108 protein-coding genes, 1 tRNA gene and 1 pseudogene (2 of these 110 cut by a window edge) are annotated in these 110,495 nt (G+C 74.4%); 36 read left to right on the plus strand and 74 right to left on the minus strand.

Annotated elements, in window-relative coordinates; all coding sequences use genetic code 11:
- From H9624_RS05040 to H9624_RS05060, 5 genes are all read right to left on the minus strand, one after another.
- A protein-coding gene (locus H9624_RS05040) for an NADH-quinone oxidoreductase subunit D (RefSeq protein ID WP_251838754.1) crosses the window boundary here: on the minus strand, positions 1–293 show its beginning. It extends 1,051 nt beyond the left edge of the window; 293 of the gene's 1,344 nt are visible here — the first part of the coding sequence; it begins with the start codon at positions 291–293; its stop codon lies beyond the left edge, outside the window.
- Positions 293–1,099, minus strand: a complete 807-nt coding sequence (locus H9624_RS05045; protein ID WP_372435098.1) for an NADH-quinone oxidoreductase subunit C — start codon at positions 1,097–1,099, stop codon at positions 293–295. Before H9624_RS05045 ends, H9624_RS05040 begins: the two co-directional genes overlap by 1 nt.
- On the minus strand, positions 1,096–1,650 hold the full coding sequence (locus tag H9624_RS05050) for a NuoB/complex I 20 kDa subunit family protein (protein WP_251304085.1): 555 nt from the start codon (positions 1,648–1,650) through the stop codon (positions 1,096–1,098). The genes H9624_RS05045 and H9624_RS05050 overlap by 4 nt, the downstream gene beginning before the upstream one ends.
- 10 nt (positions 1,651–1,660) lie before the next feature.
- Positions 1,661–2,020 carry an NADH-quinone oxidoreductase subunit A gene (locus H9624_RS05055; protein WP_251838755.1) on the minus strand — a complete coding sequence of 120 codons (360 nt, stop codon included), beginning with the start codon at positions 2,018–2,020 and terminating at the stop codon, positions 1,661–1,663.
- 70 nt (positions 2,021–2,090) lie between these two features.
- On the minus strand, positions 2,091–3,383 hold the full coding sequence (locus H9624_RS05060) for a geranylgeranyl reductase family protein (protein ID WP_251838756.1): 1,293 nt from the start codon (positions 3,381–3,383) through the stop codon (positions 2,091–2,093).
- 143 nt (positions 3,384–3,526) lie between these two features.
- Here H9624_RS05060 and H9624_RS05065 point away from each other — a divergent pair, with 143 nt between their 5' ends.
- On the plus strand, positions 3,527–4,216 hold the full coding sequence (locus H9624_RS05065; protein WP_251838757.1) for a demethylmenaquinone methyltransferase: 690 nt from the start codon (positions 3,527–3,529) through the stop codon (positions 4,214–4,216).
- 11 nt (positions 4,217–4,227) lie between these two features.
- Entirely contained in the window at positions 4,228–5,514 is a 1,287-nt protein-coding gene (locus H9624_RS05070) for an isochorismate synthase (protein ID WP_251838758.1), read from the plus strand.
- Positions 5,515–5,614: 100 nt separating this feature from the next.
- Here the strand turns inward: H9624_RS05070 and H9624_RS05075 are convergent, their stop codons facing one another.
- A complete protein-coding gene (locus tag H9624_RS05075) occupies positions 5,615–6,901 on the minus strand; it encodes a S1C family serine protease (protein ID WP_251838759.1) in 1,287 nt (428 codons plus the stop codon).
- 145 nt (positions 6,902–7,046) lie between these two features.
- On the opposite strand from H9624_RS05075, the gene fdhD reads away from it, so the two are divergent.
- Positions 7,047–7,880, plus strand: coding sequence for a formate dehydrogenase accessory sulfurtransferase FdhD (gene fdhD / locus H9624_RS05080; RefSeq protein WP_251838760.1), 834 nt, complete (start codon positions 7,047–7,049; stop codon positions 7,878–7,880).
- 154 nt (positions 7,881–8,034) lie between these two features.
- On the opposite strand, the gene H9624_RS05085 is transcribed toward fdhD, so the two are convergent.
- The 5 genes from H9624_RS05085 to selD form a co-directional block, all read right to left on the minus strand.
- Positions 8,035–8,880, minus strand: coding sequence for a formate/nitrite transporter family protein (locus H9624_RS05085; RefSeq protein WP_251838761.1), 846 nt, complete (start codon positions 8,878–8,880; stop codon positions 8,035–8,037).
- Positions 8,877–9,896: an NrfD/PsrC family molybdoenzyme membrane anchor subunit gene (nrfD, locus tag H9624_RS05090; RefSeq protein ID WP_251838762.1), complete on the minus strand. Its 1,020-nt coding sequence runs from the start codon at positions 9,894–9,896 to the stop codon at positions 8,877–8,879. Before nrfD ends, H9624_RS05085 begins: the two co-directional genes overlap by 4 nt.
- On the minus strand, positions 9,893–10,888 hold the full coding sequence (locus tag H9624_RS05095; protein WP_504740231.1) for a 4Fe-4S dicluster domain-containing protein: 996 nt from the start codon (positions 10,886–10,888) through the stop codon (positions 9,893–9,895). The genes nrfD and H9624_RS05095 overlap by 4 nt, the downstream gene beginning before the upstream one ends.
- On the minus strand, positions 10,885–14,184 hold the full coding sequence (gene fdh / locus H9624_RS05100; RefSeq protein ID WP_251838764.1) for a formate dehydrogenase: 3,300 nt from the start codon (positions 14,182–14,184) through the stop codon (positions 10,885–10,887). Before fdh ends, H9624_RS05095 begins: the two co-directional genes overlap by 4 nt.
- A gap of 66 nt (positions 14,185–14,250) precedes the next feature.
- Positions 14,251–15,267: a selenide, water dikinase SelD gene (selD, locus tag H9624_RS05105; protein WP_372435101.1), complete on the minus strand. Its 1,017-nt coding sequence runs from the start codon at positions 15,265–15,267 to the stop codon at positions 14,251–14,253.
- Positions 15,268–15,316: 49 nt separating this feature from the next.
- Between selD and H9624_RS05110 the strand changes: the two genes are divergently transcribed.
- The 4 genes from H9624_RS05110 (at position 15,317) to H9624_RS05125 (ending at position 19,080) form a co-directional block, all read left to right on the plus strand.
- Positions 15,317–15,411, plus strand: a tRNA-Sec gene (locus tag H9624_RS05110).
- 20 nt (positions 15,412–15,431) lie between these two features.
- Entirely contained in the window at positions 15,432–16,736 is a 1,305-nt protein-coding gene (gene selA, locus H9624_RS05115) for an L-seryl-tRNA(Sec) selenium transferase (protein WP_307784928.1), read from the plus strand.
- Complete coding sequence (locus tag H9624_RS05120; RefSeq protein ID WP_251839010.1) at positions 16,736–18,490, plus strand: SelB domain-containing protein; 1,755 nt, start codon at positions 16,736–16,738, stop codon at positions 18,488–18,490. The genes selA and H9624_RS05120 overlap by 1 nt, the downstream gene beginning before the upstream one ends.
- 92 nt (positions 18,491–18,582) lie before the next feature.
- Positions 18,583–19,080 carry an ATP-binding protein gene (locus H9624_RS05125; RefSeq protein ID WP_251838767.1) on the plus strand — a complete coding sequence of 166 codons (498 nt, stop codon included), beginning with the start codon at positions 18,583–18,585 and terminating at the stop codon, positions 19,078–19,080.
- Here H9624_RS05125 and menD read toward each other — a convergent pair.
- Genes menD through H9624_RS05145 form a run of 4 tightly spaced genes read right to left on the minus strand, consistent with a single transcriptional unit; the run spans position 19,077 to position 22,521 of the window.
- A complete protein-coding gene (gene menD / locus H9624_RS05130) occupies positions 19,077–20,747 on the minus strand; it encodes a 2-succinyl-5-enolpyruvyl-6-hydroxy-3-cyclohexene-1-carboxylic-acid synthase (RefSeq protein WP_251838768.1) in 1,671 nt (556 codons plus the stop codon). The genes H9624_RS05125 and menD overlap by 4 nt on opposite strands.
- Entirely contained in the window at positions 20,744–21,733 is a 990-nt protein-coding gene (locus tag H9624_RS05135) for an o-succinylbenzoate synthase (protein ID WP_307784929.1), read from the minus strand. The genes menD and H9624_RS05135 overlap by 4 nt, the downstream gene beginning before the upstream one ends.
- Positions 21,734–21,757: 24 nt before the next feature.
- On the minus strand, positions 21,758–21,910 hold the full coding sequence (locus tag H9624_RS05140) for a hypothetical protein (protein ID WP_251838769.1): 153 nt from the start codon (positions 21,908–21,910) through the stop codon (positions 21,758–21,760).
- A gap of 53 nt (positions 21,911–21,963) precedes the next feature.
- Complete coding sequence (locus H9624_RS05145; protein ID WP_251838770.1) at positions 21,964–22,521, minus strand: TetR/AcrR family transcriptional regulator; 558 nt, start codon at positions 22,519–22,521, stop codon at positions 21,964–21,966.
- Positions 22,522–22,665: 144 nt separating this feature from the next.
- Here H9624_RS05145 and H9624_RS05150 point away from each other — a divergent pair, with 144 nt between their 5' ends.
- Entirely contained in the window at positions 22,666–23,613 is a 948-nt protein-coding gene (locus tag H9624_RS05150; protein ID WP_251838771.1) for a 1,4-dihydroxy-2-naphthoyl-CoA synthase, read from the plus strand.
- A gap of 315 nt (positions 23,614–23,928) precedes the next feature.
- On the opposite strand, the gene H9624_RS05155 is transcribed toward H9624_RS05150, so the two are convergent.
- Positions 23,929–24,963, minus strand: coding sequence for a DUF3048 domain-containing protein (locus tag H9624_RS05155; RefSeq protein WP_251838772.1), 1,035 nt, complete (start codon positions 24,961–24,963; stop codon positions 23,929–23,931).
- A 64-nt stretch (positions 24,964–25,027) separates the two neighbouring features.
- On the opposite strand from H9624_RS05155, the gene H9624_RS16435 reads away from it, so the two are divergent.
- Positions 25,028–26,221 (plus strand): AMP-binding protein, encoded by a 1,194-nt coding sequence (locus H9624_RS16435; RefSeq protein ID WP_286010677.1) that lies wholly within the window; start codon positions 25,028–25,030, stop codon positions 26,219–26,221.
- Positions 26,222–26,261: 40 nt separating this feature from the next.
- The gene (locus H9624_RS05170) at positions 26,262–27,131 is read left to right on the plus strand and encodes a 1,4-dihydroxy-2-naphthoate polyprenyltransferase (protein ID WP_251838773.1); all 870 of its coding nucleotides are present in this window, start codon (positions 26,262–26,264) and stop codon (positions 27,129–27,131) included.
- Positions 27,132–27,252: 121 nt separating this feature from the next.
- On the opposite strand, the gene H9624_RS05175 is transcribed toward H9624_RS05170, so the two are convergent.
- Positions 27,253–27,531, minus strand: coding sequence for a DUF4229 domain-containing protein (locus H9624_RS05175; RefSeq protein WP_251838774.1), 279 nt, complete (start codon positions 27,529–27,531; stop codon positions 27,253–27,255).
- A 69-nt stretch (positions 27,532–27,600) separates the two neighbouring features.
- Between H9624_RS05175 and H9624_RS05180 the strand changes: the two genes are divergently transcribed.
- Positions 27,601–27,996: a PLD nuclease N-terminal domain-containing protein gene (locus tag H9624_RS05180; RefSeq protein ID WP_251838775.1), complete on the plus strand. Its 396-nt coding sequence runs from the start codon at positions 27,601–27,603 to the stop codon at positions 27,994–27,996.
- A 337-nt stretch (positions 27,997–28,333) separates the two neighbouring features.
- Here the strand turns inward: H9624_RS05180 and ccsB are convergent, their stop codons facing one another.
- Genes ccsB through H9624_RS05205 form a run of 5 tightly spaced genes read right to left on the minus strand, consistent with a single transcriptional unit; the run spans position 28,334 to position 32,970 of the window.
- Positions 28,334–29,299, minus strand: a complete 966-nt coding sequence (gene ccsB / locus H9624_RS05185; RefSeq protein ID WP_251838776.1) for a c-type cytochrome biogenesis protein CcsB — start codon at positions 29,297–29,299, stop codon at positions 28,334–28,336.
- Positions 29,296–30,885 (minus strand): cytochrome c biogenesis protein ResB, encoded by a 1,590-nt coding sequence (gene resB, locus H9624_RS05190; RefSeq protein WP_251838777.1) that lies wholly within the window; start codon positions 30,883–30,885, stop codon positions 29,296–29,298. Before resB ends, ccsB begins: the two co-directional genes overlap by 4 nt.
- Positions 30,885–31,694, minus strand: coding sequence for a cytochrome c biogenesis CcdA family protein (locus H9624_RS05195; protein WP_251838778.1), 810 nt, complete (start codon positions 31,692–31,694; stop codon positions 30,885–30,887). Before H9624_RS05195 ends, resB begins: the two co-directional genes overlap by 1 nt.
- Positions 31,691–32,275: a TlpA family protein disulfide reductase gene (locus H9624_RS05200; protein ID WP_251838779.1), complete on the minus strand. Its 585-nt coding sequence runs from the start codon at positions 32,273–32,275 to the stop codon at positions 31,691–31,693. The genes H9624_RS05195 and H9624_RS05200 overlap by 4 nt, the downstream gene beginning before the upstream one ends.
- Positions 32,272–32,970 (minus strand): histidine phosphatase family protein, encoded by a 699-nt coding sequence (locus tag H9624_RS05205; RefSeq protein ID WP_251838780.1) that lies wholly within the window; start codon positions 32,968–32,970, stop codon positions 32,272–32,274. Before H9624_RS05205 ends, H9624_RS05200 begins: the two co-directional genes overlap by 4 nt.
- 168 nt (positions 32,971–33,138) lie before the next feature.
- Between H9624_RS05205 and H9624_RS05210 the strand changes: the two genes are divergently transcribed.
- Positions 33,139–33,672: a YceI family protein gene (locus H9624_RS05210; protein WP_251838781.1), complete on the plus strand. Its 534-nt coding sequence runs from the start codon at positions 33,139–33,141 to the stop codon at positions 33,670–33,672.
- A 215-nt stretch (positions 33,673–33,887) separates the two neighbouring features.
- Here H9624_RS05210 and H9624_RS05215 read toward each other — a convergent pair whose 3' ends face one another.
- A complete protein-coding gene (locus H9624_RS05215; RefSeq protein WP_251838782.1) occupies positions 33,888–34,139 on the minus strand; it encodes a glutaredoxin family protein in 252 nt (83 codons plus the stop codon).
- A gap of 36 nt (positions 34,140–34,175) precedes the next feature.
- On the opposite strand from H9624_RS05215, the gene H9624_RS05220 reads away from it, so the two are divergent.
- The gene (locus H9624_RS05220) at positions 34,176–34,994 is read left to right on the plus strand and encodes an HAD family hydrolase (protein WP_251838783.1); all 819 of its coding nucleotides are present in this window, start codon (positions 34,176–34,178) and stop codon (positions 34,992–34,994) included.
- Between the two features lie 45 nt (positions 34,995–35,039).
- On the opposite strand, the gene H9624_RS05225 is transcribed toward H9624_RS05220, so the two are convergent.
- From H9624_RS05225 to H9624_RS05240, 4 genes are all read right to left on the minus strand, one after another.
- Positions 35,040–35,138, minus strand: coding sequence for a 30S ribosomal protein bS22 (locus tag H9624_RS05225; protein WP_005504750.1), 99 nt, complete (start codon positions 35,136–35,138; stop codon positions 35,040–35,042).
- A 106-nt stretch (positions 35,139–35,244) separates the two neighbouring features.
- Positions 35,245–36,405: a glucose-1-phosphate adenylyltransferase family protein gene (locus H9624_RS05230; protein ID WP_251838784.1), complete on the minus strand. Its 1,161-nt coding sequence runs from the start codon at positions 36,403–36,405 to the stop codon at positions 35,245–35,247.
- 43 nt (positions 36,406–36,448) lie between these two features.
- Positions 36,449–36,658 (minus strand): helix-turn-helix domain-containing protein, encoded by a 210-nt coding sequence (locus H9624_RS05235; protein ID WP_110852582.1) that lies wholly within the window; start codon positions 36,656–36,658, stop codon positions 36,449–36,451.
- A gap of 89 nt (positions 36,659–36,747) precedes the next feature.
- A complete protein-coding gene (locus H9624_RS05240) occupies positions 36,748–37,917 on the minus strand; it encodes an acetoin utilization protein AcuC (protein WP_251838785.1) in 1,170 nt (389 codons plus the stop codon).
- Between the two features lie 41 nt (positions 37,918–37,958).
- Between H9624_RS05240 and H9624_RS05245 the strand changes: the two genes are divergently transcribed.
- The 5 genes from H9624_RS05245 to disA all read left to right on the plus strand — a co-directional run bounded on the left by H9624_RS05245 (position 37,959) and on the right by disA (position 43,641).
- Complete coding sequence (locus tag H9624_RS05245; protein ID WP_372435103.1) at positions 37,959–39,356, plus strand: TrkH family potassium uptake protein; 1,398 nt, start codon at positions 37,959–37,961, stop codon at positions 39,354–39,356.
- A 41-nt stretch (positions 39,357–39,397) separates the two neighbouring features.
- Positions 39,398–40,066 (plus strand): potassium channel family protein, encoded by a 669-nt coding sequence (locus tag H9624_RS05250; RefSeq protein WP_251838786.1) that lies wholly within the window; start codon positions 39,398–39,400, stop codon positions 40,064–40,066.
- 80 nt (positions 40,067–40,146) lie between these two features.
- Positions 40,147–41,040 (plus strand): aldose-1-epimerase, encoded by an 894-nt coding sequence (locus H9624_RS05255; protein WP_251838787.1) that lies wholly within the window; start codon positions 40,147–40,149, stop codon positions 41,038–41,040.
- Positions 41,041–41,090: 50 nt separating this feature from the next.
- Positions 41,091–42,518: a DNA repair protein RadA gene (radA, locus tag H9624_RS05260; protein ID WP_251838788.1), complete on the plus strand. Its 1,428-nt coding sequence runs from the start codon at positions 41,091–41,093 to the stop codon at positions 42,516–42,518.
- A gap of 49 nt (positions 42,519–42,567) precedes the next feature.
- Entirely contained in the window at positions 42,568–43,641 is a 1,074-nt protein-coding gene (gene disA, locus H9624_RS05265) for a DNA integrity scanning diadenylate cyclase DisA (protein WP_251838789.1), read from the plus strand.
- A gap of 12 nt (positions 43,642–43,653) precedes the next feature.
- Here disA and H9624_RS05270 read toward each other — a convergent pair whose 3' ends face one another.
- A complete protein-coding gene (locus H9624_RS05270; protein ID WP_251838790.1) occupies positions 43,654–44,259 on the minus strand; it encodes a hypothetical protein in 606 nt (201 codons plus the stop codon).
- Between the two features lie 68 nt (positions 44,260–44,327).
- Between H9624_RS05270 and H9624_RS05275 the strand changes: the two genes are divergently transcribed.
- Positions 44,328–45,215 (plus strand): iron-sulfur binding domain-containing protein, encoded by an 888-nt coding sequence (locus H9624_RS05275; RefSeq protein ID WP_251838791.1) that lies wholly within the window; start codon positions 44,328–44,330, stop codon positions 45,213–45,215.
- 1 nt (position 45,216) lies between these two features.
- On the opposite strand, the gene H9624_RS05280 is transcribed toward H9624_RS05275, so the two are convergent.
- Positions 45,217–45,708 carry a hypothetical protein gene (locus tag H9624_RS05280; RefSeq protein ID WP_251838792.1) on the minus strand — a complete coding sequence of 164 codons (492 nt, stop codon included), beginning with the start codon at positions 45,706–45,708 and terminating at the stop codon, positions 45,217–45,219.
- 89 nt (positions 45,709–45,797) lie between these two features.
- On the opposite strand from H9624_RS05280, the gene H9624_RS05285 reads away from it, so the two are divergent.
- Positions 45,798–46,250, plus strand: coding sequence for a hypothetical protein (locus H9624_RS05285; protein WP_251838793.1), 453 nt, complete (start codon positions 45,798–45,800; stop codon positions 46,248–46,250).
- 3 nt (positions 46,251–46,253) lie between these two features.
- Positions 46,254–46,895, plus strand: coding sequence for a nucleoside/nucleotide kinase family protein (locus H9624_RS05290; protein ID WP_251838794.1), 642 nt, complete (start codon positions 46,254–46,256; stop codon positions 46,893–46,895).
- Here the strand turns inward: H9624_RS05290 and H9624_RS05295 are convergent.
- A complete protein-coding gene (locus H9624_RS05295) occupies positions 46,892–47,443 on the minus strand; it encodes an amino-acid N-acetyltransferase (protein WP_251838795.1) in 552 nt (183 codons plus the stop codon). The two genes, H9624_RS05290 and H9624_RS05295, sit on opposite strands and share 4 nt — an antisense overlap.
- Before the next feature lie 115 nt (positions 47,444–47,558).
- Here H9624_RS05295 and H9624_RS05300 point away from each other — a divergent pair, with 115 nt between their 5' ends.
- Positions 47,559–47,978: a Fur family transcriptional regulator gene (locus H9624_RS05300; protein WP_251838796.1), complete on the plus strand. Its 420-nt coding sequence runs from the start codon at positions 47,559–47,561 to the stop codon at positions 47,976–47,978.
- A 47-nt stretch (positions 47,979–48,025) separates the two neighbouring features.
- Positions 48,026–49,543 carry a catalase gene (locus H9624_RS05305; protein ID WP_251838797.1) on the plus strand — a complete coding sequence of 506 codons (1,518 nt, stop codon included), beginning with the start codon at positions 48,026–48,028 and terminating at the stop codon, positions 49,541–49,543.
- A gap of 75 nt (positions 49,544–49,618) precedes the next feature.
- On the opposite strand, the gene H9624_RS05310 is transcribed toward H9624_RS05305, so the two are convergent.
- Positions 49,619–49,993, minus strand: a complete 375-nt coding sequence (locus H9624_RS05310; RefSeq protein ID WP_251838798.1) for an ankyrin repeat domain-containing protein — start codon at positions 49,991–49,993, stop codon at positions 49,619–49,621.
- A 76-nt stretch (positions 49,994–50,069) separates the two neighbouring features.
- On the opposite strand from H9624_RS05310, the gene H9624_RS05315 reads away from it, so the two are divergent.
- Entirely contained in the window at positions 50,070–50,423 is a 354-nt protein-coding gene (locus H9624_RS05315) for a nuclear transport factor 2 family protein (protein ID WP_251838799.1), read from the plus strand.
- On the opposite strand, the gene H9624_RS05320 is transcribed toward H9624_RS05315, so the two are convergent.
- Positions 50,424–51,578, minus strand: coding sequence for an acyl-CoA dehydrogenase family protein (locus H9624_RS05320; protein WP_251838800.1), 1,155 nt, complete (start codon positions 51,576–51,578; stop codon positions 50,424–50,426).
- Positions 51,579–51,645: 67 nt separating this feature from the next.
- On the opposite strand from H9624_RS05320, the gene H9624_RS05325 reads away from it, so the two are divergent.
- From H9624_RS05325 to H9624_RS05335, 3 genes are all read left to right on the plus strand, one after another.
- A complete protein-coding gene (locus tag H9624_RS05325) occupies positions 51,646–53,319 on the plus strand; it encodes a VWA domain-containing protein (protein ID WP_251838801.1) in 1,674 nt (557 codons plus the stop codon).
- A gap of 64 nt (positions 53,320–53,383) precedes the next feature.
- Positions 53,384–54,406, plus strand: coding sequence for a YihY/virulence factor BrkB family protein (locus H9624_RS05330; protein WP_251838802.1), 1,023 nt, complete (start codon positions 53,384–53,386; stop codon positions 54,404–54,406).
- Between the two features lie 86 nt (positions 54,407–54,492).
- Positions 54,493–55,317: a DUF4349 domain-containing protein gene (locus tag H9624_RS05335; protein ID WP_251838803.1), complete on the plus strand. Its 825-nt coding sequence runs from the start codon at positions 54,493–54,495 to the stop codon at positions 55,315–55,317.
- 13 nt (positions 55,318–55,330) lie between these two features.
- On the opposite strand, the gene H9624_RS05340 is transcribed toward H9624_RS05335, so the two are convergent.
- The 8 genes from H9624_RS05340 to lysS form a co-directional block, all read right to left on the minus strand.
- Complete coding sequence (locus H9624_RS05340) at positions 55,331–56,341, minus strand: DUF4432 family protein (protein WP_251838804.1); 1,011 nt, start codon at positions 56,339–56,341, stop codon at positions 55,331–55,333.
- Positions 56,341–57,369: an ABC transporter permease gene (locus tag H9624_RS05345; RefSeq protein WP_251838805.1), complete on the minus strand. Its 1,029-nt coding sequence runs from the start codon at positions 57,367–57,369 to the stop codon at positions 56,341–56,343. Before H9624_RS05345 ends, H9624_RS05340 begins: the two co-directional genes overlap by 1 nt.
- Entirely contained in the window at positions 57,366–58,403 is a 1,038-nt protein-coding gene (locus H9624_RS05350; protein WP_251838806.1) for an ABC transporter permease, read from the minus strand. The genes H9624_RS05345 and H9624_RS05350 overlap by 4 nt, the downstream gene beginning before the upstream one ends.
- Positions 58,396–59,913 (minus strand): sugar ABC transporter ATP-binding protein, encoded by a 1,518-nt coding sequence (locus tag H9624_RS05355; RefSeq protein WP_251838807.1) that lies wholly within the window; start codon positions 59,911–59,913, stop codon positions 58,396–58,398. The genes H9624_RS05350 and H9624_RS05355 overlap by 8 nt, the downstream gene beginning before the upstream one ends.
- 82 nt (positions 59,914–59,995) lie before the next feature.
- Positions 59,996–61,018 (minus strand): substrate-binding domain-containing protein, encoded by a 1,023-nt coding sequence (locus H9624_RS05360; RefSeq protein WP_251838808.1) that lies wholly within the window; start codon positions 61,016–61,018, stop codon positions 59,996–59,998.
- 40 nt (positions 61,019–61,058) lie between these two features.
- Positions 61,059–61,808, minus strand: a complete 750-nt coding sequence (locus tag H9624_RS05365; RefSeq protein WP_251838809.1) for a cupin domain-containing protein — start codon at positions 61,806–61,808, stop codon at positions 61,059–61,061.
- A gap of 137 nt (positions 61,809–61,945) precedes the next feature.
- On the minus strand, positions 61,946–62,998 hold the full coding sequence (locus H9624_RS05370) for a LacI family DNA-binding transcriptional regulator (RefSeq protein ID WP_307784930.1): 1,053 nt from the start codon (positions 62,996–62,998) through the stop codon (positions 61,946–61,948).
- A 164-nt stretch (positions 62,999–63,162) separates the two neighbouring features.
- Positions 63,163–64,701: a lysine--tRNA ligase gene (lysS, locus tag H9624_RS05375; protein ID WP_251838811.1), complete on the minus strand. Its 1,539-nt coding sequence runs from the start codon at positions 64,699–64,701 to the stop codon at positions 63,163–63,165.
- A 93-nt stretch (positions 64,702–64,794) separates the two neighbouring features.
- Here lysS and H9624_RS05380 point away from each other — a divergent pair, with 93 nt between their 5' ends.
- Positions 64,795–65,487 (plus strand): uridine kinase family protein, encoded by a 693-nt coding sequence (locus H9624_RS05380; protein WP_251838812.1) that lies wholly within the window; start codon positions 64,795–64,797, stop codon positions 65,485–65,487.
- A gap of 88 nt (positions 65,488–65,575) precedes the next feature.
- On the opposite strand, the gene H9624_RS05385 is transcribed toward H9624_RS05380, so the two are convergent.
- The 6 genes and pseudogenes from H9624_RS05385 to H9624_RS05410 all read right to left on the minus strand — a co-directional run bounded on the left by H9624_RS05385 (position 65,576) and on the right by H9624_RS05410 (position 71,302).
- Positions 65,576–66,496, minus strand: coding sequence for an AEC family transporter (locus H9624_RS05385; RefSeq protein WP_251838813.1), 921 nt, complete (start codon positions 66,494–66,496; stop codon positions 65,576–65,578).
- Position 66,497: 1 nt separating this feature from the next.
- Entirely contained in the window at positions 66,498–66,980 is a 483-nt protein-coding gene (gene panD / locus H9624_RS05390) for an aspartate 1-decarboxylase (RefSeq protein ID WP_251838814.1), read from the minus strand.
- Between the two features lie 2 nt (positions 66,981–66,982).
- Positions 66,983–67,825 (minus strand): pantoate--beta-alanine ligase, encoded by an 843-nt coding sequence (panC, locus tag H9624_RS05395; RefSeq protein ID WP_251839014.1) that lies wholly within the window; start codon positions 67,823–67,825, stop codon positions 66,983–66,985.
- Positions 67,826–67,891: 66 nt separating this feature from the next.
- A pseudogene (locus H9624_RS05400) lies at positions 67,892–68,797 on the minus strand (Rossmann-like and DUF2520 domain-containing protein); the annotation flags it as partial.
- Positions 68,798–68,870: 73 nt separating this feature from the next.
- The gene (locus tag H9624_RS16440) at positions 68,871–70,790 is read right to left on the minus strand and encodes a PH domain-containing protein (RefSeq protein WP_307784931.1); all 1,920 of its coding nucleotides are present in this window, start codon (positions 70,788–70,790) and stop codon (positions 68,871–68,873) included.
- On the minus strand, positions 70,787–71,302 hold the full coding sequence (locus tag H9624_RS05410; RefSeq protein ID WP_251838815.1) for a PH domain-containing protein: 516 nt from the start codon (positions 71,300–71,302) through the stop codon (positions 70,787–70,789). Before H9624_RS05410 ends, H9624_RS16440 begins: the two co-directional genes overlap by 4 nt.
- A gap of 246 nt (positions 71,303–71,548) precedes the next feature.
- Between H9624_RS05410 and H9624_RS05415 the strand changes: the two genes are divergently transcribed.
- Positions 71,549–72,505 (plus strand): PDDEXK-like endonuclease domain-containing protein, encoded by a 957-nt coding sequence (locus H9624_RS05415; RefSeq protein ID WP_251838816.1) that lies wholly within the window; start codon positions 71,549–71,551, stop codon positions 72,503–72,505.
- Positions 72,506–72,581: 76 nt separating this feature from the next.
- Here the strand turns inward: H9624_RS05415 and H9624_RS05420 are convergent, their stop codons facing one another.
- The 9 genes from H9624_RS05420 to dacB form a co-directional block, all read right to left on the minus strand.
- Complete coding sequence (locus tag H9624_RS05420) at positions 72,582–73,037, minus strand: DUF3180 domain-containing protein (RefSeq protein ID WP_251838817.1); 456 nt, start codon at positions 73,035–73,037, stop codon at positions 72,582–72,584.
- Positions 73,037–73,909, minus strand: a complete 873-nt coding sequence (gene folK, locus H9624_RS05425; protein WP_251838818.1) for a 2-amino-4-hydroxy-6-hydroxymethyldihydropteridine diphosphokinase — start codon at positions 73,907–73,909, stop codon at positions 73,037–73,039. The genes H9624_RS05420 and folK overlap by 1 nt, the downstream gene beginning before the upstream one ends.
- Entirely contained in the window at positions 73,906–74,712 is an 807-nt protein-coding gene (folP, locus tag H9624_RS05430; RefSeq protein WP_251839015.1) for a dihydropteroate synthase, read from the minus strand. The genes folK and folP overlap by 4 nt, the downstream gene beginning before the upstream one ends.
- Positions 74,713–74,794: 82 nt before the next feature.
- Positions 74,795–75,409 (minus strand): GTP cyclohydrolase I FolE, encoded by a 615-nt coding sequence (gene folE, locus H9624_RS05435; RefSeq protein WP_251838819.1) that lies wholly within the window; start codon positions 75,407–75,409, stop codon positions 74,795–74,797.
- Positions 75,409–77,430 carry an ATP-dependent zinc metalloprotease FtsH gene (gene ftsH / locus H9624_RS05440; protein WP_251838820.1) on the minus strand — a complete coding sequence of 674 codons (2,022 nt, stop codon included), beginning with the start codon at positions 77,428–77,430 and terminating at the stop codon, positions 75,409–75,411. The genes folE and ftsH overlap by 1 nt, the downstream gene beginning before the upstream one ends.
- Positions 77,431–77,571: 141 nt before the next feature.
- Entirely contained in the window at positions 77,572–78,126 is a 555-nt protein-coding gene (hpt, locus tag H9624_RS05445; RefSeq protein WP_251838821.1) for a hypoxanthine phosphoribosyltransferase, read from the minus strand.
- Positions 78,127–78,136: 10 nt separating this feature from the next.
- Positions 78,137–79,195, minus strand: coding sequence for a tRNA lysidine(34) synthetase TilS (gene tilS / locus H9624_RS05450; protein WP_251838822.1), 1,059 nt, complete (start codon positions 79,193–79,195; stop codon positions 78,137–78,139).
- Positions 79,196–79,198: 3 nt separating this feature from the next.
- The gene (locus H9624_RS05455) at positions 79,199–80,260 is read right to left on the minus strand and encodes an Rv3626c family coenzyme F420 biosynthesis-associated protein (protein WP_251838823.1); all 1,062 of its coding nucleotides are present in this window, start codon (positions 80,258–80,260) and stop codon (positions 79,199–79,201) included.
- A 56-nt stretch (positions 80,261–80,316) separates the two neighbouring features.
- Entirely contained in the window at positions 80,317–81,702 is a 1,386-nt protein-coding gene (dacB, locus tag H9624_RS05460) for a D-alanyl-D-alanine carboxypeptidase/D-alanyl-D-alanine endopeptidase (protein ID WP_251838824.1), read from the minus strand.
- Positions 81,703–81,832: 130 nt separating this feature from the next.
- On the opposite strand from dacB, the gene H9624_RS05465 reads away from it, so the two are divergent.
- On the plus strand, positions 81,833–82,360 hold the full coding sequence (locus tag H9624_RS05465; protein WP_251303472.1) for an inorganic diphosphatase: 528 nt from the start codon (positions 81,833–81,835) through the stop codon (positions 82,358–82,360).
- Position 82,361: 1 nt separating this feature from the next.
- Here H9624_RS05465 and H9624_RS05470 read toward each other — a convergent pair whose 3' ends face one another.
- On the minus strand, positions 82,362–83,774 hold the full coding sequence (locus H9624_RS05470) for a C40 family peptidase (protein ID WP_251838825.1): 1,413 nt from the start codon (positions 83,772–83,774) through the stop codon (positions 82,362–82,364).
- A 562-nt stretch (positions 83,775–84,336) separates the two neighbouring features.
- Here H9624_RS05470 and H9624_RS05475 point away from each other — a divergent pair.
- From H9624_RS05475 to H9624_RS05485, 3 genes are read left to right on the plus strand one after another with little or no spacing between them, the layout of a single operon-like run.
- Positions 84,337–85,662 (plus strand): bifunctional o-acetylhomoserine/o-acetylserine sulfhydrylase, encoded by a 1,326-nt coding sequence (locus tag H9624_RS05475; RefSeq protein ID WP_251838826.1) that lies wholly within the window; start codon positions 84,337–84,339, stop codon positions 85,660–85,662.
- A gap of 4 nt (positions 85,663–85,666) precedes the next feature.
- Positions 85,667–86,878, plus strand: coding sequence for a homoserine O-acetyltransferase MetX (metX, locus tag H9624_RS05480; protein ID WP_372435105.1), 1,212 nt, complete (start codon positions 85,667–85,669; stop codon positions 86,876–86,878).
- Between the two features lie 38 nt (positions 86,879–86,916).
- Positions 86,917–88,065: an alpha/beta hydrolase gene (locus H9624_RS05485; protein WP_251838827.1), complete on the plus strand. Its 1,149-nt coding sequence runs from the start codon at positions 86,917–86,919 to the stop codon at positions 88,063–88,065.
- Here the strand turns inward: H9624_RS05485 and H9624_RS05490 are convergent.
- The 7 genes from H9624_RS05490 to ppdK form a co-directional block, all read right to left on the minus strand.
- Positions 88,031–89,191: a restriction system modified-DNA reader domain-containing protein gene (locus H9624_RS05490; protein WP_251838828.1), complete on the minus strand. Its 1,161-nt coding sequence runs from the start codon at positions 89,189–89,191 to the stop codon at positions 88,031–88,033. The genes H9624_RS05485 and H9624_RS05490 overlap by 35 nt on opposite strands.
- Before the next feature lie 95 nt (positions 89,192–89,286).
- Positions 89,287–92,157 carry an FAD-linked oxidase C-terminal domain-containing protein gene (locus H9624_RS05495; protein ID WP_251838829.1) on the minus strand — a complete coding sequence of 957 codons (2,871 nt, stop codon included), beginning with the start codon at positions 92,155–92,157 and terminating at the stop codon, positions 89,287–89,289.
- 45 nt (positions 92,158–92,202) lie between these two features.
- On the minus strand, positions 92,203–93,315 hold the full coding sequence (locus H9624_RS05500) for a bifunctional 2-methylcitrate synthase/citrate synthase (protein ID WP_251838830.1): 1,113 nt from the start codon (positions 93,313–93,315) through the stop codon (positions 92,203–92,205).
- Between the two features lie 18 nt (positions 93,316–93,333).
- Entirely contained in the window at positions 93,334–94,227 is an 894-nt protein-coding gene (gene prpB, locus H9624_RS05505) for a methylisocitrate lyase (RefSeq protein ID WP_251838831.1), read from the minus strand.
- On the minus strand, positions 94,227–95,762 hold the full coding sequence (locus H9624_RS05510; RefSeq protein WP_251838832.1) for an MmgE/PrpD family protein: 1,536 nt from the start codon (positions 95,760–95,762) through the stop codon (positions 94,227–94,229). Before H9624_RS05510 ends, prpB begins: the two co-directional genes overlap by 1 nt.
- Positions 95,763–95,830: 68 nt before the next feature.
- On the minus strand, positions 95,831–96,544 hold the full coding sequence (locus H9624_RS05515; RefSeq protein WP_251838833.1) for a maleylpyruvate isomerase family mycothiol-dependent enzyme: 714 nt from the start codon (positions 96,542–96,544) through the stop codon (positions 95,831–95,833).
- Between the two features lie 92 nt (positions 96,545–96,636).
- Positions 96,637–99,345 carry a pyruvate, phosphate dikinase gene (gene ppdK, locus H9624_RS05520; RefSeq protein WP_251838834.1) on the minus strand — a complete coding sequence of 903 codons (2,709 nt, stop codon included), beginning with the start codon at positions 99,343–99,345 and terminating at the stop codon, positions 96,637–96,639.
- Positions 99,346–99,470: 125 nt separating this feature from the next.
- On the opposite strand from ppdK, the gene H9624_RS05525 reads away from it, so the two are divergent.
- On the plus strand, positions 99,471–99,764 hold the full coding sequence (locus H9624_RS05525) for a GNAT family N-acetyltransferase (RefSeq protein WP_251838835.1): 294 nt from the start codon (positions 99,471–99,473) through the stop codon (positions 99,762–99,764).
- Positions 99,765–99,820: 56 nt separating this feature from the next.
- Here H9624_RS05525 and H9624_RS05530 read toward each other — a convergent pair whose 3' ends face one another.
- Entirely contained in the window at positions 99,821–101,143 is a 1,323-nt protein-coding gene (locus H9624_RS05530) for a hypothetical protein (RefSeq protein WP_251838836.1), read from the minus strand.
- Positions 101,144–101,230: 87 nt separating this feature from the next.
- Here H9624_RS05530 and H9624_RS05535 point away from each other — a divergent pair, with 87 nt between their 5' ends.
- Complete coding sequence (locus H9624_RS05535) at positions 101,231–101,779, plus strand: NUDIX hydrolase (protein WP_251838837.1); 549 nt, start codon at positions 101,231–101,233, stop codon at positions 101,777–101,779.
- Positions 101,780–101,791: 12 nt separating this feature from the next.
- Here H9624_RS05535 and H9624_RS05540 read toward each other — a convergent pair whose 3' ends face one another.
- The 4 genes from H9624_RS05540 to H9624_RS05555 form a co-directional block, all read right to left on the minus strand.
- Positions 101,792–102,265 carry an RNA polymerase sigma factor gene (locus H9624_RS05540; protein WP_251838838.1) on the minus strand — a complete coding sequence of 158 codons (474 nt, stop codon included), beginning with the start codon at positions 102,263–102,265 and terminating at the stop codon, positions 101,792–101,794.
- 125 nt (positions 102,266–102,390) lie between these two features.
- Entirely contained in the window at positions 102,391–102,561 is a 171-nt protein-coding gene (locus tag H9624_RS05545) for a CsbD family protein (protein WP_251838839.1), read from the minus strand.
- Positions 102,562–102,753: 192 nt separating this feature from the next.
- A complete protein-coding gene (locus H9624_RS05550) occupies positions 102,754–102,957 on the minus strand; it encodes a cold-shock protein (protein WP_251303518.1) in 204 nt (67 codons plus the stop codon).
- A 170-nt stretch (positions 102,958–103,127) separates the two neighbouring features.
- On the minus strand, positions 103,128–105,704 hold the full coding sequence (locus H9624_RS05555) for an ATP-dependent Clp protease ATP-binding subunit (protein ID WP_251838840.1): 2,577 nt from the start codon (positions 105,702–105,704) through the stop codon (positions 103,128–103,130).
- Positions 105,705–105,872: 168 nt separating this feature from the next.
- On the opposite strand from H9624_RS05555, the gene H9624_RS05560 reads away from it, so the two are divergent.
- A complete protein-coding gene (locus tag H9624_RS05560; RefSeq protein WP_251838841.1) occupies positions 105,873–106,385 on the plus strand; it encodes an O-acetyl-ADP-ribose deacetylase in 513 nt (170 codons plus the stop codon).
- 27 nt (positions 106,386–106,412) lie between these two features.
- Here H9624_RS05560 and dtd read toward each other — a convergent pair whose 3' ends face one another.
- The 6 genes in view from dtd to H9624_RS05590 are tightly spaced (at most 44 nt apart) and all read right to left on the minus strand, a layout consistent with a single transcriptional unit that may run on beyond the window.
- Positions 106,413–106,838, minus strand: a complete 426-nt coding sequence (gene dtd / locus H9624_RS05565; RefSeq protein ID WP_251838842.1) for a D-aminoacyl-tRNA deacylase — start codon at positions 106,836–106,838, stop codon at positions 106,413–106,415.
- Positions 106,835–107,158, minus strand: coding sequence for a DUF2516 family protein (locus H9624_RS05570; protein ID WP_251838843.1), 324 nt, complete (start codon positions 107,156–107,158; stop codon positions 106,835–106,837). The genes dtd and H9624_RS05570 overlap by 4 nt, the downstream gene beginning before the upstream one ends.
- 36 nt (positions 107,159–107,194) lie before the next feature.
- Positions 107,195–108,310 carry an FUSC family protein gene (locus H9624_RS05575; protein ID WP_251838844.1) on the minus strand — a complete coding sequence of 372 codons (1,116 nt, stop codon included), beginning with the start codon at positions 108,308–108,310 and terminating at the stop codon, positions 107,195–107,197.
- Positions 108,311–108,314: 4 nt separating this feature from the next.
- On the minus strand, positions 108,315–109,412 hold the full coding sequence (gene ygfZ / locus H9624_RS05580; protein WP_251838845.1) for a CAF17-like 4Fe-4S cluster assembly/insertion protein YgfZ: 1,098 nt from the start codon (positions 109,410–109,412) through the stop codon (positions 108,315–108,317).
- Positions 109,409–110,014 (minus strand): heme-binding beta-barrel domain-containing protein, encoded by a 606-nt coding sequence (locus tag H9624_RS05585; protein WP_251838846.1) that lies wholly within the window; start codon positions 110,012–110,014, stop codon positions 109,409–109,411. Before H9624_RS05585 ends, ygfZ begins: the two co-directional genes overlap by 4 nt.
- 44 nt (positions 110,015–110,058) lie before the next feature.
- On the minus strand, positions 110,059–110,495 hold the 3' portion of the coding sequence (locus H9624_RS05590) for a hypothetical protein (protein ID WP_251838847.1). 286 nt of this gene lie beyond the right edge of the window; only the last 437 of its 723 coding nucleotides appear in the window; the start codon falls outside the window, past its right edge; it ends in the stop codon at positions 110,059–110,061.

The raw sequence follows: 110,495 nt of genomic DNA on the forward strand, positions 1-110,495 counted from the left end.
GTCACGCCCTGGGTCCAGTTGCGGTACTCCATGTTCTTCTCGATACCGGTGTGCAGGTAGCCGGTACCGACGCGCAGCTCGTTGACGGTCTCACCCTCGATGTCGAGGATGAGCCGGAGCACGCCGTGGGTCGAGGGGTGCACCGGTCCCATGTTGACGACGATGCGCTCCTCGCCCAGGCGCTCGGCCTCGGCGGCGATGGCCGCCCAGTCGCCGCCGTCGGCGGTGAACTCGGGGCCGGTCTGCGAGTCGAGCGCGGGCCCGGTGGCGTGCAGGTTCGTGTGGTCGGCCATCAGCTGTAAGACCTCCGGGTGTCGGGCGGCGGGATCGTCCCGCCCTTGTACTCGACCGGGATCCCGCCCAGCGGGTAGTCCTTGCGCTGCGGGTGACCGACCCAGTCGTCGGGCATCGCGGTGCGCGCGAGGGAGGGGTGACCGTCGAAGACGATCCCCATGAGGTCCCAGGTCTCCCGCTCGTGCCAGTCGTTGCCGGGGTAGATGTCGACGATCGTCGGCACGTGGGGGTCGGCGTCGGCGACGGCCACCTCCAGGCGCAGCTGGCGGCCGTGGGTGAGGGAGATGAGGTGGTAGACGGCGTGGAGCTCGCGGTCGACGTCGGCCGGGAAGTGGACGCCCGAGACACCCATGCACAGCTCGAAGCGCAGGTCCTGGTCGTCACGCAGCCACTGGGCCACGCGGCGCAGGTGCTCGCGGGCGAGGAAGATCGTCAGCTCGCCGCGGTCGACGACGACCTTCTCGATCGCGCTGTCCGGGTCGACGCCGTCGGCCTCGAGGAGCTCGACGAGGATGTCGACGACCTCGTCGAACCAGCTGCCGTAGGGCCGCTCGGCGGCCGGCGGCATCGCGACGGTGGCGACGAGGCCACCGAAGCCGGAGGTGTCACCGCTGCCGTGGACGCCGAACATGCCGCGGCGGACGTCGACGACCTCCAGCGCGCGGCGCCCGCCGACGGGCCCGGCGGGGATGTTCTGCCCGGCGGCCTCGAGGGCCGCCTCGGTCGTCGACTGCGCGCCCGTCTCGCCGGTACCCGGCTTGACGACGTCGGCGGCGGACTTCTTCTCGTCCTCGCGCTCGCTCACGCCAGCAGCCCCTTCATCTGGTGGGTGGGAGTGGCGGCCAGCGCCGCCTCCTCCGCCGCACGGGCCACGGCCTCACGGTTGGCACCGAGGGGCTCGTGCTTGACCTGGTCGTGCAGCGCCATGATCGCGTTGATGAGCATCTCCGGCCGCGGCGGGCAGCCGGGCAGGTAGATGTCCACGGGCACGAGGTGGTCGACGCCCTGGATGATCGCGTAGTTGTTGAACATGCCGCCGCTGGAGGCGCACACGCCCATCGAGATGACCCACTTGGGGTCGGCCATCTGGTCGTAGATCTGCCGGACGACGGGCGCCATCTTCTGGCTCACGCGGCCCGAGACGATCATGAGGTCGGCGTGACGCGGGGACGCGCGGAAGACCTCCATGCCGAAGCGGGAGATGTCGAAGCGCGGGGTGCCTGCGGCCATCATCTCGATGGCGCAGCACGCCAGACCCATGGTGACCGGCCACATCGAGCCCTTGCGGGCCAGCCCGACGGCCTTCTCCACGGTCGTGAGCATGAACCCCGCTGGGAGCTTCTCTTCCAGACCCATGTTGTCCTCCTCAGTCCCACTCAAGGGCGCCGCGCCGCCACTCGTAGGCGAAAGGCACGGTGATGATGGCGATGAAAGCGAGCGCGGCGACGAGGCCGAAGGCGGCCAGCTCACTGAAGGCGATGGCCCACGGCACGAGGAAGATGACCTCGACGTCGAAGACGATGAAGGTCATGGCCACGAGGTAGTACTTGATGGGGAAGCGGCCGGCACCCGTGGCGCGCGGGGTGGCCTCCACACCGCACTCGTAGTTCGCGACCTTGATCCGGTTGTAGCGCTTGGGCCCGATGACCGCGCTCGCCGCGAGGCCGCCGATCGCCAGTGCGGCGGCTGCCGCCGCCATGACGAGGATGGGGACGAAGGGGTTCATCGTGCCTCCGTGGTTTCTCGGTACGCGGTGGGCGTGGCCCTCCGGCTGCTCGGGTGTCCGTCTCGCTGCCTCACGATGCGGGCACCGCCCTGCTCAGTGCCGCGATGAGCCTATCCATCCAGTCCCCGTCGCGGCGGTCGAAGCCGTCCGACAGGAGCTTCATGACGAAACGCATGAGGACGGGCCGTGGGAGACCGTACTTCACGCAGGCACGCATGATCTCCGGCCGCTCAATGAGGCGGGCGAAGACCTGGCCCATCGTGAAGTAGCCTCCCAGCTCGTCGGCGAGGATCGCCGGGTAGGTCCGCAGCGCCTTCTCCATCGCGTAGGGCGTGGTCCGGGCCAGGGCCTGGGAGACGACGTCGGCGGCGATCCGGCCGGACTGCATCGCGTAGGCGATGCCCTCGCCGTTGAAGGGGGAGACCATGCCGCCGGAGTCTCCGACGAGCAGCATCCCCTGGGAGTAGTGCGGCTTGCGGTTGAAGGCCATCGGCAGGGCGGCGCTGCGCAGCTCGCCCACCTGGTTCTCGGGGGTGAACTCCCACTCGGCGGGCGCATTGCGCATCCACGTCGCGAACAGGCCCTTGTAGTCGAGCTTCGTGGGCTTGGCGGTGGAGCTGAGCGAGCCGAGCCCGACGTTGACCGTGCCGTCGCCCAGGGCGAAGATCCAGCCGTAGCCCGGCATGAGGTTCGAGCGGCCCGGCTCCCCGTCCCACAGCTCCAGGTGCGACTCCATCATCGGGTCGTCGTGGCGCGGGCTCCTGAAGTAGGTGCGGATCGCGACGCCCATGGGGCGGTTGTCGTTCTTCTCGATGCCCATCGTCGTGGCCAGCCGGGCCGAGACGCCACCGGCGTCGACGACGATGCGGGCGTGGTAGGAGCGCTCCTCCCCCGTCCGCCGGCCCTTGGCGTCCACCGAGCGGGTGGTGACGCCGAGGATGCGGCCCGAGCGCTCGTGGCGCACGGGGCCGGTGACGGCCACGCCCTCGCGCAGCCGCGCACCGCTGGCGGCGGCGTGCCGGGCGAGGGTCTCGTCGAGATTCATCCGGGAGCGGGCCAGGCCGTAGGACGGCATCTCGGCGAGCTCGGGCCAGGGGATCTCGATGCGGTGGCCGGCGCCGTAGGTGCGCAGCCCCCAGTTGCGGATCCAGCCGTCGGACTCCTCGGTGGGCACGCCCATGCGGATGAGCTCGGCGACGGCGCGCGGGGTGAGGCCGTCGCCGCAGATCTTGTCGCGGGGGAAGGTGGCCTTCTCGAGGAGAAGGACGTCCAGGCCGGTCTGGGCGAGGTAGTGCGCGGTGGCCGATCCGGCGGGACCTGCGCCGACAACGATGACGTCGGCGTCATCGTGGGCTGCGCGCACGTCACCTCTCCTGGTTCGTCATGGTTGCTCACCGGCGTCCAGACGGCACCGTGATGCACCCGCAGTCTACAAAGTTCGCGACGCGCGAACCGCTTAGGGTGACCTAACCAGGCGCGGGGGGCGCGCCCTGGGACAATGCCCTCATGAGCCGAGCCGACCTGGACAAGCAGCCGCGTGAGGTGGCGAGGATGTTCGACGCCGTGGCCAAGCGCTACGACGTGACCAACGACATCCTCTCCCTGTGGCAGGACCGCGCGTGGCGCGTGGCCACCCGGCGCGCGGTCGCTGCCGAGCCGGGCATGCGGGTCCTGGACCTCGCCGCGGGCACCGGCACCTCCAGCGAGGCCTACGCGGACGCCGGCGTCGCCGTCGTCCCCTGCGACTTCTCCACCGGCATGGTCGGGGTGGGCAAGCGCCGCCGTCCCGACCTCAGCTTCGTCGCCGGTGACGCGACGAGGCTCCCCTTCGCCGACGAGTCCTTCGACGTCGTGACGATCTCCTTCGGGCTGCGCAACGTCGTCGACACCGACCTCGCACTGCGGGAGATGCGGCGCGTGACGCGGCCCGGCGGGCGCCTGGTCATCTGCGAGTTCTCCCGGCCCACCTTCGGGCCCTTCCGCGTGCTGTACAGCTTCTACCTCACCCAGGTGCTCCCCCGGGTGGCGCGGCTGGTGTCCTCCAACACCGACGCCTACGGCTACCTCGCCGAGTCGATCACCGACTGGCCCGACCAGCGCGGCCTGGCGGACCTCGTGGCCGGCGCGGGCTGGCGCTCGGTGGGCTACCGCAACCTCTCCGGCGGCATCGTCGCGCTCCACCGCGCGACCCGCTGAGGACCGCCACGATGTCGTCCGCACCCGCCGGGGACCCGGCGCCCGTCCCCCTGCTCGCCCGGACCGTCCCCATCGCGGACCCCGGCGACCTCCTCGACCTCCTCCCCCGCCCCGACGTCACGACGACGGCGAGCTGGGTCCGCCGCGGTGACGGGCTCGTCGGCTGGGGCGTGGCCGCCCGCGTGGACACCTCCGGCGCGACGCGGATGATCGACGCCGACGCGTGGTGGCGCCGGACGGCCGACGCGATGGTCGTGCGCGACGCCGTCGGGGTGCCGGGCACCGGACCGGTCGCCTTCGGCTCCTTCGCCTTCTCCCGCCGCTCGCAGGCGGGCGGCACGCTCGTCGTCCCGCGCGTCGTCGTCGGCCGCCGCGAGGGCCGCAGCTGGCTCACCGTCGTCGGCCCGGCGGGGCTGGGCCCGAACCCCTCGCTCGCCCACAGCCGCGGCGACGTCGTCCCCGTCACCGGGCCCGGCGAGGTCACCTTCGCCGACGGCGCCCTCACGAGCGCGCAGTGGCAGGAGGCGGTCGCCGAGGTCGTCGACGCCATCCGTGCCGGCACGGTGGAGAAGGTCGTCATGGCCCGTGACGTCGTGGCCCGCACGAGCGCCGACGTCGACGTCCGCCACCTCCTGCGCAACCTCGCCGACCAGTACCCCACGTGCTGGACCTTCGCCGTCGACGCGCTCGTGGGCGCGACCCCCGAGCTCCTCGTGCGCCGCGACCAGGGCCTCGTGGCCTGCCGGGTCCTCGCCGGGACGATCCAGCGCACCGGTGACGACGCCGCGGACCTGCGTCACGCGGCGGAGCTCGCCCGCTCCTCCAAGGACCTGGGCGAGCACGAGCTCGCGGTCCAGTCCGTCGCCGAGGCGCTGGGGCCGTACTGCTCGAGCTTCAACGTGCCCGACTCGCCCTTCGTCCTCCACCTGCCCAACGTCATGCACCTGGCCAGCGACGTCACCGGCGTCGTCGACCGGCAGACCGCGCCGAGCTCGCTCGCGCTCGCGGCGGCGCTGCACCCGACGGCCGCCGTGGGCGGGACGCCGACGCCGCGCGCCGTCGAGGTGCTCGCCGAGACCGAGCGGATGGACCGTGGCCGCTACGCCGGCCCCGTCGGCTGGATGGGCGCCGACGGCGACGGCGAGTGGGGCATCGCACTGCGCTCCGGGGAGGTCACCGGCCCGCGCTCGGTGCGCCTGTTCGCCGGCTGCGGGATCGTCGCCGCCTCCGACCCGGCGGCCGAGGTCCGCGAGTCGGAGGCCAAGCTCCGTCCCATGCGCAGCGCCCTCACCACCTGACCCCCACCCCGAACGACATCGCATATGGGTGAAAATTGCGGCCGATGCTGAGCGTCGGCCGCGATCTTCACCCATATGCGCGTCGGGTGGGGGCGGGTTCTCAGGCGGTGGGGGTCTGCCTGGTCGCCAGGGTGACGTCGACCTGGGTGAGCTCGCCGTCGCGGACGACGTCGATGGTCGCCTCGTCGCCGGAGGAGTACTGGCGGACGTAGCCGGTGAGGGCGGCGGAGCCGTCGACGGCGCGGTCGTCGATCGCGGTGACGACGTCGCCGCGCTGCAGGCCCGCCTCCGCGGCGGGCGAGCCGTCCTCGACCTGCTCGACGCGGGCGCCGGCGCGCGTGACGCCGTCGACCTCGGCCGTCGTGTCGGTGAGCCCGACGCCGAGGAAGGCGTGCTCGACGCTGCCGTCCTCGACGAGCTGCTGGGCGACGTCGGCGGCCTGGTCCACCGGGATCGCGAAGCCGAGCCCGATGCTCCCGGACTGCCCGCCACCGCCGGAGAGCGTGGCGATCGAGCTGTTGATGCCGATGACCTGCCCCTTCGCGTCGAAGAGAGGGCCGCCGGAGTTGCCGGGGTTGACCGCGGCGTCGATCTGGATCGCGTTCGTCACGACGGACTGCGTGCGGCTCTGGGTGACGACCGGGCGGTCGAGGGCGGAGATGATGCCGGTGGTGGCCGTCGAGTCCAGCCCGAGCGGGTTGCCGACCGCGAGGACGGCCTGGCCGACGGCGAGGTCGGCGGAGCTGCCGAGGGTGGCCGGGGAGAGGTCGGCCGGCGGGTCGACGAGCCGGACGACGGCGAGGTCGGTCGTCTCGTCCTGGCCCACGAGCTCGGCCTCGTAGAGGCGGCCGTCGGCCAGCGAGACGGTGATCTCGCGAGCGCCGTCGACGACGTGGCTGTTGGTGAGGACGTGCCCCTCGTCGTCGATGACGACGCCGGAGCCCTGGCCCTGCCCGGACGCGGTCGTGACGTCGATGGCGACGACCGACTCGCGCACGGCGGCGGTGACCGCCTGCCAGTCCGGGGTGGCCGACGTCGAGCTGGCGGGGACGACCTGCGTGGGCGCCGCCGCCGTCGGGGTGTCGAGCGCGGGCGAGTCGAAGGCGCCGGTGACGGTGGCCGTGCCGAGGCTCGCGAGGAGCGCGGCGGTCGCGGCGGTGCCGCCGAGGGCGGCCCAGCCGCGGCGGCGGCCGTGCGGGAGCACGCGCGTCGCGCGGCGCTCGGCCAGCTCGTCGACGGAGGGCACCCGGGTCGCGGGGTCGGGGGCGGGAAGGGTGGGGGTGCCCAGGAGCATGGCGTCGACCTCCGCCTGCTCGCGGGCGGCCCGCTCGTCGCGGGCGATGTGGGCGTCGCGTCGCGCGTCGCCGGTGCTGCCGAAGTGGGTCATGGTGGTCCTCCTGGGTTGCGTGCTTCCCCCAGGGAACACCGCGGACCTTGTCCGGCTCTGGGTGGCACCTGGGAGCTTCCTGGGTGGCGCGCCGCGCGTCCCCCGCGGATACGATCGGGGCCGGACGACCGGGCGAGGAGGACGGGTGCGACGGACCAGGCGGCACCGCGTCGAGCGGCTCTCCGTCGACGGCACCAGCCGTCCGCGCAGCGACGTCCTCGCCGGTGAGGAGCCGATGGAGCTGCGCGTGGACGGCGCCGCGTGGACCGTCACCATGCGCACCCCGGGCGACGACTTCGACCTCGCGCTGGGCTTCCTCGTCTCCGAGGGCGTGGTGTGGGACGCGGAGCAGGTGGCCGGCGTCGCCTACGGTCCGGGGGTCAACCCGGACGGCACCCGGAGCTACAACATCGTCGACGTCCGCCTCTCCCCGGGAGTCGCACCGCCAGGCACCTCCCACGAGCGCCACGTCTACACCTCCAGCGCGTGCGGCATCTGCGGCACGTCGTCGATCGACGCCGTCACCCGCGCCTCCCGCTTCCCCGTCGCCGACGACGTCCGCGTGCCGCTCCCCGAGCTGCTCGCCATGACCGACCGCATCCGCAGCGAGCAGCGGCTCTTCGCCGAGACGGGCGGGGTCCACGCGGCGGGGCTCTTCGCCGTCGCGGACGACGGGCGGGCCGAGCTGCTGTGCCTGCGCGAGGACGTGGGCCGGCACAACGCCGTCGACAAGGTCGTGGGCTGGGCGCTCCGCGAGCAGGGCCTGCCGCTGCGCCGCTGCGTGCTCCAGGTCTCCGGCCGGGCGTCCTTCGAGCTCGTCCAGAAGGCGCACATGGCGGGGATCGCGGTGCTGTCCGCGGTCAGCGCGCCCTCGGCGATGTCGGTGGAGCTCGCGGCGGGGGTGGGGATGACCCTCGTGGGCTTCAGCCGCGGCGACTCCGCCAACGTCTACGCCGGCCGCGAGCGCATCGTCACCTGACAGGGGCCCCACGCCCTCGTCGCGCCCCCGCGCCCCCGCGCCCCCGCGCCCCGCGCCCCGCGCCCAGCTTGGGTCGCCCTTCCCGATCAAGCGTCGCCCGTCCTGGCGCGTCGGGGTGAGCCGGAGGTGCGACGCATCGTGGGGCGCGCTGCGCCTACGCCGTCTGGGCGTCGCGGTGCTCCGCCTCGGCGTCGTCCTCGGGGCGGCGCGGGCGGGTGCGGTGGGAGAAGTAGAGACCCAGGGCCGCGAGGGTGAGGCCGCCGATGAGGTTGCCGACGAGCACGGGGACCTGGTTCCACAGCCACCAGTCGTCGATCCCGATCGGGGCGCCGAGCATCATCCCGGTGGGGATGACGAAGAAGTTGACGACGGCGTGCTCGTAGCCGAGGGCGAAGAAGGTGAGGATCGGCATCCAGATCGCGAGGATCTTCCCGGCCAGGCTCGTGGAGGCGAAACCCATGATGACGCCCAGGGCCACGAGCCAGTTGCACAGCACGGCGCTGAGCACGGCCCAGGTGAGCCCGGTCGCCGGGCCGGCCTCCTCGTAGCGCAGCGTCTTGTCGACGGCGAGGTCGACGAGGGCCTGCGCGGTGGGCTCGTCGGTGATCGTCCCCATCCCGGTGAGGACCGCGCTGATCATCCAGCCGGCGGCCAGGCCGCCGACGAGGTGCCCGACGACGAGCCACCAGAACACGCGCAGACAGCCGGCGAGGCTGACGCGCCGCTCGAGCACGGCCACCGGCACGACGCCGAAGGCACCGGTGACGAGCTCAAGACCGAGGAGGACGACGAGCGTGAGCCCGATCGGGAAGAGGAGCGAGCCGAGCACGAGGACGCCGGTCTGCACCTGGACCATGACCGCGAGGGTGGTCGCGGCACCGAGGAGGTAGGTGGCGAGCACGGCGCGCAGCACGAGCTGCCACGCGGGCAGGGCGACCTTCTTCTCCCCGGCCGGCCCGATCGCGTCGACGATCCCGAGAGGGGCGACGGCGTCGCTCACGCGGTTCCCTCCCCCCGCGGCGTGAACCGCACCTCCTCACCACGCTCCACACGCTCGCGCTGGGGCACCACCGTGTACTTCGGGTCGCGTGCCGAGGCCTGACCGGCCTCGAAGACGCCCATCCGGGTGCAGAAGGACCCTGCCGCGAGCGCCGCGCCGCTGAGGACCGACGCCCACCGGCGCCGCCCGCCGAGCAGCGTGCCGACGGCGCCGGCCACCGTGAACGCCTTGGCGGCCCGCATGTAGCGGCCTCCGGTGCCGGTGTGGAGCGGCTCCGCCATCAGCCCCATCGAGCGCTCCATCACCTGCTCGGCGACGAGCTCGACGACGGCGCCCGCCGCGGCCAGCCGCCGGGCGGGGCCCGCCTGGGCCACGGGCGTCGCGACCATGGCCACGCCGCCGGACGCGGCCGCCGCGGACGCGCAGAAGACGAACGGCAACTCCCGATACCCGGCCTTCCACGTGGGCGTGGAGGTGTCGGACAGGAGCACGGCGGTGTAGGCGGCCACCGGCGGGGCGGTGAGAGCCGCGAGCACGCCCGCGGGACCGGAGACCGTGCGCAGCAGGCGCACCGGCCCGGAGTCGAGCCCGGCGACACGCACCATCTCGTCGAGGGCGACGACGCCGGCGGGGGCGCCGTAGATGCTCAGCAGCCAGGTCCCGACGGACATCGGCGAGGTGAGCTTGACCGTGCGCAGCATGTTGAGGAAACGCTCCGGGCGGCCGAGGTCGCTCACCAGCGCGCCGAGGCTGACACCCAGCGCGCCCGCGGCGGTGAGGCGCCCCGCCCGCCGCAGCGCCGGACGCCCGGTGAGCTGGGCGCCGGCGGCGAGGAGCGAGGACCCGGCCGCGACCCCGCCCGCGAACATGTACAGCGGGATGCGCACGTCCCACGGCGCCGGCTTGACCACCTGGCGTCCGTAGTAGGACGTGAACTGCGCCTCCGGCACCGGCTGCTGGTCGGAGCGGTCCCGACGGGTGCGCGGACGGCGCCCGCCGACGTGCGTCGTCGTCATCGCTTCCCCAGGAAGGCGAGCGCCGCACCGGCGAGCAGCGCCCCGGCGGCGGCGGTGGCGCGGTTGAACATCTGCGGCAGGTCGCGGGTGGGGACGACGGGGTCGGGCGGCAGGCCGTAGACCTCCGGCTCGTCGAGGAGGAGGAAGAAGGCGCCGGTGCCGCCGACGCCGTCGTTCGGGTCGTGGCCGTAGAGGCGGGCCTCGGCCACGCCCTGCTCGTGGAGCTCCGCGCGGCGGCGCTCGGCGCGCTCGCGCAGCTCGTCGACGTCGCCGTACTGGATCGACTGGGTGGGGCAGGCCTGCGCGCAGGCGGGCTGGAGGCCGTCCCCGAGGCGGTCGTAGCAGAGGGTGCACTTCTGGGCGATGCCGACGTTGAGCGCCCCGGCCGGGCCGCGGCGCCGCTCGATGACCCCGTACGGGCAGGCCGGCACGCAGTAGCCGCAGCCGTTGCACACGTCGTCCTGGACGACGACGGTGCCGAACTCGGTGCGGAACAGGGCGCCGGTGGGGCACACGTCCAGGCACCCGGCGTGCGTGCAGTGCTTGCACACGTTGGAGGACATCAGCCAGCGGAAGTCGGCCTGCGCCCCCTCCTCGTCCGCCATCTGGGGACCGGAGCCGTCGGGGCCGCCCGTGTCGGTCTGCGGGGAGGTGGCGACGGTGCCGGGCGGCATGCTCGTGCCCTGGCCCCCGGTGGGGGCGGGCGGACCGCTGCCGGGCATGCCGAGGTTGACGGTGGGCCGCTGCTGCTCGATGAAGGCGACGTGGCGCCAGGTGTTGGCGCCGAGCGAGCCGGTGTTGTCGAACGACTGGCCGAGGAGGTCGAAGTCCTCCCCGCCCGGGACGAGGTTCCACTCCTTGCAGGCGACCTCGCAGGCCTTGCAGCCGATGCACACGCTCGTGTCGGTGAAGAAGCCCTTGCGCGGCGGCGGGTCCTCGTAGCCGGCGTCGAGCGCCGGGTCGACCGGCCCGAACAGGCTGTTCGCCATCATGGGCTCCCTTCGGCTGGTCCGGCTGGGGTGTCCTCGGAGACGTCGGAGCGGACGACGGCCCGGGGGTCGGCCGTGACGATCGGCCGCTCGACGTCCGTGCCTGCGCGGGCACGGTACCCCTCGAGCATCTCGAGGAGGGCCGGTCCCCGAGGACGGCGTCCGGGCAGCACGTCGCAGGTGCCGGCCTTGGTCTCCTGGATGAGGACGTTGGGGTCCAGGCTGATGCCGAACAGGTCGTTGGCGGCGTCACCGGTCACCAGGCCCCGGCTACCCCAGTGGTAGGGCAGCCAGACCTGGTGGACGGTGCGGCCCGCCACCCGCAGCGGACGCAGCCGGTCGGTGACGACGACGCGCCCCTCGACGGCGGCGCGCGCGGTGACGACGTGGCACCAGCCCAGGTGCTCCAGCCCTCGCTCCTCGGCCAGCACCGGGGACACCTCGACGAACATCTCCGGCTGGAGCTCGGCGAGGTACGCCAGGGTGCGGCTCATCCCGCCGGCGGTGTGGTGCTCGGTGAGCCGGCTCGTCGTGAAGACGAACGGGAAGATCTCGCTGCCGCCGCCCGGCGGGCTCGGGTTCATCGGGTTGATCGGCTCGCGGTACTCGATGCGGGTGGGGTTGGCCTGCTGGCCGTACAACGAGTTGCGGAAGGGCGACTCGACCGGCTCGTAGTGGGTGGGCAACGGGCCGTCGACGAGGCCCGAGGGGACGAACAGCGCGCCGCGGCCGTCGCCCTGCATGATGAAGGCGTCGGTGCCGTCGATCGCCTCGACGCCGGTGGCCCCGGCCTCGTGGCGGTAGGTGGGCGGCTTGGTCCGCTCGAAGTCGGGGATGTCGTGGCCGGTCCACTCCCCCTTCTCCTCGTCCCACCACACGTAGGCCTTGCGCTCGCTCCACGGCCGGCCCTCGGGGTCGGCCGAGGCACGGTTGTAGAGGATGCGACGGTTGGCCGGCCACACCCAGCCCCACTCCAGCGCCACCCAGTCCTGGTCGCGGCCGGGCTTGCGCCGGGCGGCCTGGTTGACGCCGTCGGCGAAGACACCCGTGTAGATCCAGCAGCCGCCCACGGTGGTGCCGTCGCCGCGCAGCTCGGTGAAGCTCGACAGCGGGCGGCCGGTGGCGACCTCGTAGCCGTTGATCTCCTTGAGGACGGCCTCGGCGCTGGGCTCGTCGTGCTCGCCGTGCACGGGGTAGTCCCAGGCGAGGTCGAGGAGCGGGCGGTCGCGCTCGAGGTTCTCCTCCGCCAAGCGCTCCCGCATGATCCGGCCCAGGTGGTAGAAGAACCACAGCTCCGAGCGGCAGTCCCCGGTGGGCTCGACGGCCTTCTCCCGCCACTGGAGCATGCGCTGGGTCTGGGTGAAGGTGCCCTCCTTCTCCACGTGGGAGGCGGCGGGCAGGAGGAAGACCTCGGTGGGGCACTCCTCGGTGACGATCTCCCCGGTCTCGATCTCCGGGGAGTCCTTCCAGAAGCTCGCGCTCTCGATCTCGTACAGGTCGCGCACGACGAGCCAGTCGAGGTTCGCCATGCCCAGCCGCTGGGCCCTGCCGTGGGCGGAGCCCACCGCCGGGTTCTGGCCCAGGAGGAAGTAGCCCTTGACCTTCCCCTCGATCATGTCGAGGACGGTGCGGTAGGTGCCGTGGTCACCGGTGATCCGGGGCATGTAGTTGTAGGCGAAGTCGTTCTCCGCGGTGGCGTGCTCGCCCCAGTACGCCTTGAGCAGGCTCGCGGCGTACGCGGAGGCGTTGCCCCAGTAGCCCTTGGCACCGGGCATCGACATGCTCTCCACCCAGCTGGCGTAGTCGGGGTGGGAGGAGGCGTTGGGCATCTCGAGGTAGCCCGGCAGCAGGTTGAACAGGGTGGGGATGTCGGTGGAGCCCTGGATGCTCGCGTGGCCGCGCAGCGCCATGATCCCGCCGCCCGGCCGGCCCATGTTCCCGAGCAGCAGCTGGAGGATGGAACCGGTACGGATGTACTGGGCTCCGACGCTGTGCTGGGTCCAGCCCACGCTGTAGACGAGCGCGGTGGTCCGCTCCCGTCCGGACGCGGCGACCCACGCCTCGGCCACCTCGTGGAACTGCTCCGGGGAGATGCCGCAGGTCTCGGCGACGAGCTCGGGGGTGTAGCGGGAGAAGTGCCGCTTGAGCACCTGGTAGACGGTGCGCGGGTGGCGCAGCGTCTCGTCACGCTCGGGCTCCTCGGGGACGGGCATGCCGTGCGACTCGTGCTGGAGGCCCGAGGCGGTGGCCCGGTCCTCGGCGACCTCGTCCTCGTCCTGGCCCGCGCCCTCGGCCCCGGCGTACTGCCAGGTGGTCGTGTCGTAGGTGCGGGTCTCGGGGTCGAAGCCGGAGAACAGGCCGTCGAGGTCCTCGGTGTCGAGGTAGTCCTCGGAGATGATCGACGCCGCGTTCGTGTACGCGAGGACGTACTCGCGGAAGTCGAGCTCGTTCTGCAGGACGTAGTTGATGATCGCGCCGAGGAACACGATGTCGGTGCCCACCCGGATCGGGACGAAGGTGTGCGCGAGCGCGCTCGTCCGCGTGAACCTGGGGTCGATGTGGATGATCTTGGCGCCGCGCCGCTTGGCCTCCATCACCCACTGGAAGCCCACCGGGTGGGCCTCGGCCATGTTCGAGCCCTGGATGATGATGCAGTCCGCGTTCGCGAGGTCCTGCTGGAAACCGGTCGCACCGCCCCGGCCGAAGCTGGTCCCCAGACCGGGGACCGTGGCGGAGTGTCAAATACGGGCCTGGTTCTCGATCTGCACCGCGCCCATCGCGGTGAAGAGCTTCTTGATGAGGTAGTTCTCCTCGTTGTCCAGGGTGGCGCCGCCGAGGGCCGCGATGCCCATGGTGCGGCGCAGGTGCCGCCCCTCGGCGTCGGTCTGCTGCCAGGTGGCCGCCCGGGTGGTGAGGACGCGGTCGGCGATCATCTCCATCGCCGTGTCGAGGTCGAGGTCCTCCCACTCGGTGCCGTAGGGGCGCCGGTAGCGGATCGTCTCGAGGCGGTCGGGGCTGGTGACCAGGCTCTTGCTCGCCGAGCCCTTGGGGCACAGCCGCCCGCGGGAGATCGGGCTGTCCGGGTCGCCCTCGATCTGGATGACCTTCTCGTCCTTGACGAAGACCCGCTGCCCGCAGCCGACGGCGCAGTACGGGCAGACGCTGCGGGCGACGCGGTCGGCGGTGGCGGTGCGGGGCGTGATCTGGTCGGTCTTGCGGGACCGCGCGGCCTTGCCCCGGCCCAGCACGTCGGGGCCGGTCAGCTGTCGCAGCACCGGCCAGCCGAGGAATGCCGCCATCTTCGCCCCCCTTCGCGTGGTCCCGGTCACCGTAGCGCGCGCCTCCGACAGGCGCACGGGAACGGCTCAGCGCACCCGCACCGTCCACTCCTCGGCGGGGACGAGCTCCCCGATGACCGGGTGGCCGGGCAGCTCCCCGACGACGAGCAGCCCCCCGGAGGTCTGGGCGTCGGCGAGGAGGACGAGCTCGTCGTCGTCGACGTCCGCGCGCAGGTGGGGACGGACCCACTCGAGGTTCCGGCGGCTGCCGCCGGGGACGTAGCCGGCGGCGAAGGACTCCCGGGCACCGGCGACGTAGGGGACCGCGGCGGAGTCGACGACGGCGCTGACGCCGCTGGCCCGCGCGAGCTTGTACAGGTGCCCGAGCAGGCCGAAGCCGGTGACGTCGGTGGCGGCCTGGACGCCGGCCGCGAGCGCCGCCAGGGAGGCGTCCCGGTTGAGGGTGGTCATGACGGCGATCGCCTCCTCGAAGCGCTCGCCGGTCGCCTTGTGCCGGTTGTTGAGGACGCCCAGGCCGAGGGGCTTGGTGAGCGTGAGGGGCAGCCAGGCGCGGCCGGCGTCGTTGCGCAGGAGGCGGTCGGCGTCGGCGATGCCGGTGACCGCCTGCCCGTACTTGGGCTCGGGGTCGTCGACGCTGTGCCCGCCGCCGAGCACCGTGCCGGCCGCCTCGCACACCGCCGCGCCGCCGCGCAGCACCTCCGCGGCGACGTCGAAGGGGATGCGGTCCCGGGGCCACGCGAGGAGATTGACCGCGACGATCGGGGTGCCGCCCATCGCGTAGACGTCGGACAGCGCGTTGGTCGCGGCGATGCGGCCGAAGTCGTAGGGGTCGTCGACGACGGGGGTGAAGAAGTCGGCCGTGGCGATGACCGCGCGGGTGCCGTCGATGCGCACGGCAGCGGCGTCGTCGCCGTTCTCGATGCCGACGATGAGGTCGGGGTGCGTGCTCGTGGGCAGGCCCCCGAGGACCCGTTCCAGCTCCCCCGGCGGGACCTTGCAGGCGCAGCCTCCCCCGGAGGCGTGCTGCGTGAGGCGGAGCTCGGGGTACGTGGCAGTCGTCACGCTGGCCACCCTAGGCCGCATCCCGGGCGATCACCTGCGCTCCCGCCCCGGCCTGGCTAGGCTGCTCCGCGGAGGCGTACCTCGTCTGGTGACGGGCGCGGTCTTCAAAGCCGTTGTGGTCGAGGACCTCGGCCAGGCGGGTTCGATTCCCGTCCGCCTCCGCCACCGACCCAGGGAGCTCCGTGGTGCCCGATCCCCGGCGCGCGACGCCGCGCACCGACGCCGTCCTGGCCGACCCCGCACTCGTCGCCGCCGCCGACCGGCTGGGCCCCACGCTGGTCAAGGAGGCGGTGCGCCGCGCGATCGAGGAGTGCCGGCAGGGACGGGCCGAGCCGGGTGACGTCGTCGCCCTCGCCGTCGACCTGCTGCCGACGGCGGCGACGACGGTCCGTCCGGTCGTCAACGCGACCGGGGTGCTCGTCCACACGAACCTCGGCCGGGCTCCGCTGTCCGCGGCGGCCGTCGAGGCGCTGACGGTGGCGGCGGGCACGACCGACGTCGAGCTCGACCTCGCGACCGGACGGCGCGGCCGCCGGGGGCGCGGCACGCTGGAGGCCCTCGCGCGGGCGGTCCCCGACGCCGGAGCGGTGCACGTCGTCAACAACGGGGCGGCGGCGCTCGCCCTCGTCACGCTCGCCCTCGCGGCGGGTCGGGAGGTCGTCGTCGCGCGCGGGGAGCTCGTCGAGATCGGGGACGGCTTCCGGATCCCCGAGCTCCTCGAGTCGGTCGGCGCGCGGCTGCGGGAGGTCGGTACGACGAACCGGGTGCGGCTGGAGGACTACGCCGCGGCCGTCGACGGCGGGGACGTCGCCTTCGTCCTCAAGGTCCACCCCTCGAACTTCGAGGTCACGGGCTTCACCTCGAGCGTGCCCGTCGAGCAGCTGGCGACGCTTCCGGTGCCGGTCGTCGCGGACATCGGCTCCGGCCTCCTCACGCCCCACCCGCGGCTGCCGCGGGAGCCCTCGGCCTCCGCCACGCTGCGGGCCGGGGCCACGCTCGTCACGGCCTCGGGCGACAAGCTGCTCGGCGGCCCCCAGTGCGGGCTGCTGCTCGGCGAGGCGGACGTCGTCGAGGGGCTGCGGCGCCACCCCTTCGCCCGCGCGCTGCGGGTCGACAAGCTCACCCTCGCCGCGCTCGAGGCCACCCTCGCCGGCCCCGTCCCGCCCGTGCCGGCCGGGCTGGGCACGGACCCCGCGACCCTCCTCGACCGAGCCCGACGGATCGCGGCGGCGCTGGGACCGGACGTCGCGGCGGAGGCGGTGCCGAGCGTCGCGGCCGTCGGTGGGGGCGGGGCGCCCGGTGTCGAGCTGGCCAGCGCGGCCGTCGCCGTCGACGCCGCGTGGGCGCACGCGCTGCGCACCGGCGCCGTCCCCGTCCTCGGACGCGCGCACCGGGGCCGCCTGCTCCTCGACCTCCTCGCGGTCCCGCCCGAGCAGGACGACGACCTCGTCGCCGCGGTCCGCGCCGTCGCCGCCGCGGGTGCCGGGTGATGCACGTCGTCGCGACGGCGGGGCACGTCGACCACGGCAAGTCGGCCCTCGTCACGGCGCTCACCGGTGCGCAGCCGGACCGGCTGGAGGAGGAGCAGCGGCGCGGCCTGTCCATCGAGCTCGGCTACGCGTGGACCACCCTGCCGGGCGCCGGGGAGGTCGCCTTCGTCGACGTCCCGGGCCACGAGCGCTTCATCAGCACGACGCTGGCGGGCCTGGGGCCCGTGCCCGCCGTGCTCCTCGTCGTCGCCGCGGACGACCCGTGGATGCCCCAGGCCGCCGAGCACCTCGCCGCCCTCGATGCGCTCGGCGTGACGCACGGCGTCCTCGCCGTCACGCGCGCCGACCTCGCCGACCCGGCCCCCGCCCGCGAGCGTGCCCTGGCCGAGCTCGCGACGACGTCGCTGCGCGGCGCCCCCGCCGTCACGGTCTCCGCCCGCACCGGCGAGGGCCTCCACGAGCTGCGCGAGGCCCTCACCGCGATGCTCGCCGGCCTGCCCCGCCCGGCGGCGCACGAGCCGGTGCGGCTGTGGGTGGACCGCAGCTTCTCCATGCCGGGCGCCGGGACCGTCGTCACCGGCACGCTGCCCGCCGGGCGGCTGCGCGCCGGGGACGGTCTCACCTCCTCCCGGGGCGGGCACCGGATCCGCGCGGTGCAGTCCCTGGGACGGCCCGTCGAGGAGGCCGAGGGGCCCGCGCGCGTCGCCCTCAACGTCTCCGGTCGCGTCGAGCGGGGCGAGCCCCTCGTCACGCCCGGCGCCTGGCACCACACCGAGGTTCTCGACGTGCGGCTCGGCGAGGTGCGGCTGGGGACCGGTGAGCCGCCCCAGCGCCCGCTGCTCCACCTCGGCTCCACGGTGCTCAGCGTCCACCACCGGCCGCTCGGCCCCGGTCTCGCCCGGCTCACGGCCGAGCGGACGCTGCCTCTCCGGGTGGGGGACCGGGCCCTGCTGCGCGACCCGGGCACCCGGCGGCTGTGGGCCGTCACCGTGCTCGACCCCGCTCCCCCGCCGCTGCAGCGCCGCGGCGCCGCGCGGCTGCGCGCCGAGGCGCTGGCGGGCGCGCACGGCGAGGCGGACGCCGCCGCCGAGGTGACGCGCCGCGGCATCGTCGCGGCCGAGCTGCTCACGAGGATCGGCGTGCCGGTGGACCCGCCGCCGCCGGGGGTGGTGGCCGCCGGCGGGTGGCTCGTCTCCGCGGAGCGCGCCGCCGCCGCGGCGCGGACGGCGCTCGAGGTGGTCACCGAGCACGCGGCGGCCGCACCGCTCGAGCCGGCGCTCACCCTGGCCGCGCTGGCCGAACGGCTCGGGCTGCCGACGGCGGAGCTCGCGGCCGCCGTCGTCGCGGAGCCGCTGCGCGTGGAGGCCGGCCGGGTGCGGCCGGCGGGCGCCGACGACGTGCCGGCCGACGTCCGCGCGGCCGTGGCAGCCCTCCACGACCGGCTGGACGGCGCCCCCTTCGCGGCGCCGGCGGCCGACGAGCTGCCCGCCCTCGGTCTCACGCCGAAGGTGCAGGGCGCTGCCGTGCGGGCGGGGCTGCTCCTGTGCCCCGCCCCGGGCGTCGTCCTCCTCGCGGGCGCCGACGAGCTCGCCGCCGAGCGGCTGGCCGAGCTCCCCCAGCCCTTCACGGTGAGCGACGCGCGCGGCCACCTCGGGACGAGCCGCCGGGTTGTCCTCCCGCTCCTCGCCCACCTCGACCGCACCGGGCGCACGCGCCGCCTGCCCGACGACCGCCGGCGGCTCACCGGCCGCTGAGCCGGACGCGGCGGCGGCCCTCCGGTCGCCGGTGGCGCGAGCCTGTCGCATGCTCGTACTCGCCCCCCGACCTGCCCCGGACGAAGGACGCCATGGCCCACCGAGACGACCGCTCCGACTCCGACGAGGGGCTGGTGTCCTCCAGCCCGCCACCGGAGTACGTCACGGTGCGCCGGTGGAACCTGTCGACGGCGCAGGAGATCAAGCGGGTCCGCCACGAGCTGCGCGAGGTCATCGGCGGTGACGGGCCACCATCCCACGGTGCCCTGGCGGACGTGCCGGAGCGGATGATCCTCGTCGCCTCCGAGCTCGCCGCCAATGCCGTCGAGCACGGCCGCCCGCCGACGATCGTCACGCTGGGCTCGGACGGCGCCCGGTACCTGCTCGAGGTCGCCGACCACGACCCGAGCTCCACGCCGGTGCTCGCCGGCCGCCGCGAACCGGGGGCCGGGGGCTTCGGGCTGCAGATCGCCCGGCGGCTCGGCCAGGAGGTCGGCTGGTACACGACGGGCACGACCAAGCACATCTGGGTGACCTTCTCGCCCCAGGCGCCCCCGTCGGCCCCGTCGGCCCCGTCGGTCGGGGCCTAGCCGAGCTCCTGCCGGACGGCGCGGCCCACGCGGTCCGCGAGGCGCGCCCGCTGGTCCCGCAGCTCCGTGCGGTCGAGCGTCACCTCGACGACGGACCGGCCAACGACCGGCTCGGCCAAGACGTCCGCGAGCTGCTCCCTGCTCGCCACCGCCGTGTGGCGCACGCCGTAGCCGGCGCAGAGCGCGGCGACGTCCACCTCCTGCGGCGTGCCGAAGACCCGCTCGAAGGTGACCGCACGCTCGGGGGCGCCGTGCTCGAGGGTCGCGAAGATCGCACCGCCCCGGTCGTTGAGGAGGACCACCTGGAGGTCGACCTCCTCCTCGAGGGAGCCGCGCAGGAGCGCTCCGGCGTCGTGGAGGAAGGTGAGGTCGCCGAGGACCGCCCGGACCGGGGCGGCCGTCGCGAGCGCGAGACCCGTCGCGGTGGCGATCGTGCCGTCGATGCCGGCCAGCCCGCGGTTGGCGACCACCCGCAGGCCCTCCGGGAGCGCGGGGACCGCGAGGTCCCAGTCCCGGACCGTCATCGACGAACCGAGGACGAGGGTCTCGCGGCGGCCCGGCGCGTGCGCGGAGGCGGCGGCGGCCACGGTGCGGGCCACGCCGAGACCGTCCAGCTCCTCGTGGGCGGCGAGGACCTCCTCCGCGGCGGCCCCGGCGCGCTGCCACCGCGCCAGCCAGGCGCCGTCGTCGTCCCCCGGGAGGACGCGCACGCCACCCGCGACCCGCGCGGCGGTGCCGGCGACGTCGGGCCACACCGCGCCGGTGGGGGCGACGACGACGACGTCGACGCCCGGGCGGGCGAGCAGCGCGCTGACGGGCCGCGAGAGCGTGGGGTGCCCGAGGACGAGGACCCGCTCGACCTCCCCGCCCAGCTCGGCGAGGAGGAGCCGGTAGGCGGCGACCACGTGGGTGCCGGTCCGCGCGCCGGAGGTCGGCTCGGCGAGCAGCGGCCAGCCCCCGGCCTCGGCGAGACGCGCGGCCTGCGGGCCGGCGCCGTCACCGGCGACGACGACCGTGCGCCCGCCCGCGGGCACGTCGACCGCGCCACCGGCCCCACGGAACGCGACGACGTCCCGCCGCGCGGGCGGGTCCCCGGGCTGCCAGGCCGCGCCCGGGACGAGCGGGTCACGGAAGGCGACGTTGAGGTGGACGGGGCCCGGGTCGCCGGAGCGGGCGCCGGTCGCGGCGGCGAGCGCACGGACGACCACCTGGCGGGTGGCGGCCGGCGGCGTGTCGGCGGGCAGGTCCGCCTCCCAGCGCGGCGCGGCGGCGAAGATGCCGACCTGCTCTGTGGTCTGGCTGGCGCCGGTGCGGCGCAGCTCGTGGGGGCGGTCGGCACTGAGGACGACGAGGGGGACGCCGCTGTGCGCGGCCTCGAGGACGGCCGGGTGGAGGTTGGCGACGGCCGTGCCGGAGGTCGTGACGACGGCGGCGGGCACGCCGTCGGCGCGGGCCAGGCCGAGGGCGACGAACCCGGCCACCCGCTCGTCGACGCGCACGTGCAGGCGCAGCCACCCGGCGTCGTGCGCGGCGAGGAGCGCGTAGGCGAGCGGGGCGCTGCGCGAGCCCGGGGACAGGACCACGTGCCGCACCCCGCCGCGGACGAGCTCGGTGACGAGCTCGCGGGCGAGGAGCGCCGCGGGCGCCTCGGGCGCCTCGGCGCTCACCGGCTCGCCCCCGCCAGGGCGGCGACGTCGGCGAGGCGGGCGCCCCAGCGGCGGCTCACGTCCGGCGGCGCGGCGGCGGCGGCGAGACTCTCCGCGGTCGGGACGGCGGTCGTCACGGGCAGGTAGCCGCCGTGCGGGACGAGCGGCTCGGGGACGGTGTCGCGCTGGAGCAGCCGGACGGTGCCGAGCCCGCAGGCGTGGTGCAGCTCGGGCAGGGCGGCCGCGAGCGCGACGCCGGCGGCGATGCCCACCGAGGACTCGAGGGCTGAGGACACAACGACCGGCAGCCCGACCTCCTCGGCCAGCCGCAGGCAGGCGCGCACGCCGCCGAGCGGCTGCACCTTGAGGACGACGACGTCGGCAGCCTCGGCCCGGCGCACGGCGAGGGGGTCCTCGGCGCGCCGGATCGACTCGTCGGCGGCGATCGGGACGTCGGTGCGGCGGCGCAGGGCGGCGAGGTCCTCGACGGCGGCGCAGGGCTGCTCGGCGTACTCCAGGCCGCCGGCCGCCCGGTCGAGGAGCGCCAGCCGCTCGAGGGCGGTGTCGAGGTCCCAGGCGGCGTTGGCGTCGATGCGGATGAGCCCGCCCGGGCCGAGGGCGTCGCGGACGGCCTCGAGGCGGGCCTGCTCCTGCGCCACGTCCTGGCCGGGCTCGGCGACCTTGACCTTGGCCGTGCGGCAGCCGTCGCTCGCCGCGACGATGGCGGCGGCCTCCTCGGGTCCGACGGCGGGGACGGTGACGTTGACGGGCACCCGGTCACGGACGGCGGCCGGCCAGCCGAGCTCGGCGGCCTCGAGAGCGGCTGCCAGCCACGGGCGGGACTCGGCGTCGTCGTAGTCCCAGAACGGGGAGAACTCCCCCCAGCCGGCCTCCCCGCGCAGCAGCACGCCGTCACGGGTGGTGAGGCCGCGGAAACGGGTGGTCATCGGGCTGGACCAGACGGCGACGGGCGGCGGGACGGCGGGGCGCCCGAGCGAGGAGGTCACCTCCCGAGGATAGGCCGGACGGCGCTACCCGAGCAGGGCCAGGGCGGCCTTGAGCGCGCCGAGCGTCCAGGAGGCGACGTAGACCGCCGCCGCGGCGAGGCAGCACCGGACGACGACGCGCCTCACGACGCCCTCCGCGGGCTCCGGCGCGAGAACGGGCAGCTGCTGGTCGCCCATGGTGGGCACCGTACCGTCCCGGCCGTCCCGGGGTGAGGCGGTCACGGGGACGGTCAGAGGACGAGGCTCAGCAGGCGGTGGGCCTCCGCGCGCGGGTCGCGGCCCTCGCTGAGGGCGGCGAGGACGGCGCCGTCGACGACGGCGAGCGCCACCTCCGCCCGGCAGCTGCTCCCCGTCGCGGCGAGGACGCGGCCGACGGCGCCACCGATGGTCTCCCGGCCCGCCCGGTAGGCCTCCGCGACGTCCTGGCTGCGGCCGGCGCGGGTGAGCTGCTCGTAGTGCCCGCGCACGCCCGCCGGGGGCGGGAGCAGCGCGTCGCAGAGCAGCTCGAGCGCCTCCTCCCGGCCGAGCGGCCCCTCCTCGGCGCGCTCGGCGGCCCACTCCGCCTGCTCGGCCCACAGCTCGGCGATGAGGCGGGCGCCCGCGCCCCGGAGCTCCTCGAGATCGCGGAAGTAGTACGTCGTCGCGGACAGCGACGCGCCCGCCCGTTCGGCCACCCGCCGGTGGGTCACCTCGGCCGGACCCCGCTCGAGGACGAGCGAGGCGGCGGCCTCCACGAGGGCCGCCCGGCGGCGCTGGCCCCGGCCCTGCTCGGCCGACGGCTCACTCACCGCTCGTCAGCCCCGACACCACGAGCACGACCCACGCCACGGCTCCTCCAGTACGTCCGTACCACCTCAGGTGGGACGAGCGTACAGCGGCCGGCCGGTTTCCCGGCCCGCGACGGGCGGACGACGCCGCCTAGGCTGGTGCGCATGAGCGAGCCCGTGCCCCAGCCCTTCGACCCGAGCGCCTGGCGCCCGGTCGAGGGCTTCGACCTCACCGACATCACCTACCACCGTGCCGTCCGCGACGGCCGGGACCTGCCCGCCGTCCGGATCGCCTTCGACCGGCCGGAGGTCCGCAACGCCTTCCGCCCGCAGACCGTCGACGAGCTCTACCGCGCGCTCGACCACGCGCGGATGACCTCCGACGTCGCCGCCGTCATCCTCACCGGCAACGGCCCCAGCCCCAAGGACGGCGGCTGGGCCTTCTGCTCGGGTGGGGACCAGCGCATCCGCGGCCGTGACGGCTACCGCTACGAGACCGAGGACGCCGACCCGCTGGCGGAGACCGCGCAGCGCCGGGAGCAGATCGACCCGGCCCGCGCCGGCCGGCTCCACATCCTCGAGGTCCAGCGCCTCATCCGGACCATGCCGAAGGTCGTCATCGCCGCGGTGAGCGGCTGGGCCGCCGGCGGCGGGCACTCCCTCAACGTCGTGTGCGACCTGTCGGTCGCCTCCCGCCAGCACGCCCGCTTCAAGCAGACCGACGCCAACGTCGGCTCCTTCGACGCCGGCTACGGCTCGGGCCTCCTGGCCCGGCAGGCCGGGGACAAGCGTGCCCGCGAGATCTTCTTCCTCGCCCGCGAGTACTCCGCCGAGGACGCCGAGCGCTGGGGCGTGGTCAACGAGGTCGTCGACCACGCCGAGCTCGAGTCCACGGCCCTGGAGTGGGCCCTCACGGTCGCGGGCAAGTCGCCGCAGGCGATCCGGATGCTCAAGCTCGCCTTCAACATGGTCGACGACGGCCTGGCGGGCCAGCAGGTCTTCGCCGGCGAGGCGACCCGCCTGGCGTACATGACCGACGAGGCGGCCGAGGGGCGCGACGCCTTCCTCGAGCGCCGTGACCCCGACTGGTCACGCTTCCCGTACTACTACTGACCGCGTCTACTACCCACCGCACAAAAAAGCGGCTGTACCCGCAGCGCCCGGGCCCTCCATCCCTGTCAGCCGCTGCGGGTACAGCCTTGTACGTGCCGCGTCGCGCAGGCCTCCACTCCTGCGTGAAGCGGGCACGCCCCCCGTTACCGTGCCTGCCACACCCCCTACGACATCGGAAGAAGCTCGTGGAGCGCGGTCACGGGTACCAGCATGCCGTTCCTCACACGGCCGGGACATCGGCCACCAGCACCTATTCCTCGCGGTTCCGGTCCTGCCCGGGCATGACGCCGATCTCCCCCTTTCGGACGACCGTGCTCAGCGCTCGACGTCGACGCCGCCCCGGTCGACCGGCACGAGCTCGACCCACGTCGTCCCGGGGCTGAGCGCGACGTCGTCGCCCGCGGCCGTCGTCAGGGTGACCGGCTCCTCGAGGGTGGCCTTGGACCAGGTGGCCGGCAGGACGCGTCCGCCCGAGGCGACGAGCGCCTCGCCGGTCCCCGTCATCACCGTCTCCGGGACGGCGTCGCCGGACTGGTCACGGCCCTCGGAGGCGACGACCTCCACCCGCATGACGACGACGTTCTCCGCGCCGAGCACGTCCCCGGCGGCGGACGTCGCCGGCTCGCCGGCCTCGTCACGCAGCCAGCGGCCCGCGTCTGCGTCCCAGGTCCACCCGGGGGAGGTCTGCGGGAAGCTGAGCCGCAGCGCGGACGCCGGCTCGCCGTCGAGGACCGCGCTGGCCTCCTCGCTCCCGACCGCGAAGGTGAACTGCGCGCGCGGCGGCTCGGTCACCTCCGCCTGGGACAGCAGCTCGGCGAGGCGGCCGTAGAGGTTGTGCGGCGCGCGACGGTCGGGGCTGCGGAAGAAGCCGGCGTGCCCGGCGTCGTGGGAGATGAGCTGGACGCCGGCGTCCTGCACCGAGCCGAGGAAGAGCGGCTGCCCGCCGGAGATGACCTGCGGCCCCCCGAGCGGGGCGGCGATGCCCGCGTCCATCGGCCGCACCGAGCGGATCGGCCCGACCACCTCGGGGAGGCGGGAGTGGAAGACGGCGTTGAAGCGGGTGATGCCGCCCTCGACCATCTCCTCCCACACGACGTCGGCCTCCTCCAGCCCCGTCTGCGGACGCGCCATGGCGGTGTTCTCCACCTTGACGGCCACGGCCGGCCGCTCCTCGGCGTCGTCCACGGGCACGCCGGTGAGCGGCCACGTGGGGACGGCCGCGGGCGTCGGGGCGACCGTCGTGGGGGCGGTGCTCGGGGTCCCGGCCTCGCGCGGCGCCGAGGACGCGCACCCCGTGAGCGCGAGCGCCGCGATCGTCAGCACCGCGAGCCGCCGGCGTCGTCCTGCCATGTGGTCCTCCCTGTCCGGGTGCGGGCACGACCACGGTACTCGCGCCGGGTCATAGCCTGGCGGCATGAGGTCCCAGGACGGCCGCCCGGCCACCGTGCTCCCCGGCGGCACCGGCGTGCCCGCCGTCACCGCCGTGCTCGCGGCCCTGCCGCAGGCGCTGGAGGGCACCGGGCCCGCGCTGCGGGTCACCGACCCGGAGGCACCCCCGGCCCCCGCGTCCACCGCGCCGGCCGGCGTCGCGGCGCTCGTCGCGACCTCCGGCTCGACCTCGGGCACCGGCCACCTCGTCGCGCTCGACGGCGCCGGGCTCGTCGCCTCGGCCCGCGCCACCTCCGCGCGGCTCGCCGGCCCGGGCCAGTGGGTGGCCTGCCTGCCGGTCCACCACGTCGCGGGCCTCCAGGTGCTCGTGCGCTCCGTCGTGGCGGGCACCGAGCCGGTGGTTCTCGACACCTCCGCGGGCTTCCGCGCGGGTGACCTCGCGGCCGCGGTGCGGCGCCTGCGCCCGGACGTGCCCGGGTACCTCTCTCTCGTCCCCACCCAGCTGGCCCGCGTCATGGCCGACGAGGACGCCGTCGCCGCCCTCCGCGGTCTCGCCGCCGTGCTCGTCGGCGGCGCCCGTACCGCCGGCGCGCTCCTCACGGCCGCCCGGGACGCCGGCGTGCCCGTCGTCACGACCTACGGGATGACGGAGACCGGCGGGGGCTGCGTCTACGACGGCGTCCCGCTCGACGGCGTCGACGTCGAGGTCGACGCCGAGGGCCGGATCTGGCTCGCCGGCCCCGTCCTCGCCCGCGGCTACCTCGACGACCCCGTCGCCGACAGCGACACCTTCCGCGAGCGCGACGGCCGCCGCTGGCTGCGGACCAACGACCGCGGCGCTCTCACCGGCGCCACCCTCACCGTCCTCGGCCGCCTCGACGACGTCCTCGTCACCGGCGGCCTCAACGTGTCCGCCGCCGCCGTGGAGCAGGCGCTCGGGGAGCTGCCCGGCGCCGGGGAGGGCGTCGTCGTCGGCGTCCCCGACGAGCACTGGGGTGCCCTGGTCACCGCGGTCGTGGCGGGTGACGACGTGCCCGCCCTGGCGCAGGTGCGCGAGCACGTCGCCGCCCGGCTGGGGCGCCACCACGCGCCCCGGGCCCTCGTCCGGCTGCCGGAGCTGCCGCTGCGCGGGCCGGGCAAGGTCGACCGGCTGGCCGCCGCCCGGCTGGCCACCGAGCTCCTCGCCGCCGCCGACCCCCGCGCCGAGCGCATGCCCTGACGGCCGATACCCTGGACGCCGTCCCCCAGCAAGGAGCTCCATGGCCACGTTCGCCGACTGGGTGGAGGGTGCGCGGGTCCGCACGCTCCCCGCAGCCGCCGCCCCCGTCCTCGTCGGCACCGGCGCCGCCTACGACCTCGGCTCCGGCTCCGTCCCCCGTGCCCTGCTCGCCGGCGGGGTCGCCCTCGCGCTCCAGGTGGGCGTGAACTTCGCCAACGACTACTCCGACGGCGTGCGCGGCACCGACGACGTCCGCACCGGGCCCCCGCGCCTCACCGGCTCGGGCGCGGCACGGCCGGGGACGGTCAAGGCGGCCGCCTTCGCCTCCTTCGGGCTCGCCGCCGTGCTGGGCCTCGTGCTGTGCGCGCTGGCGGGCACCTGGTGGCTCGTCGCCGTCGGCGCGCTGTGCGTCGTCGCGGCCTGGTACTACACCGGCGGCCGCAACCCCTACGGGTACCGCGGGCTCGGCGAGGTGGGCGTCTTCCTCTTCTTCGGGCTCGTCGCGACGCTCGGCACGACCTACACGCAGGCGCTCACCGTGTCGTGGGCGGCCGTGGCCGGCGCGGTCGGCATCGGTCTCATCGCCTGCGCGCTCCTCATGGTCAACAACGTCCGCGACATCCCCACCGACACCGTCGCGGGCAAGCGCACCCTCGCGGTGCGGCTCGGGGACCGGCGCGCGCGCCTCGGGTACGTCGCCATGGTCGCCGTGCCGCTCGTCCTGGGCGTCGCCCTCGCCCCGGCGCACCCGTGGGCGCTGCTCACGCTCCTGCTCGTGCCGGTCGTCGTGCGCCAGGCGCGGGTGGTGCTCGGTGGGGCGCAGGGCCGCCAGCTCATCGTCGTGCTGCGCGACACCGGGCTCCTCGAGCTCGGCTACGGCGTGCTGCTCGGCCTGGGCCTGCTGCTCTAGTCGGCGCGGCGTTCCTCGCCGCCTCGCCGCCTCCTCGGCCCCGCGGCTGAAACTGGCCCGCGCTGTCGATATGTCCGCAGCGCGGACCCGCCTCAGCAGCGCGGATCCCTGGACATCACAGCTAGTCGGTGCGGCGGTCCTCGCCGTCGATGATGGCGTCCTCCTCGGCAGCGTCCTGGGCGATGGCCTCGTCCAGGGAGTCCGCGGTGCGGCGGCGGCGCTCGGCGATGACGGCCGCGGCGGCGTCGGCCTGGCGCGGGATGAGGAGGTAGGACAGCAGCGCCCCGACGACGACGGCGACGACGGCGACGAGCCAGCCGCGCAGGCCGAGCAGCCACAGGAGCGCGAAGGCGCCGGCGACGAGCGCGAGGCGCAGGAGCGTGTAACGCAGGATGGGCACCCCGCCAGCCTACGTCGCCGTCCCGGCCGTGCCCCCGACGCAGCCCTCTCGGCTTAGGCTGGAGGGAACATGAGATTCCTGCCGGTCATCCTCCTCGTCGCCCTCGTCGTCTACGCCCTCGTCGACTGCGTCCGCTCCGACGACGCCGACATGCCCGTGGGCCTGCCCAAGGCGGTGTGGGTCGTCCTCATCGTCGTCTTCCCGGGCGCCGGCGCCCTCGCCTGGCTCGTCGTGAGCCGGGTGAGCCGCCAGGCCGCCGGCCAGGTCCGGGGAGGCAGCGGCACCGTCGCCCACCCCTCGCGCCGGCCCGCGCCGCGCCCGCTCGCCCCCGACGACGACCCGGACTTCCTCGCGGGCCTCGGCCGCCAGCGGCCCGTCGAGCCGCCGGCGCCCGAGCCGGCCGCCGACGCGGACGCCGACGACGACGAGACCACCGAGGACGGCGAGCCCGGCACTCGTCGCTGACCGCCCGGCGCCACTCAGCGCACCTCGCCGCTCCCGGCCGGTCCATGCCGATGGCGTGCGTGCCGGCGGCCCGTGAGGTGCGGTGACCAGCCGTCGTCAGGACGCGGCTGCCGGTCACAGCTCCACCGTCGCCGAGACGTGGGCTGCCCGAGGGCCGTGGGCTACGGCGTCACGAGAGCTGTAGGTAGCAACTCAGCTGTCGGCGACGGGGGTCTCCCGGCGCGACGGGGTCTCCCGGCGCGCCGGGCTGCCGGAAGGACGTGGGCTGCCGGTAACAACTCAGCTGTCGGCGAGAAGGGGTTCCCCGCGCGGCGGGGGTTCCCGGCGCGGCGGAGCGTCAGAAGGCGTAGCCGTGGACCGTGTCGGCGAAGAGGTTGACGACGTAGTAGTTGACGAGCAGCAGCCCGAAGCCGGACAGGCCGAGGTAGGCGGCCTTGCGCCCGTCCCAGCCGCGCGTGGCGCGGGCGTGGAGGTAGGCGGCGTAGACGACCCACACGACGAAGGTGCCGACCTCCTTGGGGTCCCAGTTCCACGGCCGGCCCCACGCGTGCTCGGCCCAGATGGCGCCTGCGATGAGCGTGAAGGTCCACAGGAGGAAGCCGACGGCGTTGAGCCGGTAGGCGAGCCGCTCGAGCTCCGCGGCGCCGGGCAGCACGTCGGCCAGTCGGCCCCAGAAGCCGCGGTCGGCGGGCGTGTCGGCCGCGGCGGTGTCACCCGTCGCGGGGGCACCGGCCGGGGCGCCGGCCAGGGCGACGGCCGGCTCGCGGGTGGCCGCCACCCGGGTGGCCTCCCCGCGCGCCTTGACGAGCTGGACGACCGAGATCGCCGCGGCCACCGAGAAGACGCCGATCGCCGTCGTCGCGACGGACACGTGGATGACGAGCCAGTAGTGGTCCAGCGCCGGGCGCACGCCGTCGGCCTCGATGTAGAGGACGGAGACGGCCAGGCCGAGCGCGAGGAGCACCGGGGTGATGACGAGGGCGCCGAGGTAGCGCAGGTCGCGCCAGCGCTGGACGAGGAGGAAGGTCGTCACCGCGACGAAGGTGAAGACGATCGAGAACTCGTACATGTTCGCCCACGGCACGCGGCCGGCGGCGATCCCGCGGGTGACGACGCCGATCGCGTGCAGGGCCAGGCCCGCCCACGTCGTCGTCATGGCGACGCGCACCGCCCGGCGCGGCCGGTCGGCCGGGCCGCCGTCTCGCAGCGCGGACAGGTCGATGCCGAAGGCGACCATCGCGATGCCGTAGGCGGCCATCGCGCCGTAGATCGCGAGCAGGCTCAGCTGGCCGAGGTCGTTCACGTGTCCTCCTGAGACGTGGGCGCGGCGGCCCGGACTGCGGTCATGACGCGATCGAGCTCGGGCTCGAGACCGGGGTCGTCGCCGCGGGCGAGCGCGGCCGCCTCGACAACTGTACGTCCGTCCTCGTCCGCCCCGATCTTCACCCACAGGCGGCGACGCGGCGCGAAGAGCGACGCGGACAGCCCGGCCATGGCGAGGAGCGCGGAGACGAGCAGGACGGTGAGCGAGGGGTCGTAGCGCAGGTCGAGGGCCGCGAAGCGCGGCAGGGAGTCGAAGGTGATGGTGCCCAGACCGTCGGGCAGCTCGACCTCCTGGCCGGGCTCGAGGAGGACCTTCGCGGTCTCCTCCCCCGCCGCCACGGGCGTCATGCCCTCGGTGTCGAGCTCGTAGACGTTCTGCGGGACGCCGTCGTCCAGGCCGAGGTCGCCGGTGTAGACGTCGAGGATGATGAGCGGGGCGTTGGGCTGGGGGTGCACCGAGCGGGCGCCGGCCTCGTCGACGACGGCGCTGGGCAGCAGGTAGCCGGTGAAGCCGAGCTGCTCGAGCCCGGGCGAGACGTCGGGGACCTTGACGACGCCGCGGGAGGTGTAGAAGTCGTCCTCCGGCAGGAAGGGCACCGGCTGGGAGAAGGCGACCTCCCCCTCCGCGTCGCGCACCGTGAGGTGCGGGGCGTAGCCGTTGCCCGCGAGGTAGACGTTCGCCCCGGCGGCGTTGATGGGGTAGTTGACCCGGATGGTGTCGCTCCGCGCCTCCCCGTCCGGCTGGGTGATGGTGACGTCGGCGGCGAAGTCACGCGCCTGGGCGTCCCAGGTGAACTCCGAGGTGAGCTCGTCGAGGGTGACGGTGAAGGGCTCGAGGTCGTCGGTGTCGACGAGCGTGCCGGGGGTGAAGGAGTCGTAGTCGACGACGGCGTTGGCGAAGGAGCGCCCCTCGACGACGACGGCCTGCCCGCGGTAGCTGAGCATCTGCCCGGCACCGAGGGCGACGAGCACGCCCACGAGCGAGAGGTGGAAGACGATGTTCCCGGTCTCCCGCAGGTAGCCGCGCTCGGCGCTGATCCCCTCCGGCGTCTGGGCGACGCGGAAGCGCCGGCCCAGGGCCCCACGCACCGCGCGGGTCACCTCCTCGGGGGAGGCGGTCGTCGTGTGGGTGGCGTGAACGGGGAACCGGTCCAGGCGCCGGGGCACGCGCGAGGGCGCCGCCCGCAGCGTCCGGACGTGGGCGCGCGTGCGGGGCAGGATGCAGCCGATGAGCGAGACGAACAGGAGGAGGTAGATCGCCGCGAACCACGGGGCGCCGTAGACGTCGAAGAGGCTGAGGCGCTCGAGCCACTCCGCGGCACCGGGGTTGTCGGCGTAGTAGGCGGCCACGGCGGCCGGGTCCTGCGGCCGCTGCGGGAAGAACGCGCCGGGCAGCGCCGCGAGGGCGAGCAGCATGAGGAGGAGCAGCGCCACCCGCATCGAGGTGAGCTGGCGCCAGGCCCAGCGCAGCCAGCCGCGCACGCCGATCCCGGCGGGGGCGGAGGACGGGGGCGGTGCGTCGTCGGCCTCGTCCATCGTCCGCAGGCCCTCGGGGCGGTAGCTCATCACACCACCGTCACGAAGCCGGCGACCAGGCCCTGCACCCAGCCCGCGAAGTGGGCCCACAGCCCGGTGACCAGCGCGAGGCCGACGAGGACGAGCATCGCTCCCCCGATCCGCATGATCGTCAGGCGGTGGCGGCGCAGGAAGCTCATCGCGCGCGTCGTGCGCGAGTAGAGCAGCGCGATGACGACGAAGGGCACGCCCAGTCCGAGGCAGTAGGCCGCGGCGAGCAGCGCCCCGCGGGCCGGGTCACCGCCGTCGAGGGACAGGAGGAGCACCGCGGACAGGGTGGGGCCGATGCACGGCGCCCAGCCCAGGCCGAAGACGACGCCGAGCAGCGGCGCCCCCCACAGGCCGGCCCGCGGGCTGAGGTGGATGCGGCGGTCGCGCTGGAGGAAGGGCACGGCGCCCATGAAGGCCAGGCCCATGAGGATGACGACGACGCCCATCACCCGGGTGATGACGTCGAGCCACGGCGCGAGGGCCACCCCGAGGGCACCGAAGACGACGCCGAGGAGCACGAAGACGGCGCTGAAGCCGAGGACGAAGAGGAGCACGCCGAGGAGCAGGCGCCCCTGCCCCGTCGACGTCCGTGTCGCCGTCGGCGTCGCCGTGCGGCCGGTGCCGCCCGGGGCCTGGCCCAGGGTGCCGGCCATCCCGCCGAGGTAGCCGACGTACCCGGGGATGAGCGGCAGGACGCAGGGGGAGGCGAAGGAGACGGCGCCGGCGAGGAGCGCGACCGGCACGGCGGCGAGGAGGGAGCCGCTGAGGACGGTGGTCTGGAAGGTCTGCGCGAGCCCGTCCCAGCTCATCGGGCGGCCTCGGCGAGGACGTCGTCGATCATGCCGCGGACGACGCCGGCGTCGATCTGTCCGAGGACGCGGCCGGCCACCCGGCCCTCGGCGTCGAGGACGACGGTCGTCGGCATGGCCTGGAGCGGGACGACGCCCTGGAGCGCCGCGACGCCGCGCGCCGCCTCGTCGTGGAGGCTCGGGTAGGGCACCTCGAAGCTGCGCTCGAAGGCCTGCGCGGTGGCGGCGTCGTCGCGGGGGTTGACGCCGAGCAGCTGGACGCCGGCGTCGGCGTAGTCCGCCTGGATCGCCGCGAGGTCGGGCGCCTCGGCGCGGCAGGGCGGGCAGGCGGCGTACCAGAAGTTGAGGACGACGACGTCGCCGCGCCAGTCCGCGAGCGCCACCTCCTCGCCGTCGTAGGTGGTGCCGACGAGCTCGACCGGGCCGGTCCGCTCCCCCTGCTCCCACGTGGTCCACGAGCCGTCACCGGCCTGGTAGCCCGCGCCGGTCGAGTCCTGCGGCGTCTCCGAGGCCGGGGCGCAGCCGGCCAGCGTCAGCGCGGTGAGGGCGAGGGCGGCCAGGGCGCGCGTGAGGCGCCTCATCCGCGCTCCTCGGCGTCGGCGCGCGGGACGGCCGCACCGGAGGCGCCGGGCAGGAGGTCGAGGGCGCCCGCGACGAGGTCCGCGGCCGGCTCCCAGTACGCGAGGCCCACGAGCCGGGGGCCGTCGAAGGTGAGGGAGGTGAGCGAGGCGAGGGAGCACTGCCGCCTGCGGGGGTCGTGCCACAGCGGGCGGCGCTCGAGGAAGAGGCGGGTGACCCAGATGGGCAGCTGGTGGCTGACGAGGAGCGCCTCCCCGCCGTCCTGCGCCTCGAGGCGCCGGCGGGCGTCGCCCACGGTGGCCGTCATCCGGGCGACCTGGTCGCGGTAGGGCTCGCCCCAGCTGGGGCGGGCCGGGTTGACGTAGCGACGCCAGTAGCGGGGGCTGGCGAGCGCGGCGCGCTGGCTGCCGACGGTCGTGCCCTCGAAGTCGTTGGCGGCCTCGATGAGGCGCTCGTCGGTGCCGAGCTCCAGGCCGAAGGCCTGGGCCGTCGGCAGGGCTGTCTCCTGGGCGCGCTGGAGCGGGGAGGCGAGGACGAGGCGGAGGTCGTGCCCGTTGCCGTGGAGGACCTCGGCGACACGCTGCGCCATCTGCTGCCCGCGGTCGGACAGGCGGAAACCCTCCAGCCGGCCGTACAGGACGCCGCCGGGGTTGTGGACCTCGCCGTGGCGCAGGAGGTGCACCGTCGTTCGGGACATGTCCCTAGTGTCGCAAACTCCCCGGGGGCTGGGGTGCCGGCCCCCGGGGCCGGACGGTGAGGTCCGTCCCATCCGGGGGCCCCGTGCGGGCTCCTGTTGCATCGTGGCCCGCACTCGCTTATGGTTGAACAGTCAAGTACGTTTGCATCGACCTGGAGGACACCCCTCATGACTCTCGCCCCCGGCACCTACACCATCGACCCGTCGCACACCGAGATCGGCTTCACGGTCCGTCACGCGGGCATCTCCAAGGTTCGCGGCCAGTTCACCGAGTTCGCCGGCGACATCACCGTCGCGGAGACCTTCGCCGACTCCGCCGTCAACGTGACCATCCAGTCCGCGTCCGTCGACACCCGCGACGAGAACCGCGACAACCACCTGCGCTCCGCCGACTTCTGGGACGCCGCGAACAAGCCGACCTGGACCTTCGTCAGCACCGGCGTCGAGGGCAGCGGCGAGGAGTTCTCCGTGCACGGCGACCTCACGATCAACGGCGTGACCAAGCCCGCCACCCTCGCGGTCGAGTACAACGGTGCGGCGACCGACCCCTTCGGCAACAAGCGCGTCGGCTTCTCCGCCACCACCGAGGTCTCCCGCAAGGAGTTCGGCCTCACCTGGAACGCGGCCCTCGAGACCGGCGGCGTGCTCGTCGGCGACAAGATCCGCATCGCCATGGAGATCTCCGCCATCGCCGCGGCCTGACGCTCCTCCCGCCTCACCCCGTTCTCCCCGAGAGCCGGATTCCTCCCCGAGGAATCCGGCTCTCGGCGGTACCGGGAGGGAGGGAGGAGCGGACGCGGACGTCCCCCTCCGCCGAGAGCCGGACTTCTCCTCCGAGGAATCCGGCTGTCGGCGCTGGGCGGGCGGAGGAATCCGGCTGTCGGCGCTGGGGGTGGGGGGTGGGGGTGGGGGCCGCGTCAGGTGGGTTGGCTGTCGAGGGCCTCCCGGACGCGGACCGGGTCGAGGTGCCAGAAGCCCTGGACGGTGCCGTCGACCTCGACGACGGGCACGTACTCCCCGTAGCGGGCCTGCAGCTGCGGGTCGGCGTCGACGTCGACCTCCCGCCACCCGGCGCCTGCACGGTCGCACTCCTCGACGACGACGCTGCGCGCCTCCTCGCAGAGGTGGCAGCCGGCGCGGGAGTAGAGGACCACTCGTGACTCGGGCACGCGCCGATCCTACGTGCGGCACCCTAGGCTGGGCAGGTGCACGCGACGACGGAGGTCCCCGGGAGCGGCGGCCCCGTGGTCGCGGCCTTCTTCGACGTCGACAACACGATCATCCGCGGGGCCAGCGCCTACCACCTGGCCCGCGAGCTGTACCGGCGCGACTTCTTCGGCCTGCGCGACATCGCCTTCTTCGCCAGCCACTCGGTGCGCTACCTCGTGCTGGGGGAGGACCTGCGGCGCATCGCGGCGGTGCGGGCCCGGGCGCTGGACATCGTCCGGGGCCGGACCGTGGCCGAGATCGTCTCGATCGGCGAGGAGGTCTACGACCAGGTCCTGGCCAACAAGATCTTCCCCGGCGCGCGGTCGCTCATCGAGGAGCACCTCGCCGCGGGGCACGAGGTCTGGCTCGTCACCGCCACCCCAGCCGAGATCGCCGACCTCATCGCCGGCCGGCTGGGCGCCACCGGGGCCCTGGGCACCATCGCCGAGCACGAGGACGGCGTCTACACCGGGGAGCTGCGCGGCAACATGCTCCACGGCGAGGGCAAGAAGGCGACCGTGCTGGCCCTCGCGCAGGAGCGGGGCCTGGACCTCGCCCGCAGCCACGCCTACGGCGACTCCGTCAACGACATCCCGCTGCTCTCGACGGTCGGCTCCCCCTGCGTCATCAACCCCGAGCCGCGGATGCGCCTGCACGCGGTGGACGTCGGCTGGCCGGTGCGTGACTTCCGCCGTCGTCGGCGGGACGTCAAGCAGGGCGTGCGCACCGGCGTGCGCGGCGCCGGATGGGCCGGCGTCGTGTGGGCGGCGACCGCCGTGCTGCGCGCCCTGCGGCGGCGGGTCATCGGCTCCTGAGCCGGACATGCGCCAGGCCCGGCAGTCTGCCGGGCCTGGAGGCGGTCACTTCTTGTTGCGACGCTGGTGGCGCGTCTTGCGAAGCAGCTTGCGGTGCTTCTTCTTCGACATACGCTTACGGCGCTTCTTGATGACAGAGCCCATGGGACCTCGCAGTGCTGTGGTGTGCCGGATGGTGGCGCGCGGGACTACACGCTGAACTCGGCGAGTCTACCGCCTCCGCGACCTTCCCGCGGCTCTGGGACGCAGGTCACCCCGGGTAGCGTCCCCCGGCGGGGATCCGCTTGCGCGGGTGGACGACGCTGCCGGCCCCCACGAGGGTGACCTCACCGGCCCCGCCGACCTCCGCGCGGCCGCGCACGCGGGCCCCCTCGTCGATGACGCTGCGCCGCACGACGGCGCCGGGTCCCACGCGCACGTCGTCGAGCAGGACGGAGTCGACGACCTCCGCGCCGGGCGCCACCTGGACGCCGGGGGCGAGCACGCTGCGCCGCACCGTGCCCTCGACGACGACGCCGGGTGAGAGCAGGGAGTCCGCGACCTGCCCGCGGGCGTGGACCCGTGCGCCGACGTGGCGCTGGGCCGGGGTGCGGATCGGCCACGCCGGGTCGTCGAGGTCGAAGGGCGGCTGCTCGAGCAGCTCCATGTGCGCCGACCAGTAGGCGTCGACCGTGCCGACGTCCTGCCAGTAGCCGGTGTGCCGGTGGTCCGCCGCCGCGCCGCGGCCCACCATCGCGGGCAGCACCTCCTCGCCGAGGTCCCCCAGGCCGTCCTCGCCGGCCTCGTCGGCACAGGCCTCGAGCGTCTCGAGGAGCGCGGCGGGGGTGAAGGCGAAGACCTCGGTCGTCACGGTCCGGGTGGGCGGGTCGTCGGGCTTGAGGACGTACTCCGTCACGCGTCCGTCCTCCACGCGCACGACGCCGTAGCGCGAGCAGTCGCCGTCGTGGCGGGTGGTGACCATGGTGACCTCGGCGTCACCGGCGACGTGCTGGGCGACGACGTCGGCGTAGTCCATCCGGTAGACGGCGTCGGCGGAGGCGACGAGGACGACGCCGGGGTCGTGCCGGCGGATGCTGTCCGCCTTGCGCCACAGCGCGTCGGCCGTGCCCTCGTGCCAGCCCTCGCGCTCGTCGCCGCGGTGGGGGCCCAGGACCATGAGCCCGCCGCGGGAGCGGTCCAGGTCCCACGGACGGCCGCCCGCGAGGTGCTCGGTGATCGACTCCGGCTCGAACTGCTCGAGCACCCAGACGTCGCGCACCCCGCTGTTGGCGGCGTTGGACAGCGGGAAGTCGACCAGCCGGTGGCTGCCTCCGAAGCGCAGCGCGGGCTTGGCCCGGTTCTCGGTGAGCGTCTCCAGCCGGGATCCCGCGCCGCCGGCGAGGACGATGAGCAGGGTTCGCGTGGGCGCCATCGCGTGATCGTCTCGCGACCTCGGGCCGCGCGCGAGGGCAGGCTCAGCGGGCCTGGGACTCCGGGGACCAGTCGCCGATGCCGCTGCTGAGCATCTCCTCGACGGCCAGCTGCGGCACGCGGAAGGAGCGGCCCACCCGGACGGCGGGGATCTCCCCGGCGTGCACCATGCGGTAGACGGTCATCTTCGAGACCCGGAGGAGCTCGGCAACCTCGGCCACGGTGAGGAACCGCGGTGCCTGTTGCTCGGCCATGTCCACCTACCTGTCATTTTTGGCGCGTTCGCGCGGAGATACGCGACGACTCTAGAGCCTCCCGGCACTTTTGGGAAACGTTCCGTCACCTACGTCAGGTGCGGGTCCAGGCCGTGGAGCGGGAACACCGCGCCCCGTGTGGCCATGACGGCCCGGTCGACGGCGTCGTCGGGGTTGTAGCCCGCGGACCACGGGCGGTAGGCGGCGTCGACGTCGTCGGTCATCCGCTCGGGCGGCTCGACGTCGGCCAGCCCGGTGACGTCCGCGCGCCACGACTCGGGCACCGCCGTGGACGGGTCGAGGGGACGGCCGGCGACGACGGCGGCGAGGTGCGCCCACACCCGCGGCACGACGCTGACGACCTCGTAGCCGCCGCCCCCGGTCGCGACCCAGCGCCCGCCGGCGTGCGCGTCGGCGAGCTGGGCCATGAGGAGGGCGGCGCGCCGCTGGGCGTCGACGGAGACGGCGAGCTCGGCGAGCGGGTCCAGGCCGTGGGAGTCGCAGCCGTGCTGGGTGACGAGCAGCTGGGGACGGAACTCCTCGACGAGCGGGGCGACGACGGCGTCGAGGACCCGCAGCCAGCCGGCGTCACCGGTGCCCGGCGGCAGCGGCACGTTGACCGCGCTCCCCCGCGCGGCGGGGCCGCCCAGGTCCTGGGCGTAGCCGGTGCCCGGGAAGAGGGTGCCGGGGTGCTGGTGGACGGAGATCGTCAGGACGCGGTCGTCGTCCCAGAACGCCCGCTCGACGCCGTCGCCGTGGTGGGCGTCGAGGTCGACGTAGGCGACGCGCTCGGCGCCCGCCTCGAGGAGCGCGGCGACGGCCACCGCGACGTCGTTGTAGACGCAGAAGCCCGAGGCCCGGTTCGGCATCGCGTGGTGCATGCCGCCGGCGAGGCTGAGCGCGCGGCTCGCGCGGCCCTCCCAGACGGCGCTCGCGGCGGCGCGCGTGGCCCCGGCGCCCCCGGCGCCGGCCGCGTGGATCTGCCCGAAGATCGGGTTGTCCGTCTCCCCCAGCCCGCGGGCGGGGTCGGGCTGCCCCTCCCCGGCCGCGCGCACGGCCGCGAGGTACGCGGCCTCGTGGACGCGCAGGAGGGCGGCGTCGTCGGCGGGCGCGACGTCCGTGACGGTGAAGGCGTCGAGGAGGTCGAGGTCGGCCAGCAGCCGGTGCGTCAGCGCGAGGCGGAGGGGGGCCATCGGGTGGCCGGCGCCGAAGTTGTACTCCAGCAGGTCCTCGCTCCACGGGAGCAGCGGCTTGGGCATGCTTCACGGTAGCGCGGGCCGGAGTCTGGCAAGGTGTGCGGGTGACAGCTGTGAGGACGGCGCGGGCGCCCTGGCCGCGCCGCGCCCTCGGGGCGCTGCGCGACGCCGTCGACAACGTGGCGCGCCACTCCCCCGCGCGGCTCGCGCTGCTCGTCTTCGCCGCCATCATCGCCGTCGTCACCGCACTCCTCTCCCTCCCCGCGGCGACCCGGGCCGAGGAGCCGGCCACCTTCGTCGACGCGCTCTTCACCGCCGTCTCGGCCGTGTGCGTCACCGGCCTGACGACGGTCTCGACCGCGACCTACTGGTCCGGCTTCGGGCAGGCCGTCATCATCGTCGCCGTCAAGATCGGGGGCCTCGGCGTCATGACGCTCGCCTCGATCCTCGGGCTGGCGGTCTCACGGCGCATCGGCCTCACCCAGCGGCTGCTCGCCGCCTCGGAGACGAAGACGACCCGCCTGGGTGAGGTCGGCACGCTCGTGCGCGCCGTCGTCGTCGCCTCGCTCGCCGTCGAGCTCGCGGTCTTCCTCGTCCTCCTCCCGCGCTTCCTGTCCCTCGGCGAGTCCCTGGGGCCCGCCGCGTGGCACGCCCTGTTCATGGCGGTGTCGATCTTCAACAACGCGGGCTTCGTCGTCCTCGAGGGCGGGATGGCGCCCTTCGTCGGTGACTGGTGGATGTGCCTGCCGATCATCGTCGGCGGCGCGATCGGCGCCCTGGGGTTCCCCGTCATCCTCAACGTCGCCTCCCGGCTGCGGGGCGACCGGCGCCTGTCGCTGCACACGAAGCTCACCGTCGTCACCTACTCGCTGCTCGCCGTGGGCGGGTCCCTCGCCTTCGCCGTCTTCGAGTGGCGCAACAGCGCGACGCTCGGCGAGCTGCCCGTCGCCGACCGCGTGCTCGCCTCCCTGCTGGCGGGGGTCAACTCCCGGTCCTCGGGGCTGAGCACCGTCGACCTCGGCGTCGCGAGCGACGCGACGTGGTTCGTCACCGACGCCCTCATGTTCGTCGGCGGCGGGTCGGCGTCGACCGCCGGCGGCATCAAGGTGACGACCTTCGCCGTCCTCGTGCTCGCCATCGTCGCCGAGGCCCGCGGGGACCGGGACGCCGAGGCCTTCGGGCGGCGGATCGGCACGACGACGATCCGCCTCGCGGTCGCCGTCGCCTTCCTCGGTGCCACGCTCGTCGGCGTGGGCACGCTGCTCCTCCTGGCCCTCACCGACTACCACCTCGAGCTCGTCCTCTTCGAGGTGATCTCCGCCTTCGCGACGGTCGGGCTCAGCACCGGCATCACCCCCGACCTTCCCGACGCGGCCAAGTACGTCCTCAGCGCGCTCATGTTCGCCGGCCGCCTCGGCACGGTCACGCTGGCCGGTGCCCTGGCGCTGCGCCAGCGCCGGCGGGTCATCCGCATGCCGTCCGAGCCGCCGATCGTCGGCTGAGCCGGGCACACTGGGGGCCGAACAGAAAGGGACGGTGACACATGGCGCAGCGCAACCTGCCCCGTGCGAGCGCGGTGCTCGTGATCGGGCTCGGCCGCTTCGGGGCCGCGCTCGCGGCGACGCTGGAGGACATCGGGCGCGAGGTCCTGGCCGTGGAGAAGGACGAGCACCTCGTCTCCCAGTGGTCCGGGCGCCTGCCGGTGGTCGAGGCGGACGCGACGAACCCCGACGCCCTCGAGCAGCTGGGCGCGCAGGACTTCTCCGTCGTCGTCGTGGGGGTGGGCACCTCGCTCGAGGCGAGCGTGCTCATCACGGCGAACCTCGTCGACATGGAGGTGCCGCAGATCTGGGCCAAGGCGACCTCCGGGGAGCACGGGCGGATCCTGCGGCGCATCGGCGCCCACCACGTCGTCTACCCCGAGCACGACGCCGGGCAGCGCGTGGCGCACATGGTCTCGGGCCGCATGCTCGACTACATCGAGATGGAGGACGGCTTCACGATCGTCAAGATGCGCCCGCCGCGGGAGACGCAGGGCTTCACGATCGGGCAGTCGCAGATCCGCGCGCGCTACGGCGTCACCGTCCTGGGCGTGAAGTCCCCGGGCGAGGCCTTCGAGTACGCGACCGAGGACACCCGCATCAGCCCCGGGGACACGATCATCGTCTCGGGCGACTCGAGCCTCCTCGAGACCTTCGCGGCCCGGCCCTGACCGTCCCGCCTCGCGCGGGCGCGCGTCACTAGGATGGGATGTGAGCGTTCACGCCCGGTGACGCCAGGAAGGACGACGACGTGACCACCCCCGGAGGAGATGTCCTCACCCTCACCGCCGGTGACTACCGCGCCACCGTCGTCAGCGTCGGCGCCGGCCTCGCCGGGCTCACCTGGCGCGGCGGGCACGTCGTCGTCGGGCACGACCCGGGCGAGCTGCCCGTCGGCTACCTCGGCAAGACGCTCGTCCCGTGGCCCAACCGCATCACCGACGGCCGGTACGAGTTCGGCGGGGAGACGCACGAGGTCCCGGTCAACGAGCACGAGACCAACGCCGCCCTCCACGGCCTGGCCTGCTGGGTGGACTGGGACGTCGCGTCGGCCACCGACGAGGAGGTCACGCTGACGACCGACCTCGCGCCCCGCTACGGCTACCCCTTCTGGCTGCGCTCGACCGTCACCTACCGCCTCGACGCCGAGGCGGGCCTCACGGTGAGCGTCACCTCGACCAACCTCGGCGACGTCCCCGCCCCCTACGGCGCCTCCTCCCACCCCTACCTCAGCTGCGACCTCGCGCCCGTCGACGAGTGCACGCTCACGGCGCCCGGCGCGCGCGTCCTCGAGGTCGACGAGCGGCTGCGGCCCGTGGGGCTGCGTGACGTCGACGGTGACCTCGACCTGCGCGAGCCCCGCCCGCTGGGGGCCCGCCGCGTCGACCACGCCTTCACCGCCCTGCCGGACGGCGGCTGGGCCGTGACGCTCGCGCACCCCGGTGCACCGTTCAGCGCCCGGATGACGGCGGACGCCCCGTGGGTGCAGGTCTACTCCGGTGAGAAGGTCGACCGCCGCGGGGTGGCCGTCGAGCCGATGACCTGCCCGCCCGACGCCTTCAACTCCGGCACCGACCTCGTCGTGCTCGCGCCCGGCGAGGCGCACACGCTGACGATGCGGATCGACGCGGTCCCGACCGCCTGAGCGGTGGGGCGCCGGCCGCCGTGTCGGTGGGCCGGGCTACCGTCACCCCCATGGCCTCGACCAAGACCCAGCGCCCCGCCTACCGGTGCACCGAGTGCGGCTGGAGCACGGCCAAGTGGGTGGGCCGCTGCGGGGAGTGCCAGGCCTGGGGCACGGTGAGCGAGGCCGGTGCCCCCGCCGGCAGCCGGGCCCCCTCCCCCGCCCGGCCGGCCCTCGCCGCGCAGCCCATCAACGACGTCGACGTCGACACCGCACGCGCCCGGCCCACGGGTGTCGGCGAGCTCGACCGCGTGCTCGGTGGCGGGATCGTGCCCGGCGCCGTCGTCCTCCTCGCCGGGGAGCCGGGCGCCGGCAAGTCCACCCTCCTGCTCGACGTCGCGGCCCGGGCGGCCGAGCACGGCACCGGGTCGGTGCTCTACGTGACCGGTGAGGAGTCGGCCAGCCAGGTCCGCCTGCGCGCCGAGCGCATCGGGGCGATGGCCGAGCGGCTCCTCCTCACCGCCGAGAACGACCTCGCCACCGTCCTCGGGCACATCGAGTCCGCCGACCCCTCCCTCGTCGTCGTCGACTCGGTCCAGACGATCTCCTCCGGCGAGGTCGACGGCGCCGCGGGCGGGGTGAGCCAGGTCCGCGAGGTCGCCGCGGCCCTCATCGGGGCGGCCAAGCGGCGTCACGTGCCGGTCATCCTCGTCGGGCACGTGACCAAGGACGGCTCGCTCGCCGGCCCGCGGGTGCTCGAGCACCTCGTCGACGTCGTCTGCCAGTTCGACGGCGACCGCCACTCCCGCCTGCGCCTCCTGCGTGCCACGAAGAACCGCTACGGGCCCACCGACGAGGTGGGCTGCTTCGAGCTCACCGACACCGGGATCAGCGGCCTCGCCGACCCGTCGGGGCTCTTCCTCTCCGAGTCGCGCACCACCGCGGTGCCGGGCACCTGCGCATCCGTCAGCCTCGAGGGCCGGCGGCCCATGCCCACCGAGATCCAGGCGCTGGTGGCGGCAAGCTCCCTGAGCAACCCGCGCCGCACCACGTCCGGCCTGGACGGTTCCCGCACCGCGATGACCCTCGCCGTCCTCCAGGCGCGGGTGGGGCTCGACCTCAGCGGCCGGGACGTCTACGTGTCGACCGTGGGCGGGGCACGCGCCGTCGAGCCGGCGGTCGACCTCGCCGTCGCGCTCGCCGTCGCCTCCGCGTCCGCCAACCGCGCGATCCGGGCCGGGACCGTCGCCATCGGGGAGGTGGGGCTCACCGGTGACGTCCGCGCCACGGTCGGGGTCCAGCGCCGGCTGAGCGAGGCGGCCCGGCTCGGCTTCACCACCGCCCTCGTCCCCCGCCACGGGGCCGACCAGCTCAAGTCTGTCGCGGGGTTGTCGACCCTCCCGGTCGCCAACGTCCACGAGGCCCTGCTCGCGGCCCTGCCCGGGTCCACGCCGCCCGCCCCGCAGGGCACGGAACGGCACGTGCGCGCCGTAAGATGACGCCCGGGGCGTGCGTGCGTCGCTCCGCCCCGCGACCCGAGGAGAACCAGTGCCCGACAAGGCCGACACCCTGCTGCGCGCCACCCTGCAGGCCGTCGCACCGGGCACCGAGCTGCGGGACGGCCTCGAGCGCATCCTGCGCGGACGCACCGGTGCCCTCATCGTCCTCGGCTACGACGACCTCGTCGAGACGATCTGCTCCGGCGGCTTCGACCTCGACGTCGAGTTCTCCGCCACCCGCCTGCGCGAGCTGGCAAAGATGGACGGCGCCGTCGTCGTCGACTACGCCCGCCAGCGCATCCGACGCGCCAACGTCCAGCTCATGCCGGACACGAGCGTCGAGACGAGCGAGTCCGGCATGCGCCACCGCACCGCCGAGCGGGTGGCCAAGCAGACCGGCTACCCGGTCATCACCGTGAGCCAGTCGATGCGGATCGTCGCGCTCTACGTCGACGGCGTGCGCCACGTCGTCGAGGACTCCAGCGCCATCCTCTCCCGCGCCCACCAGGCCCTGGCCACCCTCGAGCGCTACAAGGCCCGTCTCGACGAGGTGTCCGGCACGCTGGCGGCCCTCGAGATCGAGGACCTCGTCACCGTCCGCGACGTCACGACCGTCGTCCAGCGCCTCGAGATGGTCTCGCGGATCTCCGCGGAGATCGACGGGTACGTCGTCGAGCTCGGCGCCGACGCGCGCCTGCTGTCCCTCCAGCTCGACGAGCTCATCGGCGGGCTCGCGCCCGACCGCGAGTTCATCATCCGCGACTACAGCGCCCGGGCCGCGGACAACGTCGCCGGCGTGCTCACGCGGCTGGCCGCGCTGTCCTCCGCCGAGCTCATCGAGATGTCGGCGATCGCCCGCGCCCTGGGCATCGGCGGCCCCGACGGCCAGTCCCTCGACGACGCCCTCAGCCCGCGCGGCTACCGGATGCTCTCCCGCATCCCGCGCCTGCCCTCCCCCGTGGTCTCGGCGCTCGTCGAGCACCTCGGCCCGCTGCAGAAGCTCCTCGCGGCGAGCACCGAGGACCTCCAGCAGGTCGACGGCGTCGGGCCGCAGCGCGCCCGGTCGGTCCGTGAGGGCCTCTCGCGCCTGGCCGAGTCCTCGATCCTCGAGCGCTACGTCTGAGCGGTCGGCGGCTCAGCCGAGGGTGAAGACCTCGTTCTCGCCGAGCGGCGCGCCGTCGAGCGCGACGGCGAGGCGGTAGGTGCCCGGGCCGGCCTGCGGCTGCTCGTCGGGGCAGCCCTCCGCGGAGCGGTGACCGTCCCAGCTCACGGTGACGGGCGTCGTCGCGCCGGTGTCGAGCAGGAGCTCCTCGGTCGCGTCACCCGCGCAGTGCGCCGAGGACCACACGGCGTCGCTCCCGGACTCGATCTCGGTGACGAGCGCGCCGGGCGCGACGTCGACGAGGCACGGCACCTCGCCGCTGTTGCGCATGCTCACCTCGACGCTCACGCCGGTGCCGGACGGCTCCACCGCGACCTGGGCGGTGACGTCCTCGGCGGCGCAGACCGCCACGTGCCCGGGCGAGGGCGCCGGTGACGGCGTCCCGGTCGACTCCACGGCAGCGGGTTCGACCGGCGCGTCGGCCGCGGCGCCACGGTTGCCCAGCAGGGTGGTGACGCCCCAAGCGACACCCGCCACGACGAGCAGCAGGAGCAGCAGCGCGACGGCGCGGCGGCGCCGGTAGACCGCGGCCGAGGGCCGCGTCGGTCGTCGCGTCGGGTCGGGGGTCGAGCGCGTCACACCCCGACGGTAGGCAGGTTCGGGCGCGAGGCGCGGGCGGCTCGCCGGGACGGGGCACACTGGGGGTGATGCTCACCGACCTCCACGCGACGGTGGCCGACTGGTACGCGGCCCACGCCCGCGACCTCCCGTGGCGCCGTCCCGGCACGACCCCGTGGGGCGTGCTCGTCAGCGAGGTCATGTCCCAGCAGACCCCGGTGGCTCGCGTCGCACCGGCCTGGGAGGCGTGGATGGCGCGGTGGCCCGAGCCCGCCGACCTCGCCGCGGCCGCGCCGGCCGACGTGCTGCGCGCCTGGGACCGGCTCGGCTACCCGCGCCGCGCCCTGCGGCTGCGGGAGTGCGCCGAGCAGGTCGTCGCGCGCTTCGGCGGCGTGGTGCCCCGGACGGAGGAGGAGCTGCTCAGCCTCCCGGGCATCGGCGGCTACACGGCCGCCGCCGTCGTGAGCTTCGCCCACGGGGGCCGCGCCCTGGTCCTGGACACGAACGTGCGCCGCGTCCTCGGCCGCGTCGTCGCCGGCCGCGCGCTGCCGCCTCCGGGGCTCACGGTCGGGGAGCGGGCGGGCGCCGCCGAGCTGCTGCCCACCGAGGCCGCCGCCTCGGTGCGCTGGAACGAGGGCGTCATGGAGCTCGGCGCGCTCGTGTGCACCGCACGGTCCCCGCGCTGTCCCGCCTGCCCGCTGGCGGACCGGTGCCGCTGGCGGCGGGCCGGCGCCCCGCCCGCCACGCACGCCCCGCGCCGGCAGGCGTGGCACGGGACGGACCGTCAGGCGCGGGGCCGCCTCATGGCCCGGCTCCGGGAGCTGCCCGACGGCGGGACGCTCGGCACCGAGGAGCTCCTCCTCCCGCTGCGGGCGGGTGCCGAGGACCCCGCGCAGGCGGACCGGGCCCTGGCCTCGCTCCTCGCGGACGGCCTCGTGGCGGAGCCCTCCCCGGGGCGCTGGGCGTTGCCCGGCTGAGCTACGGGGCCTCGTAGCCGGCGTCGGAGCACATCTCGGTGAGCGTCCCCTGCGCCGCGGCGGCCTCGGTGACGTCGATCGTCGTGAGGTCGGGGAAGGGCGGCTCCTCGCCCTCCGGCACCTCCTGCTCGCGCGACTCGTTGACGGCGGTGACGGCGGCGGTGAACGGACCGGCAACCTCTGCGAGGACGGGCACCATCTCGGGGTGGGCGTCGCGGGAGAGCTCCCGCAGCCGCTGCTCGAGCGCGTTGACCTCGGTGTACGTCCCGGCGTCGACCACCTGGCCGGACTCGAGGGCCACGCGGGCCGCCTCGGCGCGCTCGGCGAGCGGCGTCCCGGTCCCCTCGAAGAAGCCCTCGCACGTGGTGACCTGCTCGCTGTCGCGCTCGGCGGCGTCGGTGGGCCGCTCGAGGGTCTCCTCGTCGTTCGTGCTGCAGCCCGCAGCCAGGGTGAGGAGCAAGGCGGCGGACAGTGCGGCGGCTCGGCGTCTCATGCCACGAGGTTACGAGCGTGCCCGACGGCCCGCGCGCCGGGCCGGGGCGGCGCGACCGCCCGCCGGCCGGCGGCACGTAGGGTGCCGGTGTGGAGAGCCTCTCGGTGCCGCCGGACGTCCGGCTGGCACGCACCGTCCGTGCCCTGCGTGACGCCGTCGTCGGCTGCGGGGCCGCGTGCCTCGGGCTGGCCGTCGTCGCCGCGGCGATCCTCGCGCTCAGCGGCTCCGACCCGCTCCTCGCCGGCCCCACGCTCACCATCCTCGGCGGCGGGCAGCTCCTCGCGCTCGTCGGGGCCGTCGTCGCGGCCCTCGGGCTCCGCGGCGCGCTCGCCGGGCGCCCGCTCGCCGGCGTCGTCGGGACGGCCCGGGGCAGGCTGCGGTGGGTCGTGCGGGCGGTGCTCGTGTGGAGCGTGGGCGCGGCGGTCGGCTGGGCGCTGGCCGATCCCGCCCGGACCGTGCTCTTCCTCGCGCTGGGCGCCGTCACCGCCCAGCTCGCCGTCGTCGTCCTCATCGTGCGCCGGCGCCTGCCCCGCGAGGGCTGAGCCGTGGCCCCGCCGACGCTGCACGCCACGCTGCCCGAGCTCGTCGAGCGGGCCCCGGCGCTGCTCGACGACGGCGCCCCGCGGCGCCTCCTCGGGCTCGCCGGTCCGCCGGGGGCCGGGAAGTCGACCCTCGCCGCGGGGCTCGTCGCCGCGCTCGCGCCGCGCGCCGCCCTCGTGCCGATGGACGGCTTCCACCTGAGCAACGCCGTCCTCCACGCGCTCGGGCGCCGCGGGCGCAAGGGCGCGCCGGACACCTTCGACGCCGCCGGCTACGCGCACCTGCTGCGCCGCCTGCGCGCGCCTGCGGAGGGCACCGTCTACGCCCCCGACTTCGACCGTGAGCTCGACGAGCCGGTGGCGGCCGCCGTCGCCGTCCCCCCGCAGACGGGGCTCGTCGTCACCGAGGGCAACTACCTCCTGCTCGACGACGGCGCGTGGCCCGACGCCCGCTCGTGTCTGGACGCGGTCTGGTACGTCGACCTGCCCGACGAGGAGCGGCGCCGCCGGCTGCGGGCGCGCCACGAGCGGCACGGCATGGACCCCGCCGCCGCGGCCGCGTGGACGGAGGGCACCGACGAGCCCAACGCCGCGCTCGTCCGGGCGGTCCGGGACCGGGCCGACGTCGTCGTCGTCCTCGCGGGCTAGAGCTCGAGGAGCAGGCGCGAGTTGCCCAGGGTGTTGGGCTTGACCCGCGCGAGGTCGAGGAACTCGGCGATGCCGTCGTCGTGGGAGCGCAGCATCTGCGCGTAGACGTCGGTGCCCACCGGCGTGCCCTCGATGACCTCGAAACCCATCCGCTGGAAGAACTCGACCTCGAAGGTGAGGCAGAAGACGCGCTTGAGCCCCAGCACCCGCGCCCGCTCGATGAGCGCGCTGAGGACGTGCCAGCCCACGCCGCGGCGGTGGTGGTCGGGGTCGACGGCGAGGGTGCGGACCTCGGCGATGTCGTCCCACATGACGTGCAGGGCACCGCAGCCGACGACCTGCCAGGTGCCGTCCTCGCCGGGCAGCTCGGCGACGAGGAACTCCTGGATCGCCTCGAAGTAGCTGATGAGCTCCTTGGCGATGAGGATGCGCTGCTCCGCGTAGGGCGCGACGAGCTCGTAGATGCGCCGCGCGTCGGAGGGGAGAGCGGGGCGCACGATGACCGACGGCCGCTCGGTCCCCTCGGGGTAGGCGCCGCTCGTGCTCATCGCCCGATGATGGCACGCCGCACGCGTGCGCCGAGGTGGGCGCCACGCGGCGGACCCCCGTCCGGACCGACCCCAAGACTTGAACAGTTCCATTCTTTTGGCCTAGTCTTGACCCATGCCCACCGACCACGCCGAGCTGCTGCGCGCCGCCGACCTCCGGGTCACCGCACCGCGTCTCGCGGTCCTGGCGGAGGTCGAGGCGCACCCCCACGCGACGGCGGAGGAGATCCGGCGTCTCGTCAAGGAGCGTCTCGGGACGGTGTCCACCCAGGCGGTCTACGACGTCCTGCACGCCCTGACGGACGTGCGTCTGCTGCGGAGGATCGAGCCGGACGGGTCGCCCGGCCGCTTCGAGCTCTTCCGCGAGGACAACCACCACCACGTGGTGTGCCGGACGTGCGGCGCCGTCGGCGACGTGCCCTGCGCCGTGGGGCACGCTCCCTGCCTCACGGCGAGCAACGACCACGGCTTCTCGATCGACACCGCCGAGGTCGTCTACTGGGGCACCTGCCCCGCCTGTCGCACCCAGTCCTGAGACCCGAGTCGGCACACCGTGCCGATGCACGCACACAAGGAGAATGAATGTCCGCGGACAACAACCTGCCGCTCACCACCGCCGCCGGCGCGCCCATCTGGGACAACGACAACGCCGTGACCGCCGGCGCGCGCGGCCCGATGCTCCTCCAGGACGTGTGGTTCCTGGAGAAGCTGGCCCACTTCGACCGTGAGGTCATCCCCGAGCGGCGGATGCACGCCAAGGGCTCCGGCGCCTGGGGCACCTTCACCGTGACGCAGGACATCACCAAGTACACCAAGGCCGCGCTCTTCTCCGAGGTCGGCAAGCAGTCCGAGATGTTCGCCCGCTTCTCCACCGTCGCCGGTGAGCGCGGTGCGGCCGACGCCGAGCGTGACATCCGCGGCTTCTCCCTGCGCTTCTTCACCGAGGAGGGCAACTGGGACATGGTCGGGAACAACACCCCGGTGTTCTTCCTGCGCGACCCGCACCACTTCCCCGACCTCAACCGCGCCGTCAAGCGCAACCCGCGCACGAACATGCGCGACGCCGAGATCAACTGGGACTTCTGGACCAACCTCCCCGAGGCCCTCCACCAGGTCACCATCGTCATGTCGGACCGCGGCATCCCCGACGGCTACCGCCACATGCACGGCTTCGGCTCGCACACCTACTCGTTCATCAACGCGCAGAACGAGCGCTTCTGGGTGAAGTTCCACTTCCGCACGCAGCAGGGCATCAAGAACCTCACCGACGCCGAGGCCGCCAAGGTCGTCGCCGAGGACCGCGAGTCCGCCCAGCGCGACCTCTACGAGGCCATCGAGCGCGGCGACTACCCCAAGTGGACCTTCTCCATCCAGGTCATGCCCGAGGCGGACGCCCAGAACTACCGCTTCCACCCCTTCGACCTCACCAAGGTCTGGTCGAAGAAGGACTACCCGCTCATCGAGGTCGGCGAGTTCGAGCTCAACCGCAACCCGGAGAACTACTTCCAGGACGTCGAGCAGGCCGCCTTCACCCCGGCGAACATCGTCCCCGGCATCGGCTACTCCCCCGACCGCATGCTCCAGGGCCGCCTGTTCTCCTACGGTGACGCCGCCCGCTACCGCGTGGGCGTCAACCACCACCAGATCCCGGTGAACTCCCCCCGCGCGGCGAAGTTCGTCAACACCTACCACCGTGACGGCCAGGGCCGGGTGGACGGCAACGGCGGCAGCATGCCCAGCTACACGCCCAACAGCTACGGCCGCCTCCAGGCGGACCCGTCCTTCCGCGAGCCCAGCCAGGCCGTGGGTGCCGTCGCCGACCGCTTCGACTACCGCGAGAACGACAGCAACTACTACGAGCAGCCCGGCGACCTCTTCCGGCTCATGAGCCCCGAGGAGCAGCAGCGCCTGTTCGCCAACACGGCCCGCGCCATCAACGGCGCGTCCGACGCGACCGTCGAGCGGCACATCCAGAACTGCACCCTGGCCGACCCGGCCTACGGTGAGGGTGTGCGCCGCGCCATCGAGGCCCTCAAGGCCGGGACGCTCGACTCGCTCGACGCGAACCCGAACAACGAGCCGGCGATGACCAGCGCCTGACCCTCACCCCTCTCGGGCTGAGGACAGCAGCGAGGGCCCGGGCGACCACCACGGTCGCCCGGGCCCTCCCGCGTCTCAGCCGAGGAGGTGGGAGCGACCGAACATCTCGGCCGTGGCCCGGGCGCTGGGGGTGCCGGAGTCGAGGTCCGCGCCCGCGTCCCGGAGGACGGCGACGACCTCCTCCTCGCCCTTGAACAGGGCGCCGGCGACCGGGGACTGGTCGCGCGCGTTGCGCAGGTCGACGTCGGCGCCCCGCTCGACGAGCGCCCGCACCGTGTCGACCTTCCCGTGGTAGGCGGCGAGCATGAGCATCGTGTTGCCCTCGCCGTCGCGGGTGTCGACCGGCAGCCCGTGCTCGACCAGCTCGAGCACCTCCGCCGTCGCACCCTGCCGCGCCAGCTCCATGGCCATCGCGACGACCTTCGCTGCCTGCTCGTCGGAGAGTCCCATGCCGCCACTGTAGGCGGCGCCCCTGACGGCGGCCGCCCGGCGCGGTAGCGTGCCGCGGGAGGAGAGGAGCCCTCTGATGACCGGACCCGCGGACCTCGAGCGCCTGGGCTGGCAGGCGCTCTCGACGAGCCCCGCGAGCGCCGTCGCCTTCTACGACGACGTGCTGGACGACGACGTCCGCATGCTGTTCCCGGGTGGCCTGCTGCTCGCCGGGCGGGAGCAGGTGCTCGCGACGATGGGCGGCCCGTCCTGGGACGCCCACCGTCTCACCGGCCTCGACGTGCTCGAGCCCGCCGCGGACGTCGCCGTCGTCAGCTACGGCGTCGAGGCGGAGCGTGCGGGGAAGCCCTACTCGGCCCTCGTCGCCAGCGTCTACGTGCGGCGGGCGGGCGGCTGGCGGCTGGTGAGCCACCAGCACACGCCGCGCTGATCAGGCGGGCGGGACCGGTCCGAGGAGCACGGTGGCCCACGCGCGGTGGACCGACTCGTCGTCGCTCGGGTGGAAGATCCCGGCGAGGACGTCCCGGTACAGCCGGGAGAGCTCGCTGCGGCTGAAGTAGGACGACCCGCCCGAGACGCGCACCGCCTGCTCGACGACGTCCTTGGCGGTCTCCGTCGCGCGCGTCTTGACGGCGGACAGCTGCGGCAGCCACAGCGGGCCGCGGTCCACCTGCTCGTCGACGTCGCGGGCGATCTGCGCGATCTGCGGGTAGAGGCCGTCGAGCGCGATCGCGGCGTCGGCGAGCCGGTAGCGGATGTCGGGGTCGTGGGCGTAGGGCGCGCCGCCGGCGGCCATCGAGCGGCGCCTGTGGACCGTCTCGACGGCGACGTCGACCGCCCGCGCCGCGATGCCGGTGTACACGCTGGCGAGGAGGATCTCGAAGGCGGCGAAGATCCCGAAGATGAACGGGTCCGTCGTCGGCCCCGGCGCGATGCGGCGCACGACCCTGTCAGCGGGGGCGTGCGCCCCGGACAGGACGGTGGTGCAGGACTGCGAGGCGCGCATCCCCATCGCGTCCCAGTCCTCGCGCACCTCCACTCCCCCGCCGTCGCGGGTGACGAAGCCCCACACGTTGCGGTCCTCCGCGCCGGTGCGGTCGGTGCCGAAGGTTCCCAGGCGGGTCCAGGCGGGGGAGAAGGAGGTGAAGATCTTCGTCCCGTGGAAGGAGTAGCCCCCCTCGCCGTCGGGCACGGCGTCGCTCGCCGAGCCGAAGAGGACGAGGTCGTTGCCGGCCTCGGAGACCCCGAAGGCGAAGAGCTCCCCGGCGGCCGCCTCCTCGAGGATGAAGTCGCAGGAGTGGTCGCCGCGGGCCCGGACGGTCCGGGCCACCGCCACCCACACGTGGTGCATGTTGACGGCGAGCGCCGTCGCGGGTGCCGCGCCGGCCAGCCGCATCTGCTGGCGGGTCATCTCCTCGAGGCTGAGCCCGGCGCCCCCCAGCTCGGTGGGGACCATCGCGGTGAGGTAGCCGGCCTCGACCAGCTCGGCGAGGTCCTCGGTGAAGAAGGCGTTCTCGCGGTCGTACCGGGCCGCGCGGTCCCGGATCCGGTCGAGGAGGGCGTCGGGCAGCAGCTCGGTGGTCATGACCCGAGCGTAGGTCCGCCGGCGGACCTCTTCCGGTGGACGCGTCGAGGGGCTAGGTTCTGGCCTCATGGCCGATGACGCGACGACGCGTGGCGGGGGCACCTTCGCGCGGGTCCTCGGCGTGCTCGTCGTGGTCGTCGTCCTCGCCCTCCTCGCCTGGGCCCTCCTGCGCGACGACGGCGCCACCCCCGCCACGACCGGGACCCCGGGACCGACGGGCGGAGGCTGCGCGCAGGAGCTCACCGTCCCGGTGACCACCACCGCGGACTTCGCTCCCGTCGTCGTGGCGGCCGCGGACCGGCTCGAGGACGAGGACCCGTGCACGACCTACGCCGTCGCCACGAGCACCTCGGCGGACACGGCGGAGCAGATCCGCAGCGGCGTCGTCCCCTCCCGGGTGTGGATCCCGGACTCCGAGGTGTGGGTGGAGCGCGTCAACGAGGACCCGCAGGCTCCCGCGCTGACCGCCGGCCCGGTGCTCGCCACGACCCCCGTCCTCGTCGCCGTGCCCGCGACGCTGGCGGAGTCGACGGGGGCGGGCGGGCCGCAGCCGTGGCGGGAGATCCTCTCGGGCCCGCTCGCCCCGCGGATCGCCGACCCCCTGCGGTCGACGGCGAGCCTGCTCCTCCTCCACTCCGCCCACGCGGCGCTGAGCGGCACGCCCGAGGGCGACCAGCTCCTCGGCGCGGCCATGATCCAGATGTCCCGGCTCGTCGCCGACCCGGACGAGATGCTCACCCGCGCGGGCGACGACGCCGAGGCAGCGCCCGCCGTCGTCGCCACCGAGCAGCAGGTCGCGGGGCAGCTCGCCGCCAACGCCGTCACCCCGCTGCAGGCCGTCGTCCCCGCCGAGGGGACCGGCGCCCTCACCTACACGTGGGTGCCGCTGCCCGGCACGGACAACGGGGTGGGCATGCGCGGCGCGCTGACCGCGCTCGAGGAGGCGCTCACCGACGAGGCCGGGACGGCGGACGTGCGGGCGGCCGGCTTCCGGGCCCCCGGCGACGACGCCGGACCCGAGCTCCCCGGCGTCGCCGCGGACGCGGTCGCTCCGCTCCCCCAGCCGACGGCGGCCGAGGCCGACGCCGTCGTGACGGTGTGGAGCACCGTCGCGGTCGACATGCGCATGCTCGCCGTCATCGACGTCTCCGGCTCGATGCTCCAGCCGGTCGGCGACCAGACGCGGATCGCCCTCGCGGGCGCCTCCGCCCAGACGGCGCTGAGCGTCTTCCCGCTGAGCTCGCAGGTGGGCCTGTGGGTGTTCTCCACCGACCACCCCGGCGGCACCGACTGGACCGAGCTCGCGCCGATCGCGCCGCTCCACGGCGAGGAGGGGGGCGGCGGGCACCGCGAGGACCTGCTCGCCGCCACCGCGACCCTCGCCGAGCACGCCCGCCCCGGTGGGGACACCGGCCTGTACGACACCGTGCTCGCCGCCTACCGGCAGGTGCAGGACACCTACGAGCCCGGGTACGTGAACTCCGTCGTGCTCCTCACCGACGGCGTCAACGAGGACGACGACGGCATCTCCCTGGACGAGCTCCTCGCCGAGCTGCAGGCGCTCATCGACCCGAGCCGGCCGATCCCGGTCATCACCGTCGGCATGGGGCCCGGCGCCGACGAGGAGGTGCTGCGGCTCATCGCCGCCCAGACCGGTGGGCGCAGCTACCTCGCCCGCGACCCCGCCGACATCCGCACCGTCTTCGTCGACGCGCTCACCCACCGCCCCCGCCCCGGGTAGGGCGCCGGACCCCGCCGTCGCGCGGCGCGCCGTCTCTCGTGCTTCCGTATGTGCAGGAGGCCCGATGGCGCAGCAGGCAGTGCCGGACCGGACCGCGACGAGGGCGGGACGACGCCCGTCGCGGCGCTTCATGATGGGCAAGGCGCTGCGGGACTTCCTTGCCGACGAGTGCCTGGACCGGTCCGCGGCGCTGACCCTCTTCTCGGTCCTCGCGATCCCGCCGCTCGTCATCATGCTCACCTCCGTGCTCGCCCTGGCGGGGCAGGGACCGGCGAGCACCGACACGATGCTCGAGATCGTCGGGCAGCTCGCCCCGGACGAGGACGCGCTCGACGTCATCAGCCAGCCCGTCCGCTCCGTGCTCGAGCACCCCGCGGCGGGGTGGACGCTCGCGCTCGGCGTCGGGTCCTCGCTGTGGATCGCGGCCGGCTACGTCGGCTCCTTCGGCCGGGCGATGAACCGGATCTACGGCGTCGAGGAGGGGCGCCCGGCGCTGCAGCTGCTCGGCTGGCACCTGCTCACCACGCTCGTCCTCGTCGTCTTCGCCACCCTCGTCACGCTGTTCGCGGTCGTCTCGGGCCCGGTCGCCCGGGCCGTGGGGCAGACGCTGGAGGTGGAGGCGTCCGTCACCGTGTGGGAGCTGGCCCGCTGGCCGGTCGTGCTGCTCGCCGGGCTCGTCGTCATCTCCCTGCTCTACTTCACGACGCCGAACGTCCGGTACCAGCGCTTCCGGCTCGTCTCCCCCGGCTCGCTCCTGGCGCTGGGCATCGCGCTCGTCGCGTCCTTCGGCTTCCAGCTCTACCTCCGGCTCGCCGGGTACTTCGAGACGACCTACGGCGCGACGCTGGCGGGCATCGTCGTCCTCGTCCTGTGGCTGTGGCTCATCAACATCTCCCTCCTCCTCGGTGCCGAGCTCGACCGGGAGCTGGCGCGGGCTCGCCAGCTGGTGAGCGGCGTCGAGGCCGACCGCCGCATCCAGGTGGACGTCCGCGACCAGCGCGCCAGCCACCGTGCCGCCGCGCGTCGCAGCGCCGACGAGGCGCGGGCCCGCAGCCTGCGCGAGTCGTGGACGGACGGGCGGGAGTAGCCGCCCACGTCACGCCCCGGTCCCGGTCGGGTCACGGTTCGGCCACACCGCTGCCGCCCGCCGGCGGAAGTGGCTACGGTCCGGGCATGAGACTCCTGCGGACAGTGGTGTTCGGCTTGGTGGTCCTGCTCGGCCTCGTCGCCTGCTCGGGCGACGGCGCCGACGACAGCGGCGGCGCGCAGAGCGCGGAGGGAGGCGCCGACATGGCCGTGGAGGAGGCCGCCGACGCGGAGGCGGGCCAGCGGGAGGTCGTGACGACCGGTTCCCTCACGCTCGTCGCCACGGACCCGCTCACCGCGATGGACGAGGTCGTCGGGCTCGTCGAGGGGGTGGACGGCTACGTCGAGGAGCGTGCCGAGCACGCGGCCACGGACGAGGCCGAGGCCTCCGGCTGGCTCACCGTCCGCGTCCCCGCGGCCGAGCTCACCGCCGTGCTCGACGGCCTCGAGGCCGTCGGCGAGACCGTGGACGTGTCGATCTCCTCCGAGGACGTCACGCGCCAGGGCCGCGACCTCGACGCCCGCATCGCCGCCCTGGAGACCTCGACCGAGCGGCTCCTCGGCCTCATGGCCGAGGCCGACTCGAGCCAGACGCTCCTCGCCGCGGAGGACGCGCTGAGCGATCGGCAGGCCGAGCTCGAGGCGCTGCAGGCGGAGCGCGCCCACCTCAGCGAGCAGGTGGCGATGTCCTCGCTCCACGTGACCATCGGCGCGGACAGCCCGGTCCAGCTCGCCACCGGGGGTTTCGTCGGAGGGCTGCAGGACGGCTGGGCCGCGCTCGTCGGTTTCGCCGGCGGGCTGCTCGTCGTCCTCGGTGCGGTGCTGCCGTGGGTCGTCGCCCTCGGGGTGCCTCTCGCCGTCGTCGCGGTGCTCCTGCGCCGCCGCCGGCGCCGGGAGCCCGCGACGGCGTAGTGCCGGGCGCGGCTCACCGGCCGGCGCGCACCACCGTCACGTAGGAGCGGGTCGCTCCCGGGGCGAGCCGCACGACCTCGCCGTCCTGCTCGGCCTGCGCACGGCCGCCGTCCCGCGAGGTCGAGGGCTCCACGCCGAGCACGTTGACCCCCGGCGTCGGGTCGCGCCAGAGCACCAGCAACGGGAACGTGGGCACGGACTGCTCCACCTCGAGCCACTCACCACCGGGCGCCCGCACCGTCGTCCTGGCGGTGCTCCCCGCCCGCGGCCGGCAGTACAGGACGGTCTCCGGTGCCACCACCGGGGCGTCCAGCGTCCACGGCAGGGGCTGCCACCCGTCCGTACGGTCCCGCTCCCCGACCGCGTCGGCGGTCGCCGTGACGACCGTCCCCGGCTGGACGAGCGGGTACCCGAGGTTGAGGTGGTGGCGGAACATGTGCCCGGCGGGTGTGAACCCCTCGTTGCTCACCGTGTCCTCGACACGGAGGACGGCCGCCGTCGTGCTCGCGACGATGCGTCGCCGCAGCCGGAGCGTCGGCGCACCGAGCCCCGCCTCGACGACGTCACCCGTCAGCTCGACCGCGCGGTCGTCGCCGTCGTCGACGAGCCGCCAGCCGACGTTCTCCGCGGGGACGTGCCCCACCCGCCCGTGCAGGCCGTGCCGGACGCCGTCCACCTCGGAGGGCGCACCCGTCGAGCTGAGACCGCACGTGGTCAGCAGGCCACCACCGAATGTCCTCGTCCAGCCGGCGCCCTCGGGCTCGTGCCGGGCGGAGCTCACCGGTCCGCGGGAGGAGCGCCACGCGAGGGGCAGGCCCTCCGCGTCCGCCCATCCGATGTCCATCGCCCGGTCGAGCAGAACCTCGAAGGAGATCCCCCGCGGGTTGCGGACGGCGAGAACGGGCGCGCCGCGGCCGGGTCCGTCGTCACGCACGAGACGCTCCACGGACACGAGCTGGTCGGTCGCACCGACGAGGCTGCGCAGGCCGTCAGGCAGCGGGACGGAGTCACCCCCGAAGCCCATCAGCCCGCTCCCCGCACCTCGGTGGCCGACGCCCGCCGCGCGCCGATGGCGATGGCGGCAACGAGCACGGTGCCGGTGAGGACGTACTGCCAGTAGGACGCGACACCGAGGAGGTTGAGAGCGTTGGCCAGGACGGCGAAGAGCAGCGCTCCGACCACGGTCCCGAGCATCGTGCCGCGGCCACCGCGAAGCGCGGTGCCGCCCACGACGACCGCCGCGATGACGTCCATCTCGAAGCCCATGGCCATGTTGCCCTCGGCCGAGGCGAGCCGTCCGGCCATGAAGACAGCAGCGAGGGCGAAGCACACGCCGGCGACGACGAACACGACGACCTTCGCCCGGTTGACCGGGAGCCCGGCGAGCACCGCGGCGCGCTCGTTGGAGCCGAAGGCGCGCACCGTGCGGCCGAAGTACGTGCGCTTGAGCAGGAGGTATCCGACCACGGCGGTGACGGCGAAGACGAGGAACGGCACGGGGACCCAGCCGACGGTGCCGGTCGTCAGCGCCCGGTAGTTGCTCGAGGTGATCGGGACGACCGAGCCGGAGGTCCAGATGAACGCCAGGCCGAGGAAGAGGTAGAGCGTGCCGAGCGTGGCGATGAACGGGGCGATCTTGACGTAGGTGACGAGCAGCCCGTTGACGAGCCCGAGCGCGGCCCCGATGAGGAGCGCCAGGCCGATCGCGCCCCCGATGGTCGTGTGCGGCAGCACCGTCGCGACGGCGATCGAGCTCACCGCGATGATGCCGCCGACGGACAGGTCGAGCAGTCCACCGGCGATGAGCAGCGTCATCCCGACCGCCGCGAGACCGACGAAGGACGCCTGGAACAAGAGGTTGGACAGGTTCCCCGTCCCCCAGAAGGCCGGCCGGGCGAGCCCGACCGCGATGCAGAGGGCGACGAGCGCGACGACGAGGTACTGCTGCGAGACGACCCGCCACACCGCCTCGGCAAAGCCGGGGCGACCGCCGGAACGGGTCGGGCCGTCCGGGGGTGTCTGAGCGGTGCTGAGCTGGTCCGTGGTGGTCACGAGATCCTCCCGACGAGCATGCGGCGGACGGCGGCCCGCTGGGCGCCGTCGATGCTGAGTGCGAACACGAGCAGGGCGCCGAGGGCGACGTACTGGTAGAACGAGGGGACGTTGAGCAGGTTGAGGCCGGAGTTGATCATCGAGAGCAGCAGCGCGGCGACGAACGTGCCGGCGATGCGCGGTCGTCCACCCGCCATGCTCGTGCCGCCGAGGACGACGATGGCGATGGCCTGCAGCTCGAGGCCCGACGCGACGGAGCCGTTGACGGCACCGAGCTGGCTCGCCAGGAGCACCCCGCCCACACCCGCGGAGGCGCCCGCGACGAGGTAGGCCCACAGGAGCACCCGGTTGACGCTGATGCCCGTGTCGACGGCCGCCTCGGGGTTGTCCCCGACCGCGACGACGTGCTTGCCGAAGCGCATGCGGCCGAGCACGAACACGGCCGCGGCGCCGAGCACGACCGCGAGGAGGAAGGGCACCGGGACCCCGAGCACCGAGCTGGTCGAGACCGACTTGAAGCCCACCGACGCGATCATGATCGGCGCGCCACCTGTGAAGAGGAGGACGAGGCCACGGAAGACGCTCATCGTGCTCAACGTGGCGATGAAGCCCGGCACCCGCAGCTGGGTGACGATGAGGCCGTTGACGAGCCCGAGCCCGGCGCCGACGGCGATGCCGACGATCGCGCCGACGAGCGGACCGGCCGCGTTGACGGCGGCCGCGGCGACGCATGCGGCCAGAGCCTGGGCCGACCCGACCGACAGGTCGATGCCGCGGACCGCGATGACGAGGGTCATGCCGTAGCCGACGATCGCCAGGATCGCGGCGTTCACGAGCACGTTCGTCACGTTGGACGACGACGAGAAGTTCGGCACGACCAGGAGCCCGGCGAGGAGCACCAGCAGGAACGGGATGAGGACGCCGGCGTTCTGCAGGAGGCGACGGCGGTGGTCCGCCCGTCTCGCCCGCTCGGCGGACCGCGCGCGCTCGTCGGCGACCAGGGCGGCCGCAGCTGTCGTGGGTGCCTCAGGCATGGGTGATCTCCTCCGCGGTCTGACCGACAGATGCTCCGACGATGTTCTCCTCGGTCACGTCACGGCCGTGCAGCTCGGCGACCTGACGGCCGGCGAAGTAGACCGCGCAGCGCTCGGCGATGGCGGCGAGCTCCGGAGCGTCCGAGCTCGACACGATGACAGCCACGCCCGACTCGGCGAGCTGTCGGATGAGCTGGTAGATGTCGACCTTGGCGCCGACGTCCACCCCTCGGGTCGGCTCGTTGAGCAGCAGGACGGAGCACCCGGACAGGAGCGCCCGGCCGAGGAGCACCTTCTGCTGGTTGCCGCCCGAGAGGTTCCCGATGAGCTGTCGGCCGTGCGGCACCCGGATACGCATGAGGTCGCGCAGCCGCGTGAACTGTGCCCGCTCGTCGCTGCCGACCGGCAGGAGCCGCTGACGGAGCGGGAGGGCGGACCTGTCCCTGGAGACCATCGCGTTCTCGGTGACGTCGAGGTGGGGCAGGATCCCCTCCCCCTTGCGGTCCTCGCTCAGCATGAACAGCCCGTTGCGCATGGCCTCCCGGCTCGAGCGCAGGCGGACGGGGCGACCGTCGATGCGTACCTCCCCGCCCATCGCGACGAGGTCGCCGAAGAGAGCGCGGGTGAGCTCGGTGCGGCCCGAGCCGACGAGGCCCGCGAGCCCGAGGATCTCCCCGGCTCGCACGGTGAGGCTGACGGGGCTCGCGACGCCCGGCACCCGCAGCTCACGGACCTCGAGCCGGACGGCGGCGTCACTGGCGCTGCCCGCAGCTCGGTCGAGGGTCTGGGGCTTGCGGCCGAGCATGTGCTCGACGAGGCGCGCCTCGTCGAGCTCGGCGGTGGGCGCGTGCGCGACGAGCTCGCCGTCGCGGAGCACGGCGACGTCGTGGCAGATCTCGAAGATCTCCTCGAGGTGGTGGGAGACGTAGATGATCGCCTTGCCCTGGTTCGCGAGGCGGCGCACGATGCCGTGGAGGCGGCCGATCTCCGCTCCGTTGAGAGCGGCGGTGGGCTCGTCCATGATGAGGACGTCGAACTCGCGGGACAGCGCCCGCGCGATCTCGACCATCTGCCGGTCCCCGACCGTGAGGGACGAGACCGGCCGGTCCGGGTCGAGGTCGAGACCGAGCTGGTCGAGGAGCTCGGCCGTCCGCCGGCGGGTGCCGGGGCCGTCCACGACCCCCGCGGTCGTCGACTCGTGCCCGAGGAACACGTTGTCCGCGATGGACAGCTGGGAGACCAGGCGGAACTCCTGGCTCACCACGCTGATCCCCGCGGCCTGGGAGTCCGCCGAGCCGCGGAACGTCCGGGGCCGGCCCTGGACGGCAACCTCACCCCGGACCGGCGTCTCGATGCCGCCGAGGATCCTGATCAGCGTGCTCTTCCCTGCACCGTTCTCGCCGACCAGTCCGAGGACCTGGCCCGCGCGCAGCTCCAGTGACACTCCCTTGAGCGCGCGGACGCCGGGGTACTCCTGCACGACGTCCTTCACCCGAAGCACTGTCGTCATCGCTCTGTCTCCATCCTTCACGGCCGGGTCCTTCACGGCCGGGTGGGGGCGGCGTCCCCGCACGCCCCCACCCGTCGTCGTCTCAGTCCTGCGCGGCGCGGGACTCGCGGAAGTCGTCCAGGTTCTCCGCCGTGACCATCTCGACCGGGAAGAAGATCGTCTTGCTGGCCTCGTCGTCGTACTCGACCGTGCCGTCGAGCAGCGCGAGGACGGTCTCCACGGCCTTCATGCCCTGGCCGTACGGGTCCTGCGCGACCGACGCGCTCATCAGGCCCTGCTCGATGAGGTCGAGCGCGCCGTCGGCACCGTCGAAACCGATGAGGATGAACCCGTCGGCGACGGACTTGCCAGCCGTCTCCATCGCACGGTGCGCGCCCATCGCCGAGTCGTCGTTCGCGGCGTAGATCACCTCGAGGTCGGGGTTCGCGGACAGCATGTCCTGCGCGGCCGCGAAGCCGCCGTCGACGGTGTCGTTGCCGTCGAGGCTCGACACGATCTCGAAGTTCTCGTGCGCCTCGATGGTGGAGACGAACTCGGCGACCCGCTCCTCGCCGACGACCGAGCCGGCGTGCAGCTCGATGACACCGACCTTGTGCGGGCCGGGGACGTCCCCGAGCTGCTCGATGACGTAGTCGGCGGCGAGCGCGCCGCCCTCGACGTTGTTGGACTGGATGTAGGCGTCGTAGTCACCGGCCGTGCCGATGTCGGCGATGACGACCGGGATCTTGGCGCCGTGCGCCGCGTCGATCGTCGCCGGGAGGGCGGACGGCTGGACCGGGGTGACGATGAGGCCCGAGATGCCCTGGTTGACGAGGTCCAGGCTGCCGGAGACCTGCTGCTGCTGGTCGGACTTCTGGTCGACGACCGTCACGTCGACGCCCGCGGCCTCGGCGCCGGCCTCGACGCCCGCGGCGTAGGACTGCCAGTAGGGGTTCTGCAGGTCGTACACCGAGTACCCGAGGGTGAGCGGGTCCTTGGCCTCGAACTCGGTCACCGGGGCGTCGCCGCTGGCGGCGTCGGCAGCGGGCTCGTCGGCGCCGCTGGCGCAGGCAGTGAGCATCAGGCCCGCGACCGCGAGGGCCGCGACGGAGGTGAGGGTACGCATGGGGTCTCCTTTGACGGAACTGACAGGTGGGTGGAGGGGGCTAGCGGATCGCCGTCGCGAGGCGCCCGGAATTGGCGGCGGGTGCGACGAAGGCGTTGTCGTGGAGGCCTGCCCAGGAGGGCAGGGGGGCGGGGTTGCCCTGGGCGTGCTCGGTGGGCTCGTGGCTGAAGGTCGAGACCTCCCGCACGACGAGCGGCACCGGTGAGTCCGCCGGGCAGCGGAAGGCGTGCAGGTGCTTGCGGTGCATGACGAACTTCGGGTCGCCGGCGCGCAGGCGGACGTAGCTGGTGAGCTCGGCGTAGGAGTCCTCCCGGCCCGCGGGGAGGGCGACTCCCTCGGGCCAGGCAGCGCCCTCGGCCATCGGGGAGAACTCGACGACGTCCTCGTCCCCCACGGACACCGGGCGGTGGGAGTAGAACACCTCCATCTCGCCGAGCACGACCTCGTAGCTCTCGGTCTTGCGCTGGTGGAAGTGCGGCGGGCAGAACTTCCCCGGGTGCACGATCATCAGCTTGTCGCACAGGCCGCCGTACTCGGCGTGGCCAGCCCCCGCGGTCGGCAGGCCGTCGACGGCGGGCTCGTTGAGCGCCTCGAAGATCACCATGACCTCGTACGGCTCACGGGACCACAGGCCGTTGGTGAACGCCTCGTACTGGTCGTCACCGAAGACGATGCCGGCACTGTCGTTGACCATCTCGGCCGTCACGGGGTAGCGCAGAGCACGAGCCAGGCTCGCCGCCTCGTTGAGCCACTCGTCGTACTCCCGGCGGGTGACGTGGTCCCGATTCACAGGATCCTCCTCGTGCAGTCGCTGCGGGCGGCTGGGCTGCCGTGCCCGGTGTCGAACGTTTGTCATCTTTGAACCGGTTCACCTATGAACCGGTTCAACAATGGCCCGTTGTCGTGCCGGTGTCAAACCGCCGGAGGTCACGGTTGGGCAACGACGCTGGACCCGCGGACGACGAGCCGGGGCTCGAAGGCGATGTGTTCGCCAGGTGCCCGCTCGTCGGCCCGGACGAGCAGGCCCGCCGCGGCGGTCCCCATCTCGAAGGCAGGCTGGTGCACCGTCGTCAGCGGCGGGTTGAGGGCCGGGGCGAAGTCCGCGTCGTCGTACCCGACGAGGGCGACGTCCTGCGGGACCCTGGTCCCACGTCGCTGCATGGCCAGGAGCGCGCCGAGGGCGAGCATGTCGTTCACGCACATCACCGCCGAGACCAGCCCCGCAGCGAGCAGCGGCTCGACCGCACGGGCACCCTCCTCGACGGTGAGGTCGCCGACGACGACGTCGACCACGACGTCCGAGGCTCGCAGGCCGCGCTCGGTGACGGCCTGGACGGCCCCCTCACGCCGCTCGGCGCACCACGACACCGAGGTCGGACCGTTGACGAGCGCGATGCGGCGGTGGCCCTGGTCGACCAGGTGACCCATCGCCTGACGAGCGCCCTCGACGTTGTCGAGACTCACCCAGGCACCGGAGGAGCCCGCCGCCTGCCGCTCGAGCGTCACGACACCGAAGCGCCGGTCCTCGAAGGCCGCCCAGTCCTCGGCACGCTCGACGATCGGCGCGATCACCAGACCGTCGACGCCCTGGCTCTCCAGCACCCGCAGGACGTGCCGCTGGCGGGCGGGGTCCTGCCGGGTCGAGCCGACGACCATCGTGAGCCCTGCGCCGTCGGCGACCGTCTCGATGCCGCGGAGCACCGATGCCCAGAACGGGTTCCCGACGTCGGGGACGACGACGCCGATGAGCTCGGACCTGCGGCTGCGAAGCTGCCCTGCCGCCCGCGACGGCACGAACCCGAGCTCTCGCATCGCGCGCTCGACACGCTCGCGCGTCTTGGGCACCACGCGGTCAGGATTGTTGAGGACGTTGGAGACGGTACCGAGGGACACGCCGGCCATCGCCGCCACCTCGCGGACCCCGACCGACCGACCGGGCCGTTCCGGCGTGTCAGATTCTGCAGCCATTGCTCTCGTCATACCCGTTCGTCGCGGTGTCGTGGGTCTCCCCCGGCAGAGGCTCACAGTACGCGGGCGGGTTCCACCGACGGCGCCGTGGCGCGGCCAGGGGCTGTGCAGGCGTGCCCCCGGGCAGCCGTGAGCCGCTCCCGCCGCACGGGCGCGCCGGGAGGACGAGCGAGCCGTCAGAGGCGCTTGACCAGCGGGAAGGTGATCGTCTCGCGGATGCCCTGGCCCGTGAGGGCCATGAGGAGGCGGTCGATCCCCATGCCCATGCCACCGGCCGGCGGCATGCCCTGCTCCATCGCCTGGAGGAAGTCCTCGTCCAGGACCATGGCCTCCGGGTCGCCCGCCGCGGCCACGAGCGCCTGCGCCGCGAAGCGCTCGCGCTGGACGACGGGGTCGACGAGCTCGGAGTAGGCGGTGGCGAGCTCGAAGCCGCGCACGTACAGGTCCCACTTCTCCACGACGCCCGGCACGGAGCGGTGCTCGCGGGTGAGCGGGGAGGTGTCCACGGGGTAGTCGCGCACGAAGGTCGGGGCGTGGAGGTGGTCGCCCACGAGGTGCTCCCACAGCTCCTCGACGACCTTGCCCGCCGTGTAGTGCGGGGCCACGGGCACCTCGAGGCGCTCGGCGTGGCGGGTGAGCTCCTCGAGGGAGGTCTGCGGGGTGACCTCCTCGCCGAGGGCGGCGCTGAGCGAGGGGAACAGGGACAGCTCGTCCCACTCGCCCCCGAGCTCGTACTCGCTGCCGTCGGCCAGGGTGACCGTCGTGGTGCCGAAGGCGTCCTGCGCCGCGCGCTGGACGAGGTGGCGGGTGAGCTCGGCCATCGTGTCGTACGAGCCGTAGGCCTCGTAGGCCTCGAGCATGGCGAACTCCGGGGAGTGGCTGGAGTCGGCGCCCTCGTTGCGGAAGTTGCGGTTGATCTCGAAGACGCGGTCGATCCCGCCCACGACGGCCCGCTTGAGGAAGAGCTCGGGCGCGATGCGGAGGTAGAGGTCGACGTCATAGGCGTTCATGTGGGTGACGAAGGGCCGTGCGGCGGCGCCACCGGGCTGCACCTGGAGCATCGGCGTCTCGATCTCGAGGAAGTCGCGCTCGTCGAGGTTGCGCCGCAGCGACCTCACGACGGCGGCGCGGGTGCGGACCATGTCGCGGGCGGCCGGGCGCATGATGAGGTCGAGGTGGCGCCGACGCACGCGCCCCTCCTCGGAGAGCGCGACCTGCTCGCCGTCCTCGGTCTCGTAGGTCTTGGGCAGCGGGCGCAGGGACTTGGCGGCAAGCCGGTAGGAGTCGGCGAAGATGCTCAGCTCCCCGCGGCGGGAGGCGATGACGCGGCCCTGGACGAAGAGGTGGTCCCCGAGGTCGACGTCGGCCTTGAAGGAGGCCAGCGCCTCCTCCCCGACCTCCGCGCGGGAGAGCATCGCCTGCAGGCGGGTGCCGTCCCCGCTCTGGAGCGTGACGAAGCACAGCTTGCCCGTGTTGCGCAGGTACATGACCCGGCCGGCGACGCCGACGACGTCGTCCGTCTCCTCCCCCGCCTCCAGCCCGGTGTACCTCTCCCGGACGGCGGGGATCGTCGTCGTCACCGGGAGGGTGACGGGGTAGGGGTCGACACCCTCGGCCAGCATCCGGGCGCGCTTCTCGGCACGCACCCGGACCTGCTCGGGAACGTCCTGGTCGTGGTCCTCGGGGGCCGGCACGGTGGGGGTCGTCTCACTCACCCCCCGATCCTATCCAGCGGCACGTCGGGCCCGGGCCCGGCGCTATCCTCGTGCGGACGCGCCGGGCCGAGGCGGCGCACGAGGGGACGGGTGATGGGCGCGACGAGCACCGGCGCGACGGGCGACGCAGAGGCCGGTCCCGGCGCGGACGCCGTCAGCCAGCCCGGCCTCTTCGACATCCCCCCGGGTGCCCGCCGCACGCCCGTGCGGGTGGTGCTTCTCACCGGGCCCTCGGGCTCGGGCAAGACCTCCCTCACCGGCCGGCTCGGCCTGCCGGTCGTCTCGCTCGACGACTTCTACCGCGACGGCGACCACCCGGAGCTGCCGCGCCGATACGGGATCGTCGACTGGGACGACCCGCGCAGCTGGGACCGCGAGGGGGCGCTGGCCGCGCTCCTCGAGATCGCCCGCACCGGCCGCGCGGAGGTGCCGCTCTACGACATCCCGACCAACCGGCGCACGACGACCACCCAGTTCGACGCCGGCGGCAGCCCCATCGTCCTCGCCGAGGGGATCTTCGCCGCCGAGCTCATCGCGGACTGCCGCGACGAGGACATCCTCGCCGACGCCCTGTGCCTGTGGCGCCCGCGCCTGCAGACCTTCTGGTTCCGGCTCCTGCGCGACCTCGGCGAGGCCCGCAAGCCCCCGCTCACGCTGCTGCGGCGCGGCCTCAACCTCGCGCGGGTCGAGCCGGGGATGATCGCCGAGCTCGAGCGCCGCGGTGCCCGCAGGATGCGCGTGGCCGAGGCGGAGCAGTACATCCGCTCGCTGGCCACCCGCCCCTAGATCCGCATATGCGGGAAAAGCACGGCCTCAACGCGTACGACGCCGCACTTTTCGCGCATATGCGGAGAGGGGGGCGGTGGGCGCGGCGTCAGGCGAGCAGGGCGGTGATCGCGAGGATCACCGGGACCGAGCCGATCGTCGAGAGGAAGATCGCGTCGCGGGCCAGCACGACGCCGCGGTCGTAGCGGCTGGCGACGACGAAGACGTTCTGCGCCGTCGGGAGCGCCGCGAGGACGGCGACGGCGTAGAGGGCGGTGTCCTGCAGGCCCAGCGCCACGCCGACGAGGTAGGCGAGGGCGGGCTGGACGAGGAGCTTGAGCCCGACGACGAGCACGAGCTCGCGCGCCGGTGAGCCCGCCCCGGGCTTGGGACCCAGGCGCAGGGAGACCCCGTAGGCGAGCAGCATCGCGGGCACGGCCATCCCGCCGAGCAGGTCGACCGGCGCGCGGACGACGCTCGGGAGCTGCAGGCCGGTGAGCGCGAGGACGAGCCCGAGCACCGCGCCGAGCATGAGCGGGTTGCGCACGGTGCGCAGCGCGAGCCGTCCCACGCCCATCCCGCGTCCCGCCGTCGTGCGGTCGAGGACCGCGAGGGCGAGGGGCTGCAGCAGCACGAGCTGGAGCAGGATGACCGGGGCGACGAGGGCAGCGTCCCCGAGCACGTAGGCAGCGACCGGCAGCCCGAGGTTGCCGGCGTTGACGTACATCGAGCACAGCCCGGCGACGACCGTCTCGGGTGCGGGCCGCCGCGCCACCACCCGCGACAGGAGCAGGTAGAGGGCCAGCGCACCCGCGACGGCGCCGGTGGTGGCCACGAGGTTGGCCGAGAAGACGGCGTGGACGTCGGCGTCGGCCACGACGGTGAGCAGCAGCGCGGGGCTGGCGACCCAGAAGGCCAGCCGGACGAGCATCGTCTGGCTGGCGTAGGTGAGGAAGCCGACGTGCGCGAGGACGGCGCCGAGGGCGATGAGCGCCGCGAGCGCGGCGAAGCCCTCGAGGACGCCGGTCACCTCAGCGTGGCCCGGTGACTGCCTCGGCGCGGTAGTCGGCGAAGGGGACGCCGCTGGGCTCGACGGGGTAGGACACGTCGTCCGCCGCGGCGGGCAGCTGGGCCGGCTCCTGGCCGACGTCGAGGATGCGGTTGTGCTCGTCGACGAAGACGACCGACGGCTCGTAGCTGCGCGCGTCGGCGTCGCTGAGCATGCCGTAGGCGATGAGGATGACGAGGTCGCCGGGGTGGACGTGGTGGGCGGCCGCCCCGTTGATCTGGATGTCGCCCCTGCCCCGCTCGCCGGGGATGACGTAGGTGGTGAGCCGCGAGCCGTTGGTGATGTCGACGACGTCGACCTGCTGGCCGGGCAGGAGGTCCGCGGCGTCCAGGAGGTCGGCGTCCACGGTGATGGAGCCGACGTAGTGGAGGTCCGCCGCCGTCACGGTGGCGCGGTGGATCTTGCCGATGAGCATGGGTCGCTGCAGCGAGCTGGGCGCTGGCATCGTCACTCGTCCTTCCAGAGGTCGAGAATCGTGTTGTCGATGAGCCGGGTGGTCCCGACCCAGGCGGCGACGACGAGGAGGGCGGGGCCGCTCGCGTCCGCGGGCACGGCCTCCATCGTCTCAGGGTCGACGAGCTCGAGATAGTCGAGCCGCACGCCCGGCTCGGCGACCAGACGCTCGCGCGCGGCGGCCAGCACCTGCTCGGCACCGGCGCCGGCGGCCCCGCGAGCCGCGTCGAGTGCGCCGGACAGCGCGAGGGCGGCGGCCCGGTCGGTGCCGCTGAGGTAGGCGTTGCGGCTGCTCATCGCCAGGCCGTCGGGCTCACGGCGGATCGGCACGCCGACCACCTCGACGTCGACGTCGAGGTCGCGCACCATCGCCCGGACGAGCGCGAGCTGCTGGGCGTCCTTCTGCCCGAAGAGCGCCACGTGCGGCCGCGTGAGGTGGAGGAGCTTGAGGACGACGGTGAGGACGCCGGCGAAGTGGGTGGGCCGGGTGGCGCCCTCGAGGACGGCCGCGAGCGGGCCCGGCTCGACCCGCACGCGCGGGTCGCCGTTCGGGTACATCGTCTCGGGGTCCGGGGCGAAGACGACGTCGGCGCCCACCTCCGCCAGCTTGGCGAGGTCCGCCTCGAGGTCCCGCGGGTAGGCGTCGAGGTCCTCCCCCGGCGCGAACTGGAGCGGGTTGACGAAGATCGTCACGACGACGTGGTCGGCCCGGCGACGGGCCTCGCGCACGAGGTCGAGGTGACCCTCGTGCAGCGCCCCCATCGTCATGACGACGGCGCGTGTGCCGCGCTGCCGGTCGAGCACCTCCCGCAGGTCCGCCCGGGTGCGCACGAGCACCGGCGACGGCGCGGGGGCCGCGGGCGCGTCGTCGTCGGCCGCCGGGTGGGCGGGGACGGGGGTCTCGGCGACGGCGTCGAGCAGGAGCTGGGCGGCGGAGTCGGTGAGGCGGCCCGCGGACCAGGCCCGCTGCGTGGTGACGCGGGCGAGGGTGCGGTAGGCCGGGGGGAGGTCGGCGAGTCCGGAGTCCTCGGCGGCGAGGGCCGCGAGGCTGGCCAGGTGCTCGGCGACGGTGCCGGCGTCCCCGCGCAGGACGGGGCCGGTGAGCGCGAGCTCGCCGTCGCGCAGGGTGCCGTCGAGGGCCGCGGTGAGGAGCGGGCCGAGGTAGAGCCCCGGCTCGTCGACGCCGGCGCGGCCGAGCACGCGCATCGCCTGGGTCACGAGGGTGACGAGGTGGTTCGCGCCGTGCGCGAGGGCCGCGTGGTAGAGCGGGCGCGCCGACTCGGGCAGCGCGACGGGCTCGCCACCGATCTCGACGACGAGCGCCTGGCCGATCGGCAGCACCGGCGCGGGCGCGGTGACGGCGAAGGGGCAGCCGACCAGCCGCGAGAGGTCGATGCTCGTGCCGGTGAAGGTCATCGCCGGGTGCAGGGCCACGGGGATCGCTCCCGCGCGCTGCGCGGGCGCGAGGACGCCGGTGCCGAAGCGGCCGGCGGTGTGGACGACGATCTGCCCGGCCTGCCAGCCGCCGGTGTCGGCGATGCCCTGGACGAGGCCGGCGAGGGCGTCGTCGGGAACGGTGAGGAGGACGAGCTCGGCGCGCTCGACGATCTCGGGGACCTCGAGCACCGGGACGCCCGGCAGGAGCGCGTCGACGCGGTCGCGGCTGTCCTCGGACACCGCACTGGCGCCGACGACGCTGTGCCCGGCGGCCCGCAGCGCGCTGCCGAGGACGGCGCCGACGCGGCCCGCGCCGACGACGCCCACGCCGAGTCGTCCGGGTCGGGACGACGGCGGGACGTCTCCAGGCACGCTCGCGCTCACCGCGCCATTATCGCTCCGCCCGCCGGCACGGGGGCGGTGACGTCGGACACCGCCGGCCGGCTCAGCGGCCTGTGGGCGGACCCTGGACCGGCCGTCCGGCGGGCGGAGGTGGTGCCTGGGGCGCACCGGCCGGCGGGGGCGGCACGTCGTGGCGAGGCGCAGCGGCGGGCGGAGGCGGGCTCGTGGGAGCACCGGCGGGAGGCGGGACCTGGACGGGAGGTCCGGCCGGGGGCGCCTGCACCGGCGGACCCGACGGCGGCGCCTGGACAGGCGATCCCGCGGGCGGCGCCTGGACAGGCGATCCCGCGGGCGGCGCCTGGACAGGCGATCCCGCGGGCGGCGCCTGGACGGGAGATCCCGCGGGCGGCGCGTGGACGGGAGATCCCGCGGGCGGCGCGTGGACGGGAGATCCCGTCGGCGCCGCGTGGACCGGGCTGCCCGCGGGCGGCGGGGGCGCGTCGGTGCCCGCCGTGCCGGGCTGCTGGGCGGCCGGGCCGACGAGACCCACCCGGCGCATCCACTCCTCGGGGGACTCGCGGTGCCGGGCGGCGCGGGAGCGCTCGGAGGCCTCGCGGAGGATGGCGAGCGCCGTCATCTCCTCGAGGTGGTGCGCGGTGGTCGCGACCGAGCCGCCGACCGTGGCGGCGACGACGTTGGCGATCCCGACGCGTCGCTCCAGCGGCCCCTGGCTCAGGGCCAGGGACTGGGTGCGCTCGTGCGGCACGATCGCCAGCGCGCGGTTGAAGCGGCCGGTGCGCATGAGGACCGCGCTCTCGGTGAGCTGGATGCCGTTGCGCCGCCACGAGAGCGGGTCGAGCCAGCGGGCGCCGCGGGGGCTCGTGGCGAAGCCGGCGGCGTCACCGGAGCCCTCGAGCGCGGCGTCGATGACGGCCTGCGGGTCGGGGACGCCGAGGTCGGGCAGGACGAGCCACAGCGCGGTCAGGGCGTCGCCCCGGGAGCCGACGGGCAGCAGCACGGTGCCCGTCGTCGACTCCATCTGGTTCTCCAGACCCCCGTAGCCCGCGACGTTCACCTCCACGCGCCACCAGCCGCGGCGGCGCCACAGGAGCGGCTGCTTGAGGCCGACCGTGTGGATGCGGCCCGGGGGGACCGTCTGGGTGCGCTGCTCGAGCAGGCCGTAGCGCAGGCGGATGCCGTCGGCGGAGATCGCCGCGCGGAAGTTGAAACCGCCGGTGAACCGGCCCCACAGGTAGGTGCCCCACCCGATGAAGCCCGGCAGCGCACCGGCGAGCGGCGCGAAGCTCTCGGCGACGATCGCCGCGACGAGAAGACCGCCGAGGACGAGGACGAGCGCGATCATCGAGCCCGAGAGCACGAGCGAGCCGACGAGCCGGCCGGTGGGGACCGTGAGCAGCTCCCGCTCGACCTCGGTCCGGAGCGGGGTGACGGCGGGGGCGTCGACGGCGGCCGGCTCACCACCCGACGGAGGTGCCGGCGTCGTCGTCGTGCCGCGGTCCGCGGCCCGGTCCAGGACCTCCCGACGCAGCCGCTGGGCCTCCTCCTCCTTGAGGAAGGCGAGGACGACCGACGAGCCGGTGCCGCCCGCCGTCTCGATCTTCAGCTGGGCCAGACCGAAGAGGCGCGCGAGGAGCGGCTGGACGACGTCCACCGCCTGGATGCGGTTGAGGCGCGCGTGGCGCTGCTGGCGGAAGAGGATGCCGCTGTGGAGGAAGACGGCGTCGCGCCCGACGGCGTAGCGCATCATCCGCCACGACAGCACCGAGTACACGGTGAGGACGAGGAGGAGCAGGAGGACGGCGCCGCCACCGATGAGCAGGACCAGCGTCCAGTCGACGGTCTCGCGGTCCTCCCACACCTCGGCGAGGAGCTGGGTGTTCTGCCAGACCAGCACCGCGAAGAGCGCGACGATGACCTTCCACGCGTTGAGGACGGGCGTGACCTTGTGGACACGCCGCCAGTCGACGTGCTCCTCGGGAGCCGGCTGCTGCTCGGTGCTCACAGGCCGGCCAGCCTCGACTCGCCGCGCTCGCTGAGGCGGTCACGCAGCCGGGACGCCTCCTCCGGCGGCAGGCCGGGGATCGAGGCGTCGGTCTGCGCGGAGGCCGTGTGGAGCTGGACCTTGGCGACGTTCGCCCAGCGGTCCATCGGGCCGGCCTGGACGTCGACGTACTGCATGCGGCCGTAGGGGACGACGGTGAGCTGGCGGAAGAGGATGCCCTTGCGGATGAGGAGGTCCTCCTCGCGCTCGGCGTAGCCGATCGAGCGCACCTGGCGCGGGACGAGCCAGCCCAGCCACACGACGAGCAGGACGAGCACGCCGATCGGGATGGACCACCACCAGCCGGGGAAGAGGACGGCGAGGACGATGAGCGCGACGAGCGGCAGCCCCAGCCACACCGCCACCGAGATGAGCCGCACCTTGGTGAGGCCGGTCGAGACGGGTGTGAAGGTGAGGCCCTCGGGTGCGAACGGGTTGCGTGTCGCTCCTCGCCGGCCTGGCATGTCGCTCATGAGTGGTCCTCTCGTCAGTCAGCACCGAGAGCCTCCCACACCCCCCGCCCACCCCTCGCATATGGGTGAATATCGCGGACAGTGTTCCCCAGGAGCAGTAGGACTCCCACATATGGCGGGTTGGCGGGTGGGGGAGGTCGGGCTCCGGAGAGCACGGTGCTCCACAGGGCGCGGGTGGGGCGGCACGGGCCACCGTCTCGCGTTGTGGCCCGGACTGAAGGTCGACGTCGGCGCGAGAGTGCTGCCATGTCCATCGACCCAGTCCCCGCCTCCTTCGCCCGGGCCGCGGAGAAGGACTGCGTTACGCCGCTCCTCACCCGTGACGCCGCCGCTCATGGACTCACCCCGTCCCTGCTCCGACGCAAGGCCTATCGCCGCGTGTTCCACGGCGTCCACCTCCCCGTCGACGCAGCAGACGACACGTGGACGCGTGCCCACGCCGCTCTGGCACTCACGGGGCAGGGAGCCGTGGCCAGCTTCACGACGGCGGCGCGGCTGTGGGGTGCCGCGGTTCCCGAGGACGCCGACATCCACGTCAGCGTGGCCACCGCCGCTGAGCGTCGTGCGGTGGAAGGCATCACCTTCCACGTCGACCAGGGCCTGGTTCCCGAGCACCACGTCCGCGGCGTCCGGGTGACCTCGCCGGAGCACACGTTCATCGACCTGGCACGACGGCTGAGCCTCGTGGACCTCGTCGTCGTCGGGGACGGCCTGGTGAGGAACGGCCACACGACGCCCGAGATGCTCCGAACCGCCTGCCTCGCGAGCAGGCGCAAGGGAAGCGTGGCAGCCAGGCGTGCCAGCATGTACGTCCGGACAGGCGTCGAGTCCCCGATGGAGACACGCCTGCGCATGCTCGTCATCCTCGCCGGTCTGCCCGAGCCCGAGCTGCAGATCGAGATCCGGCTCGAGGACGGCACCGTCGTCTACCGCCTTGACATGGGCTACGTCGCGGCGCTCCTCGGCTTCGAGTACGACGGGCGACACCACGCCGAGGACCCTGAGCAGTGGGACCACGACGTCTCTCGGCGCGAGTACCTCGACTCCATCGGCTGGCGCATCATCGTCATCAGAGCGGCGGACATCTACCAGCACCCGGACCAGACCCTCGCCCGGATCGTGACCGCCATGAAGGCGGCGGGCGCACCCGTCCCGGCTCTGTCGACCACCTGGGCTCGCCACTTCCCCGGCCGCTCCTCCTAACCCCTTCGCATATGCGCGAAACCCGCACGCTGCGCGCCAGAATGGCAGCAATTTTCGCGCATATGCGCTTAGCGGGTCAGGCGGGTTCGGGGTCGTCCTCCGGGGGGAGGCGGCACCACTGCTCGACCACCAACGCCACGACCAGGAGAGCCAGGGCCGCAAGGCCCGCGGCGCCGGACCAGACGGCGTGGTCACGCAGCGCGGGGGCGGAGATGTTGGTCCAGGCGATGGCCACCTGGGCGGCGAAGTAGCCGGTGAAGGCGGCGCCGCACAGCGAGCAGGCCTTGGCGAACATCGCCACGCGCGCCGCGCGCAGGTGGTCCATGCGCGTGGTGCGCCCCTCGGTGAGACGGCGCACCGAGCGGCCCAGGAGGAGGAGGACGACGGCGACGACGGCGAGGACCAGCCACGTCTGCGCCGACACCGGCACGACGGTGCCGCTGCGCGCCTCGAGCACGGTGAGCCCCAGGTAGGCGACCGCGCCCACGACGACGCCCGTGCCCAGCAGCGTCTGCCAGCTCGTCCTGCGCATCAGGCCTCCCACCAGTCCTCGGCCACCCAGTCGACCGGCCCGAGACCGGCCGCGAGCTCGGCCACCGGGCCGTGCCCGGGGAGCACCGCCTCCGGCTGCACCCGCGCCCACGGCGCGAGGACGAAGGCCCGCTCGTGGGCACGCGGGTGCGGGAGGGTGAGGTCGGCGTCCTGCCAGGTGAGTGCGCCGGCCGCGACGAGGTCGAGGTCGAGCGGCCGCGCGCCCCAGCGCTCCTCGCGCACCCGTCCGTGGCCCAGCTCCACCCCCTGGCACAGCGCGAGCAGCTCGCGCGGCGGCAGGTCGGTGCGCAGGACGGCGACGGCGTTGAGGTAGTCGGGCTGGGGACCCGCACCGGGCAGGGTGAGGGCTTCCGAGCGCAGCAGCGGGGAGACCGCGGCGACGGTGACGCGGGGGTGCTGCGCGAGCTGGGTGAGCGCCGCGGCGAGCGTGGCCCGCACGTCCCCGAGGTTCCCGCCGAGGGCGAGGACGACGTCGCGGGCGCCGTCGCCGTCGTCGGCCCGGCGGTGGACGTGGACGGTGACGTCGGCGAAGGGCACCGGGACCGGTGCCTGCGGCTTGTGGACGGTGACGTCGACGGCGAGCACCCTCGGGTGGGCGAGCACCCGCTCGGCGATGGTCGCTGCGACGGTCTCGACGAGGTCGACGGGCGGCCCGGCGAGGACGTCGACGACCTCGCGCGCGACCTCGGCGTAGTTGACCGTCAGGGAGAGGTCGTCCCCGGCGGCGGCCGCGCGGGTGTCGAGGTGGAGGACGACGTCGGCGCTGAACTCCTGGCCCAGCTCCCGCTCCGCAGCGAGGACGCCGTGCCGGCCGCGGGCCCGCAGCCCCGTCAGGGTGATCCGGTCGGTCATGACGCCCCCCTCGCGGCCGCGAGGGCCTCGCCCACCCGCACCGCGTCGCGGCTGCCGGGCACCTCGTGGACGCGCACGCCCCACGCGCCGGCCGCGGCCACGAGCGCCGAGACGGCCGCCGTCGCCGCGTCGCGGGCGAGCGGCGCCGCGGGGTTGCCGTCCTCCCCCGCGAGCAGGGTGCCGAGGAAGCGCTTGCGGGAGGCGCCGACGAGCACGGGGTACCCGAGCGCCTGGATCCGGTCGAGGTGGGCGAGCAGCTGCCAGTTGTGCCCGGCGTCCTTGGCGAAGCCCAGCCCGGGGTCCAGGACGAGCAGCTCCGGGTCCAGGCCCGCGCCCAGCGCGACCTCCACCCGCGCCGCGAGCTCGGCGCAGACCTCGCTGACGACCCTGTCGTACACGGCACGCTCGTTCATCGTCGCGGGGTCCCCGCGCCAGTGGCCGAGCACGTACCAGGCGCCGTGGCGGGCGGTGACGGCGAGGATGTCGGGGTCGGCGAGCCCGCCGGAGACGTCGTTGACGACGACGGCGCCCGCCCGCAGGCAGGCCTCGGCCGTCTCGGCGTGGACGGTGTCGACGCTGACGACGGCGCCCTGGGCGGCGAGCTCGGTGACGACGGGCAGGACGCGGTCGATCTCGGCGGCCGGCGGCACGCGCTCGGAGCCCGGCCGGGTGGACTCCCCACCGACGTCGAGGAGGTCGGCGCCCTGCGCGAGGAGCTCCCGGCCGCGGCGGAGCGCGGCGTCCGGGCGGTCCCAGCGTCCGCCGTCGGAGAAGGAGTCGGGGGTGACGTTGACGACGCCCATGACGAGCGTCCGGCCGACCCTCGCGAGGTCGGCGGCCCGTGCTCGAGAGCTGCCCACCGGCCCAGGATAGGGGGCGGCCACGTCAGCGGCGGGGCGCGATGAGGCTCATCGCCTCCGCGCGCGTGGCAGCCTGACGCATCTGGCCACGGACGGCGGAGGTGATCGTCCGGGCGCCGGGCTTGCGGACCCCGCGCATCGACATGCACAGGTGCTCGCACTCGATGACGACGATGACGCCCTGCGGGTCCAGGTGCGTGACGAGCGCGTCGGCGATCTGCGAGGTGAGCCGCTCCTGCACCTGCGGACGGCGGGCGAAGGTCTCCACGAGCCGGGCGATCTTGCTCAGCCCGGTGACACGGCCCTGGTGCCCGGGGATGTACCCGACGTGCGCGACGCCGTGGAAGGGCAGCAGGTGGTGCTCGCAGGTGGAGTACACCTCGATGTCCCGTACGAGGATCATCTCCTCGTGGCCGAGGTCGAAGGTCGTCGCGAGGACCTCGGCCGGGTCGGTCCGCATCCCCGCGAAGATCTCCTGCAGGGCGCGCGCCACCCGGGCGGGGGTGTCGCGCAGGCCCTCGCGGTCCGGGTCCTCCCCGACGGCGACGAGCAGGTCACGCACCGCCGCCCGGACGCCCTCGGCGTCGTAGGGGCGCGCGGCCCCGGCGTCGTCCGGGAGGGCTGCCGGCTCCTCGGCCATCACAGTCCCTCGGCCGGGCCGCCGACCTGCCCCGACGGCGGGACCTCGCCCAGCCCGGGGCCCTCGCCGCCGGCCGCGGCCGCCTCGTCCTGCGGGAGCATGCCGTCGTCGCCGGTCCGCTGCTCGGCGGGCGTGCGGACCGGGGGACGGTCGGACACGGTGCGGGTGGCCGAGGAGAGCCACACCGGCCGGGGCTCGCGCTTGGTGATGGGCGCGAAGATCGCCGCGAGCTCCTTCTCGTTGAGGGTCTCGTGCTCGAGCAGCTCCAGCACGAGGGTGTCGAGGACGTCGCGGTACTCGTGGAGGATCTCCCAGGCCTCGTCGTGCGCGGAGTCGATGAGGCGGCGGACCTCCTCGTCGACGATCCGGGCGATGTCCTCGGAGTAGTCGCGCTGGTGGCCCATGTCGCGGCCGAGGAAGGGCTCGCCGGTGTCGCTGCCGAGCTTGACCGCACCGACCCGGTCGCTCATCCCGTACTGGGTGACCATCTTGCGGGCCAGGCCGGTCGCCTTCTCGATGTCGTTGGAGGCGCCGGTGGTGGGGTCGTGGAAGACGATCTCCTCGGCGACGCGCCCGCCCATGGCGTAGACGAGCTGGTCGAGGAGCTCGTTGCGGGTCGTGGAGTACTTGTCCTCGCTCGGCATGACCATCGTGTAGCCCAGGGCGCGGCCGCGGGGAAGGATCGTCACCTTGGTCACCGGGTCGGTGTACCGGAGGACCGCCGCCGTGAGGGCGTGGCCGCCCTCGTGGTAGGCGGTGATCTTCTTCTCCTTCTCGTTCATCAGGCGGGTCCGCTTCTGCGGCCCGGCGATGACGCGGTCGATCGCCTCGTCCAGCGCGCGGTCGTCGATGAGGTCGGCGCCGGAGCGGGCGGTGAGGAGGGCGGCCTCGTTGAGGACGTTCGCCAGGTCCGCGCCGGTGAAGCCGGGGGTGCGCTTGGCGACCATCTCGAGGTCGATCTCGGGGACCATCGGCTTGCCGCGGGCGTGGACCCGGAGGATCGCGGTGCGGCCCTGGAGGTCGGGCGCCTCGACGGTGATCTGGCGGTCGAAGCGCCCGGGACGCAGGAGGGCGGGGTCGAGGATGTCGGGCCGGTTCGTGGCCGCGATGAGGATGACGTTGGTGTTGACGTCGAAGCCGTCCATCTCGACGAGCATCTGGTTGAGCGTCTGCTCGCGCTCGTCGTGCCCGCCGCCCATGCCGGCGCCGCGGTGGCGCCCGACGGCGTCGATCTCGTCGACGAAGATGATGGCGGGGGCGTTGGACTTGGCCTGCTCGAAGAGGTCGCGCACGCGGGAGGCGCCGACGCCGACGAACATCTCGACGAAGTCCGAGCCGGAGATCGAGTAGAAGGGCACCCCGGCCTCGCCGGCGACGGCGCGGGCGAGGAGCGTCTTGCCGGTCCCGGGCGGGCCGTACAGGAGGACGCCCTTGGGGATCTTGGCCCCCACGGCCTGGAACTTCGTCGGGTCCTCGAGGAACTCGCGGATCTCCTCGAGCTCCTCGACGGCCTCGTCCGCGCCGGCGACGTCGGCGAAGGTGACCTGCGGGTTCTCCTTGTTGACCATCTTGGCCTTGGACTTGCCGAACTTCATCATCCCGCCGCCGCCCTGCATGCGGGACAGCAGGAACCAGAAGACGCCGAGGAGGATGAGCATCGGCAGCAGGAGGCTGAGCGCGGAGGACCAGAACGAGGGGCGCGGCACCTCGGAGTTGAAGCCGTCAGCGGGGTCGGCCGCGGCGATCGCGTCCATGACCGTCTCGCCCTGGGGGGTCGCGTAGTAGAAGGCGACGAGGTCACCCTTGTCCTCGAAGTCCTCGCTGAGGACGAGCTCGACCCGCTGGGTGGTGTCGGTGACCTCCGCCTGCTCGACGGTGTCGCCGGCGAGCAGCTCCAGGCCGTCGGAGGTGTCGATCTCCTCGGGGCTCTCCCCGGTGAGCATCGAGGCGCCGAGGTAGGCGAGGACGAGGACGAGGACGACCCACACGATGGGGCCGCGGAGCAGCTTCTTGGCGTTCATCGGTGGCGGCGCGACGGCCGGGTCCCTCCTGCTCGATCGATCATCGTTTGACGTTACACGTACAGTCCGCGCAGGCGGGCGCGTGTTCGCCCAGGGCAGGACGGCCTCCCTGCCGGTGCCGGGAGGCCGCGCACGGGGTGCTCAGCCGTTGTAGACGTGGGGTGCCAGCGTGCCGACGAACGGCAGGTGGCGGTACTTCTCGGCGAAGTCCAGGCCGTAGCCGATGACGAACTCCGGCGGGATGTCGAAGCCGACGTAGCGGACGTCGACCTCGACCTTGGCGGCCTCCGGCTTGCGCAGCAGGGTGGCGATCTCGACGGATGCCGGGCCGCGGCTGCGGAGGTTCGACACGAGCCAGGACAGCGTGAGCCCGGAGTCGATGATGTCCTCGACGATGAGCACGTGGCGCCCGTGCAGGTCGGTGTCGAGGTCCTTGAGGATGCGCACCACGCCGGAGGACTTGGTGCCCGACCCGTAGGACGACACCGCCATCCAGTCCATCTCGATGCTGGTGTGCATGCGGCGGGAGAGGTCGGCCATGACCATGACGGCTCCGCGCAGCACCCCGACGAGCAGGAGGTCCTTGCCGGCGTAGTCGGCGTCGATCTCGGCCGCCATCTCGTCGAGCCGGGCCTCGATCTGCTCCTTGGACAGCAGGACCTTCTCGAGGTCGTCTCCCATGTCGCTGGCGTCCACGCGCACTCCCTCACTCACCTGCGCCGCGCTCGCCGCGGCGGCCGAAGGTCAGCCTGCCACACCGACGCCCGGCGGTGACAGCGCCGGGCAGCGACAGCGGCCCCTGGCCCCGGTAGTCCGTGACCAGCGCCTCGAGGGCCGCGACGTGCGTCGCTGTGAGCGCTCCGGGCGGGCACCCGGCCGCCGTGGCGGCCCGGTGGAGGACCCGTCCCCGCAGCGCGGGGTGCGCACGGGCGAGGACGACGACGTCGAGTCCCACCTCACCCGGCCCGCCCTCCGCCGCGTCACCCTCCGGGGTGGGCAGGCCCGCTCGTGCCGCCAGCTCGGCGGCAGCGGCGGCGAGGTAGTCCTCGTCCTCGCGCAGCCGCCGCGCGGTACGGGCCAGCGCCTCGGGCACGCCCGGCCCGAGGGCCTCGGTGAGGGCCGGCAGGACCTGGTGGCGGACGGCGGAGCGGCGCAGCGGGCCACCGTCCGCGCGGCGCCACGGACCGTCCGGTGCGTTCGTCGGGTCCTCGGCCCACGGCAGCCCGAGGGCCGTGCACACGGCCTCGGTGTCGCGGCGCCGCAGGCCGAGCAGGGGGCGGCGCCACAGTCCGGCGGCGGGCGCCATCCCGGCCAGCGAGCGGCCCCCGGAGCCGCGGCCCAGCCTGAGGAGGACCGTCTCGGCCTGGTCGTCCAGGGTGTGCCCGAGCAGCACGGCGGCGGCCCCGGTCTCCGTCGCGGCCTCCTCGAGCGCGGCGTAGCGGGCCGTGCGGGCGGCGGCCTCCGGGCCACCGGGCCCGCCGACGTCTACGCCGCGCACCTGGACCGGGTCGAGCCCGAGAGCCCGGCACGCGGCCGCGGCCTCGCGGGCGACGTCGTCGCTGCCGGCGCGCAGCCGGTGGTCGACGACGACCGCCCCGCCCAGCAGCCCCGCCCGCGGGGCGACGAAGGCGGTCGCCGCGGCCAGGGCGAGGGAGTCGGCGCCGCCCGAGCAGGCGACGAGGACGAGGGAGCCCGCAGGCAGGTCCGCGAGCGCCGCCCGGACGGCGGTGCGGGCGGCGGCCACCGCCGGGGCGGGACCGGCCACGGCTCAGCCGTGGACCCGGCGCACCCAGGCGGTCGGGTCGGCGATCTCGGCGGGGGTCGGCAGGTTCTCGGGGGCGGCCCACACGGCGTTGAGGCCGTTGTGGCCCACCCGGTGGACGACCCCGCGGACGAAGTCGGCGCCGTTGCGGTACTGGGCGATCTTCGCGTCCATCCCCATGAGCCGGCGGGTGATGACGTCCAGGGTTCCGGTGCCCTCGCGGCGGCGGTCGAACTGGGTGCGGATGCGGGCCACGGAGGGCAGCACGCGCGGCCCGACGGCGTCCATGACGACGTCGGCGTGCCCCTCGAGCAGCGACATGACGGCGACGACCTCCGCGAGGCGCTCACGCTCGTCGTCGGTGAGCACGGCGTCGACGAGCGGGCCGGCGAGGGCCTGCGCCGTCGGGGTCTCCCCTCGGGGCGTGGTGACGGCCTCGACGACGGCGCGCACGGTCCGTGCCAGGCGCTGACCGCCCCCCTCGGGGGAGGCGATCGAGGAGACGGTCGCGGTCATCCGCTCGGCGAGGTGGCCGGCGAGCCAGGGCGCGGCGGAGAACTGGACGGCGTGGGTCTGCTCGTGGAGGCAGACCCAGCGGCGGAAGTCGAGGGCGTCGAGGTCGAGCTCGCGCTCGACGTGGAGGATGTTCGGCGCGACGAGGAGGAGGTAGCCCGGCTCCCCGCGGCCGTCGGCGCTGGTGAAGGGGTCGAACTGGCCCAGCACCTTCGTCGACAGGTAGGAGAGCATGACGCCGAGCTCCTCACCGCCGAGCCGGGCGGCGCCGGGCAGCGTGGTGGGCGGGAGCAGGTCGCCCACGAGGTGGCGGAACATCCCGATGTTCGCCTCGGCCCAGCGCGCCCGGTCCACGACGTAGACGGGGCGGCGCGCGGCCTGCGCGGCGGCGTCCTCCAGGCCGGTGATGTCGGCGACGTGGCCCGGCGCCTCCTTCGCGGAGGTGTGGAGCACGGTGACGAGGCCGCGGACCTCGGCGCGCCCGGCGCGGGGCCCGGGCCGGGACAGCACGGCGGCACGGTGGCGGGCCGCCCGCCAGTCGATGGGAGAGCTCATGCGGTCACGCTATCCCGCGCGCCCCGCCCCGGCGCAGCACGCCCGGCAGCGTCGGGCTAGCCGCACTCGCAGGCGGTGACCTCGGCGGCCCACTCGTCGACGGCCGCGCGGGCCGGGCCGACCCCGCCGAGCTCGAGCTCGTCGGCGACGACGGCGAAGACGAGCAGGCGTCCCTCGACGTCCTGGACGAGACCGGTGAGGCTGACGGCCGTGGTGAGCGTGCCCGTCTTGGCACGCAGCACACCGGCGGCCGGGCCCATCGGCCGCGAGCTCAGCGTGCCCTCGAGGCCGGCGGCGGGCAGACCGGTGACGGCGCCGTGGAGCTCGGGACGCTCCATCGCGGTGGTGACGACGTCCGCGAGCACCCTCGCCGGCACCTGGTTCTCCACGAGGAGGCCGGAGGTGTCGGCGAGGGTGACGCCGTCGGTGTCGATGCCCAGCCCGGCGAGCCGGCCGAGGACGGCGCGGGTGGCGCCGGCGAAGGTGGCCTCCTCGCCGTCGGCGACGGCGACGAGCCGGGACAGCACCTCGGCGACCGAGTTCTCCGACACCGCCAGGGTGTGGGCGACGACGTCGCGCAGCGGCGCCGACTCGACCGCTCCCAGCTCCTGCCCACCGGCCGGGGCCCCGGCGCGGACGACCTCCCCGCGCACCTCGACCCCCGCGGCGCGCAGCGCGTCCGCGAAGGCGGCGCCGGCCGCGAGCGCCGGGTCCTCCTGGTAGCCGCCGTCCGGCGCGACGCCCGCGCGGACGGCGAGCGGCTGGATCGGCATGACGAAGTCGAGGTCGATGCCGCCCCACCCGGGGGCGTAGAGCGGACCGGTGAACAGCGAGTCGTCCACGGCCACGCGGACCTCCTGCCCCGCGAGCGTCCCGGCCACCTGGGCGGCGAGGTCGCGCAGCGAGGCGCGGCCCACGACGTCGCGTGGGTTCGCCTCGCCGTCGGTGAGGAGGACGTCCCCGCCGCCGACGAGCACCACCTGCCCGCCCTCCCCGGCCACCGCCGTCGTGCGCAGGACGTGGCCGGGGCCGAGCGCGTCGAGGGCAGCGACGGCACCGAGGAGCTTGAGCGAGGAGGCGGGGGTACGGGGCCGGGCGCCGCCGACGTCGACGAGCACCTCCCCGGTGAGCGCGTCCTCGACGACGACGCCGACGTCCCCGCCCGTGCGCTCGTCCGCGGCGAGCGCCTCGCTGAGCTCGGTGAGCCGCTCCGCGGAGGGCACCGGCGCGGCCGGGTCGAGCGCGGTGAGGAGCGGCTCGGCGGGCTCGGCGCCGGGCCGCGGGAAGGGTGCGGGGTCCGGCACCGGGGGCTGTGTGGTGAGGACGCCGGGGACGAGGTCGGCGGCGTCGGCCGCGCCGTAGCCGCCCACGAGGAGGAGGAGCAGGGCCGTGACGGTGGCCGTCACCCGCCGCTTGCTGCTCGACGCCACTCCGGCCGCCACCCCTCCTGCGCCACGTCGTGGCCGCGTTCTGCGAACTCGTAGGTCAGACTAGTGCCCGGTAACGACATGAGCGCACCCCCGGCTCCCGCACCCCAGCGAGGCACCGGCGCCCAGGAGAAGAGGTCAGGCAGTGGAGTTCGACGTCACGATCGAGATCCCCAAGGGGAACCGCAACAAGTACGAGGTGGATCACGAGACCGGACGGATCCGCCTGGACCGGATGCTCTTCACCTCCACCCGCTACCCCGACGACTACGGCTTCATCGAGATGACGCTCGGCGAGGACGGCGACCCGCTCGACGCGCTCGTCCTCCTCGAGGAGCCCACCTTCCCCGGCTGCCTCATCCGCTGCCGGGCGCTCGGCATGTTCCGCATGCGCGACGAGGCCGGCGGTGACGACAAGGTGCTGTGCGTGCCCACCGGTGACCAGCGCGCGTCGTGGCGCACGGACATCGAGGACGTCAGCGAGTTCCACCGCCTGGAGATCCAGCACTTCTTCGAGGTCTACAAGGACCTCGAGCCCGGCAAGTCCGTCGAGGGCGCGCACTGGGTGGGCCGGGAGGAGGCGGAGGAGGAGATCCGCCGCTCCTTCCAGCGCGCCAAGGACGCCGGCTACTACGAGCACGCCGACCCGCACGGGCCGGGTCAGGCCGAGTAGCTCAGACCCGCCCGCCGTAGGGCAGCACGTTGGGCCAGTACATCGGGACCAGCTCGACGTTCTTGCCCGGCGACGGCGCGTGCAGGCGCATCCCACCACCGGCGTAGATCGCCACGTGGTAGATCCCCGACGCCGCGCCGTTGTTGGAGTAGAAGATGAGGTCGCCGGCCTGGAGCTGGTCGACCGGCACGCGGGTGGTGGCCGCGTACTGCGCCTTCGTCGTGCGCGGCAGGGAGATCCCGGCGCGGGCGAAGGCCGTCTGGGTCAGGCCCGAGCAGTCGTAGCCGTTGGGTCCGGCCGCGCCCCACACGTAGGGCTTGCCCAGCTGCGTGCGGGCCCAGTCCAGGGCGGCCCGCGCACCGCTCGACGACGACGGCGGCGGCTGGGGTGCCGGCTCCGGCTTCGGCTCCGGCTTGGCCGGCGCGGGGGTGGTCGGCTGCGGGGCGGGGCGCGTGGGCTCGGGCGCGGGGCGCGTGGGCTCGGGCCGGGACGGCTCGGGAGCCGGTCGCGCGGGCTCGGGAGCCGGGCGCGACGGCTCGCTGTCGGGCCGTGAGGGGGCGGGGGCCGGCTGGGCCGGGGCCGCGGGCCGGTCGTTGGCGCGGGAGGCGGCCTCCTGCTCGCGGGCGGCCTCGAGGGCCGCGGCGCGGGCCACCTCGGCCTCGCGGCGGCGGCGCTCCTCGTCCTGGGCGTCCTGGCGCTCGCGCTCGAGCTCGGCCGTCGTGCCCCGCTGCGTGGCGAGCTGGGCGATGAGCCCCTCGCGGCGGTCGGCGGACAGCGCGAGCTGGGTCTCGGCGCCGCTCGCGGCGTCGCGGGCCTGCTCCGCGGCGGCGGCCAGCGCCGTCGTCGCGTCCTCCTGCGCAGCGGCGGCCTCGTCGGCCCGGCGCTGGAAGGTGGCGGCCACGAGCTCGGTCGCCTGGAAGCGCTGGAGCGCCTCGTCGGCGCGGGTGCCCATGCGCTCGGTGGTCGTCGCGCGCTGCATGGCGTTCTCGAAGCTGTCGGCCGACAGGAGCGGCTCGATGGGTCCGAGGGCGCCGGGGCCGGAGCGGTAGGCGGACATCGCGATGCGGCCGATCTCGGCGCGCTGCTCCTCGACCTCGGCCTGCGCGGTCGCGGCTGCCTCGCGGGCCTCGTCGGCGCGGGCGGTGGCCTCGTCCAGGGCCTCCTGCGCGCCGAGGTAGTCCTCGTTGGCCTGCTGGGCGCGCACGGTCGCGTCCTCGAGCTGGGTGGCGAGGCTGGCGAGCTCGACCTCGAGGTCGGCGATGCTCGAGGCGGTCCGCCCCTCGGCCTCACGGGCGGCGGCGATCTCCTCCTCGCTCGGCGGCTCGGCCGTGGCCGAGCTGACGAGCATGCCGCTGGTGAGCGCGAGCACGGCGACGGACACCGCTGCCTGCCGCCGACGGTCCAACCAGCCCACGCTGCCTCCTCTGCCGCCCGCCGGGCGGCCCTCACTCCAGCGCCGGGGACGGCGCCGACGCACACGCTAGCGCCTTGAACCCCATAAGGGAACACCAGTCACACCCGTCCCACGAGTCACACCCCTGTCATTCCACGCCCGTCCCCACTCCCGGGCACCCCCTCGCTCCCCCGGGGTACCCCCTCGCCGAGCGCTGACTTGTTACTCGCCCCTCCCTTCTCCACCCCGTAACAACTCAGCGCTCGGCGCTGGTGGCGGCCCGGGGCCCGGGGACCGGAGGACCGGGGACCGGGTGGGCCGGGGCGCGCGGCGTCCAGTGGTGTCCACGTCGTGGACAGCACCTCGAGGGCGGGTCCGCTGCGCGAGACGCCCCTTCTCAGCGGCTCGAGGCGTTCCTAGGCTCCCCAGCATGAGCCGACGAATGTGCACGTGACGCTGCGCACCGTTGCCATGCCCGCCGACCTCGGCGCCAGGCCCCCGTGCGCCACCGCCCCCTCCGCGGGACCGGCGTGACGGCAGGGAGCCGGCTCGCCCCCGCTCCCCCACACCCTGGAGAACCGACATGACCGAGTCCACCTGGTCCTTCGAGACCAAGCAGATCCACGCGGGTCAGCAGGCCGACCCCACCACCGGCGCGCGTGCCCTGCCCATCTACCAGACGACCTCCTTCGTCTTCGACAGCGCCGAGCAGGCCGCGAACCGCTTCGCCCTCGCCGAGCTCGGGCCGATCTACACCCGCATCACCAACCCGACGCAGGAGGCGGTGGAGAACCGCATCAACGCGCTCGAGGGCGGCGTCGGGGCGCTGCTCGTCGCCTCCGGCCAGGCCGCGGAGACCTTCGCGATCCTCAACATCGCCGAGGTCGGTGACCACGTCGTCGCCAGCCCCAGCCTCTACGGCGGCACCTACAACCTCCTGCGCCACACCCTGCCCAAGCTCGGGATCACGACGACGTTCGTCACCGACCCCGACGACCCCCAGGCGTGGCGCGACGCCGTGCAGCCCAACACCAAGCTCTTCTTCGCCGAGACGATCCCCAACCCCAAGCAGGACGTCCTCGACATCGAGACGGTCGCCGGGATCGCCCACGAGAACGGCGTGCCGCTCGTCGTCGACAACACCGTCGCCACGCCCTACCTCATCCGTCCGCTCGAGCACGGTGCCGACGTCGTCGTCCACTCCGCGACGAAGTACCTCGGCGGGCACGGCACCTCGATCGCGGGCGCCATCGTCGACGGCGGCCGCTTCGACTGGTCCGCGGACCCCGAGAAGTTCCCGAACTACAACACCCCCGACCCGAGCTACAACGGCCTCGTCTTCAAGGACCTCGGCGCCCCCGCCTTCATCCTCAAGGCCCGGGTCCAGCTGCTGCGCGACATCGGCGCCGCCGTCTCGCCCTTCAACGCCTTCCTCATCGCCCAGGGCATCGAGACGCTGTCGCTGCGCATGGAGCGCCACGTCTCCAACGCCCAGCGCGTCGCCGAGTTCCTCGAGCAGGAGGACCAGGTGACAAAGGTCGGCTACGCGGGCCTGCCCTCCTCCCCCTGGTACGAGCGCGCCCGCCACTACGCCCCCAAGGGCGCCGGTGCGGTGCTCACCTTCGAGCTGGCCGGCGGCTACGAGGCGGGCATCGCCTTCGTCGACGCCCTCGAGCTGCACTCCAACGTCGCCAACATCGGTGACGTCCGCTCCCTCGTCATCCACCCGGCGTCCACGACCCACTCCCAGCTGGACGAGGCGGCCCTCACCGCCGCCGGCGTGAGCCCGGGCCTCGTGCGTCTCGCCGTCGGGCTCGAGCACATCGACGACATCGTCGCCGACCTGCAGACCGGGCTGCGTGCCGCAGCCGCGGTCTCCCAGGCAGCCGCGGCGGTCGGGGGCGAGTAGGACCGTGTCCCCCGAGGAGCGCCGCCCGCGCGCGGTGAGTGGCCAGGCCGCCGCTCACCGCGTGCGGGCGCGCCTCGATCCCGAGGCCGTCCCCGCCACCGGGGCGTGGCGCCCCGAGCACGGCGCCGGGCAGCGGCGCTTCGCCGACATCGGCGCCCTGCACCTCGAGGCCGGGGGCCGCCTCCCCGCGGTGACGCTGGCCTACGAGACGTGGGGCGAGCTCAACGCGGCCGGCGACAACGCCGTGCTCATCTGCCACGCCCTCACCGGGGACACGCACGTCACCGGTCCGGCCGGCCCCGGCCACCCCAGCCCCGGCTGGTGGTCGGCGGTCGTGGGACCGGGGCTGGCGATCGACACCGACCGCTGGTTCGTCGTCGCCGTCAACGTCCTGGGCGGCTGCCAGGGCTCCACCGGCCCGTCCTCCCCCGCGCCCGACGGCAGCCCGTGGGGCAGCCGCTTCCCCAGCGTCACCGTCCGCGACCAGGTGGCCGCGGAGATCGAGCTGAGCGACCGGCTCGGCATCGGGCAGTGGGCCCACGTCGTCGGCGCCTCCATGGGTGGGCACCGGGTGCTCGAGTGGGCTATCACCGCACCCTCGCGGGTCCGTTCGGCCGCCGTCATCGCCTCCGGCGCGCAGACGACGGCGGACCAGATCGCGTGGGCGCACGCGCAGATCGCCGCCATCGAGCTCGACGCGAACTTCCGCGGCGGCGACTACTACGACGCGCCGCCCGGGCACGGCCCGCACGCCGGCCTCGCGCTGGCCCGCCGCATCGCCCACACGACCTACCGCAGCGCCGAGGAGCTCGAGGCCCGCTTCGGGCGCCTCCCCCAGCACGCGGAGGAGCCGCTGCTCGGGGGCCGCTTCGCCGTGCAGTCCTACCTCGACCACCACGGGACCAAGCTCGCGCAGCGCTTCGACGCCAACAGCTACCTCGCCCTCACCCGCTCGATGATCACCCACGACGTCGGCCGCGACCGGGGCGGCGTCGAGGCGGCGCTGGCGGAGGTGACGGCGGACGTGCTCGTCATCGCCGTCGAGTCCGACCGCCTCTTCCTCCCCCACGAGTCCGAGCGGATCGCTGCCGGCGTGCCCGGCTCCGGACCCGTTCGCTACCTGCGCTCCCCCTACGGCCACGACGGGTTCCTCATCGAGCACGACCAGGTCACCCGGCACCTCGGCGGCTTCCTCAAGCAGGTCGCCCGGTCCTGACGCGTGCGCCCGGCGCCCGTCCGGGCGACCATGGGCGGGTGCCGAGCATCCCGTTCCTGCGCCCGACCCCCGACGTCGAGGACGCCCCCGAGGAGGAGGGTGTCTACGACCCCGACGCCGCGCTCGCGGACCTGCCCGTCGCGCCGGTGGGCCGCTGGGGACCCGACGTCCTGGGTGACGGCTTCACGGCCCGCACGGTGGAGCTGCTGCCCGACGAGGACGGCCCGGTCGTCGCGACCGTCGTGCGCTACCGGCCCGAGGACGACCCGGAGGGACCGCCGCCCACCCCGCCGCGCTACGTCATGCTCCACCTGCACGGGTGGAACGACTACTTCCACCAGCGCGAGCTCGCCCGCCGGTGCGCGGCCGACGGCGCCGCCTTCTACGCCCTCGACCTGCGCCGGTACGGGCGCAGCCTGCGCCCCGGCCAGCTGCGCGGGTACGTCCAGTCCCTGTCCACCTACGACGAGGACATCCACGCCGCGCGCGACCTCATCCGCGCCGACCACCCCGAGCTGGGCGACGTCGTCCTCATGGGCCACTCGACCGGTGGCCTCACCGCCGCGCTGTGGGCCCACCGCCACCCCGGCGCGCTGCGCGCGCTCGTCCTCAACGCCCCGTGGCTGGAGCTGCAGGGCTCGTGGATCCTGCGCACGCTCGGCCAGCCGGTCATCGAGCGGCTCGCCCGCTACCAGCCCACGGCGGCCCTCCCCCTCAAGGACCTCGGCTTCTACAGCCGCATCCTCGCGGGGCGCGCGGCGGATACGCACGGTGATGACGCCCTGCCCGAGCTGAGCCCCGAGGAGCTCACCGACCCCGCCCACACCGGCTGGCCGATCGAGCCCGCCTGGCGCACGAGCCCCAGCGCCCCGATCCGCCCCGGCTGGCTGGCGGCCGTCCTCGCCGGTCACTCCCAGGTGGCCGCCGGCCTCGACATCACCTGCCCGGTGCTCGTCCTCGTCTCGGACAAGTCGCTGTTCGGGCCGAGGTGGACCGAGCAGATGCGCACGGCGGACACGGTCATCGACGCCGAGCTCACCGCGCGCCGCGCCCCCGGCCTGGGACCGCTCGTCACGGTCGCGCGGGTGCGCGACGCAGTCCACGACGTCCTGCTCTCCCCGGCAGCCGTCCGGGAGGGGGCCTACCGCGAGCTCAGTCGCTGGCTGCGCGCCTACGCCGCCGCCTGAGCCCGGGCTCCGCGGCCCGGCGGCGCTCGCGCTCGCGGACGGCTCGCAGCTCCTCGCGTGCCTCGTGGAGGCTCGGGCCCTCCGCACCGAAGCGCCACACCTCCCACGCCTCCGCGGCGACCGGCGCGCCGACGACGGCGGAGGCCGCGGCCTCGGGATCCGCGAAGGAGCGGCCCGAGACGACGATCCACCCGTCGGGCCGCAGCGTCGCCTCCCCGCGGTGGCCGTTGCGGGCCCACACCAGGGCGGCGGGCTCACCGAGCATCACACCGATGCCGAGGAGGTCCTCGTCCGGCGCGGCCGGCTCGTGGCCGCCGGTCACGGGCTGCGGCGCCGCGTGCGCCGGTGCCGCGTCGTCGGCCCTCGCCGGCGCCGCGTCCGGGAGTGCTGCGTCAGCGGCGGGCGCGTGCGCGGGTGACGCGTCCTCAGCCTCCTGGGCGGCGGCACGCCGCCTGCGGGCGCGTCGCCCGACGGCGGGTGCCGGCTCGGGCTGCGCCTCCTCGGCGGCGGGCGGGGCGGGCAGCGCCGGGGACGCGGCCTCGAGGGCGGCGACCGTGCGGCCGGGCAGCAGCCACGGCAGCGGGGCGACGGGGACGCTCACCTCGGTGACGTCGAGGAAGAGCCGCCCGCTGGACATCTGCCGGACGGCGAGCTCGTGGACGACGACCCCGGCGCCGGCGAGCGCGTCGAGGGCCCGCCGGGCGTCGTCGTCGATCTGCGCGGCGACGACGTGCACCCGGGCGGTGACGACCGTCCCGACCGGCTGCGACTCACGGAAGGCGTTCCAGTCCCGGCGGAAGGCCCCGACCCCGGAGGGGTAGCTGCGCGCGACGTCGATCCAGCCGCGCTCCGCCGAGTGCCCGGCCCGTCCGAGGGCGGCGACGAGGGCGTGGGCGTCCAGCCGCTCGAGCACCTCGACGCTGACGACGTGGCCGGCGGGGTCCATCGCGGTGAGGCGCGGGGCGCCGTCGTCGTCCCGCCAGGTGACGGGGAAGACGGGCAGCCGGAGCATCTCCAGCACCTGCGCACGGACGGCGTCGAGCACGGCGGGCTCGACGGGGTCGGTGACGGCGTGGCCGATCTGTGCCGGGATCAGCTGGCCGGCCTCGAACTCGAACAGCGGCATACTCGACCTGAACTCTCGCACCGTGGGGACCGGTGTCATCTTCTCATGCCACCCCCGCCTCTCAAGGGCCCCCGGCCCCGCCGAAAGTACGGTTCTCAGCGCCTCTCACCGGCGAGGAGCTGGGCGAGGTGGATGCCCTGGCGGCCGGCGAGCTGGGCCGCCTGGGTCCGGCAGGAGTAGCCGTCGGCGAGGTAGACCGACTCGGCGCCGGCCTCCCGCAGCGCGGGCAGCAGGGCGTTCTCGGCCACCTGGACCGAGACGTCGTAGTGGCCCTTCTCCATGCCGAAGTTCCCGGCGAGCCCGCAGCACCCGGCGAGCCGGGTGACCTGGGCACCGGCCCTGGCGAGGATCGCGGCGTCGGCCTCCCAGCCCATGACGGAGTGGTGGTGGCAGTGCGGCTGGGCAACGACCTCGAGGCCCTCGAGGGACGGCGGCTGCCAGTCCTCGCCCGGGCCGAGCGGCGCCGGGGCGGTGAGGAGCTCGGCCAGGGTGTGGGTGCCCTCGGCGATCATCCGCGCGCGGGGGTCCTCCGGGAAGAGGTCGAGGAGGTCGTCGCGGAGCACACCGGTGCAGGACGGCTCCACGCCCACGATGGGCACGCCGTTCGCGGCGAAGGGCGCGAGCACCGACATCGTGTGCTCGAGCTGGCGGCGGGCGCCGTCGAGCTGGCCGGTGGAGATCCAGGTGAGCCCGCAGCAGGCCTGCTCGTCGGGCACGACGACCTCGTACCCGGCGTCGCGCAGCACGCGGACCATCGCCCGGGCCCCGGCGCCGTCGAGCGTCTCGGAGAAGGAGTCCGCCCACAGCAGCACCCGTCGCGACCCGCCCGCCTCGGCGGCGGGGGTGACGTCGGCGGCGGGGTTCGTCCGGGCCCACCGCGAGAAGCGTTCCGTCGCGAAGGTGACCATCTCGCGCCTCGGGTCCATGCCGCCCGCCCGCATGACGAGCTTCGCCACGGGGCGCACGCCGAGGACGGCGTTGACGAGCCGCGCGACGGCGGGCAGCTTGGTGACGAGACCGGCCCACCGCGGCAGCCAGCCGAGGGCGTAGTGGTTGACCGGCCGCAGGCGGCGCCGGTAGCTGCGGTGGAGGACCTCGGACTTGTAGCGCGCCATGTCGACGCCGGCGGGGCAGTCGCTCGAGCACGCCTTGCAGGACAGGCACAGGTCGAGGGACTCGTGGACGGCGGGGCTGCGCACGTCCGCGACGAGGGAGCCGTTGGCGAGCTCCTGGAGGACGCGGGCGCGCCCGCGGGTCACGTCCTTCTCGTCCTTCGTCGCCCGGAAGGACGGGCACATGAACCCGCCGGCGGCGGAGGTGTCGGCGCGGCACTTGCCCACGCCGGTGCAGCGGTGGACGGCGCGGCTCATGTCGCCGCCGTCCTCGTGGAAGGTGAAGCCGCCGGCCACGGGCAGCAGCGGGCGGGCGTGGGGGCGGCGCAGGTCCGCGTCGAGCGGGCGGGGGCGCACGAGCACGCCGGGGTTGAGCTGCTCGGCCGGGTCGAAGAGCGTCTTGACCTGACCGAAGAGGTCGATCGTCCCCGGGCTGTACATGAGCGGGAGCAGCTCGCTGCGGGCGCGCCCGTCCCCGTGCTCGCCGGACAGCGAGCCGCCGTAGGAGGTGACGAGCTCGGCGGAGGCGACGAGGAAGTCGCGCGAGGGCTTGATGCCCTCGGGCGTCTCGAGCGGGAGGTCGATGCGCACGTGCATGCAGCCGTCGCCGAAGTGGCCGTAGAGCAGGCCGTCGACGCCGTGGTCGGCCATGAGCGCCTCGAAGTCGCGCAGGTAGGCGCCGAGCTTCTCCGGCGGGACGGCGGCGTCCTCCCAGCCGGGCCACCCCTGGGCCCCGGACGGCGTGCGCCCGCCCAGCCCGGCGCCGTCGGCGCGGATGCGCCACAGGGCGTCGGCCTGCGGGCCGGCCGGCACGACGGCTACGGCGTCGGTCCCGCCGTCCGCGGCGAGGCGGCGGGCCCGGTCCAGGGCCTCGGCGTCGTCGCGCCCGCCGACCTCGACGAGGAGCCAGCCGGCGCCCCGCGGCAGCTCGGGGACGGCCTGCGGCCCGTGGTGGCGGCGCACGATGTCGACGAGCCGCGCGTCGATGCCCTCGACGGCGAGCGGGCTGTGCGCGAGCAGCGCGGGCACGGCGTCCGCGGCGGAGGCCATGTCCGGGTAGCCGAGCGCGACGAGCACCGGCGCACTGGGCACCGGGACGAGGTCGACGGTCGCGCCGAGCACGGTGACGAGCGTGCCCTCGGTGCCGACGAGCATCTTGGCGAGGTCGGCGCCGTTCTCGGGCAGGAGGTGCTCGAGGCTGTAGCCGGAGACCTGCCGCTTGAAGCGGCCCAGCTCGGTGCGGATGGCGGCGAGGTTCGCGCGCACGAGCCCGTCCAGCCCCGGGACGGCGTCGAGGCTGCCGCGCCCGGCGGTGAACGCCCGGCCGGTGCCGTCGACGACGTCGAGGCTCGAGACGTTGTCCGCCGTGCGGCCGTAGGCGACGGCGTGCGGCCCGCACGCGTTGTTGCCGATCATCCCGCCGAAGGTCGCGCGGTTCTGGGTCGAGGGGTCGGGCCCGAAGCGCAGCCCGTGCGGCTTGGCGGCGCGCTGCAGGTCGGACATGACGACGCCCGGCTCGACCCGCGCGGTCCGGGCCTCGGGGTCGAGCTCGAGGATGCGGTTGACGTGCCGGGAGAAGTCGATGACGACGCCCGGGCCGATGGAGTTGCCGGCGATCGACGTCCCGCCGCCGCGCGTGGTGACGGGCGCGCCGAGCCGCCGCGCGGTGTCGAGGGCGGCGCGCGCGTCGTCGACGTCCCGGGGGATGACGACGACGTCGGGCACCACCCGGTAGTTCGAGGCGTCCGTCGAGTAGAGGCCGCGGTGGAGCGTGTCGTCGTGGACGTCGCCGTCGACGGCCCGGCGCAGGGAGGCGACGAGGTCGGTGCGCTGGTCGGTCACGAGGTCGGTCACCCCCCGATCCTGCCACCTGGGCGGGGGCAGGGGCCGCACCGTCCGTCAGGTGCGCGGGACCACGTGCCGCTCGGCGGGCCCGACGTAGGCGGACAGGGGGCGGATGAGGGCGTTGTCGGCGGCCTGCTCCATGACGTGCGCGGTCCAGCCGGTCACCCGTGCCGCGACGAACAGCGGCGTGAACGTCGCGGTGTCGAAGCCCATGAGGTGGTAGGCCGGACCGGAGGGGTAGTCGAGGTTGGGCCGGATGCCCGTGCGGGCGACCATCGCCGTCTCGATCGCGTCGTAGAGCGCGAGCAGCTCGTGGCGCCCGGTGTGGTCGACGAGCCGGTCCAGCGCCGCCTTCATCGTCGGGACCCGCGAGTCGCCGTCCTTGTACACCCGGTGACCGAAGCCCATGACCTTGCGCTTCTCCGCGAGCGCCCGGTCCACCCACTCCTCCGCACGCCCCGCCTCGCCGACCTCCGCGAGCACCCCCATGACCGCCTCGTTGGCGCCCCCGTGCAGCGGCCCCTTGAGCGCGCCGATCGCGCCGACGACGGCGGAGTACAGGTCCGCGTCGGTGGAGGTGATGACCCGTGCGGTGAAGGTCGAGGCGTTGAAGGAGTGCTCGGCGTAGAGGATGAGGGAGACCCGGAAGGCGTCGACGACGACGGGGTCGGGGACGTACCCGAAGGTCATGTTGAGGAAGTTCTCGATGAACCCGAGGTCGGGGCGCGGCTCGACGAGCTCCTCGCCGCGTCGGCGCCGCTGGTCGTAGGCGATGACGGCGGGGATCTGGCTGAGCAGGCCCACGGCCTTGCCCACGTCCGTGCCGCGGTCGCCGGCGTGCCGGTCGTTGGCCCCCAGGACGCTGACGGCGGTGCGCAGCACGTCCATCGGGTGCGCGGTCGTCGGGACGAGGTCGACGGCGGCCCGCACCCGGTCCGACAGCGCCCGCTGCGCGCGCCCCTCCCCCTCGAAGGCGACCCGCTCCAGCGGCGTCGGCAGCTCCCCGTGCCACAGGAGGTAGGCCACCTCCTCGAAGGTGCAGCGCGCGGCCAGCTCCTGGACCGGGTAGCCGCGGTAGAGCAGCGAGCTGGTCCTCGGGTCGACCTCCGAGATCGCCGTGGTGTCGGCGACCACGCCCACCAGGCCCTTACGGATGTCCTCGCTCATGGCTCGCTCCCTCGCGGTTCAGAGACGGAAGTTGTAGACGTCGGCGTCGAAGTGGGCGTACGCGGAGTAGTCGAGCAGCTCGTAGAGCCGGGCGCGGGTCTGCATCGCGCCGACCTCCTCGCGCAGCGAGCCCTCGCGGCGGAGGGTGTCCAGCCCGCGCTCGGCGGCGCCCATGGCGAGGCGCAGCAGGGAGACGGGGTAGATGACCATGCGCACCCCGGCCGCGGCGAGCTGGGTGGTGGTGAAGAGCTCGGACTTGCCGAACTCGGTCATGTTGGCCAGGACGGGGACGTCGACGGCGGAGGCGACCGCCTCGAACTCCTCGAGGCTGGCCATCGCCTCGGGGAAGACGGCGTCCGCCCCGGAGTCGACGAGCGCGCGGGCGCGGTCGACGGCGGCGTCGAGCCCGTCGACGGCGCGGACGTCGGTGCGCGCGACGACGAGCAGGCCGGGGTCGCGGCGGGCGTCGACGGCGGCGCGGATGCGGCGCAGCGCCGTCCCCTCGTCGACCACCTGCTTGCCGTCGAGGTGCCCGCAGCGCTTCGGGTTGACCTGGTCCTCGATGTGCAGGCCCGCCACCCCGGCGTCCTCGAGCACCTGGACCGTCCGGGCGACGTTCATCGGCTCGCCGAACCCGGTGTCGGCGTCGACGAGGGCGGGCAGCTCGGTGACGCGCGCGATCTGGCCGCTGCGCGCGGCCACCTCGCTCAGCGTGGTGAGCCCGATGTCCGGCAGGCCGAGGTCCGCGGAGAGCACGGCACCGGAGATGTAGACGCCGTCGAAGCCCCGCTCCTCGATGAGCCGGGCGGACAGCGGGTTGAACGCCCCGGGCAGCTGGAGGAGGTCCTCCCCCGCGAGGCGCCGCCGCAGGGCGGCGCGCTTCTCGTAGGCCGGGGTGGTCGCGTGGAGCATCAGAAGATCCCCTCGGGTGCGGTGACGGACGCGAGCAGCGCGGGCGGGGCGGTGACGGTGAGCCCGCCGAGCTCCTCGGCGGTGAGCCCGGGCAGCCGCTGCGCGACGTCGAGGAAGCGCTCGATCTCGCCGGGCTCGAGCACCCCCTCGGCCAGGGTGCGGAACTTCGCGACGTACTGCGCGCGGCCGAAGGGACGCGCACCGAGCGGGTGGGCGTCGGCGACGGCGATCTCCTCGACCACCCGGGTGCCGTCGGCGAGGCGGACCTCGACGCGTCCGCCGAAGGCCTTCTCCGCCGGGTCGGGCGAGTGGTAGCGGCGGGTCCACTCGGGATCCTCGGCCGTCGTCACCTTGCGCCACAGCTCCACGGTGTCCGGCCGGGCGGCGCGCTCGGGGCGGTAGGACTCGACGTGGTGCCACGTCCCGTCCTGGAGGGCGACGGCGAAGATGTAGGGGATCGAGTGGTCGAGGGTCTCGCGGGACGCCGCCGGGTCGTACTTCTGGGGGTCGTTCGCGCCGGAGCCGATGACGTGGTGGGTGTGGTGGGAGGTGTGGATGACGACCGCCTCGACGTTCGCCGGGTCGCGCAGCTCGGGCCGCTCCCGGTGGAGCCGGCGGGCGAGGTCGATGAGCGCCTGGGACTGGTACTCCGCGGAGTGCTCCTTGGTGTAGGTGTCGAGGATCGCCCGCTTCGGTGCCCCGGGGGCCGGCAGGGGCACCGCGTAGTGGGCGTGGGGGCCGTCGAGCAGCCAGGCGATGACGCCGTCCTCCCCCTCGTAGACGGGGGTGGGCGAGGTCTGGCCGCGCATCGCGCGGTCGACCGCCTCGACCGCGACCTTGCCGGCGAAGGCGGGCGCGTAGGCCTTCCACGTCGAGATCTCGCCCTTGCGGGACTGGCGCGTCGCCGTCGTCGTGTGCAGCGCCTGCCCGACGGCGTGGAAGATCGTCTCGGCGTCGAGGCCGAGGAGCGTGCCCAGCCCGGCGGCGGCGGACGGCCCGAGGTGGGCGACGTGGTCGATCTTGTGCCGGTGCAGGCTGATCGCGCGGACGAGGGCGACCTGGACCTCGTAGGCGGTGGCGAGGCCGCGGACGACGTCGGCCCCGGTGAGCCCGCGCCGGGCCGCTGTGTGCTGCGCGACCGCGAGGAGCGGGGGGATGTTGTCGGCGGGGTGGGAGTAGTCGGCCGCGAGGAAGGTGTCGTGGTAGTCGAGCTCGCGGACCGCCACCCCGTTGGCCCACGCCGCCCACTCGGGGCTCACCCGCTCCTCGGCGAGGCAGCCGACGACCGTGGCGCCGGGCCGGTACGGGTGGGCGAGCGCCTGCGCGCGGGCGGCGACGGCGGGAGCCCGGGTGAGCGACGCCGTCGCGACCGCGGCGTTGTCGATCACCCGGTTGACGATCATCTCGGCGACGTCGTCGAGGACGGGGACCGGGTCGGTGGCGAGCTCGGCGATCTTCCACGCGAGCTGCTCCTCGCGCGCGAGGTCCGCGGCGCTCGGGTGGACGCGGACGTCGTGGGTGACGAGCTCGGGCATGGCGCTACTCTCCTCCGTCCGGCCGCCCGCGTCACGGGTTACGGCCACCGGGCCGCTCGGTGTGGCCGTCACAGCCAGCGCGGCAGGGCGGGCAGCTCACCCGTCGAGGACTCGAGCCCGCCGCCGCCCCGCCCGGTGAGCCACTGGGCGAGGTCGGCCGCGCTCCCGGAGACGGTGGGGCCGGACGAGCCGACGCTCGTCGGCCGGTCGCGGTCGGTCGGGTGGAGCACGAGGTCGACCGCCTCGCCCTGCGCCCGCCAGCCCTCGAGCACGTCGGCGGTGAGCCGGTCGACGACGGCGGGCGGGAAGTCGCGGTAGGAGCCGCCGGCGGCGAGGTCGACGCCGTGGATCCACACCTCGCGGGCGCGCATCCACACGGTCTCCCGGGCAGGCAGGCGCCGCCCGTGCCGGGTGCGGACCTCGGCCTCCCACGCCTCGGCCGGAAGGTCGCGCCAGTCGCCGTCCAGCGCGTCGCGGCTCTCGGTCCACAGCCGACGCAGCTCGCCGAGCGGCAGCGCGGCACCGCGTGCGATCTCCGCGTCGCGGGCCTCCTCCGACGCGTACATCGGCGTCTCCTCCCCGGTCCGCGCCCAGTGGCACAGCCGGCGCAGCGCCGCCGCGTTGGACACGACGTGGGCGGCGACCGCCCCGCGGGTCCAGCCGGGGAGCAGGCTGTCCCCGGCGACGTCCTCCTCGGTGAGCTCCGCGAGCCGCCGGGCGAAGTAGTCCGAGCCGCTGCGGACCCACTCGTGGTCCGCCTCGAGGAGACCGTCGGCGGTCATCGGCGTCCTCCCCCGGTGCCTCGGTCCGGTGTGCGCAGCACGAGTCGCATGTCGACCATCCCTCTCGCGTCGTCGTCTCTCGCGTCGTCCGGCTAGACCGTCGCGTCCTGCGCCGCCATGACCGCCGCCCGCCCCGCCTCGAGCCGGGCGACGGGCACCCGGTAGGGCGAGCACGAGACGTAGTCCAGGCCGGCGTCGTGGAAGAAGTGGATGGACTCGGGGTCGCCGCCGTGCTCGCCGCACACCCCGATGTGCATGCGCGGCTTCGTCGCCCGGCCGCCGGCCACCCCGGCGCGCACGAGCGGGCCCACGCCCTCGCCGTCGATCGTCTCGAACGGGGAGATGCGCAGCACCCCGTTGGCGAGGTACCGGGAGAAGAACGCGGCCTCGACGTCGTCGCGGGAGAAGCCCCACGTCGTCTGGGTGAGGTCGTTGGTGCCGAAGGAGAAGAAGTCGGCCTGCTCCGCGATGCGGTGGGCGGTGAGCGCCGCGCGGGGCAGCTCGATCATGCAGCCGATCGGCAGGTCGAGGAGCATGTCCGCGGCCCGCCCCTCCTCCGCGAGGACCCGCTCGGCCTCCTGGCGCACGAGCTGCAGCTCCCGCACCGAGCCGACGAGCGGGACCATGATCTCCGGCCGCGGGTCGGTGCCCTCCCCGCGCAGCTGCGCGGTGGCCTGGGCGATCGCGCGGACCTGGAGCGCGAAGAGCCCGGGGACGACGAGACCCAGGCGCACGCCCCGGAGCCCGAGCATCGGGTTGGACTCGTGCATCCGCCGGACCGCGGTGAGCAGGCGCTCCCGGCGCTCGTCGCTCTGCCCGCGCTCGGCCGCGAGCGCCACCTCGACGGCGAGCTCGGTGAGGTCGGGGAGGAACTCGTGGAGCGGCGGGTCGATGAGCCGGATGGTCGTGGGGAGGCCGTCCATCGCGCGGAGGATCTCGACGAAGTCCTCGCGCTGCGGTGCGAGCAGGGCCCCGAGGGCCTCCTCCCGCTCCGCGTCGTCGGCGGCGAGGATGAGCCGCTCGACGAGCGTGCGCCGCTCCCCGAGGAACATGTGCTCGGTGCGGCACAGGCCGATGCCCTCCGCGCCGCGCTCGCGGGCGTTGCGGGCGTCCTCGGCGGTGTCGGCGTTGGCGCGCACCCGCAGGGTCCGGGCGCCGTCGGCGTGGGTGAGGACGCGGTGGACCGCCTCGACGAGCTCGCGGGTCTCCTCGTCCGGTGCGGCCGCCCGCCCTGCGTCCAGGCCCTCGGCGATGTAGGTCATCACGGGTGAGTCGACGACGGGCACCTCGCCGAGGAAGACCTGGCCGGAGGTGCCGTCGATGGCGATGACGTCCCCCGCGTGGAGCGTGCGCCCGCCCACGCGTACCTCCCGGCGGGCGGCGTCGACGTCGAGCTCGTCGGCCCCGACGACGGCGCAGGTGCCCATCCCCCGGGCGACGACGGCCGCGTGGGAGGTCTTGCCGCCGCGGGCGGTGAGGATCCCGGCCGCGACCACCATGCCCTGGAGGTCGTCGGGGTTGGTCTCCCGCCGCACGAGGATGACGGGCGCCCCGGCCTCGCTGCGCTCCACCGCCTGGGCGTTGTCGAAGACGATCTCCCCCACCGCGGCGCCCGGCGAGGCGGCCATCCCGGTGGTGAGGAGCTCGGTGTCCGCCTCGGCGTCGAACTGCGGGAAGAGCAGCTTGCCGAGCTGGGCGCCGGTGACCCGGGAGATGGCCTCGTCCATCGTGATGAGGTCCTCGTCCACCAGCTGGGTGGCCACCCGGAAGGCGGCGGCCGCGGTGCGCTTGCCCACCCGGGTCTGCAGCAGCCACAGCCTGCCGTCCTCGATGGTGAACTCGATGTCGCACAGGTCGCGGTAGTGCGTCTCGAGGCGGCGCATCGCCTGCCGCAGCTCGGCGTAGGCGTCCGGGTCGAGCGACTCGAGGTCGGCCAGCGGCACGGTGTTGCGGATGCCCGCGACGACGTCCTCGCCCTGCGCGTTGGGCAGGTAGTCGCCGTACACGCCGGAGTGGCCGGTCGAGGGGTCGCGCGTGAAGCACACGCCGGTGCCCGACGTGCGGCCGAGGTTGCCGAAGACCATGGCCTGGACGTTGACCGCCGTGCCGAGGTCGTTGGGGATGCCCTCCTGGCGGCGGTAGAGGACGGCGCGGTCGGTGTTCCACGAGCGCAGCACGGCCTCGACGGCCATGTCGAGCTGCTGGCGCGGGTGCTGCGGGAAGTCGGCCCCGGACCGCTCCCGGACGATGTCCTTGTACGTCGCGACGAGCCCGCGCAGGTCCTCTGCGGAGAGCTCGGTGTCGTCCCGGACGCCGCGCTCGGCCTTGAGGGCGTCCAGCGCACCGGAGAAGAGCTCGCCGTCGATGTCGAGGACCGTCTTGCCGAACATCTGGAGCAGCCGGCGGTAGGAGTCCCACGCGAAGCGCTCGTCACCGGTGACGGCGGTGAGGCCCTGCACCGAGGCGTCGTTGAGGCCGACGTTGAGGACGGTCTCCATCATCCCGGGCATGGAGAACTTCGCGCCGGAGCGCACCGAGACGAGGAGCGGCTCGTGGAAGTCGCCGAGGCTGCGCCCGAGAGTGTCCTCGACCTGCCGCAGCGCGAGGGTCACCTCCACGCGCAGGTCCGGCGGGACGTGGCCGTCGCGCATGTAGGCGCGGCACGCCTCGGTGGTGATGGTGAAGCCCGGCGGCACCGGCAGGCCCAGCCTGCTCATCTCGGCGAGGTTGGCCCCCTTGCCGCCGAGCAGGTCCTTCTGGTCCATCCCGCCCTCGCTGAAGCGGTACACGTACTTCGGCATCGTCGCCTCCGGTGGTTCCCCGCGGTTCCCCGTCCCGCGGACCTGTACCCACTCTAGCGAGGCGCACCCACATCCACCGAGGGTTCCCCGCATGCGACCGGGCGACGCGGCTGCGAGGCTGAGACATGCCTGAGATCACCGTCAACGACGTTCCCGCGCGGCACCGGTACGAGGCGACGGCGGGTGAGGACCTTCTCGGGGTCGCCGTCTACGAGCGGGACGCCGAGGTCCTCGTCCTCACGCACACGGTCGTCGAGCCGTCCGCCGAGGGGCAGGGCGTCGGCTCCGCGCTGGCGAGCGCGGCCCTCGAGGCCGCCCGCGCCGAGGGGCTGAGGGTCGTGCCGGAGTGCTCGTTCATGGCCGGGTGGATCGACGAGCACCCGGAGTACGCCGACCTCGTCGACGAGCGCACCGACTGACCGGCACCGCCCCGGCCGGCCCTCCAACCGGCCGGGACGACACCCTTCGTGGCGTCCTAGAACGCCAGCTCGTGGTCGGCCACGGCCAGCACCCGCCAGGTCCGTCCCTCGGCGTCGCTCAGGTCGTAGGCCGGCAGCAGCAGGCTGCTGCCCTCGTCGGTCCAGTGCTCGACCAGGCTGGGCTCTGCCGTCGTGACGGTGACCTCGGTGACCGACCACGGGACGGGCGCCCCCGTCGCCGGCGGCGGGGCGGGCGGGTCGTCCCAGCTGCGTCCCTCGGGCTCCTCGAGGGGCATGATCGAGATGTCGTCGGACCACACCGGGCTCCCGCCGAAGCGCGGGTCGGTGAGCCGCTCGACCGCTGCCGCGGGGCTGACGACGTCGTACTCGCCGAGCTCGACGACGGGCGCGAGCGGGCCGGAGAGGGACAGGACCTCGCCGTCGACGACCTCGGCGTACCAGCTGTAGCCGGTCCGCACGCCGTCGACGACGTGGTGGGCGACGACGCTCGTCGCGGGGTTTCCCGTCCAGGCTTCCTGCTCGGCGTACTCGGCCGCCTCCGGGTCCAGCCCCAGCGCGGCGAGCGTCTCGTACAGGACACCGGCCGCACCCTCGGGGGCGGTGCCGCCGGGCGCGACGGCGCTCGGCTCCTCCCCGGCGGGGGCGCCGTCCGCGGGAAGGGGCTCGACGACGGACGTCCCGACCTCCCCGTCCCCGGCCGACGCGGACTCACCGCGCTCGGCGGCGGCGTCGTCCATCGGCTCGGCGGGCTCGACGTCCTCGAGCACCTCGTAGAGCGCGGGGTCGTGGTAGCTCATCGTGACGGCGGCGTCGGGCCCGACGTTGAGGGTGGGGCCGCTGCCGTCGGCGGGGCCGACGTTCCAGCCACCCTCCAGGCGCGGCTCCCCCTCGACGCCGAGGACCTCGGCGACGCGCGTGACGGTCTCCTCGCCGAAGACGCCGGCACCGTCAAAGGCCCACGCGGGCGCGGACCCGGCCGCGTCGCTGAGCCCCTGGGCCGTGAAGGTCGTGCGCTCCCCGCCGAAGCCGCCGGCGTAGGACATGTCGGCGGAGGACATGCTCTCCGGGGCGGCGGCTGCGGCCCGGCGCTCGTCCGGTGCGGACGCCACGGCGTCCGCCGTCGTGGGCGGCTCCTCCGTCGCACGGCCGATCCCGAAGCCGGCTCCCCCGCCGACGACGAGCGCGCCGGCAGCGACGGCGGCCACCGCCGCCCACCGCGGGCCCCGGCGGGCGCGCCGCGCCGCGAGCTCGTCCGCGCGCCGCTCGTCGGTGAGCGCGGCCAGCCGCTCGCCGTCCGGCTCGGCGCCGGCGGCGGGGTCGGCGCCGCGTACCCGGGCGACTGCCTCGTCCTCGTCCATGGTGACCTCCTGGTCCCGGTGGTGCTCCTACCCCTCCTGTGTGGCGGGCGGTCCGGTTCTTGCACCGGCGGTGGCAGGCTGGTCCCCATGCCGTCGACCCTGCACTCCTCCGCCCTCGCCCTCCTCGAGCCGTGGCAGGCGCCCACCCCGCGGCAGGAGCAGCTGCGCGAGCGCTACGTCGCCCACCTGCGGGCCGAGCCGCTGGGCGTGCTGCGCGAGTGCTACCCCGACCACCTGACGGCGAGCACCGTCGTCGTCTCCGCCGACCGCCGCAGCGTGCTCCTCACCCTGCACCGCAAGGCGCAGCGGTGGTTCCAGCTCGGCGGGCACGTCGAGCCGGGCGACCCGACGCTCGCCGCCGCCGCCCTGCGCGAGGCCCGCGAGGAGTCCGGCATCGACACCCTCGTCCTCGACCCGGTGCCGGTCCAGCTCAGCGCCCACCCCGTCCCCTTCTGCGACCCGCGCGGCGGCGCCAGCCACCTGGACGTCCGCTTCGTCGCCACGGCGCCCGCCGGTGCCGCGCACGCCGTGTCCGCCGAGTCCCTCGACGTCGCGTGGTGGCCGGTGGACGAGCTGCCCGACCCGCAGCCGGACATGGTCGAGCTCGTCGCCCTCGCGCTGGCCCGCCTGTCCTGACCGGGCGGGCCGTCAGTCGGGCCAGGCCGCGGCCAGGCGGGCCCGGGCCCGGGACAGGGCGGCGTCGGCGCCGCCGCGTGAGATGCCCAGGACCTGCGCGAGCTCGGTGCCGCCCAGCCCTTCCCACGCGTGGAGGACGAGGATCTGCCGGTCGCGCTCGCTCAGCGCCGCCAGCGCGACGCGGACGTCGTCGTCGGCGACGGCCGCCAGCGCGGGGTCACCGTCCTCGTCGCGCGAGTCGGGGAGCTCGTCCACGGGGACGGGGAGGAGCTTGCGGCGGTGGTTGGCGAGGACGAAGCCGGCCGTGCGGTAGAGCCAGGGCAGCGCGGCGTCCGCGGGGACGTCCTCGCGTCGTCGCCACGCGGTGGCGAGGACGTCGGCGGTGAGGTCCTCGACGTCCGCGGCGGGCGCGCGCCGCCGGAGGTAGCGGTACACGGCGGTCGCGTGGGCACGGTAGAGCTCCTCGAACCACGCGTCGTCGCGCACAGCGCCCCTCTCGTCAGATGCCACCACCCTGCCTGTGTCCCCGGTGGCCCTGATCTTGCACGGGCGCTGCCCGGACAGACGAACGCCCCGCGGGACGTGAGTCCCGCGGGGCGTCAGGAGCCGGTCTACTTGAAGGCGTCCTTGACGTTCTCGGCGGCCTGCTTGAGGCTGCCCTTGGTCTGGTCCTTCTGGCCCTCGGCCTGGAGGTCCCTGTTGTCGGTCGCGTCGCCGACGGCCTCCTTGATCCTGCCCGAGGTCTTCTCAGTCGAGTTCGCGATCTTGTCGTCTGCTCCCATGGGGCAACTCCTTCCGTCGCGGAGACCGGTCGTGGCCTCTCTGCCACCCACACTAGGTGTGGCCCGCGCAGGTCGCACGGGGAGGGCGGGGCACCGGCGACCCGGCCCAGGACGCACCACAGCCCGCCACCGTCGAACGGTGGCGGGCTGCAGCGGGGTGCGCAACCAGTGACGGTGCGCGGTCACCTCAGATCAGAGGGGGCGGACATTCTCCGCCTGGGGGCCCTTGGGGCCCTGAGTGGTGTCGAACTCGACCTTCTGGTCCTCGTCGAGCGAGCGGTAGCCGCTCGAGGCGATGGCCGAGTAGTGGACGAAGACATCCGCACCCCCGCCGTCGGGAGCAATGAAGCCGAACCCCTTCTCGCCGTTGAACCACTTCACGGTGCCAGTAGCCATGCAAACTCCTCGATAAAAAAGCCCCGGACCGATGCCGGAGCAGTTCCCACTGTAGCGGCCCCCGGCCGATTCGGCGAGGGGTATCGCGAACGGATCCTCCGAGGCGTTCCTCACGGGGACGCACGAAGGCCCGGCAACCCGCAGGTTGCCGGGCCTCGTGGCACCGTTCGTCAGGCTCCGGGCTGCAGCTGTCCGCCGCCGCCCGCGCCGCCACCCTGGGGGGCGGTGGGCATCTGGCGCTGCTCGACGGTCGTCGTGCCGCCGACGCCGACGGGCTCGGGCGTGACGATCTCGCCCTCGTCCAGGCCGCGGAAGAGGAACTCCCCGAGCAGGCCCTCACCGGCGGCGTCGACCTCGATGGTCTGGCCGGCGTGGATCTGGCCGTAGAGGATCTTCTCGGACAGGACGTCCTCGATCTCCCGCTGGATCGCGCGGCGCAGCGGCCGGGCACCGAGGACGGGGTCGTAGCCCCGCTCGGCGAGCAGCAGCTTGGCCGCGTCGGTCAGCCGGATCGCCATGCCCTGGTTGCGCATGCGCTCGTCGAGCTGGGCGATCATGAGGTCGACGATCTGGACGATCTGGTCCTGGGTGAGCTGCGGGAAGACGATGGTGTCGTCCACGCGGTTGAGGAACTCGGGCCGGAAGTGCTGCTTGAGCTCCTCGTTGACCTTCGTCTTCATCCGCTCGTAGTCGTTGGACAGCTCGCCGCTCGCCTGGAAACCGGTCTGCACGCCCTTGGCGATGTCCCGGGTCCCGAGGTTCGTCGTCATGATGATGATGGTGTTCTTGAAGTTCACCACCCGGCCCTGGGCGTCGGTGAGGCGGCCGTCCTCGAGGATCTGCAGGAGCGAGTTGAAGATGTCCGCGTGGGCCTTCTCCACCTCGTCGAACAGGACCACGGAGAACGGACGGCGGCGCACCTTCTCGGTGAGCTGGCCACCCTCCTCGTAACCCACGTAGCCGGGGGGCGAGCCGAAGAGCCGCGAGACGGTGTGCTTCTCGGAGAACTCGCTCATGTCGAGCTGGATGAGGGCGTCCTCGTCACCGAAGAGGAACTCTGCGAGGGCCTTGGCCAGCTCGGTCTTCCCGACGCCGGTGGGGCCGGCGAAGATGAAGGAGCCACCGGGGCGCTTGGGGTCCTTGAGCCCGGCGCGGGTGCGCCGGATCGCCTGGGACAGCGCGGTGATCGCGGCCTCCTGGCCGATGATCCGCTTGTGGAGCTCGGCCTCCATGTGGAGGAGCTTGGAGGACTCGGCCTCGGTGAGCTTGAAGACCGGGATGCCGGTCGACATCGCCAGCACCTCGGCGATGAGGTCCTCGTCCACCTCGGCGACCGTGTCGAGGTCGCCGGACTTCCAGGCCTTCTCGCGGTCGACCCGGCGCGCGGAGAGCTGCTTCTCGTCGTCGCGCAGCGAGGCGGCCTTCTCGAAGTCCTGGTCGTCGATCGCCGACTCCTTCTCGCGGCGGACCTCGGAGATCTGCTCGTCGAGCTCGCGGAGCTCCGGCGGGGCGGTCATCCGGCGGATGCGCAGGCGCGCGCCCGCCTCGTCGATGAGGTCGATCGCCTTGTCCGGGAGGAAACGGTCGGACACGTAGCGGTCGGCCAGCGTCGCGGCGGCGATGAGCGCCTCGTCGTTGATCGAGACGCGGTGGTGCGCCTCGTACCGGTCGCGCAGGCCCTTGAGGATCTCGATGGTGTGGGCCACGGAGGGCTCGTCCACGAGGATCGGCTGGAAGCGGCGCTCGAGGGCGGCGTCCTTCTCGATGTGCTTGCGGTACTCGTCCAGGGTCGTGGCACCGATGGTCTGCAGCTCACCGCGGGCGAGCATCGGCTTGAGGATGCTCGCGGCGTCGATCGCGCCCTCGGCGGCGCCCGCACCGACGAGGGTGTGGATCTCGTCGATGAACAGGACGATGTCGCCGCGGGTGCGGATCTCCTTGAGGACCTTCTTCAGGCGCTCCTCGAAGTCACCGCGGTAGCGGGAGCCGGCGACGAGCGAGCCGAGGTCGAGGGTGTAGAGCTGCTTGTCGCGCAGGGTCTCGGGCACGTCCCCGCGCACGATCGCCTGGGCGAGGCCCTCGACGACCGCGGTCTTGCCGACACCGGGCTCACCGATGAGGACGGGGTTGTTCTTCGTGCGGCGCGAGAGCACCTGCATGACGCGCTCGATGGGCTGCTCGCGACCGATGACCGGGTCGAGCTTGCCCTCGCGGGCGGCCTGGGTGAGGTTGCGGCCGAACTGGTCGAGGACGGCGGAGCCGGAGGGCTGGCCCTCGGCGGGGCCGCCGGCCGCGACGGCCTCCTTGCCCTGGTAGCCGGACAGCAGCTGGATGACCTGCTGGCGCACGCGGTTGAGGTCGGCGCCGAGCTTGTTGAGCACCTGCGCCGCCACGCCCTCACCCTCGCGGATGAGGCCGAGGAGGATGTGCTCGGTGCCGATGTAGTTGTGGCCCAGCTGGAGCGCCTCGCGCAGCGAGAGCTCGAGGACCTTCTTCGCGCGCGGCGTGAAGGGGATGTGGCCACCGGGGGCCTGCTGGCCCTCACCGATGATCTCGGTGACCTGCTGCCGCACGCCCTCGAGGGAGATGTCGAGCGACTCCAGCGCCTTGGCGGCGACGCCCTCGCCCTCGTGGATGAGGCCGAGCAGGATGTGCTCGGTCCCGATGTAGTTGTGGTTGAGCATCCGTGCCTCTTCCTGGGCAAGGACGATCACCCGACGGGCTCGGTCGGTAAATCTCTCGAACATCAGGGCTCCTTCGAGGCGGCGTGGCCGGGTGATCCCAGCCGGGCAGCGTTCATCGATGCTAACGGCGGGCCTCGCGCGAACCTGCCCGTGTTCGCCAGGGGCGTGACTCCATCGTCCTCCTCCACAGGCCCCCGCGCCCCCGGGCCGCCCTGCGGCACGATGGGTCCCATGCGAATCGAGGCCGTGCAGGGCGACATCACCACCCAGGACGTCGACGCCGTCGTCAACGCCGCCAACTCCTCCCTCCTGGGCGGGGGCGGGGTCGACGGCGCGATCCACCGGGCGGCCGGGCCGCGGCTGCTCGAGGAGTGCATGGAGCTGCGGCGCACCGAGCTGCCCGACGGTCTGCCGGTCGGCCAGGCGGTGCCGACCGCCGGCTACGACCTGCCCGCCCCGTGGGTCATCCACACCGTGGGGCCCAACCGGCACCGCGGGGAGACCGACCCGGCCCTGCTCGCCTCCTGCTTCACCAGCGCCCTCGACGTCGCGGACGCCGTCGGCGCCAGGCGGGTCGCCTTCCCGGCCGTGAGCGCGGGTGTCTACGGCTGGGAGGCCGCGGAGGTCGCACGCGTGGCGGTCGACGCCGTCCGCGGCTGGTCCGGCAGCGTGGAGCTCGTCCGGTTCGTGCTCCTCGGTGAGGACGTGCTCGCCGCCTTCACCGCGGCGCTCGAGCACCCCTGACGGGGCGGCCGACGCGGCCGGGGACGCTCAGACGTCGAGGACGATGGTGACGGGGCCGTCGTTGACGAGGGAGACGCGCATGTCGGCGCCGAAGCGGCCGGTCTCCACGTGCACCCCCCGCTCCCGCAGGGCGGCGACGACGGCGTCGACCACCGGCTCGGCGACGTCCGCCGGGGCGGCGGCGTTCCACGACGGGCGCCGGCCCTTGCGGACGTCGGCGTGGAGGGTGAACTGGGAGATGACGAGGACGGGGGCGCCGTCGTCGAGCACGGAGCGCTCCTCACGCAGGATGCGCAGCTCGGCGATCTTGCGGGCGGTGCGCTCGACCTGGTCGGGGCCGTCGTCGTGCGTGACCCCGACGAGCGCGACGAGGCCCGGCCCGGTGAATCCGCCGACCTGCTCGCCCTCGACGTGGACCGACGCGCCGTCGACCCGCTGGAGGACCGTCCTCACCAGCCGCCACCGCCGCGGCGCCCGCGGCCGTAGCCGCTGACAGCGGGCTTGACGTCGGTGAGGTAGATGGCGGCCGGGATGACGAGGATGATCGACAGGAAGCTGCCCGACAGCGGCCCGAAGGGCGGCAGGGCCACGAAGCCGAGCGCGACGTTGACGACGAGCACGATGAGCCAGAAGTTCTTCGTCCGCTTGCCCGCGTAGCTGAAGGCCTGGGCGGGCTGGCGCAGGCAGTGCAGCAGCGCCCACACCTCGACGGCGAAGGCCGCGAGCGCGAGGGCGAGGAACAGGAAGAACTGCAGACTGCCGATGATTCCCACCGCGCGAGTCTACGAGACCTTGCCGGGCCCGCAGCCCTAGCGGGCGAGGAGGTGGCTGGCCTCGGCGGCGCTGAGGCCCGAGGCCTGGAGAAGGTCGCTGGTGAGGGAGCGCATGAGGATGACGAGGGTCTGCAGGTGCCAGCCCGGGTCCTCGACGTCCTCCGGGTCGAGCTCACCGGTGACGAGGGTGAGCACCTGGGCGGCGTCCGCCGTGCTCGCGCCGCTGCCGAGCGCCTCGCCCAGGCGGAGGGCGCCGACGGCGAGGCCCTCCAGCGCCTCGCTCACCCGGTGGTCCTGGGCGCCCTGCTCGACGGCGGTGAGGCCGCGGCGCGCGATGACACGGGCGTTACGCATGGCGCGGTCGGCGAGCGTGCTCGCGCGCTCGAGGCGGGCGAGCTCGGGCAGGTAGCGCCGCGCGGCCGGCGAGATCCGGGCCGACTGCAGGGCGTTGCGCACCACCGAGGCCCAGTCGTCCAGCGTGCCCTGGGTGGTGCGGCCCAGGGCCAGGGCGTCGCGCATCCGCTCGGCGTCCCCGTCCCGCAGCCCCTTGCCGAGGGTGCTGAGCATCTGCGAGAGGTCGGCGAGGCTCGCGGCGGCGAGCTGCCGCGCGCGGCGCCGGGCGTCCTGCGGGGTGAGGATCGCGACGAGCAGGGCGAAGGTGCCGCCGACGAGCGCGTCGGTCCAGCGGCCCGTGGGCCCGTCGATGGCGGCGACGGGCAGCGCGACGATGACGATCCCCTGGACGCCGGCCTGGATGGTGAGCATCGGGCCGCGGTCGACGAACCGGGCGAGCAGCGCCCCGACGGTGATGACGAGCATGATCTGGTACACACCCGTGCCGAGGACGTAGGCCACGAGCTCCCCGAGCGCGACGCCGAGCGCCACGCCGAGCGCCAGCTCGGCGACCTTGCGCACCTCACGGTCCGCGCTGAAGCCCAGGCAGACCCAGGTGGCGATCGGCGCGAAGAAGGGCTGGGCGTGGCCGAGCAGGTAGTGCGCCACGGCCCACGACAGGCCGGCGGCGACCGCGGCGACGACCACCGGGAAGGCGGCGGCCCGCACCCGGCGCCGCCCGCCCCGCAACCGCTGCCGGACGAGAACCAGCAGGCGGCGCAGGTCGAGGCGGTCCTCGCGTCCCCCGGCTTCGCTCATGGCCTCAGGCGCGCGGCCGCCGGCGCAGCTCCTGGCCCGGGCGCTCGCTCGGGCGCCCGACGGCCTCGCCGCTCACCGGGACGATGACCTCCTGGGCGGCGGCGATGCCGTCGACGACGAGCTCGGCGTCGGCCGGCAGGGAGCGCTTGACGAGGGCGAGGGCGACGGGCCCGAGCTCGGCGTGCCGCACGACGCTCGTCACGACGCCGACGTCCTTGTCCCCGTGCACCACCCGGGCGCCGGGCTCCGGCGTCAGGTGCTCGGATCCGTCGAGGTGGAGCATGACGAGGCGGCGCGGGGGCCGACCGAGGTTGAAGACACGCGCGACGGTCTCCTGGCCGCGGTAGCAGCCCTTGTCGAGGTGGACGCCGGTGCGCAGCCAGTCCAGCTCGTGCGGGATGGCGCGCTCGTCGACCTCCCGCCCGAGCCGGGGCCGCCAGGCCTCCACGCGCAGCGCCTCCCAGGCCCATGTGCCGGCCACGCGCAGGCCGGACGCGTCGACGACGTCGGCCAGGCGGGCGCGGTCGACGAGCCCGAGGGAGCGGCGCAGGTGCCGGCCCGGGTGCTCGTCGTCGGCCGGCCCGTAGCTCGTGCCGCCCGGCGCCGTCGTGGGCCACGGGTCGTGCCAGGTGAGCACGTGCCCCGGCGCCGCCGCCACGGCATGCCAGCCGTCGCCGCAGGTGCCGACGACGGCGGTGTGCTCGGTGACGTCGGTGACCTCCACGCGCAGCATGAAGCGCATCCGCTCGAGGAACGCGACGAGGGGCGCCACGTGGTCGCCCTCGGTGACGAGCCAGGCCCGCTCGCCGTCGTCGGCCACGGCGGCGGCGTGCTCGATGCGGCCGTTGGGGTCGAGGAGGAGGAGCTCACCGGACTGCCCGGGGGCGAGCTGGAGGAGGAGCTGGGTGCTCAGGGTGTTGAGCCAGCTCAGGCGGTCGGGGCCGGAGACGGTGACGACACCGAGCTGGGAGAGGTCGACGACGCCCAGCCCGCGCTCGAGGGCGCGCTGCTCCTGGGCGGGCTGACCGTAGTGGAGCGCGACGCCGGCGTCCGGGCCGCCGCCTGCGACGGCACCGGGCCGGGAGAGCAGGGGGCTGGTCACGCCTGCTCCTGCCGGCTGAGCCGCCCGGAGGCGTAGGACTGCAGCTCCTGCCCGAAGGCGGCGAGCTCCTCGACCCACAGCAGGTCGCCCTGGACGAGCCCGTACATGCGGCTGCTCGCGCTGACGTCCTGGGCGCTGGCCGTGCGGACGACGGCGTCGCTGACGATGTCGATGCGCGCGGGGCGCACGCTGCCGACGTAGACGACGACGTGCCCGGTGGGCTGCGCGACGAGCACCTCGATGTCGGTGCTGCGCTGGCCCGGGGGCGTCTCGCTGTCGCTCGGCTCCCCCGGCGCGGCCGGGGAGACGCGCCAGTAGGCGGTCTCCGTGGCCCACACCTCGGCCTTGGCCAGCAGCTCGGCGCCGACGGCACCGGGCATCTCCTGGGAGACGGACGAGGAGTGCTCCGCGTCCACCGCCCACAGCGTGCTCGTGCAGCGCAGGTAGGGACCGCCGTCGTGGTCGAAGGTCATCTCGTGGACGAGGGGCTGCTCAGGGACTCCCGGGTAGGCCATGACGCCGTAACCGCGCCAGGATCCGACGAGCCAGGCGAGCGGGTAGACCTCCGGGGCCAGGCCCTCGGGAAGGGTGAAGGTGGCCATGCCCCGATGCTACGCGGTCGGCGCCGTGCGGCCCGTCCGCGTCCTCAGGCGAGCAGCACGCTGCCGAGCATGAAGGTCGGCGCGCCGGCGAGCATCGGCGGCAGCGCGGCGGCCGCGAGCGCGGGCAGCGGGCGGCTGGAGGTCGGGAAGCGGCCCAGGACGAGGTGGACGGCGGAGGTGAGCACCCCGGCGACGAGGCCGGTCACCCCGCCCACGAGCGGGCCGACGGCGGGCAGCAGCACACCGGCGAGCAGGCCGGCACCGCCGGCGACGACGGTGGCGAGGCCCGCGACCAGCCGGGGACGCAGCGGCACGGCCGTGCAGGCCGCGCCCGCGGCGAGCGCTGCCGCGGCCGTGACGACGACGGCCATGGCCGGGCGCGTGTCCCCGAGCGCGGGCCACATCGCGGCGGAGCCGGCGACGACGCAGCCGGTCACCGTGCCGGCGACGGACTCCACGAGGCGCGGCCGCCCGTCCCGCC

Source organism: Oceanitalea stevensii, from assembly GCF_014837105.1.
GTDB lineage: Bacteria > Actinomycetota > Actinomycetes > Actinomycetales > Actinomycetaceae > Oceanitalea > Oceanitalea stevensii.

What these genes read in the sequence shown, in the direction of transcription:
- H9624_RS05420 (WP_251838817.1), bottom strand. Translation starts at nt 73,037, where the DNA reads ATGCGCAGGACGAGCTGGCAGACGCTGCTGGGCACGGGCGTCGTCGTG.
- H9624_RS05205 (WP_251838780.1), bottom strand. Translation starts at nt 32,970, where the DNA reads ATGTCCCGAACGACGGTGCACCTCCTGCGCCACGGCGAGGTCCACAAC.
- H9624_RS05455 (WP_251838823.1), bottom strand. Translation starts at nt 80,260, where the DNA reads ATGAGCTCTCCCATCGACTGGCGGGCGGCCCGCCACCGTGCCGCCGTG.
- H9624_RS05415 (WP_251838816.1), top strand. Translation starts at nt 71,549, where the DNA reads ATGTCCATCGACCCAGTCCCCGCCTCCTTCGCCCGGGCCGCGGAGAAG.
- H9624_RS05325 (WP_251838801.1), top strand. Translation starts at nt 51,646, where the DNA reads ATGGCCGATGACGCGACGACGCGTGGCGGGGGCACCTTCGCGCGGGTC.
- H9624_RS05120 (WP_251839010.1), top strand. Translation starts at nt 16,736, where the DNA reads ATGCACGTCGTCGCGACGGCGGGGCACGTCGACCACGGCAAGTCGGCC.
- H9624_RS05550 (WP_251303518.1), bottom strand. Translation starts at nt 102,957, where the DNA reads ATGGCTACTGGCACCGTGAAGTGGTTCAACGGCGAGAAGGGGTTCGGC.
- ppdK (WP_251838834.1), bottom strand. Translation starts at nt 99,345, where the DNA reads ATGCCGAAGTACGTGTACCGCTTCAGCGAGGGCGGGATGGACCAGAAG.
- H9624_RS05545 (WP_251838839.1), bottom strand. Translation starts at nt 102,561, where the DNA reads ATGGGAGCAGACGACAAGATCGCGAACTCGACTGAGAAGACCTCGGGC.
- H9624_RS05125 (WP_251838767.1), top strand. Translation starts at nt 18,583, where the DNA reads ATGGCCCACCGAGACGACCGCTCCGACTCCGACGAGGGGCTGGTGTCC.
- H9624_RS05240 (WP_251838785.1), bottom strand. Translation starts at nt 37,917, where the DNA reads ATGCCCAAGCCGCTGCTCCCGTGGAGCGAGGACCTGCTGGAGTACAAC.
- H9624_RS05525 (WP_251838835.1), top strand. Translation starts at nt 99,471, where the DNA reads ATGCCTGAGATCACCGTCAACGACGTTCCCGCGCGGCACCGGTACGAG.
- selD (WP_372435101.1), bottom strand. Translation starts at nt 15,267, where the DNA reads ATGCGGCCTAGGGTGGCCAGCGTGACGACTGCCACGTACCCCGAGCTC.
- H9624_RS05155 (WP_251838772.1), bottom strand. Translation starts at nt 24,963, where the DNA reads ATGGCAGGACGACGCCGGCGGCTCGCGGTGCTGACGATCGCGGCGCTC.
- prpB (WP_251838831.1), bottom strand. Translation starts at nt 94,227, where the DNA reads ATGCTCCACGCGACCACCCCGGCCTACGAGAAGCGCGCCGCCCTGCGG.
- H9624_RS05180 (WP_251838775.1), top strand. Translation starts at nt 27,601, where the DNA reads ATGAGATTCCTGCCGGTCATCCTCCTCGTCGCCCTCGTCGTCTACGCC.
- H9624_RS05225 (WP_005504750.1), bottom strand. Translation starts at nt 35,138, where the DNA reads ATGGGCTCTGTCATCAAGAAGCGCCGTAAGCGTATGTCGAAGAAGAAG.
- H9624_RS05280 (WP_251838792.1), bottom strand. Translation starts at nt 45,708, where the DNA reads ATGAGACGCCGAGCCGCCGCACTGTCCGCCGCCTTGCTCCTCACCCTG.
- H9624_RS05140 (WP_251838769.1), bottom strand. Translation starts at nt 21,910, where the DNA reads ATGGGCGACCAGCAGCTGCCCGTTCTCGCGCCGGAGCCCGCGGAGGGC.
- H9624_RS05560 (WP_251838841.1), top strand. Translation starts at nt 105,873, where the DNA reads ATGCGAATCGAGGCCGTGCAGGGCGACATCACCACCCAGGACGTCGAC.
- ftsH (WP_251838820.1), bottom strand. Translation starts at nt 77,430, where the DNA reads ATGAACGCCAAGAAGCTGCTCCGCGGCCCCATCGTGTGGGTCGTCCTC.
- H9624_RS05210 (WP_251838781.1), top strand. Translation starts at nt 33,139, where the DNA reads ATGACTCTCGCCCCCGGCACCTACACCATCGACCCGTCGCACACCGAG.
- radA (WP_251838788.1), top strand. Translation starts at nt 41,091, where the DNA reads ATGGCCTCGACCAAGACCCAGCGCCCCGCCTACCGGTGCACCGAGTGC.
- H9624_RS05335 (WP_251838803.1), top strand. Translation starts at nt 54,493, where the DNA reads ATGAGACTCCTGCGGACAGTGGTGTTCGGCTTGGTGGTCCTGCTCGGC.
- H9624_RS05350 (WP_251838806.1), bottom strand. Translation starts at nt 58,403, where the DNA reads ATGCCTGAGGCACCCACGACAGCTGCGGCCGCCCTGGTCGCCGACGAG.
- H9624_RS05095 (WP_504740231.1), bottom strand. Translation starts at nt 10,888, where the DNA reads ATGATGGCGAACAGCCTGTTCGGGCCGGTCGACCCGGCGCTCGACGCC.
- H9624_RS05535 (WP_251838837.1), top strand. Translation starts at nt 101,231, where the DNA reads ATGCCGTCGACCCTGCACTCCTCCGCCCTCGCCCTCCTCGAGCCGTGG.
- H9624_RS05070 (WP_251838758.1), top strand. Translation starts at nt 4,228, where the DNA reads ATGTCGTCCGCACCCGCCGGGGACCCGGCGCCCGTCCCCCTGCTCGCC.
- H9624_RS05515 (WP_251838833.1), bottom strand. Translation starts at nt 96,544, where the DNA reads ATGACCGCCGACGGTCTCCTCGAGGCGGACCACGAGTGGGTCCGCAGC.
- H9624_RS05330 (WP_251838802.1), top strand. Translation starts at nt 53,384, where the DNA reads ATGGCGCAGCAGGCAGTGCCGGACCGGACCGCGACGAGGGCGGGACGA.
- H9624_RS05150 (WP_251838771.1), top strand. Translation starts at nt 22,666, where the DNA reads ATGAGCGAGCCCGTGCCCCAGCCCTTCGACCCGAGCGCCTGGCGCCCG.
- H9624_RS05195 (WP_251838778.1), bottom strand. Translation starts at nt 31,694, where the DNA reads ATGAGCTGGGACGGGCTCGCGCAGACCTTCCAGACCACCGTCCTCAGC.
- H9624_RS05370 (WP_307784930.1), bottom strand. Translation starts at nt 62,998, where the DNA reads ATGACGAGAGCAATGGCTGCAGAATCTGACACGCCGGAACGGCCCGGT.
- H9624_RS05355 (WP_251838807.1), bottom strand. Translation starts at nt 59,913, where the DNA reads ATGACGACAGTGCTTCGGGTGAAGGACGTCGTGCAGGAGTACCCCGGC.
- nrfD (WP_251838762.1), bottom strand. Translation starts at nt 9,896, where the DNA reads ATGACGACGACGCACGTCGGCGGGCGCCGTCCGCGCACCCGTCGGGAC.
- H9624_RS05230 (WP_251838784.1), bottom strand. Translation starts at nt 36,405, where the DNA reads ATGGCGCCCACGCGAACCCTGCTCATCGTCCTCGCCGGCGGCGCGGGA.
- H9624_RS05510 (WP_251838832.1), bottom strand. Translation starts at nt 95,762, where the DNA reads ATGCCCGAGCTCGTCACCCACGACGTCCGCGTCCACCCGAGCGCCGCG.
- H9624_RS05475 (WP_251838826.1), top strand. Translation starts at nt 84,337, where the DNA reads ATGACCGAGTCCACCTGGTCCTTCGAGACCAAGCAGATCCACGCGGGT.
- panD (WP_251838814.1), bottom strand. Translation starts at nt 66,980, where the DNA reads ATGCCAGCGCCCAGCTCGCTGCAGCGACCCATGCTCATCGGCAAGATC.
- H9624_RS16435 (WP_286010677.1), top strand. Translation starts at nt 25,028, where the DNA reads ATGAGGTCCCAGGACGGCCGCCCGGCCACCGTGCTCCCCGGCGGCACC.
- H9624_RS05300 (WP_251838796.1), top strand. Translation starts at nt 47,559, where the DNA reads ATGCCCACCGACCACGCCGAGCTGCTGCGCGCCGCCGACCTCCGGGTC.
- H9624_RS05500 (WP_251838830.1), bottom strand. Translation starts at nt 93,315, where the DNA reads ATGAGCGAGGACATCCGTAAGGGCCTGGTGGGCGTGGTCGCCGACACC.
- folP (WP_251839015.1), bottom strand. Translation starts at nt 74,712, where the DNA reads ATGGGCGTCGTCAACGTCACCCCCGACTCCTTCTCCGACGGCGGACGC.
- H9624_RS05170 (WP_251838773.1), top strand. Translation starts at nt 26,262, where the DNA reads ATGGCCACGTTCGCCGACTGGGTGGAGGGTGCGCGGGTCCGCACGCTC.
- H9624_RS05065 (WP_251838757.1), top strand. Translation starts at nt 3,527, where the DNA reads ATGAGCCGAGCCGACCTGGACAAGCAGCCGCGTGAGGTGGCGAGGATG.
- H9624_RS05490 (WP_251838828.1), bottom strand. Translation starts at nt 89,191, where the DNA reads ATGCCGCTGTTCGAGTTCGAGGCCGGCCAGCTGATCCCGGCACAGATC.
- H9624_RS05340 (WP_251838804.1), bottom strand. Translation starts at nt 56,341, where the DNA reads ATGGGCTTCGGGGGTGACTCCGTCCCGCTGCCTGACGGCCTGCGCAGC.
- H9624_RS05315 (WP_251838799.1), top strand. Translation starts at nt 50,070, where the DNA reads ATGACCGGACCCGCGGACCTCGAGCGCCTGGGCTGGCAGGCGCTCTCG.
- H9624_RS05575 (WP_251838844.1), bottom strand. Translation starts at nt 108,310, where the DNA reads ATGAGCGAAGCCGGGGGACGCGAGGACCGCCTCGACCTGCGCCGCCTG.
- H9624_RS05295 (WP_251838795.1), bottom strand. Translation starts at nt 47,443, where the DNA reads ATGAGCACGAGCGGCGCCTACCCCGAGGGGACCGAGCGGCCGTCGGTC.
- H9624_RS05055 (WP_251838755.1), bottom strand. Translation starts at nt 2,020, where the DNA reads ATGAACCCCTTCGTCCCCATCCTCGTCATGGCGGCGGCAGCCGCCGCA.
- folK (WP_251838818.1), bottom strand. Translation starts at nt 73,909, where the DNA reads ATGACCGACCGGATCACCCTGACGGGGCTGCGGGCCCGCGGCCGGCAC.
- H9624_RS05310 (WP_251838798.1), bottom strand. Translation starts at nt 49,993, where the DNA reads ATGGGACTCTCCGACGAGCAGGCAGCGAAGGTCGTCGCGATGGCCATG.
- H9624_RS05250 (WP_251838786.1), top strand. Translation starts at nt 39,398, where the DNA reads ATGGCGCAGCGCAACCTGCCCCGTGCGAGCGCGGTGCTCGTGATCGGG.
- H9624_RS05200 (WP_251838779.1), bottom strand. Translation starts at nt 32,275, where the DNA reads ATGAGGCGCCTCACGCGCGCCCTGGCCGCCCTCGCCCTCACCGCGCTG.
- H9624_RS05380 (WP_251838812.1), top strand. Translation starts at nt 64,795, where the DNA reads ATGGGCGCGACGAGCACCGGCGCGACGGGCGACGCAGAGGCCGGTCCC.
- H9624_RS05410 (WP_251838815.1), bottom strand. Translation starts at nt 71,302, where the DNA reads ATGAGCGACATGCCAGGCCGGCGAGGAGCGACACGCAACCCGTTCGCA.
- H9624_RS05585 (WP_251838846.1), bottom strand. Translation starts at nt 110,014, where the DNA reads ATGGCCACCTTCACCCTTCCCGAGGGCCTGGCCCCGGAGGTCTACCCG.
- folE (WP_251838819.1), bottom strand. Translation starts at nt 75,409, where the DNA reads ATGGCCGAGGAGCCGGCAGCCCTCCCGGACGACGCCGGGGCCGCGCGC.
- H9624_RS05075 (WP_251838759.1), bottom strand. Translation starts at nt 6,901, where the DNA reads ATGACCCACTTCGGCAGCACCGGCGACGCGCGACGCGACGCCCACATC.
- H9624_RS05320 (WP_251838800.1), bottom strand. Translation starts at nt 51,578, where the DNA reads ATGACCACCGAGCTGCTGCCCGACGCCCTCCTCGACCGGATCCGGGAC.
- H9624_RS05305 (WP_251838797.1), top strand. Translation starts at nt 48,026, where the DNA reads ATGTCCGCGGACAACAACCTGCCGCTCACCACCGCCGCCGGCGCGCCC.
- H9624_RS05275 (WP_251838791.1), top strand. Translation starts at nt 44,328, where the DNA reads ATGCTCACCGACCTCCACGCGACGGTGGCCGACTGGTACGCGGCCCAC.
- H9624_RS05360 (WP_251838808.1), bottom strand. Translation starts at nt 61,018, where the DNA reads ATGCGTACCCTCACCTCCGTCGCGGCCCTCGCGGTCGCGGGCCTGATG.
- H9624_RS05555 (WP_251838840.1), bottom strand. Translation starts at nt 105,704, where the DNA reads ATGTTCGAGAGATTTACCGACCGAGCCCGTCGGGTGATCGTCCTTGCC.
- H9624_RS05530 (WP_251838836.1), bottom strand. Translation starts at nt 101,143, where the DNA reads ATGGACGAGGACGAGGCAGTCGCCCGGGTACGCGGCGCCGACCCCGCC.
- H9624_RS05235 (WP_110852582.1), bottom strand. Translation starts at nt 36,658, where the DNA reads ATGGCCGAGCAACAGGCACCGCGGTTCCTCACCGTGGCCGAGGTTGCC.
- H9624_RS05050 (WP_251304085.1), bottom strand. Translation starts at nt 1,650, where the DNA reads ATGGGTCTGGAAGAGAAGCTCCCAGCGGGGTTCATGCTCACGACCGTG.
- resB (WP_251838777.1), bottom strand. Translation starts at nt 30,885, where the DNA reads ATGAGCTACCGCCCCGAGGGCCTGCGGACGATGGACGAGGCCGACGAC.